Here is a 115,343-nt window from a genome sequence, read left to right as displayed (position 1 = left end):
TTTGTCTCCAAATCTAAAAGAGAAACTGTTGAAAGTTTATCAATCTTTTACTACTTATAAAATAGAAGATATTAATAAGCGCCAGGAAGAAGCCAAACATTATCCTTATACGCGTCAAAATAAGAAGTATGCAAAATTGGATGGAGCGGTTGTCCTAGATTGGGCGAGTAAAATGCGCAGTCAAACTCGAAAAGAAAACATCGAGGCCATTTTCCTAGAAGTGATACCTGCCGCATTTGCTGCTTTTCAGAAAAAAGTAGAAATAGGAAGTCCACTTGAACGTTATCAAAAACAAAATGATTGGAATGAGTTCTACGAAGATGCAGAATCCATCACTTATCCCGCAGGCAAGCCAGATGTCTTTCATTTTAATACGATGATAGAGGATTGGAACCTGTTTATTGAAAAGATAATAGCTCAGCCATCTATGATTTTTACAGCAAAAATAGTTGAATAGCTTATATTAGAAAGATTTTTCAAATTGAAACTGTGAGTACATGTAGTGTGTATTCACGGTTTTTATTTTATATAACAGAAAAAATAATGTGTATATGAACGATTTCTCTACTCATACAGATTGTAATTATGCAAAATTTTCAAATAGATGAGATGCTACTAAGCAGATATATATTACTTAAAAATGCAAATGACTTTAGGAAGACTGTCCAATTAGTATCAACTGCGATGTTCTAAATCTATTAGGGGACAATCTTCCTTTAGAGTCTTTATCGTACTGTCCATAATTTTAAACAAAATTGCAATAAAAAAATATCATCAGGATCATTTAAAGAACGATTTGTTAGAGATTCAATTTTACGCAAACGATATAATAATGATTGGCGATGCAGTGAAAGTGCCCTTGCTGTTTGGCTTACATTCCCTTGATGATAGATATAGGAAGAGAGTGTATGTAACAGGTCAAGTCCATTGTTACGGTCATACGTTATAATTGCACCAATTGTTGAATGCATGAGTTCTGTTGCAAACGTGTTATTAGAAAGGGAGATTAATAATTGGTAAATACCTGTACTTGCAAAAGTACTTCTTGATCCAACTCCTTTATGACTTCGACCAATTTCTAAAGCCGTTCTCGCATTTTTATAGCTTAAATGAAATGTTAATTTGCCTGCATGATTTTCACCAATTCCCCAGGAGATAGCAGGTATTTTCTTTTGTTCTACTTTTGCATCAATCATATCTAATAGATGGTTTGCATTACGACTGGATTCTATAGTATTACATTCTAAAAATATAACAATACTATCTCTTTGAAATGTATAAATAATCTGTCTATTCAGTTTTTTGGAAGAAGATTCAATTAATTCGGAAAATGATTGTCTGAAAATTTTAGGAAAATGATTATCAATATTTTCTCGATGAATACTGTAAAATTCTTCGGGTTTTTCAGGATGTCCAACAATGCAAACGTAAGAAAGGTTCATATTATATCCTAACTGCTCTCCTCTATGGATAAAATCTTCTTTATCACCCCAGTTCCCATTCAATAGACATTTAAGAAATTCCTTCAGCTCTTTTTGCTTATTATTTAACAAGGTAAGCTCTTTTTGAATCCATAAAGTTAGGATTGTAGAGGACTGATTTAATACGAGCCAAGGGATAGGGGGAGTATTTAGTTTTTTTGATTTAATCAAAACAAAACAATGATTTTTATTTGAAAGATGGATAGGAACTACTTGCATAAAATGACCATCATGAAAACGTATGATGGAGGGTTCCTCTTTATCTAAAGAAATACTTTTTCCATGATCATGTAAGTCTTGAAAAACTTCATCATAGGTCAATTCAACATCCATTTGGAATTCTTTCATTAAATAATGTACGGCCTTTTCAAAAGATTGATGTTCTAAGTATAGTCTGAGAAGTTCTCTTTGAATATTATCTGCTTGTATTATAGAAGTTTGTTCCCAGTGGTTAATTTGTTCTAATATCGTTTTGGTGATATCAGAGAAACGTATTTCCCAAGGGAGTTCAATGATTGGAAAGTTTTTTTTATTACAAAACTCAATAATATCTTTTGGAATAGATTGAACATGTCTACCAATTGCTACACCCATTGCAGCTGCGCCAGAAGTATATATATCTTTAACATAATTAAGAAACAAATCTGGACTACCATCACAACCAATAGCGGTTGTTAAAACAAACTCATTTTTTCTTACAAAATCTTCAACAGGAATTTCCATTACTGAAACAGATTCAACGAGTTGGGAAGAAACGATTTTGTTTGCTGATAATAATTTGGCAGAAGAAAATAGTTTATTTGATAAGACATCCTTTAGAGTATATTGCATGAAAAATCCCCCCATCTGAGAGCGTAGTAAATCACTATAAATAAGATTGAACAGCTTGGGCATGTGCAGAAAGATCTACATTGCAACCACTAATAATAATGACCATTTTTGAGTGCTTTTTTATGGGGATTAATCCATCTATCACTGCCCCTACTCCAATAGCAGCAGCCCCTTCAACGACGATATGGTGTTCTTTATAAAGATAGGCCATTCCTTTTTTAATCGTTTCTTCCGGTACTAAAATCGAATGATCGACAAATTGTTGAACCATTTTAAAAGTATAAATATTTTGCTCACCGATGCCGCCTAACAAACTATCCGCTAATGTAGCTGATTCTTTCACTGAAATGGGTGTTCCTGCTTTTAAACTTTCATACATAGCGGCTCCTTTTTCCATTGAAACACCTATCACTTCTATAGATGGATTTGTTGTTTTCATCACTAATCCAACACCAGAAAGTAATCCTCCGCCCGATAGACCGCCGATTACATTAGTAACAGTGGGTAATTCTTCTAATATTTCAAGGGCCATTGTACCTTGACCAGCGATGATATGTGGATGATCGAATGGAGGAATAATCATGAGTCCCTGTTCTTTTGCCAGTTGATAGCAGTGTTGTTCGGCATCGTCCTGACTGTCTCCAAAAATTTCTAACTGCCCGCCTAAACTTTGGATTTTATCTATTTTTGCCTGTGGTATATGTGTAGAAACACAGATGACGGAACGTATTCCTAATTTTTTTGCTGCTAACGCTACTGCAAAACCATGATTTCCAGTGGAGAATGTAGTGACACCGCGACTTTTTGCTTCGCTAGATAAGTGATGGATTGCATTCACCGCTCCTCGCATTTTAAAAGCTCCACTTTCATGCAAATGTTCATATTTAAGATAGATTTCTGCATCAAAAATGTTAGAAAGAGGCGCAGAAAAAATTAGAGGTGTTTTTTTAACAATCGGTGAAATAGTTGATCTTGCCTCCCAAACATCTTGCAGTGTAAGAGATTTTCTTTCAATTAGTGAATTTTTTGAAATGTCAATCATATATAGATATCTCCTCTCAACTTGAATTTATGTCACATATTCTAACATATAAATCAATTTAAATATTAAAAGAATGAGATTTTTTATTAAAAAAAATAAAAAATAACTAAAATTTTCATACATATTGACAGATTGTGTGAAACAAACATAAAAAATATAATTATATGTAATAAATCATCACATGAAAAGATGATTTAATATATCAAAGGAGGTTTGAGAATGACAATTTTTGAAGAAGTAGAGTACAAAAAAAGATTAAGCAAAACAAAAGAAAAAATGGCTGAGAAAGGAATCAATATCCTATTAGTAACAAATCCAGCTAATATGAATTATTTAACAGGCTATGATGGCTGGTCATTTTATGTTCATCAATGTCTCATTGTACTCTTGGATGAAGAAGAGCCTTTCTGGATTGGTAGAGGTCAAGACGCGAATGGCGCAAAAGTTACCACATGGTTAAGTGAAAATAACATTATTCCTTATCCAGATCATTATGTACAATCAATAGAACGTCATCCTATGGATTTTGTTTGTAACTTTTTAAAAGAAATAGGTCAAACGAATGGTACGGTCGGTTTAGAAATGGATACGTATTATTTTACTGCAAAATGCTATACCCAATTAAAATTGGGGCTCCCTCAAGTATCTTTCATAGATACGACCACCCTTGTCAATGATGTACGAATTATTAAATCAGATAAAGAAATCGAATATATGAGAAAAGCAGCAAGAATCGTTGAAAATGCAATGCAAACAGGAATTGATGCTATTGAAGAAGGCGTTCGAGAATGTGATGTCGTCGCAAAAATTATGCATGCACAAATTAGCGGTACTGTTGAATTCGGAGGAGACTATCCTGCCATTATGCCACTTTTACCAGCTGGTGAAAGAACATCTGCTCCACATATTACGTGGTCAGATGAACCATACAAATCAAATATTCCTGTTATTTTAGAGCTTGCGGGTAGCTATCATCATTACCATTCTCCATTATCAAGAACGGTATTTATCGGCGAACCAGATCCAAAAGTGAAATATTTAACAGAAGCGGTTATAGAGGGGCTAAATACGACTCTTGATTTTATAAAACCAGGCGTGACTTGTGAAGAGGTAGAGGAGGTATGGAGAAAAACGATTGCAAAGAGTGGATTTGAAAAACCGTCGCGTATTGGTTATTCAATGGGCTTAAATTATCCACCTGATTGGGGTGAACATACTGCAAGTTTGCGACCAGGAGATAAAACGGTGTTACAACCAAATATGGCATTCCACTGTATTCCAGGCATTTGGCTTGATCATTATGGAGCAGAATTAAGTGAGTCATTCCGTGTCACAGAAAAAGGTATTGAAGTATTTGCAAATTTCCCACGTAAACTCTTTGTTAAAAATTCAACAAAAATCTACTAATAGGAGCCATACCTATGAAAATATTTGAAGAACAAGAGATACGTCAGTTTATTCATGTGAATGAGCAAGCGATTAAAGTGGTTGAAGAAGGATTTTCCGCGTTAGCGAAAGGGATTGTCACATTGCCTCCTATTATGAGAATTGATATTCCTGAAAATAATGGGGAAATTGATGTGAAAACGGCATATATCAAGGGACTTGACTCTTTTGCGATTAAAATTTCCTCAGGTTTCTTTAATAACGCTTCACTAGGGTTGCCAAGTTTAAGTGGAATGATGTTGCTGTTGAGTTCCCAAACAGGCCTAGCCAAATCCATATTACTTGATAACGGTTATTTAACAGATGTTCGAACAGCTATCGCAGGTGCAATAGCTTCTAAATATCTTGCGAAAAAGCAAGTGGAACAAGTAGGGATCATTGGTACAGGTACACAGGCGAGATATCAACTAGAAGCACTGTCATTAGTAAGAGAGTTTTCAACGGTCATCATATTTGGTCGTAATGATTTATCCGCTCGAAGATATGCAAAAGAGATGGAAACACAACTAGGGAAGCCTGTGATAATTGCCGAGTCAATCGAAGAGGTTGTCAAAACGAGCGATATTGTTGTAACGACAACTCCTTCTACTCAGCCTTTGATTAAAGCAGAGTGGTTGCACCCAGGGCTCCATATTACAGCAATGGGTTCAGACGCGGAACATAAACAAGAACTGGATGCAAATATTTTTGAGCAAACGGATGTAATTGTTTGCGATGTAAAAACACAATGTTTTCGATTAGGTGAGCTTCATCATGCGAAATCTAAAGAAATCATTACTGATGATTCACCCATTATAGAACTAGGTGATCTCACAGCAGGTTTTAAAAAAGGAAGAGAAAATCAAAAGCAAATTACGGTATGTGATTTAACAGGTACAGGTGTTCAGGATACTGTGATTGCAAGATTCGCCTTTGAACAATTAACAAATAAGGATAAATAACAGTGTAATGGAGGTATTTAAAATGGAAGAAAAAAAAGCGAGTATTGGAACAAAAGCGGTTTGGGCAGGTGAAAAAGATGTTCTTGTCCATAGGGCAACGCAAGTTCCGGTAATTGTAAGTGTTGCTTATAACTATGATGATATGGATGAATGGTATGATGTTTCAGTTGGCAAGAAACAAGGACATATCTATGGAAGAAATACGAATCCTACCGTGCAAGCATTTGAAGATAAAGTGAAGATTTTAGAAGGTGCAGAAGCTGCGACAAGTTTTTCAACAGGAATGGCAGCGATTAGTAATACACTATATACGTTTTTAAAACCAGGTGATCGTATTGTTTCTATCAAGGACACATATGGCGGTACAAATAAAATCTTTACGGAGTTTTTACCAAAATTAAACATTGATGTTGCACTATGCGAAACGGGAAATCATGAGGCGATTGAAAAAGAGCTTGAAAAAGGCTGCAAAATTTTGTATTTGGAAACACCTACAAATCCAACAGTGAAAATTACAGATATCGAAAGGATGTCCCAAAAGGGGAAAGACGCTGGGGCAATTGTTGTAGTAGATAATACATTTGCTACACCAATTAATCAAAACCCATTGAAACTGGGAGCGGATCTTGTGTTACACAGCGCAACAAAATTTTTAGGTGGGCATGCGGATGCTTTAGGCGGTGTGGTTTGTGGGTCAAAAGAATTGATTGAGCAAATCTATCATTATCGTGAAATCAATGGTGCAACATTAGATCCATGGGCAGCATATCTCCTTTTACGAGGCATGAAAACATTAAAATTGCGTGTAGAACAACAAGCGAAAAACGCTATGGCAATTGCTAAATTCTTACTAGATGAGGATCTTGTAGAGGAAGTGTACTATCCAGGTCTTAAAACACATCTTCATTATGATATTGCCAAAAAACAAATGAAAGGTTTTGGCGGAATGCTTAGCTTCTCATTAAAGGGTGGAATGGATGCAGTAAAAATTTTATTACCTGCCTTAAAATATGCAAATCGTGCAGCAAACCTAGGAGCGGTTGAAACAACCTATGGACCTGCAAGAACAACCAGTCACGTTGAATGTACACCTGAAGAAAGGGCAGCAATGGGGATTCCAGATGGATTAGTCCGAATTTCAGCGGGGATCGAGGATACGGAAGATTTAATTCAAGACCTTACACAAGCATTTGAAGTATTAAAGGAACAAACCGTTCCAGTTGGAAAGTAAGAAGGTGAACTATATGGATATCGATATTCTTTCACGCGTTCAAAATATATCTGATCAGATTATTAGTTGGCGAAGACACATTCATGAAAATCCAGAACTAAGTTTTGAGGAATATAAAACATCCGAATTTGTTTACCAACGGCTAAATCATATAGAAGGAATGAAGGTTGAAAAAGGTGTGGGTGTAGAAACATCCGTTATCGGTATATTGTCGAATGGGGAAGGACCAACCGTTGCTATTCGTGCAGATATGGATGCACTTCCCATTATGGAAGAAACGACACATTCATTTCCTTCTAAAAATCAAGGTGTGATGCATGCTTGTGGGCATGATGCACATACGGCGATCGGTCTATCTGTTGCTACCATCATGGGTGAAATTTGGAAGGAAGGAAAGATTAAAGGAACCGTTAAATTTATTTTCCAACCCGCTGAGGAAGATACAGATGCATTTGGTAAAACCGGCTCTCCTTATTTAATCGAAGCAGGAGTATTAAGAGATGTTGACTGTATTATTGCACTACATATGAATCCAGGTCATGAGGTAGGAACAGTACTGATACACGATGGCTATAGCATGTCAAATGTGGATGTATTTCAGGCAACTATTCATGGTACAGGAGGACATGGTGCATATCCTCATTTAGCAACAGATCCTATCTGGATGCTGGGACCAGTGCTACAAGCGATTCATGGAATTGTAGCTCGAAATATATCCCCGCTCGATGCAGCAGTTATAAGTGTAGGCGAAGTAAAAGGGGGTTCTGCAAGCAATATTATTCCTACAGAAGTTTTTTTACAGGGCACACTTCGTAGCTATCAACCTAGTGTCCGAGAAGAATTAGGGCAACGGCTAGAAAAGGCATTTTCAATTGTTGAAGCGTTTGGCGGTAAATATGAGCTAGATATTACTCGGGGAGAACCGGCCCTATTCAATAATGCAGAGGTTAACAAGGTATTAAAGGAAGTTGTAGCAGAACTATATCCAACAATGACTATCAAAGAAATTCCTTTTGGATTAGCCGGAGAAGACTTTTCGCATATGGCGTATAAAGTACCAGGTTCCATGATTTTCTTAGGATGCGCTTATCCAGACGGTGTTAAACGAGATCTTCATACACCTATTTTTGATATTGATGAACGATGTTTACCAATTGGAGCATCCATATTAATACAAACGTTATTGAAATATTTACTTGGTGACGTACCATTGCCCAAGAAAGTTTTAAAGGGAGAAAACGTAGCAATTTAGGAGGTTTAAATAAATGGAGCATCGGATTGCATTATTAGGATTTGGTGTTGTTGGTCAAGGGTTTGCAGAAATTATTCAACAGAAAAGCCAACGATTAATGGAGCAATTTGGATTAAATGCAAAAATCGTAGCGGTCAGTGATGTCATAAAAGGATCCGTCTATCACCCAGATGGATTATCAATACCTGAATTATTAAAATCTGTTAGAGAAACAGGGAATATAAATGGTTATCCTGAGCAGGAAGGATTAATTCGTGGGCTCAATAGTTTTGAAACTATCCAACGATCCAATGCGGATACCATTGTAGAAGTAACGTTTACGGATGTAAAAACAGGTCAACCGGCAATCGATCATTGTCGATATTCGTTTGAGCATGGGAAAAACGTTATCATGAGCAATAAAGGACCTGTAGCCTTAGCTTTTGGAGAATTGCAATCATTAGCGGATAAACAACATGTTCGTTGGGGATTCGAAGGTTCTGTAATGAGTGGTACACCTGCATTAAGAATGCCCATTACATCTTTAGCTGGAAATGAAATAAATGAGATCCAAGGTATTTTAAACGGCACAACGAATTATATGCTGACACGTATGGAAGAAGGACTTTCATATAAAGAAGCATTGATGGAAGCACAGAAGAATGGCTATGCGGAGGCTGATCCAACAAGTGATGTAGAAGGGTTTGATGCCTTATATAAAACCGTTATTTTAGCGAATGTTATTTTACAGTATCCATTAAAGACTCATGATGTAGAACGGCAAGGGATTTCCCATCTAACAAAAGAAGACATCAAGCAAGCAAAACAAGAACAGAAAAAATGGAAGTTAATAGCGAAGCTAAAAAAAGAAAATGGACATCTAATAGCTTCTGTAAAACCAGAGAAAGTAGGTCTTGACCACCCATTGGCAAATATTACAGGTGCAACTAATGCAATCACATATCATTGTGATCTAGCAGGTCCCGTTACACTAATAGGTGCTGGTGCAGGGAAGGTTGAAACTGGATTTTCAATTTTAATTGATTTGATCAATATTCATCGCAAACAACTCTAAAATGTATTGGAGGGAGATTTTTGGAACAAACATTGCTGACGAAAAAGATGTTATTGGCGGGGGAATGGGTGACCCGTGAAAAAAAGATTAGTGTTGAAAATCCTCAAAATGGTGAAATCATAGCACAAATTCCTGTTGCAAATAAAGAAGATGCCCTATTTGCGATTGAGGAAGGTGTAAAAGGCGCAAAAATTGCTAGCCGTTTATCCGTTTTTGAACGTATGTCCATATTAAATAGGGCTGCAAATTGGATCGAAGAAAGAAAACGGCTTTTTGCTCAAACAATCTCATTAGAGGGAAGTAAAACGATTCGAGAAGCAAGAAAAGAAGTAAAAAGATGTATCCAAACAATTCGAATCAGTGCAGAGGAAACAAGAAGATTACATGGTAAAACACTTTCTTTTGATCAAATGGAGGGCAATGAAAATCGAATCGGTTATTATCAACGATTACCCATTGGATTAATAGTCGCCATAACGCCCTTTAATGATCCTCTAAATCTAGTTGCGCATAAGCTTGGCCCAGCTATTGCCGCTGGGAATGCAATTATTATTAAGCCTTCTACCGTTACTCCATTGAGTGCCCTGTTATTAGCAGAAGCATTTGAACAGGCAGGTTTACCGAAAAAAGTTTTATCTGTACTTCCAGGTCATTCAAGTGAGATTGGTGATGTATTAGTATCCCATCCTGCTGTACGAATGATTTCATTTACTGGTGGCTATGAAGTGGGAAAAGAGATCGCTTCTAAAGCAGGCGTCAAAAAATTAAGTATGGAATTGGGTTCTAATTCCCCTTGTATTGTGCTGAAGGATGCTGAAATAAAAGAAGCAGTTGAATCCATTGTATCTGGAGCATTTTGGGCGGCCGGTCAAAATTGTATAGGCGTTCAAAGAGTTTATATAGAGGAAGAGTTATATGCTGATTTCGAAGAAGCAATTGTCTATCGTACAAGTCAGCTTCAAATCGGTGATAAATTCAGTGAAAAAACGGATATGGGTCCACTGATCACTAAAAAAGAAGCCATTCGTATTGAAAACCTCGTTGATGAAGCTATTTCAAATGGTGCACATTGTTTATGTGGTGGAAAAAGAGAGGGAACATATTATTTACCAACTATTCTAACCAATGTTGATGCAGAAAGTAAAATTGCCAAAGAGGAACTGTTTGGGCCTGTTGTGATATTAGATTCAGTGAAAAATCTTAGCGAGGCAATCAAAAAATCAAACGATGTATCATATGGACTTCAAGCTGGCATTTTTACAAAAAATCTTGATTTGGCATTTCGAGCAATAAAGGAATTGGAATATGGAGGCATCATGGTCAATGATAGCAGTGATTTTCGCATTGATGCTATGCCTTTTGGTGGCATGAAACAATCTGGTATTGGTAGAGAAGGTGTCGAATTTTCCATTCAAGAAATGACAGAACTTAAGGTAATCTGCTTTCGACTTGGTTATGCTCACTGATCTATAAGGCTACTATTTTAAAGTTTATTTTTCAATAGAATAAAACCAATCAGGAGGGTACTTTTATGAAAAAAATTACATTAACATTACTAGCAGCATTGATCATGTTAGTCTTAACAGCATGTGGATCTAACGAAGCAGAGAAAGATAATACATCCGCAAATAAATTAGAAAAATTACAAAAAACGGGTAAAGTAAAAATTGGTTTTGCTAATGAGGCACCTTATGCGTATGAGGAGAAAGGAAAATTAAAAGGCGCAAATGTTGATATTGCAAAAGCTGTTTTCAAGGAACTTGGAGTTGATAAGGTTGAAGCACAATTATCCGACTTTGATCAACTGATCCCCGGTGTTCAAGCTGGTCAATTTGATGTTATTACAGCTGGAATGGCCATCAACCCTGATCGTTGTGAGAGTGTATTGTTTAGTGAACCAGAAATGAAATATGGCGAGGGTTTAATTGTTGCAGCAGGAAATCCTCATAATTTACAAAGCTATAGGGATATAGCTGAAAATCCAAAATTAAAAGTGGTTGTAATGCAAGGTACGACTGAAATTGAGTTTTTAAAAAAGGAAGGCGTACGTGATAATCAGATTGTTACAGCACCAGATATTCCAGCGACTTTCTCAGCAATTCAATCAGGACGTGCAGATGCTACAACTGGAACTGAAATGACTGTAAAAATGGCATTACAATCAGCAAATACTGATAAATTAGAGTTTGTAGAAACGTTTAAACAACCAGATGTTGAAGGTGTCCCTAGTTATGGTGCTGCAGCATTTAACTTAAAAGATAAAGAATTACGCGATGCTTATAATGAAAAATTAAAAGAATTAAAAGACAATGGTACGATTGCAAAAATTTTAGAAGAGAATGGATTCAGTGAAATTAGTAATATGGTAAAAGTGGGAACTATTACAACAAAACAAGTTTGTGACGGTAATAAATGATTTTATAAGAATAGAGTGTAATAGAATATGATTTACTAAAAGTCTGTTAAATTTTAAATGTAAAATCAAAAACTGATTCGTAAAGTATTTAGTATATTTTAGTATATTTGCGCTAACCAAATATATCGATGATTTTTGAAATATAAATTTAGAAAATTTAAAAAATAAGAAATTAATGGGCTATGTTTTAAAAAAGAGTATCGATATATTCAACGTGAAATTGTCAAAAAGGGAAAACTCACATAGTGGCTTATATGGTCAGCGCAAATATAAATTATTGAAGTCCTTGTTACAATCTATATCTAGATATAATCAGGTCACTATTGTATATTCTTCGACTTCAAGGAAAGGAATGGTCAATATTAGTACTGCTATTGAAATGATTCCACAACTGACGCGTGGTCTTGCTGTCACAATTTCTGTTTTAATAGCTTCAGCATTTATTGCTTACATAGTAGCTTTTATTGCAGGATTGTCAAAAATTTCGAAAAGTATTTTACTAAGAAAATTTACAGGTGTTTATGTAGAAGTTTTTCGTGGGACATCCCTTATTGTACAGCTTTTTTGGTTGTACTATGCTATCCCTATGCTCTTTAATATCCAATTAGGATCTAACTGGTGGATAGGGGTTATTGCAATTGGGTTAAACTATGGGTCCTATATGTCAGAAGTTGTACGAGGTTCCATTTTAGCTGTAGATAAAGGACAAATTGAAGCTAGTATTGCATTAAATATGACACGTTACCAAAGAATGCGTCTTGTTATATTACCACAAGCGATTCGCATGATGATCCCTGATTTTGGTAACTACACAATCCAGATTATGAAAGCAACATCACTTGTTTCGTTAATCGGTATGCGAGACATTTTATATTATGGCGATATAATGCGAAGTTCCAATCTTTCTCAAGCTCCATTAATTTATGTAGTTGTGTTGCTTATGTATTTCATTCTTGCATTACCTTTCGTTTGGCTGACTAGAAAAGGAGAATCCATTGCGAAGAAAGGGGTTGCTAGTCAATGAATAATGGCTGGAAATGGGAGAACTTTTTCGAAGCATTCCCGCTTATATTAAAAGGTTTAGGAGCAACAGTTGGATTGACTTTTGCTTGTTTTGCCTTTGCTTTAATTTTTGGATTTGTATGGATATTTTTAAAACACATTCCAAATAAACCGTTTGTTTGGACTGTTGATTGGATTATGATATTTATTTATTCAACACCGCCTCTTGTACAACTATTCTTCATATACTATGCTTTGCCAATGATTCCAGTAATCGGTGTGACACTAAATCCTTTTATATGTGCAGTTTTAGGAATCGGTATTCACTATAGTACGTATATTAGTGAAATTTACCGTTCAGGAATTGAAAGTGTAGATAAGGGGCAGTGGGAAGCTTCCAAGGCATTAAATTTTTCTGCTTTCGATAAATGGAGAAAAATAATTTTACCTCAAGCAATCCCCCCAACAATTCCAATGCTAGGAAATTATCTAATTATTATGTTTAAAGAAGTACCATTAGCATCTACCGTAGGAGTCGCTGGAATATTGACAATAGCCAATTCGTATGGCGCTTTACATTTTGCATATTTAGAGCCATTAACAATTGTGGGAATTATTTTCTTAACATTAAGTTATCCAGCGTCTATTTTGATTAAAAAGCTTGAAGTAAAAATGAATACACGATTTGATAAAAATACTATAATTGCAAAGCCAAATAAGAAAGTCCATAAAAAGATGAATTTCGAGAGGAGTGATCATATTGTCTGAGCAATCAGTAAAAGATATTGAAAAAATAAATACATTAAATACAGAACAAATTGTAAAATATCGTAATGTTACTAAATCATTTGGTGATTTTCACGTATTAAAAGGAATTAATTTAGACATTTATTCAGGTGAAAAAGTAGCTATTATTGGTCCTAGTGGTTCAGGTAAAACAACGATTATTCGAATGCTAATGACACTGGAGGAACCAACTTCTGGAGATATCATTGTCGATGGAAAAAACTTATGGAAGATGAAACGAAATGGTACGAGTATCCCCGCGAATGAAAAACATATAAGTGAATTACGTGGAAATATTGGAATGGTTTTTCAACATTTTAATTTATTCCCCCATATGACCATTTTAGAAAATTGCATGGTTGCACCTATCCATGTGAAAAAAGAAGATAAAAAGGAAGTTCAAGAGCGCTCTATTCAAATGCTGGAGAGAGTGGGTTTGGGCAACAAATTAAATTTCTATCCATCACAGTTGTCAGGAGGACAAAAGCAGCGTGTCGCAATGGCAAGAGCTTTAGTTATGCGACCCAAAATTATGTTATTCGATGAAGTAACTTCAGCATTGGACCCAGAGCTAGTAGGAGAAGTTTTAGAGGTTATTCGAGATATTGCTCACAATGATGATATGGCGATGATTTTAGTCACCCATGAAATGGATTTCGCATTAGATGTGGCAGATAAAGTACTGTTTCTCGATCAAGGAGTCATTATTGAACAAGGGACAGCAAGTGAGGTACTAGAACATTCGAAAAATGAACGCGTTCAAGCATTTTTACGTAGATTTAGAAAAATATAGATTTTCCAAAATGAGTAATATCTTGAGTATACTTGTCCATTATGGTGAAAATAAAATGAAGCGAAACGAATAGATTTCAAGGTAATCAAAATCTATTCGTTTCTTTATTTAGAAGCAGTTTTACTTCATAATAATTTTTTAGTTAGTATAAAAATATTTAGTGGATAAACCTAAACCTTTACTAATCGTTATTTTTCTATATTATAAAATAATGAAAGCTATAAAGGGAGCGATTATTTTGGATATTTTAGCATATACAATGGAAGAAATTTTAGATCCGACACATCTAATTGAAGGTGAACGATATGAATTTGTGTTAGAGATAGCTGTAGATGAAGAGGATGAACTTTATACAGAGGGAGGACTTGAAATTCGTTTAATTATCGCCAAAAGGGGAGACGAATTTTCAATTGCCAATTACTTTATTACTGCGAAAGCAGAGGAGGGGTTATTGGATTTTGCATTAGAAGAGGATGAAGAGAAAATGATTTTACATTTCTGTCAGGAACATATTATCACTGGTGAATAATTTATCGATTGAAACAGGTAGGCTTGCTAAAGGATCAGGAAATAAAATGATACAGATGGAATGCAATTTGTATTGAAGATGGGAAGGTGTTACGATTAAAACAGATCTCTTAAAAGGAGGAATCTATATGTCTGCATTATATTCTAATGCATGCTCTAAAGCACGAAACTTCATGGTCGAAGAAATTTCCATCGAAGTTTTATAAAATACAAAAACGGTTATTTTTACAAAAACAAGTTGGATCATTTCTTTAGGCCAATACCATATAAAAGCCTAAATAATTGGAGTGATTTCAATGGAAAAACAAACGATTCAACCTTTCTTATCCGTAGCTAACTATCATTTAATTGAACAACAATTGAATAAAATTTTGAATGCTTATAATACCACGAAAGATCAAAATGTGATTTTAGCTGTCAAAGGAATTGTGGAAACGGAAATTGAGCAAAATATCCATCCTTTAGATCATCAAGTGGAAATCATTGGACAAATATATCATATAACAGATCATAAACAAGGTGATCTCTATTTAGAAAGTTTAAATCCCTATGTTATTCCTTTTAAAGAGGTAACAAGTAGCAAGCTGAAAAGTCTCTTTAAGAAAGAAAAGAAATTAAAGCTCCCTCATTTAGAAAATATCGATTTTCAACATACCTGCTATTTAGCTTGGGATGATGTAAGCACACACCGAAAGTATGTTGTGTTTGAGCACCAAGGTAAGTTAAAAGCTGTAAAAGGGCAGATGGACACGAATTTTCTAAAAGGCGTGTGTGCAATTTGTAATCGCCATTCAGAGGTAAGCCTGTTTACGACAACGAAAAAAGGTCAAACGGCAGATAACTATAAAAGACATAGTAACTATATTTGTATAGATAGCCAAAAATGTAATCAACATATTACGAATGCTCAAAGAGTAAGTGAATTTTTTGCACGTGTAACTGAATGATTCATGTTCCATATTTGATGAGCAAGACTTTTTTCACTACTATCTAACGCATAGCAAAAAGCTCATGAAAACCATTTTGATTTTCATGAGCTTTTTCTTTTTTATCCCGCTTTAACGGGCAGTAAGCCTCCTATCTCAAGATTTAGAGAGAAAAGAGAAAGATATTAACTGCCGTATGCGTCCGATTGGTTCGGGCCAACAAGATGTTGGTCACTCAGGTGTTGCCACAGGACGTGGCGCCTTTAACCTGGGTTTCCCTAGTTCAATAGGGGATGAAGAAAACCCCCCACTGATGGAGCTTCACTTGATTGAAATGATTACAAATTTCGAATGATTTGCTTTCAGTCTATGCACACACTACCTAAGATGTTTTCAACTCTAATTTTCTAGCTATAATCGATAAAGTATAGTTAACAGCCCAGTACATAAATGCGGCAAGGATGAAAATTGGAATGATAAAGTTGACATTTTGAGCATTGATCACTTGTGCATTATGCATTAATTCTGGAAGAGCAATCACGACTGCAAGTGATGTGTCCTTTAAAAGAGATATAAATTGGCTGACAATAGGTGGTACCATTCTTCGCAAAGCTTGAGGTAATACGATATGCCATAGTGTTTGTGTATAAGTTAAACCTGAAGAACGCCCCGCTTCAATTTGCCCTTTTTCAATGGAATTTAAGCCACTCCGAATGATTTCCGAAATCATAGATGATTCAAATATCGTCAATGCTACAATAGCTGCCATTTCGATACTCATTTCAATGCCGATTTCTGGCAATGCAAAGAAGGTAAAGAAAATGATCAATAGTAATGGCAGGTTTCGGACAATCTCAACGATGACAGCAAATATTTGAGAAAGAATAGGTATTTTAGTATAACGAATAATCCCAACAAATGCTGCGATAACAAAACTGGCAATAATCGAAATGATAGCAACTTTTAAAGTGACAAAAAAACCATCCAGCAGGAATTTTAGATGATCCGGAGAATATGCACCAGCAAAATCCATAGACTTTTCCTCCCTTAATTACTCCGCGCAAGGCGTTTTTCTAAATAATTAACCCCAGTGCTAAGAGGTATAGTTATAACTAAATAAAATATAGCTACAAAGATATACACATCAAATGTTACGAAAGTACGTGTGGAGATTAAATCGGCCTGATACATTAGATCCCCCGCGGCTAATATAGTTAAAATAGACGAGTTTTTAACAAGATTAATAAACTGGTTTCCGAGTGGGGGAATAACAATTTTAATAGCTTGAGGTAAAATAATGTAACGCATTGTTTGAGTATAGGTTAAACCAGACGACCTAGCTGCCTCTGTTTGTCCTTTTGGAATGGATAAAATACCTGCTCGAATAGCTTCTGCGATGAAAGCAGATGTATAGATAATAAGTGCTAGAGTCCCAGCTTGAAAGCCATCTAATTGCATATTGATTGTGGGTAAAGCTGTGAATAAGAAAAAGGCGATAATGAGTAACGGAATATTACGGAAAAATTCGATATAGATTGTTCCAATCCAATTGAAAGGTTTGAATGGCGCAATGCGAAAAATAGCTAAAATTGTTCCCAGTATAAAACTACCGATAAGCCCGATTAAGCTTGTATAAATAGTAATGAAAAAGCCTTTTATGTACATATCCCAGTTTTCGGTTAAAATCGAAAAGTCAGGCATCCTATCTCACTCCTTGCCGCTATATTGTGAATTGCCTATTGAAAAAAGAAAAAAACAGAAGATGAATGGGATTTATTCTGCTATAAAGCCCCGGGATCGTTGTAACTAACAAAACCTAGTGGGGGAAGGAAAAATCCCTCCACTAGGTGAAGTCTCCGGCGGATATCACAAATTTTGAATAAGAGTTTTTCGAGCTTGCTCAAAAAACTCCGGACGCAATTACGCTGGAGGCATAATTGATAGATAAAAATGATTAGTTGCTAGTCTTGATCCATTTTTTATAAAGTTCATCATATTTCCCATTATCTTTCAATTCTTTTAAGGCATCGTTAATCGCTTGAACTAATTCGGGACTGTCCTTTTTAACAGCGATACCATAAGGCTCATCCGTGAAGATATCACCAACAACTTGGTAATTCGGATCTTCGTCGACCATCCCATAAAGAATGGCATTGTCCGTTGTTAGAGTATCTCCCTGACCAGCTTTCAATGCCGTGAAAGCCTCAGCATAATTTTCAAATTCTAATACGGTTGCGTCTGGTGCTTTTTCACGAATATTAACGGCAGAGGTAGAACCTTTTACTGCAAGAACTTTTGTCCCTTTTTTAATATCATCAATACTTTTAATAGGGCTTCCCTTTTTTACAAGCAGTGCTTGACCAGCTTCAAAATAGACATCAGAGAAGTCTACTTCTTTTTTTCGTTCTTCAGTGATCGTCATCGTTGCAACAATTGCATCAATGTCACCTTTTTGGAGAAGTGGAATTCGAGTTTTGGAAGTGACTTCTTTAAATTCCGCTTTTGATTCATCCCCTAAAATAATTTTTGCAATTTCTTTGGCAATATCAATATCAAAGCCTTCGATGTTGCCTGTTTTAGGATCCTTTAGACCAAATAGGCGTGTGTCATTTTTTACGCCAAATACAATCTTATCTTTTTCCTTAATAGCCTCTAGTGCATTTTTGCCGCTTTCTTTTGACTGGTCACCTGAAGAATCTTTAGATCCACAAGCGCTTAATACTAGTACAGAAAGCATTGCTAAAAGTAAAACTGTCAATAACCCCTTTTTCTTTTTGAACATTAAATTTCCCCCTTAATTTCTAATTAATGATTTAAAATCCGACTCAGGAATAACTTAGCGCGTTCTTCCTTTGGTTCTTTATAAAACTCAGCCGGATCAGCATCCTCGAGTATTTCCCCTTTATCGACAAAAATAATTCGATCGGCTACTTCTTTTGCAAAGCCCATTTCATGTGTGACAACGACCATTGTCATGCCTTCTTTTGCTAAATGTTTCATAACCTCTAATACTTCACCGATCATTTCAGGATCAAGTGCAGATGTTGGCTCATCAAAAAGCATGATTTCAGGATGCATCGCTAATCCCCTTGCAATAGCAACGCGCTGTTGTTGTCCACCAGAAAGTTGTGATGGATAAGCATTTGCTTTATCTGGAATTCCTACTTTCTCCAAATAGGCTAATGCAGTCTTTTTGGCCTCTTCTTTCGACTGACCAAGCGCCTTTACAGGTGCTAACATAATATTTTCTAACACGGTTTTATGAGGATAAAGGTAAAAGTGTTGGAATACCATACCGATCTTACGACGAAGTTTGTTTATATCTGTTTTTTTATCATTTAATTCGACACCATTGATTGTTAATGATCCATTGGAAATGGTCTCTAGGCGATTCATACAACGAAGAAGTGTACTTTTACCAGAACCAGATGGCCCAATGATCACAACAACTTCCCCTTTTTTAATGGTGAGATTAATATTTTTTAAAACTTGAAAATCTCCAAAATACTTATCCACATTTTTAAATTCGATCATGCAAAGCCCCCTAAGTAAAGACGGAATATTTCGATATTTAAAGGTAATTTATAAATATATTTCAAAATGCAATCCACCTTTGTCAATTTATGTTTTCTATTATCATATCTTATTGCATATTTGATATGCAAGAAAATCATATAAAAATATTTGAAAGTCTTTTAAATTTCTTTTTTTAAAAAGACATGGACATGTAAACTAAAGAGATAAATTAAGATATTTATAGAAATTTTTAAACTTTATAAGATAGAGTGGAAATTTCATGTGAATATTATATGGATAATTGTTATATAACAATATTAAAAAATAATATATTTTAATTATTGTTGTATATCATGCCTTTATATTTAAATGAATAAATATTCCATATGATGAATACAAAATTTAAAATAAAAAACAGGCAGGCCGATTATCCAATTTTCTCATAAAATAGGGTGTATTCGCTAATTGTGTATAACTAGTGCATCCTTTTGTGGATAATATAAAATAAAAAATTTTTTATCACGATTATCCGAAAACTTATGCACAAACTGTTCATAACCGGTGCGTAACAATGAATGAATCACGATTTATCCACAAACTTATCCCATATTGACAAACAGTAAATCACCCATTTCAAGACTTGAAGAAAAAACATAGGGATAAAGAGGAATCAACTTCCTAATAAAAGCTCGCTCAGTTTGACTTATACACAATAGGAAATGAATAAAATCCCTACTATATAAGGTTTTACTTTATCATCAATGTGGGTACGAGGAAATTTTTAATGGTGAATAGGTGTAAAGAAATTGAAAAAAGGATAGAAGGTTGAAACTTTTTTTGGTGGACTCCGTAAATATAATAAAGCGACAAAAAGGGAGGAAAACGATAGTATGTTAAAAAAATTAGCATCCGATGCATTAGGCTTATCTGATATTGGCATTGTTGTACCGAAAGAAGATTTCGATAAAACAGAATCAGATGATTTTGTGATGCATGAATCAGGGGAAGTTGTCTATTTCTTAATTAAAACAAAATCAGATGAATATTGTTTTACAAACCAAGCGTTAATCCATGTGGATGGGAATTCGGCCATTAGCAAAAAACGTCTATTAAAACGTTATGATTATGAGCATAGTACGATCTCTGATGTAGTGCTGGAAACAGCAGGCACAATCGACCTCGATATCGAAATAAAATTTTCGATTGATAACATACCTATGTCCATTGATATTCATAAAAAATTTGATACTGAAATCAAAGATCTTTATAAAGTATTGCATGCGATTTCAGTAGATATGATTCATAACAAGAAAAATTTTGAAATCGCACAAAATAGTTTAAGTTATGCAGCTCAATCTATTGGAAAGATAGAAGCAAAAGAAGTAACACCTGCCCAATCATTCGAGCAAATTACGAAGTTTGCAAACGATTGGGTATTAAAAAATAAAGAGCAATATATGAAAAAGGACTATGGGGATATATTCGAATTATATATTAATGGGTAAAAACTATTCCAAAAAGTCTTTTTGCAGAAAAAATTCGCTTAGTTCAACGAACACCCTAACACCCTGTGGGGGATGAAGAAAATCCTCACTGGGTGAAGTTTTACTTATATTGTATATTTCGAATAAGTATGTTTTTTAAATCATCATATGATTGTGAAAGAACCTTTATAATTGAATCAATTTCATAAATCATTTTCTTCTTAAAAAATATATATGAACATTTAATAATAAAGAACTTTGATAGTTGTGGAGCGGAAGACGGTGACTCCTCGAAAATGCATGCATTTTCTTCGTGCGGTGTTAGTTCAGGAAGTTTATTCAAAGTCCTACGGGAAAAGCTTGAGCTGAAAGCCCCGCAGGAACAATTTAAGGGACAAAGCCTAAGTTCGCCACATCCTGTGGCAACGGCTTCGGGGTCAACATCGTGTCGACCCGAGGAGATTGAAGCTAAGCCCGTGGAAAGCGCCGTCTGGAGCGGAACAAAAATTTCTAAATATTAATGTTCATGTTAATTTGAAATATTCGTATTTTTATCTGAATTTTGTACTATGAAATTGATTCGATTACATAAAAAAAGAGTCTTCAGCGATTCACTAAAGACTCAAAATTAGGTTTATACTCACACGAAGTTCGAATTTTATTAAAATAAAAAACTCGAACCTTTAGGATTCTAACACACTATTAAAATGTGTTCAAGTTTTGTAATAATATTGACAAAATTATGTCTAAAATTTACACAAAATAAATATGTCTCGCAGACAAGTCACTGAAAAAGTTGATTCATCTCCCAAAAACATGATAAAAATCAGTTTTTTAGTTTATAAAACGAAAGAAAAGATCGATTTTTATTAATAAAAATAGCGATTCTATAGTTTTTCAGTGGTCTCCGCGCAAATCATATCTCTTTTTTTGCCCCTTTTGGTTTGTCATAACTGAAAACCGCCACAATAATATAAAGCAATAAAAAAAGGATAGCCGAGCCAGTCCATGTAACATCGATACGATTAAACCCTGACACAATGAATTTTTTGAAAATCACGATGCTCGCTACATATTGAATAAGGGAGCTCATTATATCGATTCCTCTTGTTAACTTCAAATTAAAGCCTGCGATGATAAAAAGACAAATGAAATCTAGCAAGACAATCATAGAAAAAATTAATAATATAAACCAACTAAAGTAGAAAAAGTTTTGGTATCCTTTTTCAAAAATCTCAATATGCGTCAAGTCAAACTTAGCCATTATATTATACAGACCATAAAATCCGAAGAAAGGTACTGTAAGTATTAAAGTAAGGAAAATACCAATCATTGCAGTGATAATTAGCAAAGCTGACCATCCAGAAACACGAATTTTAATTTTTTTATTTCTAAACATAGAAATCCTTTCTTTCCCTATTCAACCGTATAGGTTTCTATTTGTTTTTAATCAGTAGTTAAGTCCTTCGACAAAAGCTCAATATATCACATTATAGAACAGTAGAGATCACATTGCACATGAACTGTATAACTTCCTATATTGTTATTCATTTTTTCTTATTTGAATCAATTTCATAAATCTTTTTTCTCTCGAAAAATACGAACATTTAGTGGTAACTGTTTTTAATAGTTGTGGAGCAGAACAAAAAATCTGGATGTTCATATTAATAGAAAATATTAATATTTTTACAGGCGGGTTGATTATCCAATTTAATCCATGAAAATAGAGGGATTTGTTGATTTCCGCTTCGGCTTGCTCGCTTTCCTGCGGGCGAATGCTGAGCCTCCTCGCTACGCTGCGGAGTCTCATCTATTCGCTTTTCCCGCGGGAGTCGAGCAAGCCGCAGCGAAGATCTATATAAATAGTCTTAAAAATACAGAGTTTTTCAAAAACTATGCTAAACAGACACCCCTAATTTTGTCAAATCAACACGCGTGATATTTTTATTTAGATTTTGCATTATGAAATTGATTCATTTATGAAAGAAAAAGGATAGGCGTTATGGTTATATATAATTGTTACAGAAACTTAATAGGCTTGTAAGAATTATATCTCTACTACATGTTACTATAAAAACGTCTGAAAAAGGCCTAAAAGATAATGGAAATATATATAACTGGGTGTGTTGATTAGAAAAATTAGGACGTAATCATAAAAAAATTTCCTATTTTTCACGCTATTTTATAGGCAAAATTGAATAATTGGCACACCTGATATAACAATAATTAAATAAAATCAGGTGAAGTTATGCTAAAGAATAGAAAATGGTGGCTAACACTTATTGCAGCTTTTAGTTTTCTAGTTTTTCAACCTTATAATGCTTCTGCTTCAGAACCGGAATACAAAGATGTGATGGTCGTATATAGCAATGCATCAGGAAAAGAACAAATCATGAAACTAGCATCTTCTATTGAAAATAGTTTTGATTTGTTAAAGATTGTACAAGGAAATTTCACTGCGGATCATCTATTGCGTTTAAAGCAATCTCAAGATATCCAAGTGATCGAGAAAAATCCAACTACTTTAGAAACGAGTAGTACGACTTTAGGCAGTATTACACCATTGGTCGACATGCGAATGATGGGTGTTCAAAATGCGTGGCAGCAAAATAATACAGGAAAAGGAGTAAAAGTGGCAATCTTTGACACAGGTGTTGCAGATATTCCAGCATTAGCGAACGTTAAAAAATATTCTTTTGTCGAGGATGATCAAACAACTCCTGCTGATGAGAGCTTACCATTAGATATGGATGGTCATGGGACTGCCGTAGCGGGGATTATTGCAGGACAACTAAGCAGCCGCTTAACGGATGGTTATTTAATAGGTGTGGCACCAGATGTGGACATGTATAGTGCAAAAGTTTTTGACAATGACGGTGCTCGAATGGAAACAATTTTAAAGGCTGTTGAATGGGCGATTGAAAATAATATAGATATTATTAATATGTCATTTGGTACAGAAGAGGATGATGCAATTCTTTACCAAGCTATCAAAAAAGCTTATGATGCGGGCATTATGATGGTAGCGGCAGCTGGCAATGACGGCAATACATATCCAGTAGATTATCCAGCTAAATATAAAGAAGTGATTGCTGTATCTTCTATTGATCATAGTAAAAGAATCGTTAAAAAATCAAACACAGGAAGCCAAATAGAATATGCAGCACCGGGCGAAGATATTTTTACCTTGAGCCCAACAGAAGACTATACGAGCATGTCAGGTACATCCCTAGCTGTACCCCATGTTGTAGGAATGATCGCCTTGTTCAAGCAACGTTACCCTACATATACACCAAGTGAACTACGAAACACACTTAGAAATTATGCAATCGATTTAGGAGACACAGGAAGAGATTCCTTCTATGGCTATGGCTTACTCAATACGGCGATAAAGAGTCCAAGCAATGTCAGCAAGTTGTCAGCGTTAGCTATTAAGAAAACTTCAGCCACTTTACATTACGAAATGGCTCAAAATGCGATTGTTCCAGTCCGAAAATATCGTTTGAGTGTAACAGGTAAGAAGTCCATCATCACAACAGATACAAATTATGTTATAAAGGGTTTAAAACAGGGGACGACCTATAAGGCAAAAGTAACAACAATCAGTTCCCTCGGCAAAGAATCCACGGGAAAAACCATTCAATTTACAACACCCAAGGATTCAGCATCTAAAATATATGTAAATAAAAATAAAGGGAAGATCAATCGTATTGTAAAAAAGATCAACTCAGGCAAGAAACTAAATCTGAAAACAGAATTTTTGCCATTGTATACAGTTTACAATGATTTAACGACTTCCCAAAAAAAAGCTGTGAAAAAATATCGTTATAAATTAAACTTAACTGCTATTTCGACTACGGTAAAGTCAAAGCAGGTTAAAGCAACCAATCTTTCAAATATGAAAAAGAAAAAATATACAACGATTACTTTGAAAACAGCCATCAAGCCATCCGCATTAAAAACAGGTTATGTATATGTCAATGATTCGGGTAAGAATATAACAACCTTCCAATTATCTAAAGGCAAAAGTGGCAAAATCATTAGACTATCAACTAAGAAAGCCCTTAGTGCAGGAAAATATGTCATTTTGATGGATCGAAAAGGATTGAAAACCTCAAAAGGAAAGATGTTCAAAAATTCAATTGCCGTGAGATTCACTGTGAAATGATAGGTGGAGTAGGGCACAGTAGCAGAGTTTTATAGGGGCTGACATTCTGTATTTAGTTGGAAGCTATTTTGAAGTGAATAATTGTGCAAAGTTTTGATTTTTATCATGAGTTATTGGAAACAAAGTAGAGAAAATTTCATTTTATTTGTAGTAGGCTGGGGTTGCCTCAGAAGGAATACCTTTTTCGCAAGGTCTAGTTCGCTTTTTCGTAAAAGCCTTTTTATGTAGAGGATGAAGCCATTGCTTATGAAAGTTTAAAAAGCATGTTAGGGTGGGACTAACATGCTTTTTACTTTTTAGGGAAGTCCATCATTTTTGTGGGGGAAAATGATGGTATATGAGTTCATATTTTGTCAAATCTTTTTACTGAACAGCTAAAGTTTTTTGACTTGCTTTTAATATTGTATCCAGCTCATCTAAAATGTCATCAATTGCTTCCGTACCAACTGATAAACGGATTAACTCAGGAGTTACTCCAGAAGCTTTTTGTTCTTCGTCTGATAATTGTTGATGTGTCGTACTTGCTGGATGAATGATCAAAGTTTTTGAATCGCCAATATTCGCTAAATGTGAAAATAACTCTACAGAATCGATTAATTTCCGCGCAGCCTCTTTTCCACCCTTAACTCCGAATGTTAGAATAGCGCCTTGCCCATTTGGTAAGTATTTTTTAGCTAAATTATAATGTGGATGGCTTTCTAAACCTGGATAGCTTACCCAGTCTACTAGTTCGTGTTTTTCCAAATACTTAGCAACGGCTAAAGCATTTTCGCTATGTCTTTCTAGACGTAAGTGTAATGTTTCTAATCCTTGTAATAGTAAGAAAGCGCTGATTGGTGATAGGGCAGCACCAATATCTCTTAATAATTGAACGCGGGCCTTTGTAATGTATGCCGCTTCGCCAGCAAATTCAGTATAGACAAGACCGTGATAACTTGGATCTGGCTTTGTTAAATCTGGGAACTTCCCGCTTTTTGCCCAATCGAATTTCCCGCTATCGACGATAACCCCCGCGATTGTTGTGCCATGCCCTCCAATAAATTTTGTAGCGGAATGTACAACTACATCTGCACCGAATTCAAATGGACGCAATAAATAAGGACTAGGTACAGTGTTATCAACAATCAATGGTATGCCATTTTCGTGTGCGATAGCTGCTACTGCTTCAATATCTAGGATATCCCCTTTTGGATTTCCCAATGTTTCGGCAAAAATCGCTTTCGTTTTTGGTGTAATGGCTTTTCTGAAGTTTTCTGGATCTTCAGAATCGACGAAGTGTACTTTTATGCCTAATTTAGCTAAAGTATGTTCGAATAAATTGTAAGTTCCTCCATATAAACTACTTGAAGAGACAATTTCGTCACCAGAAGAAGCAATATTAAGTATAGCAATTGTACTTGCAGACTGACCTGAAGAAACGGCAAGCGCACCAACTCCGCCTTCTAAAGAGGCAATTCTTTTTTCAAAGGCTTCAATTGTTGGATTATTAATCCGTGAATACGTATAACCGACTTGACTCAAGTCAAATAACCCAGCAGCATGGTCACTATCGTTAAAAACATAAGATGATGTTTGATAGATGGGAACAGCACGAGATAAAGTAGTTGGGTCCAATTGCTGACCTGCATGAATGGCTTTTGTTGCTAGACGATATTCCTTTTCAGTTGACATTAAAATTCCTCCTCGTTTGTGTTTTAAAACCTATTAAATTAATAGGTTTTGTCTGGTTTTATTAAATATATAAAATGTCTAGGCGATTGTCAATAGGAATTTTTAGATAATTTAGAATCCTATTCGGTGAATTTTTACTTGTTTAATTTCGTAATAATAGGCAGCGTGGGATAGGGGGGAGATAGGAATCAATCGCTTGCTAAAGTCCAATTGGTTCAGCTAACACATAAACGAAGAATTATTAAAATATGCGGGATTGGATCTATACATTCATAAGTCGTTATTCATCAAATTAAAATTTACAATTTTTTTACTTGAAAAACTAATGGCATTAGTTATAATGAAACTAACGATATTAGTTTCAGGGGAAAGGAGGGACATTTAATGTTTGCAGGACATTTTGGGATAGCGGCGGCTGCTAAAGGAAAGGCAAATCGTTTGCCCTTATGGTCGCTCATAGTCAGTTCACAATTATTAGATATCGTATTTTTATTATTGTTTTTGATGGGAATAGAAGGGGTTGGGGCAACGATCGAAGGTGGAAAGGGGACAGTCATTCGTGCAGAATACTCTCACTCTCTTCTAAGCGCTATACTGCTATCAGTTGTAGCTGGATATTTAGCTAGCCGACGGTGGGGAAAAAATAGTGGGATTGTGATTGGCTCCGTTACTTTTAGTCATTGGATTCTTGATTTAATCGTTCATGTACCAGATTTACCGATATTGCCGGGAAACATAGGGAATTTTCAATATCTAGGATTTGGATTATGGCAGTATCCATTCATTAGCATGCTGTTAGAAGGATTGATCGTTTTGGTAGGGGCCATTATTTATATTCGTTATGTTTACAAAAATTCTGAAAGAAAATGGAGTAGGAAAGGTCTTTTAAATATAAGTCTAGTTGCTGCTTTCTTAACTTTATCATTTGTTTTTAGCGTTTAAAAACGAATAAAAGGAGACAAATTTATGAAGATTAGTCATTTTAAAAACATTTATCAAATTACAATTATGCCACGAGTATTTCCTGTAAACTGTTATATTATAGAGGAACAAAATGAACTTACAGTCATTGACGCTGGGATACCTGCCAGCTTTAAAGGAATTGTGAAGGTCATCGAACAATTAAATAAGCCGCTAACCAACATTGTTTTGACACATGCTCATGAAGACCATATTGGTTCTTTAGAACATTTAAAAGAACAGTATCCTGCAGCATGTGTATCTATTTCCATTCGTGACAGCAGGTTACTAAAGGGGGATAGGTCGTTGGATGCGCATGAACCGCAAATGCCAATAAAGGGTGGGGTTCCGAAAAATTTGCAAATCGTACCTGACCGTTTGCTGAAGGAGGGGGATACGATCGGTTCATTGGAAGTAGTTGAAACACCTGGTCATACACCAGGATCTATTTCTTTATTTGTAAAAAATACAAAGGCGATGATTGTTGGTGATGCGTTGCAAACCAAAGGGAAAGTAGCTGTAAGTGGGCAATTTGTTTTGTTGTTCCCTTTTCCAACCCTTGCTACTTGGAACAAAGAACTAGCTTTAAAAAGTGCTAAAAAAATCTTAAATTTCAATCCCTCTCTTCTCGCTGTAGGTCATGGTGAAATGATTGAAGATCCTGAAGCGGTCATACAAATAGCGATTAAGGAAGCAGAAAAGAACTTAGTATATGTATAAAGAAAGGATGTATTTATGTGTCACCGCGTGTTGGTTTAAACTTAGAAATGATTATTAAAACTGCTGCAGAAATGGCAGATAAAGAGGGGATAGAGACTGTAACATTAGCCTCACTTGCGAGAAAATTAAATGTTCGTTCTCCTTCATTATTTAATCATATAAGTGGTTTGCCAAATTTAAAAAGAGAGTTATCTCTATATGGTTTAAAGTTGTTATATGAAAGTTTAGCAGTAGCTACAGAAGAGAAAGAAAAGGATGAAGCTATTATTGCGATGGCAAATGCTTATCTTCTCTTTTCTCGAGAACATCCTGGAATCTATGAACTTACTTTACGGGCACATGATCCAAATGATCAAGAAATGGATCAAGCAAGTAGTCGTATTCTTCACTTAATATCGAGTATTTTAGCTGATTATCATTTGAACGATGAGGAAACAATCCATGCTATTAGAGGCTTCAGAAGTATTCTTCATGGCTATTCTTCATTGGAACAAAAAGGTGCTTTCGGAATGCCCGTTAAATTAGAAGATAGTTTTCATTTGTTATTAGAAGGGTATATTTCATTTTTAAGAAAAAAATAAGATAACAACGATTGGCACAACTTCACCCAGTGGGAGATAAAGAAAATTCTCACTGGGTGAAATTTTATTTTAGGAAAACACTATTTTTATAAAAATTTTTTATCGATTAGGGTATTGCCTTCTATGAATTTTACGTGTTAGTATGAGTGAAACAATATAATTCCTATAAGATAAATAAGGTTTATGAAAATTATAGTTGCTGTTTGTCCAAAAGGGGTTAGAAAATGAGAAACAGTGGTTAGGGTTTAGTGATTTATCCATCCATTGACATTCCGCAAGTGAAAAAGTGGGGATCAATAGCCTGTAAAAATCTGATTGGTCCAGCCAACATACAGTCGGAGGGGGAAACTCCACTCCACTGCGTAAAAGCTTCACTTTATCGATGAAGATAGTCATTTAAAATGAGAAAGGAAATTTGAATGGAGAATATTATTACAATAAGCAATTTGTCAGAAGAAGAGAAAGATGCCACACGTGAAGTATTATTATCAAGCTATCAACAATATAAAAATAGTTATAAAACCATCGAGGAATTCAATGAATATATTAGCCATATAGAAGTTTCATTGGATAATCCTTATATTGATCGGGTGTTAGTCGCAAAAGATAATGACAATCAGATTTTAGGGACATTGCAAATTTATTTGAACTCAGAGGACGCATATGGTCGATCTGAACTAAATATCCATGCTCCGATCGTTCGCTTATTGGGCGTACATCCTGCTGCAAGAGGAAAAGGAATAGCACGAAAGTTATTACAAGAAAGTATCGACTATGCGAAACAAAAAGGATCATCAAGCCTTTACCTGCATACTGGAGAAATCATGAAGGATGCCATTCGTTTATATGAGCGATTTGGTTTCAAAAGAGATCATTCGAAAGAGTTTCAAAAAAATGAAGATGTCTTTGTCAGATGTTATAGATTCGATATAGACTAACAATATAAACCTAAAATTTTACCAAACCTAAAAAGTCCTGCAAACAAATATTCACTTATCCAAATAATAAAAATCCCACGGGCAAGGCATGAGTCACATCATTCATTAGATGTTTCGTGTCCTTGCCCTTCTTTTTAAATAGCGAACAAGTCGTTTTATTTTCAAAAAAATAAAGTTAGAATTCAGCTATTTTTCAGTACTCCTCATGTTTCTCCCGTAGAATTCCGCCCTATTTTTTCTCTGTATCTAAAAATAAAAATGGATTAGGCTAATACATGATGATTTTAAGGATGAATAAAAACAGGTGTACCAATTGGAATCGTACGTGCTAATTCCTCTACATCGTGATTATACATCCGAATACAGCCTCTTGAAACGGCCTGACCAATTGAGCTAGGATCATTCGTTCCGTGGATGCCATAATGCTCTTTCGATAAACTCATCCACATCGTACCAAATGGGCCTCCTGGGAACGGGGCCTTATTAATAACAATAAAATTTCCAAATGGCGTTTCATGGAGGATTCTCCCTGTTGCAATGGGGTACTGTTTTAACAAGGCGCCATTATGATATAAACTTAAAACCCGATTATTTACAGAAACATCAATTTGATAGGGGATGGTGTTAGGGTCAAGAAATCCTGGTATTTCAATGAGTTGCCCCGCTATGATTAAATCGGGACTTGTAATCTGAGGATTGGCACCTAGAATAACTTCTATTGGTGTTCGGTAATCCCTTGAAATTTGGAGAAGCGTTTCTCCCCTTTTAACAGTATGAAGCAGTAAAATCCACTCCCTTAACATTTACTGATACAGTATTCTATGTAGAGCATAGAGGGAGTGTCCTTTAAGTTTCTTGTTGTTTGATAATAACGATGGCTATATTGCCACAGATGGATATTTTTCATGATTCATCATGGACAAACTAAACAGTTCCTGCCGTTATTTTTTGCTTTGTATAGGTTTTTGTCAGCTTGACTTATGGCATGAACCAATGAAGATGGGTCATCTAATTCTAATTCTGCTAATCCAATTGATACGGTAATATGAATAGATGCCTGTTCCACAGTAAAGGCGGTCTCTTGAATCTCTTGATGAATCTTTTCAACAATCTTTGTAGCCTTCTCGTCAGATGAATTTCCAATATAAATAATAAATTCCTCGCCGCCGTATCTTCCAACCTTGACGGAATCGTTTTCATACTTTTTTAAAATATTGGCAATATCGATTAAAACCTTATCCCCAAATAGATGACCATATGTATCATTGAATTTTTTAAAATGGTCAATATCCAACATCGCTATATAATGTTTTGAATCTAACTCACCTAGTTTAGTATCAACAACTTCAAAAAATTTCCTTTTATTGAACAGCTTTGTCAACGGGTCTTCTCCAGCCAATTTTTCAAGCTCTGTATATAGAGAATGGAGTTTGCGATTTTGTGCAATAAATATATAAAGAATGATCGAAGTGATCACAAAAGAAGTACTTCTTACAAGCGCAATGTCTTTAAAAAATTCCCAGCCATTTGGTATAAGGAAGATAATCGGAAGATCACATATTAACCAGCATGCAATGACGATTCCGATTTTTTCTAAATATCTTCCTTTTAAATTAAAGCGGGAATGGAATGCCAAAGAGAATAAGGTTGGACCCACCATACCAAACAGGATGCCAGGAATCATTCCATCGCCTCCCATTAGAAATCTCCAGAGGCTAGTCATCAGCAGGGATGGAATCGTTGGTTTCCAACCTTGTATATAAGCAACAAAAATAAGCGGGATAAATCTCATATCGACCCAGTAGCCATTAAATCGAATGGGCAAATAAAACATAGAAATAACGGATGCAGAAATTAATAGAATCACAAGTACATTTATCAATGAAGGGGAGAACTTTTTCTTAAAACTCATAATTACGGTCATGGTCAAATGAAGCAATAAAATGATCGCCACATTGGATAGGATTGATTGTAACATCTATGACACCCTCTCTAGGAATCCAGTCTTGCAGCTATCTGGTCATAATTGACAATCTGAACTCCTAAAAAACACTATATTTTTAATCTTAGCATATTGTAGCAAGGAAATTATTTAATAATTCCGAATGCCATTTTTTGTTCAAAATTACATAAAACTTTCATAAAAGAATGTTTTCCAAGGCAGATTTGAGTGTAGGGTATGAAAATTCAAATCCATTTTTCACTAATATTTCTGGTTCAACATGTTGACCTTCCAGCACAAGAGAACTTTTTTGACCAAGAGCTACTTTCAATACAATAGAAGGTACAGGGAACCAATGAGGGCGATGTAAAACAGCTCCAATTGTCTTTCCAAAATCATTCATTATCATTGGGGAAGGGGCTGTTACATTAACAGGACCATGTATTTTATCATTTTTCATCACAAAGGAAATCGCTTGTACCGCATCTTTCACATGGACCCATGATACCCATTGCTTTCCTGATCCCATTCTTCCACCGACAAAAAGTTTGTATGGTAAAGCCATCAGTGGCAGTGCACCACCTTCTTTGCCAAGCACTACACCGAACCGCATAAAGGCAACACGAATTCCTATTTCCATAAGACTAGCTGCTTTCTTTTCCCAATCCTGCACGGTTTTGGCGAGGAAATCATTGGCCACTTCTTTGGATTCTTCTGAGTAGATCGCTGTTTCAGAAGAAGGATATATACCGATAGCACTTGCATTGATAAGAACAGAGGGTTTTTTGGGTAAAGCTGTGATGATTCGAATGATTTCCTCTGTTGCTTTCATTCTACTTTCATATATTTGCTTTTGATGAGCTTTCGTCCATCTTCCGTTATTAATCGAAACACCGGCAAGATTAATAAAAGCATCGGCTTCACCTATTTCTTTTTCGGGAAAAGATCCTTCTTGAAGCCATTTAACATATCGAACATTTCCAGTATTCTGTATATTACCTCTCGTTAAAACGATGCATTCATGATGTTCGTCCAACAGAATTTCCATTAATTTTTGACCGATAAATCCTGAACCACCAGCTATTACGATTCGCATTTTATCTCTCCTCATATATTAATAGTAAGAGTTTATAGTAAATAAGGTACTGTAAAAATTCTGTTGATCACACCTCAATGCTATCATATCCAATTGGGTGTGTTAATCATCTAATTTTATCCATTAAAAGGTAGATTAAGTAATAATATTTTGAATGTCAACGCCGAAGAAATGAACGGAAAGTAGAGTTTATTTTTATTGCTTTATAAAAACGAAAAGCATAAAATTGATTAAAATAGTTGGTTTACTATTATTTAATGCCAAAGAAAGGGAGAAGATCAAATGTCCGTAAGTAAAGAGCAGTTATCTAACCCGATTGACTTAAAAAAAGAAAGTAAAATCGCAACATCAGAAGCTATACATGAGATTCAAGGGGATGGATCGTTTCGACGTCAAAAAAATCGTTTTACAACACCCTTTGGAGATGAAAAAGGTGAACTTCCTGTAGAAGCTGGAAGATATCGATTATTATGGGCACCCATCTGTCCTTGGGCACATCGATCCGTTATCGTTCGAAAATTACTAGGCCTAGAAGATGTTATTAGTTTAGGAACTGCTAATCCGATTCGAACAGAATATGGATGGGAGTTCTCCTTAGATGAAGGAGGAGTTGACCCCGTTTTAGGAATACGTTATTTGAGTGAGGTCTATGTAAATGCGGATCCTGAATATGCTGGAAGAGCGACAGTACCAGCAGTTGTGGATATACAAACCAAGAAAGTCGTCAATAATGATTATTTTAAACTCACCAATTATTTAGAAACTGTATGGTCTCCGTTCCATAAACAAGATGCACCCGATTTGTATCCTGAAAACCTGCAAAAAGAAATTGATGAACTAAATGAAGTTATTTTCCATGACATTAACAACGGTGTTTACAAATGCGGGTTTGCTCGTTCACAAGAAGCATATGAAAAAGCTTATGATGCATTATTTAATAGGCTAGATGAATTGGAAGAACGATTATCAAACCAACGCTATTTATTTGGAGATTATATAACAGATTCAGATGTTCGATTATACGTGACTCTCGCACGCTTTGATGTAGCCTATCATACTGCATTTAAAACAAATCGGAATCGGTTGATTGATTTTGAAAATTTATGGGGCTATGCACGCGATTTATATCAGACACCTGGTTTTGGGGACACGACGGATTTTGAAGCCATCAAAAAAGGGTATTTTGCCTCAGCAAATGTCATTGAAAATCCTTTGAAAATCATCCCAAAAGGACCGGACGTTTCAGGTTGGAATACACCACATCATCGTGAACAATTGAGCTCTAACTGAAAGAAGGAATGAATGATGGCAAATATACAAAAAGAGCAGCCAGTAGAAGTTGATCAAAAAGGAAAATTTAATCGACAAAAAAATCGTTTTACAACACCTTTTGGAAACAATCCAGGTGAATGTCCAGTGGAAGCAGGGCGATACCGTTTATTATGGTCGCCAGTATGTCCATGGGCGCATCGTTCAGTCATTGTTAGAAGAGTACTAGGATTAGAGGATGCTATTAGTCTAGGAACAGCTAGTCCAATGCGCCCGAACATTCCACGTGTAGATTGGGCATTTTCGCTAGATCAAAATGGAGTCGATTCAGTACTGGGGATTCAGTATATTAGTGAGGTTTATTTAAACGCCGACCCCAATTATTCAGGTCGACCAACAGTACCAGCAGTTGTAGACATACAAACGAAAAAAGTTGTCAACAATGATTATTTTCGATTAACCAATTATTTTGAAACAGTGTGGTCACCGTTTCATAAAGAAAATGCGCCGGATTTATATCCTGAAGACTTGCGTAAAGAGATTGATTCGTTAAGTGATGTGATTTTTTACGATGTCAATAATGGTGTATATAAATGTGGCTTTGCACGTTCACAAGAAGCATATGAAGAAGCCTTTGACACTTTGTTTTATCGATTGGACCTGTTAGAGCGAAGATTATCAAAGAGTCGTTTTTTATTTGGAGATTACATTACAGATTCAGATGTTCGTCTTTATGCAACGCTCGTTCGCTTTGATGTTGCTTATTATTCCGCATTTAAAGCCAATCGTAATCGAATTGCAGACTTTCCGAATTTATGGGGCTATTTACGTGATCTATATCAGACGCCTGGCTTTGGAGATACGACAGACTTCCAAGCTATAAAAGTCCACTATCATTTATCAAATCATATTGCTAGTGATGATCAAAAAGGAAGAAATATTTTACCAAAAGGACCGGATACATCTATCTTTCAATTGCCACATCATCGCGAATCTTTGAGCGGAAAGGAAGAAAAATTTTTAATATCTAAAAAGTAAACATATGAAAGGGGAAGCCGAAGTGATTGTTCGTGATGCTTTAAAGGAAGAATACCCTTTTGTCCGAGAACTTAGATTAAATGCATATCAAGAGTATGCATCCAAAATCCCCGAAAGGCATTGGGAAGTTTTGCAACAATCCATCCTATCTGATGAAGATTTAGACGGTGGTATAGAGCGAATTGTAGTAGAAATAGAGGGAGAAATTGTTGGGAGTGTTACATTGTTCCCACCTAAAATAGAGGCATATAAGGGTTTATTGGAAGATGAACTTGAATATCCGGAATTACGCATGCTTGCCGTTTCGCCAAACGCAAGAGGAAAAGGTGCTGCGATCGCATTAGTGACAGAATGTTTAAGACGTTCAAAAAAGAAAGGTTTCAATGCCTTAGGCTTACATACTGCTGACTTTATGGAGAATGCTGTGAAATTATATGAACATCTTCACTTTGAACGATTACCTGACAACGATTTTCAGCCTCTGGATGATGGGATCATCGTCAAAGCATTTGTGAAACGTTTTAACGAAAGGCTCCGTTAAAATCTGCTCCATCTCATTTTTGAGATGAGCAGTATTTTTTTGCGATAAAAGAGCTGATTGATCCTAGACTCTTCCCTTAAATAAATGACTAAAGGAACGAAACCCCTTAGAACACTAGGCGAAGTTCCACTTTATAAAAAATGAATTAATTCTTTATATTTTTCAATTATACAAATATCAATACATAGATTATGATATTAAACAAGAGTTATACTATAAAGTTTATAGATTTAGTATAATTTAAAACCCTAGTATTTAAATTAGTTTAGTTAATTTATTTGCTGAAAGGAGCATTGAATGTGACTGTACAAACATTATCACCTAAATCTATTTTAGAAATTGCGGAGGAAGTTGCTCAAAAGTTTAGTGAAAATGCAGTTGAACGGGATATCAAGGGAGGGAACCCGAAGGCTGAGCGTGATTTAATTCGCAAAAGTGGTTTACTCAAGGTACTTATTCCATCTGAGTTTGGAGGATGGGGAGGTACTTGGACTGATGTAGTTCAGATAGTTAGGATTTTTGCTAAATATGATAGTTCGTTAGCTCATGTATATGGCTATCATTTTGTAAACCTGATTACTGCACATTTATGGGGTAACTCAGAACAACAAGAATATTATTACCGTGAAACAGCAAAGAACAATTGGTTTTGGGGAAATGCTTTTAATCCAGTAGATATTAAATTAAGTGCACGAAAAACAAAAGATGGATACGTGTTGAACGGGGTTAAAACATTTTGCACAGGTAGTGTTGACTCAGATAATCTTATTGTTTCTGCTATTAATAAGGAAGATGGCAATTTATTTGTTGCTATTGTTCCAACAAATCGTAGAGGTGTAACAGTAAATCAAGATTGGGATAATTTTGGACAAAGATTAACTGATAGCGGGAGTGTTACATTTACGAATGTAGAAGTAAAAGAAGAAATATTGCGTGATGGTTTTAAAACAAGTGAATTTGCTAAACTTCGATTGCATATTTCTCATTTTATCTTGAATCACTTGTTTCTTGGAATAATGGAGGGGGCTTTCGAAGAGGCAAAAAAATACACTTCAACTAAAACAAGGCCTCGTTTACCTCATGCAAAAACGGCTATTGACGATCCCAGTATACAAGTTCATTATGGAGAATTTTACGTGCAAATTGAAGCAGCACGGCTACTTGTAGAAAAAACAGATGTTATTTTTCAACAGTTGTGGGATAAGGGAGAAAACGTTTTGGAAGGTGAAAGAAAAGAACTAGATTATGCGGTTTATGCAGCGAAAGCATTTACAACGAAAGCTGGATTAGAGATTACTTCAAGAATATTTGAAGTGATGGGTAGCCGTTCTACCACTACTAAAAATAGTTTTGATCGCTATTGGAGAAATATGCGTACGATGACACTTCATGTTCCAGTAGACACCGTTATTTGTAATTTAGGAAATTGGATATTGCATGAATAGATATTGATGATAAGGAGGAAAATAGATGGTTCAATTAGTAAGAGGAGAACGGCCATTAATAAATCAATCTGAAAATGCAAAAAAGAAAATTGAAGCGAAATCAATCTCATTTGGTTATGAGAAGGCAGAAATCTTAAAGGAAATTAATCTTGATGTGAAAGCAGGAGAGTTTTTAGTTTTAATGGGGCCAAGTGGTTGTGGAAAAAGTACTTTTCTCAGATTATTGGCGGGATTAGAAACTCCTACTAAAGGCGAAATACTTATCGATGGAGTTTCTTCAACAGTAAGTATTCCAGACTGTGGAGTGGTTTTTCAAGATTATTCATTATTTCCTTGGTTATCAGCAGAAGATAATATTGCGCTTGCAATCAAGCAAAAATTAAAAGAGAAAAAGAAGAAAAAGGAAATTCGTCAAATCGCAGATGAATATTTACAGTTAGTTCAATTAGGACATGCCATTGGAAAATATCCTGGACAAATGTCAGGTGGTATGAAGCAACGAGCAGCCATAGCAAGAGCATTAGCGTTTGGTTCAGAACTATTGTTAATGGATGAACCTTTTGGAGCCTTAGATCCAGTAACTCGCAGTAATTTACAAGACCTATTATTACAAATAAGTCGTGATCAAAATAGAACAATTGTATTTGTGACGCATGATGTAGATGAAGCTATTTATCTTGCAGATCGCATTGTAATATTCACGCTAGGAACTGAAGGTGCTATTACTACAAGTATTGATGTTCCTTTCCAAAAGCCGCGAAATCGGAAAAAATTATTTGAAAAAAATGAATTTTCGAATTTCAGAGAAAATGTTTTTAATATTATGAATCAGGGGTTGCTAAAGAATATGGAGAAGAAAGAAACTATGGATTCTTTTGGCGATGGGATATAACCATTTTATTTTACGGAGGAAAAATATGGAAAATACTATTAAAAGTAAAACAAGCAAATTATTATTTGGATTATTGATCATTGGCTTATTAGCTGGATGTGGAGCGGGTAAAGAAGACAAAACAAGTTCAACTTTAAACGGGGGAACAAAAGACAAAGCTTATGAATTAACAGTAGGATATGGACAAGGTTCTGGTGCAACTTTGTTTAATATTGCAGAACATGAGGGATTTTTTGCGGATGAAAATTTACGTGTAAAAGGAGTAGGTTTTGCTTCATCTGCTGATGGTCTGAATGCATTGGAAGCTAAAAAAGTAGATTTGGGGATGACTTTTGGTACTGCAGCTCCCTTAACATTTATTTCTAAGGGCTCTGATTTTTCAATTATCGGAGGCCATTTAGAAGGTGGACATCCAATTTTAGTTAAAGAAGAAAATAAGGATAAATATAAGACTTTAGAAGATTACAAAGGAAAAAAAGTAGGGACGATTCGCATGTTTACTTCAGATATCGTGTTTCGTTCAGCACTATCTGAAGCAGGAATAGATTGGAAAAAAGATTTGAAAATTATCGAATTTAAAACAGGTGGAGATTTACTACAAGCTCTATCAAGTGGAAAAGTAGATGTGGCTGTTTCTGCCGGTTCAACATTTAAAATGGCGCAAGAATCTGGTCTGGTACCCATTGCATGGAGTAATGATTTAAATCCTACACATGTATGCTGCCGTATAGTAACACAGTCTGAATATTTAAAAGTTGATGGTGGAGAGGCCTATAAACGATTTTTGAAAGCATTAATCAGAGCAGAGCGTGTAAAAAATGAACAACCACAAATAGCAGTCGCGGCTGCTAAAAAATATTATAAATTTGATGACAAAACAGTAGATTCTATTGTCAACGAAGAACATTCACATTATTCACCAGATCCGAACAGTCATGAAGTAGTAAAAATGTGGGAACAAATGAAAGATATTGGTTACATTAAGAATGCAGAAAAAATCAATATTAAAGATCATATTCGAACTAGCCTCTATAAAAAAGCACTAAATGAGTTAATTAAAGAGTATCCGGATGATAAAACTTATTACGAAGACCTTTTAACAAGATTCAATAAACAAAATTCTTAAGTATATTATACCCAACTTGGTAGCATTCAATTTTATTAAGTTGAGGCAGGCGTGTTGATTATCCAATTTAATCCATAAAAATAGGGGGATTTGTTGATTTCCGCTCGGCTTGCTCGCTTTCCTGCGGGCGAATGCTGGGGGCAACAGGATGTTGGTCACGGAATCGTTGCCACAGGATGTGGCGTTCTTAGATTCCGTTCCTTCAATCGCTACGCTGCAGGGTCTCATCTATTCGCTTTTCCCGCGGGACATTGAATTGATTTCCTGAATTCACACCGCACGAAGGAAATGCGCATGCATTTTCGAGGAGTCGAGCAAGCCTCCGCTTCAATCTATATAAATGGTCCTAAAAAAACAGGGTTTTTCAAAAATTACGCCAAATAGGTATTCCTAATTTTTGTAAAATCAACACATGTGAAGTTGAGGTTTATTTTAAGAAGTACTTGTATAGAGAGGAGAAAATGTATTTGAGAAAATTCCCCAAAGAATATTCTATCACGATTTTAATTGCAGTATTAATTATTACCGTATGGGAGTCATTAACTAGAATGGGTAGTTTAAATCCAATTATTTTTCCACCGTCTGAAAAAATATTCAGTGTTTTTATAGGGGATGGAGGGAAACAGTTATTGCAGGGGTTAGTGAGCTCGTTCAAATTGTTATTCCCCGCCTATTTAGGATCAATTATTTTTGGAATAAGTGGAGGAGTTTATTTGGGATTAAATAGAAAAGTAAGAACTATTTTAATGCCATATGTTCATTTATTAAGTCCACTTCCTCCAACATTATTTGTTCCTTATGCTATTGCAGTATTACCTAGTTTTCAAAGTGCCTCCATTTTTTTGATTTTCATTGGAACGTTCTGGCCCATTTTTTTAGGAGCTCTACAGGGTGTATTAATTATAGAAAAGCATTATTTAGACAACTCGAAAATGTTAGGTCTAAAAGGAAAAGATTTTTTATTAAAGGTAGTCTTGCCGGCTGCATCGCCCCATATTCTAAGTGGAGCAGGTACTGCACTTATTATGTCATTTTTAATTTTAACTATGGCAGAAATGTTTGGGGCTGAATCAGGTATGGGATATTTTATTCAATATTACACTGACTTCGCCCAATATAACTATGTCATTGCAGGAATGATATTTAACTGTGTGATCATTTTGACTGCATTAGTACTATTTGAAAGGTTAAAAAAAAGGATACTATTTTGGACTAATTTAAAAGCAGATTCAGATAGAAAAACTGCTAAATAAATATAGATGGATTTCTTAAGGACTGGAAAAAGAAAATACAGAGTTTTAGAAGTGTTAAATTATACTTCATATTTTATCAATAAGGGAGAGTTGTTACTATGACAAATAAAAAAACATTAAAGTTAGGTGCAATGATTCACGGCGTAGGTGGAGGATGGGGTGATTGGAGACATCCAGATTCACTACCAAATGCTAGTACAAATTTCAAGTTTTATAAACAACAAGCCTTAAAAGCAGAGGAAGGAAAATTTGATTTTGTCTTTATTGCGGACAGTGTATCAATAAATGAAAATTCAAGTCCCCATTATTTGAATCGGTTTGAACCCGTTACGATTTTGTCTGCACTCGCTGGTGTAACTGATCATGTTGGGCTAGTTGCGACAATCTCTACTAGTTATAGCGAGCCTTATACAGTTGCAAGACAGTTGGCTTCACTAGATCATATTAGTGGAGGTAGAGCTGGATGGAATGTGGTAACTTCTTGGCTTTCTGGATCTAGAGACAATTATAATAATAAAAATCTCCCTGAGCATTCGGAACGCTATAAAATAGCAGCTGAATTTCTTGATGTTGTAAAAGGTCTGTGGGATTCATGGGAAGATGATGCATTTGTCTATGATAAAGAATCGGGCATCTTTTTTGATAAAGAGAAGTTACATGCCTTAAATCATAAGGGAGATTACTTCTCAGTTAAAGGACCTTTAAACATCGCGCGTTCTAAGCAAGGTCAACCCGCTATTTTTCAAGCAGGAAAATCTGAATCAGGAAGAAACTTTAGTGCACAAAACGCCGATGCAATATTTGCTGGTGGTGGAAGTAAAGAAGAATTGAAAGAATATGCTCTTGATATAAAGCATAGAGCTCGCAATTTTGGAAGAAATCCAGACGAAATTTCTGTTTTACCTGGAATTTTACCGATAATTGGAGATACACAGGAAGACGCAGATCGGAAACAACAAGAACTAGCCAGTCTCATAACAATTGAAAAAGCTCTACACGCATTGGGGAGGCCATTTGATGATCACGACTTTTCTCAGTATCCACTTGATGAACCATTCCCCGATTTAGGTGAATTAGGAAATAATAGTCACCGAGGAATCTCAGGGGATATTAAAAGAATTGCAAAAGAAAACCATTTAACATTGCGTGAAGTAGCATTAAGATTTGCAACACCAAAAGGGGAGTTTGTAGGAACTCCAGAGAAAGTAGCAGATCTTATTCAACAATGGTTTGAAGAGGGAGTGGTTGATGGATTTATTATTCAGGCAGCAACGCCCAATGGGTTACCTGAATTTGTTGAGAGAGTGGTTCCAATATTACAAGAGCGTGGTTTATTTAGAAAAGAATACGATCATGACACATTGCGAGGTAATTTTGGCTTAAAGGTACCGATAAATCGATATTCAGAAAAGATATACCGATAATAAATTGATAAGTCAGGCGTGTTGATTGAGGAAATTAGGATAAATATTTGGTGTAATTCTAAAAAATCCTCTATCTTTAGCTCCATCTATATAGATCTTTGCTGTGGCTTGCTCGACTCCTCGAAAACGTGTGCGCATTTTCTTCGTGCGGTGTTGATTCAGGAAGTAAATTCGATGTCCTGCATGAGTCGTGCAAAGCGGTGGCGGAAATCAGCAAATACACTATATCGCGTGGAAAAAATTGGATAATCGTTGTATATAAATAGTAAGATCCTTGCTAAACAATTTATTGAGTAAGCTCAATAATAGGATTTGAACTGATTTAGTAATATGTAAAACATTTAACTATCAACACATAACGATCGAGTTAAAAATAATAATTATTTATTTGAATCAATTTCATAAATCATTTTCTTCTTAAAAAATCCGAACATTTAATAATAACTAATTTTGATAGTTGTGGAGCGGAAGACGGCGACTCCTACGGGAAAAGCTTGAGCTGAAAGCCCCGCAGGAACGTAGTGACGAGGAGATTGAAGCCAAGCCCGTGGAAAGCGCCGTCTGGAGCAGAACAAAAATTTATGAATATTAACGTCCATGTCGATTTAAAATGTTCGTGTTTTCTATCTAAATTTTGCATTGTGAAATTGATTCATTTAATATTTTTTAAAATTAGTTAGTTATTACATATTATATATAAATTTAATGAAAATAGATTGAGGAGGAATTGGAAATGAGTACTACAGTAAAGGAACAATCATTCGAAGAAATCGCTACAGAACTAGCAGAAAAATTTTCTGAAACAGCTATTGAAAGAGATCATGCAGGTGGAACTGCAAAAGCAGAAAGAGATTTAATCCGCAAAAGTGGATTATTAAAACTTTTGATTCCAACAGAATACGGTGGATTAGGTGGCAGCTGGCTTGATGTACTAAAAGTTGTACGAATTTTTGCTCGTGTAGATAGTTCGCTAGCACATGTATTTGGCTATCACTTTGTCAATTTGACAACACCACATTTATGCGGGAATGAAGAACAAAAAATCAGATACTACAGAGAAACGGCTCAAAAAAATCTATTCTGGGGTAATGCGTTCAATCCAGTAGACATTAAGTTAAAAGCGACAAAGCATGGTGATTACTATATTTTTGATGGAAAAAAGATTTTTTGCTCTGGAAGTGTAGATTCTGATTATTTATTAGTTTCTGCAACTTTGGATGGACTTGAGGAGCCTTTACTTGCTGTAATACCTACTAATCAAATTGGAATAGATATAAAAAACGACTGGGATAATTTTGGTCAAAGACAAACTGATAGTGGAACAGTTATCTTCAATCAAGTTCGAGTAGAGGAGAAGGATGTACTAAAAGGAGGATTTAATCAAAATGAGTTTTCCAAAATACGATTTAATATCGCAAGTTTTGCTTTAAATCATCTATATTTAGGAATTGTTGAAGGAGCATTTGAAGCGGCGAAAGAATACACCAAAACAACGACTCGTCCTCGCTCACCGCAACAAAGTTCAGCTATTGAAGATGCCATTATTCAACATCATTATGGTGAATTTTATGCTGAAATCGAAGCAGCAAAATTATTGGTAGAGCATTCAGATGAACTGTTCCAACAATTATGGGATAAAGGGAACGAGATTACTCCAGAAGAGAGAAAGAAATTGGACCGTGCAACAAACATAGCAAAAGTTGTAACAACAAAAGTAGGTCTAGATGTCACATCTCGTATTTTTGAAGTATTAAGTAGTCGTGCTACTGCAAATCGCTATGGCTTTGATCGTTATTGGAGAAACCTGCGCACAATGACATTGCATGTCCCAGTAGATGTCGCAATTCAAGAATTAGGTAAAAACATTCTTCTAGATTAAAGGATAGTAAAGAACGAAAGAAAATAGCTACTAAAAATTTAGATACAATTACATCGAAATATAACTGAAAATCGGAGGAAAATAGCGAATGAGATCAAGTCTATGGAAGAAAGGTATTCAAGCCTTAATAATCATGAGCCTATTATTGCTAACAGCTTGTGGCACTAAAGAAAAATCAGGAAATGGCTCGAAAAATCCTGAAGATTTAAAAGATAAAGTGTATAACATTAAAGTTGGTTACAGTGAAACAGGCGGTGCGCCATTATTAGATATTGCTACTCAAGAAGGGTATTTCAAGGAAGAGGGCGTAAACGTAGAACGTGTTGGATTTAAAAATTCAACGGATGGATTGAATGCATTACAAGCCGGAAAAATCGATGTAGGCCTTTCATTTGGAACAGCTGGACCTTTAACCTTTATTGCAAACGGTTCGGATTTTAGGATTATTGGGGGTCATTTAGAAGGTGGACATCCAATACTAGTCAAAAAAGAAGATAAAGATCAATATAAAACATTAGAAGATTTTAAAGGTAAAAAAGTCGGAACAATCCGTATTTTTACGTCTGATATTGTTTTTCGTAGTGCTTTAGCAGAAGCTGGAATCGACTGGGAAAAAGATTTGAATATTGTAGAATTTAAAACCGGTGGAGATTTGATCCAAGCTCTTTCCAGCGGAAAAGTGGATGCCGCTGTATCAGCTAATAGCTATTATGCCCAAGCCGTAGAAAGTGGTTTAGTACCGGTTACTTGGAGTAATGATTTACAACCGGGACATGTCTGCTGTCGAGTAGTAACAAGGGAAAAACTATTGAAGAAAGATAATGGAGAAGGCTATAAGCGCTTTTTAAAAGCATTAATCAGAGCTGAACGCGCGAAAAAAGAAGAACCTGAAGTAGCGATCAAAGCTGCTCGTCAATATTTTAAAGGCGTAGATGATAAAGTGATCGATTCTATTGTAAACGAAAAACATTCTAACTATTCCGCAGATCCAAATAAAAAAAGTGTTATAAAAATGTGGAATCAAATGCAGAAAATCGGCTATATCAAAAATACAAAAGATTTAGATGTCAACGAATATATCAATATTGAATTATATGAAAAAGCTTTAAAAGAGCTTATAAAAGAAAATCCAACAGATACTTATTATAAAAAGTTATTAAAAGAATTCGTATTACAAGATGAATAACAGTCAGAAGTAAAACATGTCATCAATAAACACTGTATTCGATAACAGATTGGCTCATCATCAAAAGTCGGGATGATATTTATAAAGTAGTGTAAATGAGCCGAAGCGTAGCCAGTGAGCCTACTAGGGGTCAAGCGTCCGATGTGGTCTTGGAGCGATTGAAGGAACGGAGTCTAAGAATGCCGCGTTCTGTGGCAATGACTCCGTGACCACCATCCTGTTGACCAGAAGCAGCTCATCGGATACCACTGGCTCCTAAAAAGTACATTGGCAGGGCGCAAGTCAACTCCAAGTTTTGGTTCCTGTGATGAACCAACAAATTCTATAGTAGGGGATTTTTCAGGCATAGTGATCAGAAAAATAAGATGACTATGGGTGATATATTTTCAACTTCTATACAGTAAAATTGTTGAAAATTAAGGATACTATTGTTTCGAAAAAACATTATATCGTGGGTCATATTATTGGTAAAAAAGATCCTCCATAAAGTGATTACTATTTTTGCTATTTGTCTATGTAGTTTTGAGATTACACAAAAAATGAATATTTTCTAGGTTTGCTATTCGGGAAGAATAGTAAGCAAAAATGTATGTTTTTCTTTGTTGGCTCGTAAATTTTTGTTTAAAAGGAGGTTCAATGAGATGGGGAATGGTGTTCAACTTGAAATAAAACAGCTAACAAAACGGTTTGGTTCAAAAAGTGTGTTAAAGGGATTGAACTTGAAAATCCAAAAGGGGCAATTTGTTGCGATCGTTGGTAAAAGCGGTTGTGGAAAAAGCACTTTGCTGAGACATATTGCTGCACTTGAAACGCCAACTGGAGGAAAAATTATTCAAAATGGCGTTACGCTGGGTAAAACGAATGATCTAGTTCGCTTTATGTTCCAAGAAGATCGATTATTGCCTTGGCTCTCAATTATTGAGAATGTTGGAGTTGGGCTTGGTTTAAAGGATCAATGGCAGCATGCCTCTCAAGAAGCTTTAAAACAAGTTGGGTTAGAAGACTATGAAAATGAATGGCCATCTGTATTATCGGGAGGACAAAGGCAGCGTGTTGCATTAGCCAGAGCATTAGTGGCCAATCCTCGTCTATTACTGTTTGATGAACCTCTAGGAGCATTAGATGCCTTGACAAGAATGGAAATGCAAGAGTTGATAGAAAAGTTATGGCTGGATCAAAGATATACATCGATTTTGGTAACACATGATATAAGTGAGGCCATCGTCTTAGCAGATCGTGTTATTTTGTTAGAAGAAGGTTCTGTAAAATTGGATATTGCCATTGATCTACCAAGACCTAGACAACGTTCGAGTGTTGAGTTTGTAAACTATGAAAAATTAGTTTTGTCACATGTTTTAAATAAAAAAGAAGGAATAAATGAAGTTTCAGAGATAGTCAATCAAAAAGAAACGGAATCGGCATTATCAAAATATAGCGTTTAAAGGGGTGAAATAAAGTAAATGAAAAATTTTATCAAAAATTTAATGAACTGCATGCTAATAGCTTCTTTATTGTTATTAATAGTAGGATGTGGAAAAAACGCAGAAAGTAAAGGAACTATTCGTATTGGTTATCAAAAAAATGGTACCACTCTGCTATTAAAGGATAAAGGTGAACTAGAAAAAGCATTAAAAGAAAAAGGATACAAAGTAGAATGGTCGGAGTTTAATACAGCAACATCTATTTTAGAGGCTTTGAATGCGAAAAGCATTGATTTTGCCAATGCAGGTGATGCACCATCAGTTATGGCATTATCAAAAGGAATGGATTTTAAATATATAGCAAGTGAGCCTTCAGCTCCTGATACAGAGGGTATTCTTGTACGTGGAAACAGTAACATTAAAACAGTGGCAGATTTAAAAGGAAAAAAAGTCGCTTATAATAAAGCTTCGATTGCGGAATATTTACTCGTACAAGCCTTAAAGAAAGAAGGATTAAAAATTGATGATGTAGAATCCGTCATCCTAAATCCTCCAGATGCGAGTGTAGCGTTCAAAAATGGAGAAGTAGATGCATGGGTTGTTTGGGATCCATACATGACTGCGTCTGCCGCAAATGGAAACCAAGTGATAGCGACTTCTAAGGGAATTGTGCCATATCGTTCTTTCTATTTTGCTACAGCAGATATTCTTAAAAAAGACGAAGATGTCGTAAAAACTGTGGTGAAACATATTCAAAGTGTTGGTAAAAATATTGATGAAGATCCTTCGGAAGCGGCTCAAGTGTTAGAAACAAATACTGGTATTAAGTCTGATACATGGATAACAGCACTTAAAAAGAAATCTTCCAATCCTCAATATATGGATCAAGAAGCAATTACTGATTTAACGCAACAAGCAAAAGAACTTAAAGAAATTGGATTAATTGATCAAGAAGTAAAAATTGCAGATTATGTGTGGGCGCCTTAAATCTGGAGGGGATCAATATGAAATCATTTGCAAAACATTTTTTTGATAAACTATCGCCCTGGTTTCTTCCAATAGGGTTGATACTTATTTGGCAAATTTCATCAAGTTTAGGAACCTTATCAAATCAAATATTACCTTCACCGATAGATGTGTTAAAAGCTGCTATTACACAAACACAGTCAGGCGTGTTATTGGAAAACTTGAAGATTAGTTTTTTGCGTGCTATTACAGGGTTTGTGATTGGCGGGACGCTAGGCCTATTATTTGGAATAATAAATGGAAGTTCAAAATCTGCTCAGAAATATTTAGATACTACTATTCAAATGTTACGTAATATCCCAAATCTAGCGATGATCCCATTAGTCATTATATGGTTCGGAGTAGGGGAAGAGGGTAAAATTTTTTTAGTAGCAATTAGTGTATTTTTCCCTATCTATATCAATACGTATCATGGTATTAAATCAGTAGATCCGAAATTTATCGAAATGGGTAAGATTTATGGTCTATCGAAAATAAAACTTTTCTATAAAGTTATTTTTTTAGGTGCTCTTCCATCTATTCTAATAGGTATTCGTTATGCTTTAGGTGTCATGTGGCTTACATTGATCGTAGCAGAAACGGTTGCGGCAAGTTCAGGAATTGGCTACATGTCGATGAATGCGAGAGAGTTTATGCAATTAGACGTCGTAGTTTTATCGATTTTGTTGTATTCGCTTTTAGGGAAAATAGCCGATTCATTAGCAAAATTACTAGAATATCGATTGCTAAGCTGGAATCCCATATATCGGCGACATGGAAAAGAAGGCTAAGTCTGATAGTTTCAACTAACAGATAGCGGGGAAATGAAGAAAACTGCTACATTATGTATAGTTTAACCTTATTTAAGAATAATATATTTAAAATCATACTAATTGAATAGATATACTATATAATATAGAGTATATCTCAAATATTCTGAATGTTATTTAGAAAGGAAAATGCAGGATGACAATTGAAAACAGAAATACTTTTAACTTCGACACCATTGCTCTACATGAAGGTCAATGGGTCGATCCAATCACTCGCTCAAGAGCAGTTCCACTTTATCAAACCACCTCTTATGTATTTGATGATACGGAGCATGCAGCCAATTTATTTAAATTGAACGGGGAGGGCTATATTTATTCAAGAAATGGTAATCCAACAAATGATGTCTTTGAAAAAAGGCTCGCGGGTTTGGAGGGTGGAGTTGGTGCATTTGCAGTTTCCTCAGGACAAGCAGCAATTACAGTCGCTCTACTAACTATTGCGAAAGCAGGAGATGAAATCGTTTCGACAAATGCTTTATATGGTGGAACATATTCATTATTTGCTAAAACATTTCAACGGTTTGGTGTGACTGTTCATTTTGTAGACGGAGCTGATTTAAGTCAGGTAGAACAAGCTATTAATGAAAAAACAAAAGCTGTTTATACTGAAACGATTGGTAATCCAAGCCTACAAATTGCGGATATCGAAGCACTTAGCGAGTTAGCGCACAAACATGACATTCCATTAGTAGTTGATAATACTTTTACAACGCCATATTTGCTAAAGCCTATTGATTTTGGGGCAGATATTGTTATTCATTCGACAACGAAATTTATCGGTGGGCATGGTACTTCAATTGGAGGCGCTATTGTAGATGCTGGCAAATTTAATTGGGCTAATGGGAAATTCCCAGAATTCACAGAGAAGGTTCCTAATTTAGATGATCGTTCTTTCATTGAGTTAGCACATGAACAAGCCTTTATTGTGAAAGCACGTTTTGAATTAGGTCACGATCTGGGAACAACATTATCTCCTTTTAATGCATGGTTATTTATTCAAGGATTAGAATCATTACCTGTTCGAGTAAAACAGCATGTAGCAAATGCACAAAAAGTAGCCGAGTATCTGGCTCAGCATGAGGATGTCGCTTGGGTCAATTATCCAACCTTAGAAGGGGACCCTCAGCAAAAACTTGCAGCTAAATATTTGCCAAAAGGTGCGGGATCCATCTTCAGTTTTGGTATTAAAGGCGGTTTAGAAGCAGCTAAAACATTTATCAATTCTGTTCAATTACTATCTCATGTTGCCAATGTAGGAGACTCAAAGACATTGGTTATTCATCCAGCAAGTACATCACATTCAAGATTATCCACAGAAGAACAAATAAGCAGTGGTGTATTCCCAGAGCTTGTACGAATCTCTGTTGGATTAGAAGACATCGATGATATTTTAGCCGATTTGAACCAAGCTCTACAAAAAGCTAGCCAAACGGTTCAACATATAAAATAACAGATGCTGTTGGTCAGGAAAAGATAGGGTGAAAATAACACAAGAGAAGCATCTTTGCTGCTATATGGATTGCTCGACTTCCACGTATAAAGTAAAGAAACTTTAGATCCGGAGCGATTTAAGGAAATATAAAGATGATACAATATTTGTATTTTCAAAATAAAAAGTATTGATAAGATTGATCCCACATGTAATGGGTAGCAAAATTCCATTGTGTGAAGTTTCACTGAAGAAGGATTCTGGTGTACATTTGTTTGTCACTAGAATCTTTTTTTAAAGGGGGACTATCCCAAATGAAAATAGTACGCTAGAGGTAGCATTCTATTATGCTAATTTTTTGATGTAAGCACAGAAATTCATATAGATTTTTAAATGCGGCAATTACAGGAATAGAAAATATAATATGTATTTTATTTGAATCAATTTCATAATGCAAAATTTAGATGAAAAACACGAACATTTCGAATCAACATGAACATTAATATTCAGAAGTTTTTGTTCCGCTCCAGACGGCGCTTTCCACGGGCTTGGCTTCAATCTCCTCGTCACTACGTTCCTGCGGGGCTTTCAGCTCAAGCTTTTCCCGTAGGAGTCGCCGTCTTCCGCTCCACAACTATCAAAATTAGTTATTCTTAAATGTTCGTATTTTTTAAAAAGAAAATGATTTATGGAATTGATTCATTTATAAAAATAAATAAAGGATTGTTTATAGGGCTTTTTAAGCATCCTTCTTTTAAAAAGGAGTATGACATATAAATGGATCTAAAGACGATAAAAACGTTTAAGACGGTAGTGAAATTTAGTAGCTTTCAACGTGCCGCTGAAGAATTAAATTATGCACAATCTACCATAACGATGCATATTAAAAGTCTTGAGGAAGAGTTGAATGTCACTTTGTTAGAAAGAGGAAAGAACTTTCAACTAACGGAAGCAGGAAGATTATTAAATGACAAAGGAGACTTACTTCTTAAAGGATTTGATAGTTTAAAAAATGCGATGGAAGAGTTATTGAATGGAGAATCCGGTGTCATTCGTTTAGGGGTCATGGAACCTACTGCTAGCTACCGTATTCCTTCAATATTAAAACAATTTATAGAGAGATATCCGAAAATCCAACTTAGTATTCAAATTCATAGCAATAACGCGTTGATCGATATGGTAAAAAAAGAAGAAATCGATCTAGCTCTTTGTACGGCACCAGAAATGTCCCAAGATACAGTTTTTCTACCTCTTTTTCAAGAAAAGGTAGTGTTATTAGTTCCAGAATCCCATCCATTGTCTGGAAATGAAAATGTATATTTAAGAAATCTTCAAGATGAAAATTTGCTAACGACTTCTACAGTATGTCCATTTCGCCGTAACTTTGAAAAACAAGCGATTAATGCAGGGATCAATCCGCACTATGGAATCGAAATAAGTAATATGCTTGGCTTAAAGTATTACGTGCAAGAACAATACGGGATTGCTGTTGTGCCTCTCATTGCCGTTACCCCTCCCCCTGAAGGAACCGTCATTAAACAGATTATGGATTTTGAAAAAGGTTTAACAGTAGGATTGCTACGTAAAGCAGATTCGTTTCATGACGGAGTTGCGATGAAATTTTTAATAGAAGTCATTCAAAAACACTTAGGAAGTCTACATGAATGATCAAAGAATGTTCATCATTTGACTTCACTTTTTTTGAATTTTTTCTTCGTATTTTTCAATTATACAAAACGATTCAATTAAGTTAGAGTAATAGTATAAGTTTATTCTTACTATTTGAATATGTTTTGTTTTATTTAAAAGGCTTTGTTTGATCATTGTGTTGGTCTACATCCGTTTTGATGCAGGAGGGCGCTTTCTACGAGCAGACCAAGAATTCTTCTGCTGAAGATGAATGGATAAAAAAAACAATATCATGCAGCAAGGTCATTTAAAAAGGAGAGAAAAGAAGATGTTAATTGCAGCAGTTATTGATGAAAAAGAAACAATTTTACCGATTGTGGAGGGAACGATTTTACGTATTTTTGATACTGAAACAAGCAGGGCAGAAGATTTTCCTAATCCTGCAGTACAGCTAAAAACAGGTAGAAGAGGCGCCGCTTTGCGGTTTGCGGAAGAAAAAGGGGCGACCACTTTTGTGGCACCACCGAACACTTTTTGTGAATTATCCTATAAAGCGGCACAGGAAGATAAAGTTGAGTTTATCCATATTCCATCGGACACAGCTTTCCCAAATTTTAAGCAATCTTTCTTAAACGGTGAAATCAAAGTGCAGGCATTTTTACCTGACAAGGAAATCTTACCAAGCTAAATAATGTTTTTTAAAATTATAAACGATAGAGGAGGAATAAAAATGGTTGAATTCATTACAATGGCACCTACTTCTGGAGATGGTGAATATGTTGGTACGGTCAATGCTGGAGAAAAATTTGATGGCTGGACAGGGACAAGTGAAAGTGCTTCTAGACTTGCAACACCCGAATATATCCAAGCCATTGCAAAAGCTACTGAAGAAGGCGGTTTTTCTACATTACTATTACCTGTTGGAGCAAATTGCTTAGACTCATTAGTTTTAGCGGCCAACTTAATTGCACATACGGACAAATTAAACATTTTGTTCGCCGTCCGCCCCGGCTTTGTATCACCTACAGTATTTGCTAAACAATTTGCAACACTTGATCAATGGTCAAATGGCAGAGTGCATTTTAATATTGTGACAGGTGGTTCCCCTGCAGAATTAGGAGCAGACGGAGACTTTTTAGATCATGATGCACGCTATCGACGAACGAAAGAATTTATTCAAATATTGAATCGCCTATTCTCAGGTGAGACATTTGATTATAATGGCGAATTTTATCAGTTGAAAAATGCGAAATTATTAGTAAAACCTACGAAGCGACCTCAAGTATTTTTTGGAGGATCGTCACCCATTGCCAAAAAAGTAGCTGCTGAATTAGCAGATGTTTATATGCTTTGGGGGGAAACATTAGAAAATACAAAGATAGAGCTTGATGAAATTAAAAAATTAGTTGCAGAGCAGCAAAGAGAAGTTAGCTATAGTATCTCTTTCCAAATCGTATTAGGAGATACTGAGGAAGAAGCATGGAACAATGCGAATAAATTAATCAGTCGAATAGATCATGCTGCATTAGAATTTAAAAACGGTTTAAATACTAATGGGGAAGCAGTTGGTGTGAAACGTCTGCATCATTTAATGGAGGATTCAAAAGAAAATAACTTTAAAATCGGACCTAATTTATGGGCTGGATTGACACAAGTACTTTCTGGTAATTCCATTGCGCTGGTAGGAACGCCAGACCAAATCGCAGATCGAATTGTTGAATTTGTGGAGTTAGGCTTCGATAAAGTGCTATTACGTGGTTTTCCACATCTAGAAACAGCTGAAAATGTTGCCACATATATCATTCCTAGAGTAAAAGAACGTCTTGCTAAAAAGCAATTAGCCTAATGAATCTTACCAAGATGGAAGAAGTTTAGTACAAAAAATGAGAGTTTGAAATTATGTAGTTAATCATCATTGAAAGCGAGGTGCAATAAGCTACAAACATATTCAAAAGATGTAACTTTCCATTCTATGTTTAGTAGCTGAATAAGATATGGAAAAAAAACAAATGAAATTGGGATTATTTTTGATGGGAACAGGACATCATATTGCTTCGTGGAGACACCCTGATGTTCAAGCGGATGGAAATGAAGATTTAAAATATTTTCAGAATATAGCAAAAATTGCTGAAAATGCAAAACTTGATATGCTGTTTTTAAGTGATGGTTTGTCCTTTACTAAATTGTCGCATCCAGCAGAGCTTGTTCGATTTGAGCCGATTACATTAATTGCTTCATTATCAGCTATTACAAAAAACATTGGATTTGTCGCTACGGCGTCTACTACCTATAATGAGCCTTTTCATATCGCTCGGAAATTTTCTTCTTTAGATCATCTGAATGGTGGACGTTCTGCATGGAATGTGGTGACTTCCTATTATCAAACAGAAGCGAATAATTTCAATCAACAAAGTCACTTAGATCACTCGTTGCGCTATGAAAAAGCAACCGAGTTTGTGGAAGTCGTAAAAGGTTTATGGGATAGCTGGGAAGAAGATGCATTAGTACGAGATAAGGAATCTGGCGTTTTCTTTCATCCAGATAAACTGCATGCATTAGATTTTAAAGGAAAATACTATTCTGTCAAAGGGCCACTCAATTCATCACGTTCACCACAGGGAAGACCTGTTATTGTTCAAGCTGGTTCTTCTGAAGCAGGGACGGATTTAGCAGCCGAAACAGCAGATGTTATTTTTACTGCTCAACAAACATTAGAAGAAGCCCAAGCTTTTTATAAAAAAGTAAAGCAAAAAGTTGTAGACTTTGGACGTTCTCCAGATGATGTCAAAATTATGCCGGGCGTTTCACCTTACGTTGGAAAAACGGTGGAGGAGGCATATGAAAAATATGAGAAGCTACAGCAGCTTATTACACCCGAAATAGGATTAGACTTCTTGTCAGAATATCTTGGTGGTTTTGATGTATCAGGCTATGACTTGGATGGACCTTTGCCAGATGTGATACCAGAAACAAATGGCAATAAAAGCCGTCGCCAACTCATCATTGATTTGGCAAAACGTGAAAATTTGACTATTCGAGAACTGTATTTGAGAGTTGCTGGTTCAAGAGGGCATCGTATTATATTTGGGACACCAGAACAAATTGCTGATCAATTAGAAGAATGGATATCTAATGATGCAGCTGATGGATTCAATCTTATGTTCTCGCATCTTCCCAATAGTCTAGAAGACTTTGTTACAACGGTTGTACCAATTCTTCAACAACGTGGAATATTCCGTACCGAATATGAGGGGGATACTTTACGTAAGAACCTCGGTCTTCCGAAAGTGGAAAATCGATATACGGAAGAGCAAGTAAAAATATAATAGGACAAGTTGATCAGCATGACAGGTTTTTAGAGAAAAAAGATGAAAGGCTACCTCCCTTCAATGTACCAAAGTTTGCACATTTCTTAGTAGGTAGGTAGCCTTTTTTATGAAAATTATTTTTTTAATACATCATGATCGACATAGCGTTCGCCATTTAATTCGCTGAGTAAGTTCACAGCTACTGCTGCTCCATCACCTGCTGTAATGATTGTATGGACGCTTACACCTGCACATGTACCAGCTGCCCAGATGCCTTCTATATTTGTTTTTCCTTGAGCATCCACGTCAAAAATGGTTTTTACTCGAGGCTCGGTACCAGCTTTCGTTGCAAGACCAGTAGCCTCTGCTAATTCAGTAAGGAAACCGGTTGCTAAGATGATTTGTTTTGCTTCTACCGTATTGTTTTCTGTAACGATTTGGAAGCCTTCAGTCGTTTTTTTAATGTCTGTTACTTTTGCTTCCACAAGTTCGGCGCCAAATTTTTTTGCTTGTTTTAAACCTGTTTCTACTAAATCAGGGCCAGAAATACCATCAGCACCATAATGATTATCTAGCCATGCTCTTTTGGTAATCCCTTGATTGCTATCAAAAATAACTGTTTTCTTTCCAGCCTTTGCAGTGAAGATTGCAGCGCTACCTCCAGCGGGGCCAGCACCAATAATTGCGATATCATACATATTAGAATTCCTCCTTTTCCTATCTATTTTACCAAATAAAAATTGAGCATTCTAAAAATATGATTTTAATTTTAGGGTCTCTGGCAAAATATGTGCTTGAAGAAATGAACATGCATATTTATTGGTGAAAAATAGTAGTTAATTTTAACTCCATTTATCATGGGGATCTTTTTTTAAATTAGTATCATAAAAAGAAATTTTTAAATTGATAGAATTTTTTTATTAATGAGTTATTGATTTAAAAAGTTTGGGATGATAATATAGATAACAATAAAAAACTATAATTCAAATCTATAAAGTAGGAATAAAAAATGTGAATATTGGCAAACATTCTTTAATTCGAAAAATAGATTTTATGTATGGGCTCTGTTGATCAATATTGTTGGTTTTGTCCACATATCGCTTTTCATTAAAGTGTGACTCATCATCTAAAGTAAAACTTTAACACAGTAGGAGGCCTTACTACTGTTCTTGCGGGATAAAGCTTTTCCGCAAAGAAATGGGCGAACATCGACAATACTACTAAACAAAACCTATGAATAATAAACTACTAGATTAGAGGTTAATAAGATGAACAATAGCAATCAAACGATTCGTAACGAGCGTGATGCAAGATTAGTGGAATATGCAGAACGTATTGCCAAGCAACTTAGTGAAACAGCTTCTGACTACGATGAAAAGGGAGAATTCCCTTTCGAACACTTTAAGATTTTAGAAAAAGAAGGCTATTTTAAATTAACGATCCCAAAGGAATATGGTGGAGAAGATCTTTCATTGTATGAAGTTCTACTTGTACAAGAAAGAATCGCGAAAGCTTCTGGTTCTACGGCACTCGCTGTTGGCTGGCATCTGATGACGTTCTTTAGCCTAAATGACTTTAGACCATGGAAAGAAGAAACATTTGCGCGAATTTGTAAAGAAGCTGTAGAAGAAGGCTCCCTTTTAAACGTTTATATTACAGAACGTGCGACAGGAAATATTATACGAGGCGGAAATCCAGGGACGATTGCAAAGAAAACAGAAGGCGGCTATATCATCACAGGGAGAAAAGCTTTTACTACATTAGCCCCTTATGTGAAACATTTTACTGTTCTAGCTTATATCGAAGAAGAAGATATCACTGCTGAGTTTTTGATCGAGAAAAATGAATCGGTTGAATTGATTGATACATGGAATGTGCTAGGAATGAGAGGTACTGGTAGTATCGATATCGCATTGCATGATGTGTTTGTACCAGATGAAGCGTTACTGGCTTATTCGGAAAAAGGGAAACCAACACGTTTTAATGGTAATAGTAGTGCCTATACTTTACAATTGCCAGCAATTTACTTAGGAATCGCTACAGCTGCAAGAGACTTTATTATTAAATATGCCGATGAAAAATATTCGCCAAGTTTAGGCAACGTTATATTAGAGGCACCACATGTTCAGCAAAAAATTGGTGAAATTGAAATTCTTATCGCAGTTTCCCGCACATTGTTATATAGCATAGCAGAAAAATGGGACAACAATGAGCACTTAAGAGATAAGTTGAGAAATGAAGTAGCTATTACCAAATATACAGTATGTAACAATGCGGTAAAAATCGTTGAATTAGCCAATCAGATTGCAGGTGGTCACTCGTTATCGAAAGATCTACCTCTAGAAAGATATTTCAGGGATGTACAATGTGGTTTATATAATCCACCATTAAATGATATGGTTGTGAGTCTTGTTTCTAATTCTGCTATTGAAAGTTATCGGAATAATAAGAAAACACACCAATTAAACTAGGAGGATCTTTAGATGACGAATAAAAAACAAATGCACCTAGGCGCATTTTTCCAAACTTTTCTAGGGCATCATTTAGCTGCTTGGCGGTATCCAGAAACAAAAACAGAAGAAGTGACTTCTTTAAGCCTTTATAAGGAAATTGCTCAACTCGCTGAACAGGGAAAATTTGATTTACTGTTTTTAGCTGACGTACTTGCACACAATGAGGAAGACATTGCCTATACACCACAAATTCGTTTAGAGGCAACTTCAGTGATGGCTGCATTGGCTGGGGTAACGGACAAGATTGGTTTAGTTGCCACATTATCTACTACATTTAATCATCCATTCAATGTTGCGAGAAAGTTTGCGACAATTGACCATATGAGTGCTGGGCGATCTGCATGGAATATTGTAACAACTGCTCATGACCATGAAGCAGCAAATTTTGGTTTAGAACATATCATCGACCATTCGCTTCGTTATGAGAAAGCAGATGAGTTTGTAGAAGTAACGAAAGAATTGTGGGATAGCTGGGAAGACGATACATTACTATTTAATCGAGAAACAGGTATTTTTCTAGATGCGAGCAAAATCCATCCTATCAATCATGAAGGAAAATACTATAAAGTGAGAGGTCCGATCAATATTCCAAGACCCCCTCAAGGTCATCCTGTTCTTGTCACAGCAAGTGCATCTGAGGATGGAAAAGAATTTGCAGCAAAGCATGCAGATATTTTATTTACAATTGCTCCTTCAACTGTGGCGGAAGGAAAAGTGATCTATGACGATATGAAGCAAAGAGTTGCCAAGTATGGAAGAAACCCAGATCACTTAAACATCATGCCAGGTATTGTTCCATTTGTGGCTAAAACGCAAAAAGAAGCAGAGGAAAAATATGAGGCATTTCAGGAGTTGATATTACCGGAACTAGGGATTGGTTGGTTATCACGCTATGTGGATCATGATTTATCCCAATATTCTCCCGATGATCCTATGCCAGAACTAAAAAATAGTAAAGATGTTAACGGAGAAAAAGGTCGTTTTGAATTGCTATCCGATCTAGCTAAAAAAGAGAATTGGACGATCAGACAATTAGCGAACTACTTTGTAAGAGGTCAAGGCCACTTATTTGTTGTTGGTTCTGGGGAATTGGTTGCAGATACATTGAGTGATTGGTTCTTAAATGGCGCAGCAGATGGCTTTAATGTTAAGTTTCCGTATTTCCCTGGTGGCGTCAAAGATTTTGTTGATTATACGATCCCTGTATTACAAGAAAGAGGATTATTCCGCACAGAGTATGAAGGAAGCACATTACGCGAAAATCTTGGCTTAGATTTTCCACAAGTAAAAAGAAGTATCAATGTGTAATCGTTTATCATTCATTTAATAGTTGCTTTTTGTGGCAAAAGCAAGGCGACCAGCACAGAAAGCATCCATCTCAATAGGTGGTGGCATGAATGAGCATATCATATACGGATGGATCAGTGGATATTTAAGCACTCACTGCATGAGAAGAGGAACTCAGGTTAAAAGACTATATTACATGGTCTGACCTGAGGGACCCGTCTCTATATTTATCACACTATACCTACTATTCTTATATGAAAAATAATAATTTTTGAGGGAGGAGTTGCACTTTGGTAGAAACGATTGAGTTATCACAGAAAAGTGAAAAAGAAGCTTTGCAAAATAAGATTGAAGTAAAATCAGTCCATTTTAGTTATGGTGAGACAGAAATATTGCAAGATATTAACCTTGAAGTCAAAGAAGGAGAATTCCTTGTTTTGATGGGACCAAGTGGATCTGGTAAAAGTACATTATTGAGGATGCTAGCTAATTTATCTCAACCAAAATCAGGTCAAATACTTTTTGATTCTCCATTAGATTTAGCGGTCGTATTTCAGGACTATTCTTTGTTCCCATGGTTAACTGCAGAGGAGAATATTGTTCTTGCCCTTAAACAAAAATTGAAAAAAACCAAAACCAAAAAAGAGCTACAGCAATTAGCAGAACAATATCTTACCTTAGTTCAATTAGGACATGCCATAAAAAAATATCCAGGTGAAATGTCTGGTGGGATGAGACAACGTGCAGCGATTGCTAGGGCACTATCTGTTGGTTCGGATTTAGTGTTGATGGATGAACCATTTGGAGCCTTGGACCCACTCACAAGAATTCAACTACAAGATTTAATTTTACAGATTAATCATGATCAAAAAAGAACGATCGTTTTTGTTACCCATGATGTAGAAGAGGCCATTATTTTAGCCGATCGAATTGTGATGTTCTCTCCTGGTCCCCCAGGAAAAGTGGTTGATGTGATTGAGGTACCTTTTGAAAAACCAAGAAATCGAAAACAATTATTTAATAGTCAAGAGTTTGTTGAATTCCGCGATTACTTATTAGGCGTTATGAATAAGGGCGTATTTGAAAAATTAAATCAATCAGAAGAAGTCTCATCAGGAGAAGGAATATAGGAGGAGTATACAGATGAAATTATTAAAGAAAAGAAAATGGTTAATGGGAAGTTTCATAGCAGCGTCGTTACTAGCGCTTTCGGCTTGTGGAGCTGCAGACAATTCAACAGGGGACACAAAAGAAGCAAATCATGCGGGACAAAAAAGTGGGGATAGTAAATATCATATCAGAGTAGGTTATTTAAAAGCGAATGGTGCACCGTTAGCAGATATTGCTGATTACGAAGGATTTTTCAAGAAGGAAAATTTAGATGTAGAATTTGTCCCATTTAACTCTTCAACAGATGGCGTAAATGCATTACAGTCGAACAAAATCGATGTTGGTTTAACCTTTGGTACAACGACTCCTTTAGCATTTATCGCTCAAGGTGCTGATTTAGATATTGTTGGTGGCCATATGGAAGGCGGTCACCCTGTATATATTCCAAAAGAAGACATTGGTAAATATAAATCCTTTGCTGATTTTAAGGGAAAAACGATTGGGGTCGTTCCATTAGGCGTACCGGATGTTGTGTTTAAATCGGCTTTGAAAAAAGCAGGAGTAGATCTTGAAAAAGACGTAAAATTTGTTGAATTCAAAACGGTTGCGAATTTAATCGATGCTGCTGGTGCACGTAAAGTAGATATTGCCTTTGGAAACTCAGGATTTTTATCAAAAGCAAAAAGTCTTGGTTTAGAACCATTTGCATGGAGTAACGATGTGCAACCAGGACATGTTTGCTGCCGTGCTGTAACACGAGGAGATATTTCAAAGACCGATTCAGTTGCCTATAAGAAGTTCTTAAAAGGCCTTATTCAAGCAGAACGAGTAAAACAGGATAGCCCTGAAACAGCATTAAAGGCTTCAAAAGAGCGTATTAAACTGGATGATAAGACAGTAAACGAAATTGTCAATGAAAAACACTTAGTCAATTCAGCAGATCCAAGTAAAAAGCAAGTTGTGAAATTATGGGATGAAATGAAACAACTTGGTTATTTAAAAGATGGTGCAAACGTAGATTTGAATAAACATTTTAATCTTAAATTTTATGAAGAAGCTTTAAATGAATTGATCAAAGAAAATCCAGATGATGATTATTATAAGAAGATATTAGAACGCTATAAACAACAAAATCTATAAATGAGGGATTTTATGTTAAAACTAAAACAATATTCAATTACTTTCTTCATAGCAGTTGGGTTAGTAGGCATTTGGGTTTATATTACATCCTTTACCAGTTGGGTAAATCCAGTAATATTTCCCCCAGTATCTAAAATTATTGATGCGTTTGTAAAAGGGTTTCCAGATTTACTAAAAGGGTTTGTTAGTTCAATGGGTTTATTGGTTCCAGCAATTTTCCTTTCATTAGTATTAGGGATCGGTGGAGGGCTGTTCTTTGGCCTCCACCAAAAATCCAGGGAAATTTTATCACCCTTTTTTCATACATTTAGTCCATTACCACCAACTTTATTTATCCCATATGCAATTGCGTTATTACCAACGTTTAAGCTTGCATCTATTTTTATCTTGTTTATTGGTGCATTTTGGCCTATTTTTCTTGGTACTATCCAAGGTATTGCACTCATCGATAATCATTATTGGGATAATACGAAAACATTGGGGATTAAGGGAAAAGACTTTATCTTCAAAGTCGTTTTACCTGCAAGCGCACCTTATATTTTAAGTGGAACGGGAACAGCTTTAATACTGTCATTTATTGTTCTTATGATGGCAGAAATGTTTGGTGCTCAATCAGGCATGGGGCATTTTGTTCAATACTATACAGACTTTTCGCAATATGACTATGTATTGGCGGGGATTATTTTTAACAGTATCATTATTTTAGCGATTATTGTTGCTTTCGAAAAAATAAAAAAACGCATTCTATTTTGGATGAACCTTAAAAGTGAGTGATGGAAACTAGATGCAATTGAAGCGGAGAAAAATCACAAAATGGCTGATTTTGCTGAGTTTGTTCATTTTACTAGTAGGGTGTCAGAAGCAGCAATCGTCAGCGGATTCTATTGTTATTTTAGATACGAAGATGTACAGCAATAAAAAGAATATAAAAGTCAATGAACCTTTTATCGCAACAGCAGAAATAAAGGCTAAAAAGGATATCCATAAAGATACAACTGTAGAATTTGAGATTATCGAAAATGGCGTATCAGTAGGGACGGCTGAGCCAACGTATAAAGGAAACGGCAAGTATTCATTGGAACTGATGTTTTCATCGAAGGGCGAACAGATTATCACTGCTCACATTAACTATAAAGATCACTATGAGATGCCTTTTCTAACATTGAACGTAGGCGAATGAGGTGAAGCTGATGGCTAAAACAAAAGAGCATAAAGCAAAGAACCGTAAAATTTTAAGAGGTGTTATTGCTTTCATCTTATTAGTGGCAGTTGGTTATGTCCTGTATAATGAAATATTTATAAAGCAACAAGCTACTCAAACAGCGGCTGATGGACCAAAAGCCCCTCCATTTTCATTGAGCGATTTAGATGGTGTTGAGCATAAGCTTGCGGATTATAAAGGAAAAGGTGTACTCATCAACTTTTGGGCGACTTATTGTCCACCTTGTAAAAAGGAAATGCCCTATTTAGAAAGTGCATACAAGGATTATAAAGACCAAGGAGTTGAAGTCCTTGCGATCGACGCGGGAGAACCGATGCTGATTGTCAATCAGTTTCTGGCTGATAAAAATGTAAGTTTCCCTATTTTATTGGATGATGGAGATGTACTTGATTCATATCAAATCATCAATTTGCCAAAAACTTTTTTAGTAAATAAAGATGGTGTAATCATAGACAAAATAGACGGCGAAATGACAGAAAAAGATATTCGAAAGTATATGGAACGAATAAAAGCAAAATAAAGTGAAACTCCATCAGTGGGGGTTTTCTTCATCCCCCACTGAAGTAGAGGAACTCAGGTTAAAGGCGCCACGTCCTGTGGCAACACCTGAGTGACCAACATCTTGTTGGCCCGTTAAAGCGGGATAAAAATTCGAGTGACTTGATTTTATCCCGCAGAATTTAGACTATTTTCCATATATACTTGAATATTTAGATTTGGTTGTTCTGCTTCAGAAGGCGCTTTCCGCGGGTTTGACCTCAATCTCCTCCAACCCTGCATGGAGCATGTGGTGTTGAGAGTACCCGGCGTTCGCTCGTGGGAAAAACGAGCCATCTGTAGGGGCAATCAGTTGAGGACAACAATTATGATCGACAGCCTTCAATAATCGACGCCTAAAGAATGATGTATATTTCACCTTTTTTACGCCTGTGGCATATTCTAAAACTAGTTCTCTATTGCATTATGCTTCAAAACCTACTAAAATAATAGAAGTAATATGGTTATGTAGGTAGTAAATCTAATTTTGTTAAATTGGATACATTTAAGAGGGGAAAAATATGAAGGTTGCTAAAAATATACATGAATTAATAGGTTCAACGCCGCTGCTAGAAATCACTCATTTTTCTATTCCAGAAGGCGTTCGAATTTTTGCTAAATTAGAGTATTTTAATCCTGGTGGCAGTGTTAAAGACCGCTTGGGTGTCGAACTGCTAGAATCGGCTATTGCGAGCGGAGAGTTAAAGCCAGGCGGAACAGTTATTGAACCCACAGCTGGAAATACAGGCATTGGTCTAGCATTAGCTGCGATCAATCGGGGCATCAATGTCATCTTTTGTGTCCCTGAAAAGTTTAGTTTTGAAAAACAAGAAATTATGAAAGCATTAGGCGCTACGATCGTTCATACGCCTTCAGAAGATGGAATGCGCGGTGCGATCGATAAAGCAAAAGAATTACTGAAAGAAATACCCAATTCCTATTGTCCTCAGCAATTTGCGAATCCTTCTAATCCAAATGCATATTATAAAACACTTGGACCTGAAATTTGGCAACAGCTAGATGGCAACGTAAATGTTTTTGTTGCTGGTGCTGGTACGGGTGGCACATTTATGGGTACAGCAAGATATTTAAAGGAAAAGAACCCAAATATAAAAACAGTCATTGTTGAACCAGAGGGATCTATCCTTAATGGTGGTAAACCTGGCTCTCATAAAACAGAAGGAACTGGAATGGAGTTTCTTCCAGTCTTTATGGATAAAGCGTATTTTAATAGCATTCATACGATTCCAGACGAAGAAGCATTTCATCTTGTCAAAGAATTAGCAAGAAAAGAAGGCTTGTTAGTCGGAAGTTCTTCTGGCTCAGCTTTTGCAGCTGCTTTAAGGGAAGCGGCCATTTCACCAAAAGGTACTAATATCGTTGTGATTTTCCCTGATTCTAGTGATCGTTACTTAAGTAAAAAAATATATCAAGGTGGTATTTAAAGATGAGAAAAAAAACACAGTTAATCCACGGAGGTATTTTTGGAGATGACCATACTGGAGCTGTTTCAGTACCTATTTTCCAAGTAAGTACCTATAAACAAGATGGTCCAGGCAATCATCGAGGATACGAATATTCACGAACAGGGAATCCAACTCGACATGCCTTAGAAGTGCTCATCGCTGAATTAGAGAGCGGAAAGCGCGGATTTGCTTTTGCATCAGGTATGGCAGCAACAACTGCTGTATTTACGTTGTTTAATCAAGGAGATCATGTGTTAGTAACAGATGATGTATACGGAGGCTCATTCCGCGTCATCACAAAGGTTTTGAGTCGTTTCGGAATTACAGCAACATTTATTGATACAAGCAATTTAGCTGAGATTGAAAAGAATATTCAATCCAATACAAAAGCAATCTTCCTTGAATCTCCAACGAATCCATTGTTGAAAATTACAGATATTGCTGAAATAACGAAAATAGCGAAGAAGAATAATTTATTAACCATTGTCGATAATACATTTGCGACTCCATACTGGCAAAATCCACTAACACTTGGTGCAGACATTGTTGTTCATAGTGCGACAAAATATCTTGGAGGACATAGTGATGTTGTAGCAGGCTTGGCTGTTGTGAATAGTGAAGAACTTGGAGAAAAACTTCATTTTATTCAAAATGCAACTGGAGGCGTGCTAGGACCTCAAGATTCTTGGTTGTTATTACGTGGGATCAAGACACTAGGTATTCGTATGGAAGAACATGAGTACAATGCCCATAAAATTGCAGAATTCCTTGTTCAGCATGATCAGGTTTCAAAAGTTTATTATCCGGGATTAGTCAATCATCCAAATCATGAAATTGCGAAAAAACAGGCTCGTGGTTTTGGTGGAATGATTTCCTTTGATGTAGGAAGTGGCGAAAAGGCAGCAAAAGTACTAACAAGTGTCAAATACTTTACACTTGCTGAAAGTCTTGGTGCTGTTGAGAGTTTAATCTCTATTCCTGCACTTATGACACATGCTTCTATCCCAGCAGAACGCCGTGCAGAACTTGGTATCACGGATGGTCTAATCCGCATATCCGTTGGTCTTGAAGATGTTGAAGATTTGATTGAGGATTTGACGCAAGCGTTGAATGCATAAAATAGAAAAGAACCAGCTCCAATATTCAAGAGCTAGTTCTTTTTTTATTTCTTAAAACTAATATGGTCATTTGTTATTTAAGCACAAGCGTTTCAAATGTAATGGAACATTTTATTTTATCCCGCATGAACGATCTTCGACATCAAGCCACAAGTAAAAAGCAAAAGGGATAAATAGATAAAATCAGTTATTTGAAAAAGCTTGACTGATCCCACTAATGCCCAGCGAGATGCAGAAAATCCCTATTGATGATTTTTTTCTTTATACAACATTTTAGGATATATTAGGTATGATAGTATTGTGATTACATTATTGGTAATTTTGTTTAAGCTAGTCATACTTAGAATGGTAGGGCTTTTTATTATGGTTATCAAATATGTAATATGATTACACTATTTCTTGTCTTATAGTAATTAAAGAAGGAATCACGGAAGAAATTAATAGTGATTATTTTAATAGAAAAGATTATTACTGATTACATTAACAAAATGGATTTCTTTAAAAGCAAAATTCACTTGCAAAATTAAAACTCAATAATTAAAAAGTATTTTTATATTGCTTATTTTTATAAAAAATGGTTTTTATAAATAAAAATTACCATAAAAATAAAATCACTATAATTATACTTTTATATCCATTTGTATTCAATACTTTAATTTATGTATTTTTTTGTATAAAATTTTAATGGAGGGAGGCATTGTAAAAGGAAAAAATTATAAAGAAAAGGGAGAGAAATAGTTAATGAAGAAAATTATATGTACAGCACTAGCTTTTTCTGTCGCATTATCAGGAATTACACCGATATTTAGTACTCAGGCAAAAGCAAAAAGTAAAAGTGTAACAGTGCAGGAATTGACAAATGAATTGAATGCTAAAGAGAGAAATGATTATACTCTTAAAGAGGCTGAGTCATTATTTGTAAACTTTTTAAAAAGTAAAAATATAAACTTTGAAGTTGGTTCAAAAGAATTTACAGATTATGCAATAACGCAATTTTATTCCGATGATATCGATGAGGATTTATTAAATACTCCTCATTACGATGTGATTACGGCTTACATATCTGAATATGTATATGCTTATGAAACAACAATTGGTACTATTGATAATGAGATTTTAGATAATCTCATTAAACCCTCTCTAAGAAATACATTAAATTCTGATGTTTTTGCAGATATAGCAATTGATGATGAAAAAAAAGACTTTAATGAAAGACTGAATATTCAAAAGCAAAAAACAATTGGAGAAATAGAACATGAAATTGCTAATGATGAGACTGGGGAAAATGAGAACAAAACAAATAGATTGATCACATTAGCTAGTACTTATAGTGTTAGTAAAGCAAAGGCTTACGCAAAAAAGTGGTATGATGGTAGGAATTCATCTTATGAAAAATATTCTAATGATTGTACTAACTTTACCTCTCAAATTCTAAGAGCTGGTGGTAAAAGCATGAAAAAGCCAAGCACTATAAATAATGTTCTAAATCATGATACTGATTATTGGTATTATACGCAAATTTCGCGTGTTGGTACGTTACTTAATGCAAGATCAACATCCTGGTCTGTTGTTTCTGATTTTTACGCATATTGGAGTCAAAAACAATCAACTAAATCTAGTACAAGTAAATCGACTCTTATTAGCTATGCTGATGAAGGAGATATGATTCAATTCAAAAAAGAGGGTTATACTCGTTATTCTCATACAATGTTTGTATATGATAAAGCCGATGGCACTCTTTATTTGTCAGGTCATACTGATAATTACTTGAAAAGAAACTTTAAGAATATAAGTAAGGCTTGGGTAAAGTATAGAGTTATTAAATTTTAATGTAGTTAATTTAAAAAGTAGGTGTAGAAGAATTCTACACTTACTTAATAATTCTCTAAAAATACATAAGCATTTTTAATAGTGTACTTTATTCATAAATTTCGCTATTATTATATAATGTATTAACATGTTTTTCACGAATTACCGTATATAATGAAAGAAGGTATAATATGAAAAAAATGAAAAATTCATATATTATTTTAATAGTATTAGCAGTTTTTGCAGTATTTATTTATTTAAGTTACTCAACCCCTAGTCTCGAAGGCACTTCGAAAAATGACATTTGGAGAGTGACTTATAAAAAATATAAAGAATCTGATGGCGCTATGGGATGGAAAGTGGCTGTAGAACAAAAAAATAAGAAAAAAGTAAATGTAAAAAAAATTGTATTTTTAGAGGATCATAAAAAATTGTCAGAACAAACGGAATTTTATAGTGGGAAAGATATTGATGGGACTGTATATTCTTTGCATCCATTTTCATATCCTGATTTATATTTAGGAAGTGCTCCGAAAAAGAATCATATTTATTATGTGACAATTACATGGGAAGATAATAAGGGAAAAACATATATGGATAAAGTGAAATTAGAGTGAAATAAAAACCTTTATGTGATTTAAAACATACTAACATTAGTAGTACAAACCGAGGCCATGGTTTGTGCTACTATTTTTTTATAGTAGAAGTGAAGAAAAGCCGACCTGGGATCATGAATCCGTATCAAAAACCGGCTGACTTCACACCCTTATGTAAATCAATTTAGTATGTTGGGTCCAAGAGATCATGTAATAAGAAAATGGAATCCATAAGGAACTGTGAAGACTTCTATAATTGGCTAAAAAGGAGAAAATGATGAATCACATTATTGCACTCGATGTCAGTAAAGGAAAAAGTACAATTGCCATTTATAATGGCTATAAACAATGTGAATTTGAAGGTGAGTTGTTTCATACTCGTATTGATTTTCAGCAGCTATACCAAAAAATTGAAGAAATAACGGCTCTTGATGGACAAGCCCCTGAAATCGTATTTGAGGCAACTGGTGTCTATTCAGAACCAATTGAAAAATTTCTATGTGATTACGGTTATACATACTGCCGTATGAATCCACTTGAAGCGAACATACAAATGGCTTCAATGCGTCGCCACAAAACAGACATCAGTGATGCACATGAACTTGCGAAAACGCATTTTAAAAATGATCGTAAAACGACGTATGTACAAGAGGAATATTATGAACAGATGCGTGCCATTACACGTTATTATGATGAAATTGATGAGTAAATCATTCTTTTACGTAGTCGAATGCACGCAATTTTACAACTATCGTTTCCAGAATTAGAACGCCATATTACACCAAGTTCAGCCCTATTTTTAAATTTGGTACAGTTATATCCGCATCCTGCACTTCTAAAAGAACATTCCAAGACGGTCATTAAAAATCGTTTAAAAAGTAATATACGTAAAAATCTATCACTAGAGCGTGCAAAGAAAAAAGCATTCGAGTTATTAGAAGTTGCGGAGAATTCTTATCCAGCGATTGCACCATCAGCTATTCGTTGTCATCAAGTGCGTGATTATGCACGACGTATTGCAGATTTAATGGAGAAAAAGGACCAGCTGGTGAAACAAATGGCGGTAATGTCTGAAGAAAGAAAAGAATATACAGTATTACGCTCTATTCCAGGCATTGGTGATACAACGGCATGCCGATTAATCGGAGAATTAGGTGATATTCGTCGCTTTAAAAACGCGAAACAGATCAACGCCTACGCAGGGATTGATATTATGCATTATCAATCTGGTCATACACAGTACCAAGACCGTATTAATAGACGAGGAAATAAAAAGTTACGAAAGATATTATACTTTATGATTTGTACAATGCTTATGGCGAAAGGAAAACCAAACCATTTCGTAGATTATTATTACAAATTAAAAACGCAACCTCAGAGAAAGCCTCATAAGGTCGCGATTGTGGCATGTATCAATAAGTTTTTGAAAGTGACATTTCATCTATTGACACATGGCATACTTTACGATTATGAGTCCGCACTACCAGCTCAGAAATCATAAAACATAAAAGAATTTACTGAAATATACTTGACTAATCGTAAGAAAGAGTTTGGATGTTATTTGATTAAATATTAGGCAACTTTCTCGGTGGTGAGTTCTAAACATCAGAGGAATATTGTCATCGAATTTTTATAGTAAGTGAACTCTCATGAGCAATTACTCTGTACTTGAAAAGTTTTGTACATAGAATCACAAAATCATACACATGGAAGTCTTAAGACTTTTTATATGAATAGAGAGTATGATTGACAGCCATATTGATTCAAAAAATTAGGGCAAATATTTAGTGACAATTTTAAAAATGCTGTATTTTTAACCCTATTTATATAGATTGCAGCGAAGACTTGTTTAAGTTTTCGAAAATGCATGAGCATTTCCTTCGTGCGGTACCACTCAGTGAAGCCCATTCAATGTCCAGCGGGAAAAGCGAGCAGATGAGAGATCCTGCACGAACGATTTAATGAGAACGCCATGTTCTGTGGCAACGACTTCGTGACCAGTGTCCTGTTGCCTCAAGCGGCTCAGTGTTCGCCCGCAGGAAATGAGCAAGTCGTAGCGAAAATCAATGATACTCTATATTTTTGCAGATAAAATGAGATAATCAACAAGCCTATATGATTAATTTAAAATACAATGTAAAAACGATTAAAGTTACTAAACAGCAGCTTTAGTCGTTTTTTTAGCTTTTTTAATCCATAAAAAATCTAGATTCTATTTATTTAAAAAATTTTGTTCCATTTTCCCAAAAATATGTTAACCTATAATTAAAACAAGTTAACAAAGGAGAATGGGATATATAATGACATCAAATGTTTCTAGAACAAAAAGTAAATTTTCAACACTAGATATTGTTTATTGTGGTTTGTTTGCAACTTTAATGATGATTGGGGCGAATATTACATCTTTCGCGCCGTTTTTAGTAGTTGGTGGGGTGCCGATTACACTTCAACCGTTATTTGCCATTTTAGCAGGACTAGTTTTGGGTAGCCGCTTAGGGGCTGTTTCAATAACTGTTTATACACTTCTTGGTCTAGTAGGCGCGCCTGTATTTGCAAAATTCAGTGGTGGTTTCTCGTCTATTCTGAGCCCAACATTTGGATTTATCGTAACATTTATTCTTTCCGCTTATGTTGCAGGAAAAATGGTTGAATATCGCCGTACAAAAACAATGTATATCACTGCAGCACTTGTTGGAATAGCTATTAATTATTTGATTGGTACAAACTGGATGTATTATGCGTATAAGCTTTGGGCAGCAGCACCAGAAGGTTTTACTTACAAAATGGCATGGCTTTGGATGATCCCACCACTTCCAAAGGATATTATTTTAGCTGTATTTGCCGGCATATTTGGGTACCGCTTACAAAAAATTATAAAGGTGGGGCATTAAGATGAATTACGAAAAGGTCGCAAATCAAGTAATCAATGGTTATCAAATTTCAGATGAAGAAGCGTTCAACATTTTAAATTGTCCAGATGTAGATTTATTGAAGCTATTAGATGCTTCCTATCAAATTCGTCATCATTATTTTGGCAACAAAGTAAAGCTTAACATGATTATTAATACGAAATCAGGGTTGTGTCCAGAGAACTGTGGCTATTGCTCTCAGTCCATTGTTTCAAAAGCGCCGATTGAAAAATATCCAATGATGAAACAAGCTGAAATTGTAGCTGGGGCAGATCGGGCAGCCTCCTTAAATGTAGGCACATATTGTATTGTTGCAAGTGGAAGAGGTCCGGTCGATCGAGAAATCGATATTGTTGTGAATTCAGTAAAAACGATTAAAGACAAGCATAAGGATATGACGATCTGTGCGTGTTTAGGAATTTTGAAGCCTGAACAAGCGGAACGTTTAAAATCGGCTGGTGTAGATCGCTACAATCATAATATCAACACATCTGCTAGAAACTATAAGAACATTACAACAACGCATACATATGATGATCGTGTGCAAACTGTTAAACAAGCAAAAGCAGCTGGTATTTCACCATGTTCTGGTGTAATCGTTGGTATGAAGGAAACACAACAGGATGTTATTGATATGGCAAGAAGTTTACGAGCACTAGATGCGGATTCGATTCCTGTTAATTTTTTAAATGCTATTGAAGGGACACCGCTGGAAGGAACACATGAGCTAACGCCTCGTTATTGTCTAAAAGTATTAGCGTTATTCCGTTTTATCAATCCGACAAAGGAAATACGGGTTTCTGGTGGCCGCGAAGTGAACCTAGGCTCACTACAACCATTAGGCTTGTACCCGGCAAATTCTATTTTCTTAGGCGACTATCTTACAACAGATGGACAACCAGGTGTTGAAGATAAGAAAATGCTCGAAGAAATGGGATTTGAAATTGATCTAGCCCCATTGCATAAGAGTGCTTGTATGTAAAATAATTAAGATTTTTCTATTAAAAAATGGGGTGTCCAGAAAGTATTCGGACAACCCCATCTTTGTATAGGAATGACTAGCTTAGTTTTTTTATGAAGACTACTTTTAAATAATTAAATTCCGGAAAGTCTCGATTTGCCCGAAAGTCCTTTGGTAGTCCATATTGGTCGATCATTTTATATTTTGTATTTGTTTCTTTAAATGCCTGTTCGATAAAAGACTTGAATTTCTTCATCCCAAAGCTTGCATTATTGGTGGAAGCAACAATAATACCATTCTTTTCAGTAATAGCAATGGCATCTGCCAACAATTTTGGATAGTCCTTCGCAGTAGAGAAGGTCATCTTTTTAGTGCGTGCAAAACTTGGAGGATCTAAAACGACTAAATCAAATTTCAATTCATGTCGAATAGCATATTTAAAGTAGTGGAATACATCCATAACCTTAATATCTTGAGCTTCAAAATCAATGCCATTGACACTGAATTGTTCGATTGTTTTGGCTAAACTTCGCTTTGCAAGATCAACACTAGTTGTTTTGCGAGCACCACCTAATGCAGCAGCTACTGAAAAAGCACCTGTATAAGAAAATGTATTGAGCATATTCGTTCCTTTAGCGTAACGATCACGAATCGCGCGTCGGACATCGCGTTGATCAAGGAAAATACCTGTCATTGCACCATCATTTAAGTTAATGGCGAAGTTCATGCCATTTTCTTTCACTATGATAGGAAAGTCGCCTGCAGTTCCCATTACAAAATCGTCTTGATCCACATATTGACCTTTCGTATCGAAACGTTTTTTCTCATAGATTGCTTTGTAATCAACGAATTCATTTAAAGCGTTATAAATGTATTCCTTAAAAGAATATATTCCTTCACTATACCAACTCGCCATATAATATCCATCAAAATAGTCGATGGTTAAGCCACCAATACCATCACCTTCACTATTGAAGATACGGAAAGCGGTAGTTTCACCATTATGGAAAAACTCTTCACGATGGGATAAGGCTATTTTAATCTTTTTATTAAAGAAAGATTGATCGATTTGTTCATGCTCTTTTGTAGTTAAAATCCAGCCGATTCCTTTATTTTGAAGACCGTAATAACCAGTTCCAATATAGCGGTTATGCTGATCTACTAAACGAATAATTTCGCCTTCTTCTAAAGGTTCTTTGTGTTGAGTGGCATCTTTTAATATGAGTGAATAGCCTCTTTTTAGTTCAGGAACATACTTGGGGTCTATTCGTAAAGTACGTATATTTGTCATCTTGATCTTGTCATCCTTAAGGTTTATTTTCCTCATTATCGCATTTTTTCGGAAGAAATGCGAAAGTAAGTATCTTATATGAACGCCGAAAAAGAATACGCTCTTCTCAATCCCATTAGTTTAAATAGGAAGAGTGAGCGATACTAAAAAGCATTTTGACTTAAAAGAGCTCAAAATGTTTTTTTAGCTCTTTATATGTAAAAAATGTCCAATAAAATGGCTGAAGTATTAAAAACCACGTGGATATTAGCCGTTTTGTATTATTTGTAATAAAAAGTAACGACATTGTAAATGAAATTGCGTTGTTTCTTTACCGTGATTTCACTAAGATTAGTACATAAGTTAATAAATATTTAACGAATTGCATTGAATAAATCAAAAAAAGACTAAAATATTGGAGGTACAATATCTACATGAATAAGAAAAGCGTATTAGCAAGTACATTAACCTTAGCATTAGGCCTTGGTACATTATTAGGGGCAGCTCCTCAAGAACAAGTCCAAGCTCAAACTCAAACTCCAACTAAAACTAATATTCATCAAAATTTACATATAACAACTGTTTCAAGTTCCAAAGCGGTTAAATTTTCAGGAAAATACAAAACAACAGCAGCTCTTAATATGAGAAAAGGAGCTTCAACAAAATATAAAAGAATTACAACTCTCAAAAAAGGAGCAGTTGTAACAGCTAAATATAAGAAAACGACAAGTGGTAAAAAATGGTATAAAGTAAAATATAAAAGCAAATATGGCTGGGTTTCAGCTTCATATGTGAAAAAGTACAAAAAAGCAAAAAAAGTTTCTAGTGCAGTAGCTGCAAGTAAAGTTATTAGTGCTGGTAAGAAGTATTTAGGAGTACCTTATGTATGGGGAGGTATGTCACCATCAGGATTCGATTGTTCAGGTTTTACAGCATATGTTTACAAAAAAGCGGGTTATGGTACATTGCCTCATAGCAGCCGTACACAATATTCTGTTACAAAACGAGTAAGTAAACCGGCTGTTGGTGATTTAATCTTCTTTGGTGCAACACCAAGTAGTCGTTCTATTACTCATGTAGGAATTTATGCAGGAAATAACTTAGTGCTACATGCAGCAGGCAACAAAGTTCAAATCCAAAGTGTAGCAAAAGGAAGCTATTGGGCTCCACGTATTATTGGTTATGGTTCACTATAAGTAAAATAATTAGTAACTATTTGAAAAGTCATGCTTGATAAAAAAATAATTCTTCAACTAGTCAATAAGGATCTGCTCATTCTAATTTTTAGAGAGGAGCAGATTTTTTTTGCGACGAGAGCGAAGTGGCAGAAGCAGATCTTTTTTGCGACGAAAGCGAAGCGACAGGAGCAGGTCTTTTTTTGCGACAGGAGCAGATTCTTGTTTATCGAACAAATACTTGTTTGCATTGTTTAAGATGATTGACATTGATTTCGGGAGCGGATAGAGCCTCTGGCGAATATTACGGATTTTGAAGAGGAGTTTTTTCGAACAGTCTTGAAAAGGACAATCGCGCCCCAGTGTAATTGTAATGGATCTTTTGCATCCTGATGATTTTTTCTCCATGTTTTAATTATTCAGTATCTACATAAAAAGCTCTAAGTAAGAGAAAATGCGATCTCTCACTAGAGCTCTCGTTTAAGCTTTTGTGGCAGCACCAATGCTAGAAACGATTTCTGCAATGACAATTTGGCTGCCAAGTAATGGTGATTCCTTTGGTGCTTCTCCTGATTTAGGTTCTGGACGTTTATGGGCTTGTTTAAAAGCGTCGCTTTCACGCCATTTTTTAAAGCCTTCAAGGTTTTTCCAATACATATTAACGCTCATCTCATCATATTCTTCAAAATCTTTGCAAACAGCAACTTCTACTTTTACAAATCCCTCAAATGACTGCAATGCACCTGGACGTGTGAAGTTGGGCGCCATTTTTTCAGCGAAGCCTTTTTTCACTTTGATGCGGTTAGTGACTACGTACATATCGAATCGCTCCTTTAGAATCAAAAGTATGTTTTCAAAGAAAGCGTATATCAAATGGAGTCTTTAAAGCAAATGAGAGCCATTGCAAAAGGAAGATTTTCGTTGATTTTGGGGTTGTGAGGAGTGGAAATCAAAGCGTTTGTCTGCAGTCAAACAGAGGAATATTAAGCATTGTGTCAAACAAAAACTAAAAAAACATCAGTAGCATTGAGGGTGGGCTACTGATGTTTATAAGGAGAGTCTTTCATTTGTCATGCAATATCCAACTTTATACAATATAAAGCGATGTACCACAATTGCATAACGTCACTAACATGTTGATGTCAGTCATTAGAATAAAGGAGGGTCTAATTCCAACTATTCTAATTGGATATATTATAAAATGTAAAAGTGATATTTGCAATACTAATAATATAAAAATAGTGAAAAATCAAAAGTTTTTGAATTAAATTGGATACTAGTACAACACTAAGCATGCTGTTGAATCTTTAATTGTGCATTTGCACAAATTTTCTGGAGAAGAAGAAGATTGCTAGAATAATGCCGTGAATTCCTGTAAAATATGAGAAAGAATATTCAGAATAATCATTGATCTTTTTAGCGATGTATATACAAATTAAGGGGTGATTGTATGTTAAAAAGATTGCTCAGGTTTTTAGGGTTTATAACAGATGAGTTGGATGATGATTATGACGACACAATACACCATTACAATTCATGAAAGTAAAAAATAGCCGACTCGGAATATTTTTTGATTCCAAGCCGGCTATTTTATTTTTGAATCGATAAACTTAATTTGATGGATAGAATTGGATCATTAACACACCTGATAATAAATGGCATTATACATTTTGAAACCCTATTGATTTTAAATAAATTTTTCTTTTTTGAGCATATTTTTAATTTCATCTTTCGTCAATAAAGAATTTTCAATTTTTTCTATTTGTGGATCGATCGTAGAAGCGCCCTTTTGGTTGGCAGAGATTAATAGCAAATCTTCATCAAGTGAGGATGCAAGGTCTTTCTCATTTTCTGCTATAAGCACTTCTTTTAATTTTTCACCTGGTCTAATACCAATTTCAATGATTTTCACATCGCTTTTCCCTGAATGCTCAATAAGAACTTCAGCCAAATCAATGATCCGGAAAGCGTCCATATTCATCACAAATGTTTCTCCGCCTTGAGAAATACGGGCTGCTTTTAACAATATTACAATAGCTTCTCTAGGAGAAACAAAGTAGCGAATCATTCTTTTATCCGTTATATGGACTTCTCCTAATTCCGCAATCTGCTTTTGGAAGAGCGGTAGTACACTACCACTACTCCCTAATACATTGCCCCCTCGAACACATGAAAATTTAGTATCAGACAATTTACTATTAGCATGGATGATTAGTTTTTCACCGAGCGCCTTTGTCATTCCATAAGTATTAGCGGGATCAGCTGCTTTATCAGTAGATACATAAATCACTTTTTTTATATGGTTTTCTACTGCCGCATCAATGACATTTTGTGTACCTAATATGTTGGTTTTGATGGATTCTACAGGATTTTCCTCACATATTGGAACATGTTTAAGTGCTGCTAGGTGAAATAAATAATCAACGCCCTCTGTGGCTGCTAATAGTGCTGCTTTATCTCTTATATCCCCTATGAAAAAGAACAGATTATCATTAGCCATCTTTCTTCTTAGTTCAACTTGGCTATTTTCATTTCTTGAATAGACGATTATTTTTTTGGGGTGAAATGTAAGAAGCTGACGAATCAATTCTTCCCCCCAAGAACCAGTCCCCCCTGTTACGAGTATGGTTGAGTCCTTATACACAGTAGCTCCTCCTATAATACCGCTAACAGTATTTAGATTATTGTTCAAGTTTGATACCACTAAGGATTTGATCCCAAAGATGATGGTTTCCTTCCCATTTATCATAGTTTGGAAAATCAACTGCGTACACATTTGGAAGCGGCCAGTTTTTTTCTACAATGCCACTCACATGTGTGTGGTTGACAAGCAAAATACTGAAATCATTTTTGACTAAATTTCTTAAAACAGCTTGCAATCCTACTACATCCTCAAAGCTTCCTTCAGTTCTTACAAAAAGAATACGTTTAGCTGTTTCCATTTTTTCGAGGAAACGTTTTGTCCGCCGATTATATTTTTCCATCACTTCATCGTAAGAACCAAGATAAGTTAAAGAGTTCTTGTCTGTTCCGAAGTCGTGATTGGATACAAAGTGATAATGATCATCAGAAACACAGATCATGTGTGGTACACCAGGACCAACAATTCTTAAATTTCCAAATTTCATGAGTCCTTGGAATCTATTTTGTAGCAATAAGTTAACTTTTGATAATTCGGGAGTGGCTGCCCAGTCGAATACTCCAGAATAAGGTCGGAGTTGATGTTTTTTTAATTGAATGGAAGTCAAACACAAATCACCTAAGCTAAATATTGCATCATAATTTCCCATTAATTCTTGTCTATTCATTTTGCACCTCTCCTGTAAGAGTTTTAATTTTGTCAAAGAGATGGAGGCGAGTATAAATAATGATTAATGAATCAAAAGAACATAAACTCCTTTTAAGTATTTAGCTAGGTTTAAGGAGTATTGCTTACACTACCCAAAACTCAAAAGATGAAGACTGGGGCTGCCTAAGAAGGTTCCACAAAATAAAAATCCTCTATGCTCTCCGCAAGCCAAGTACGAATCATACCATTCCTAATTCTTTACCTAGCTCTCATATCCGTGTTTTTTCTTGTGAGTCTACGTGTATTTTTCTTTTGAGACAGCCCCAGAGTGATCGATTGTAAAGTGTGAGATCAACAATTGACATCTTCAAGCCTGCATGTACAGTGTATTTCCTAATATAGATGAGGAAAATACATGATCAACTCGTTAAATATAAAGCTTTACCATCTATCCGATTGTTTTTGGATAAAAATTCACGATTTCAAGAACAATTGGGCTACCAGCAGGGATTTCAGATTCTTCTGGGACAGAAATGATTAATGATCCAATCCCTTGTTCACCTGCTGTATATGCAAAGGTATCATCCATTTGTAATACACCGTTTACAAAAACATGGAAATAGTTATTATTTAAATTAAGAACGGGTAAAGTTTCTACCACTTCTCCTGAGTCGTTTAAAAAATCATTTGTATTAATTTTATAGGTTGTTAAACTTTGAACAGTTTCAGGTACTTCATAAAATAAACGTGTTACTAATGGTGAAGTTGAAAAATTTTGATGACTATTGATGGCAAGCTTAAGAATCTTTAATGCCAAGAAATCACTCCTTTTTGTTTTTTCATAGCATCATATGTAGTAAAAAAGTTTTGAATCGGGACATTGGTAAGGTAAAAAGCAAAAATAAGAATTTTTTCCTAATTCGAACCATTTTTTTTGAAAGTACATATTAATAAGAAAAAAGCCTTTTTACTGAAAAACAGGAGGAATGTTATGCAGAGAAAAAAGGATACATTAGATAATTCATCAGCTCGTCCACTACTCCTTCCTTTCCCAAAGCTAATAACAAAGCCATTTTATTTGAAGCCACCGAGTAAAATCAAAACCACAGAGTTTTATACGATATCAGATGGGTGGAAGAAAACATACACGATAGAGGACTGTATGGAGAATGCGGGAGAGCAAAACATAAAAGATGTTTCTGAAGTATCTTTGATCAATCTTTTTATTAATGGTGTTTTGCAGCCTAAAGTTAACTATGAAGTAAGAATGGGGAAAATTATTTTAAAAACGGTAGACGCACCAGCTAAAGGTTCTCCTATCATACTTCAAATGATCACCGTCTAGCGATTTCTCCATATAAATAAGCAGTAAGCTCCTTACATCAAGAAGCGAGGAGCAGGCAGAGATAGGAAGGGGAACAACGATTAGTAAAAGCACGATTGGTTCGAGCGGGCAGGATGTTGATCACTCAGGTGTTGCCACAGGACGTGGCGCTTTTCACTTCCTTTCCTCTATTTTAGTGGGGGATGAAGAAAATCCCTACTGAGGAAGTTTCACTTTATTCATTTGAAATAGTCATTCGTTTAGAAAAGAAGGATAGGGCTGCATATTCTAAAAATATGTAAATCAAATAAAGGAGACCTGATATGAAAATTTTGCTTGCCACTTATTGGAATGTTCCTCATCTTGGTGGTGTATGGAACTATATGCAACAGCTTAAGAAAAGCCTGGAGGAACGGGGTCACGAGGTAGATTTAATGGGATACGGAGAAGAAAATACAATCATCCATAAAGTAAATACAGGAGAGAAAGTCGAAAAGAGCAAACTTCTTCCTTTCCTTCAAGCTAAATTTCCTCTTTATATGTACCCGAATGTTTACACGAATAAGCTTGTCGAATTTTCTGAGTTTCACAGATACCTCTTTGAATTAGGCGCTACGTATTTGGGATTAGAAAAATATGATCTTATTCATACACAAGATGTTATATCTACTGCCTCCATTAAACGTGTCAAACCTCAAAATACACCACTTATCGCAACTCTTCATGGTTCAGTAGCTCATGAAATTAGGCATCAACTAACGACTATCCACCAATCCCCTACATCTCACATGGCTAGAGAATATTATGATGAACTAGAACGTCTTGGAGCAACTTCTTCAGATTTAACGATTGTAGCAAACCATTGGCTAGAAAATATTTTACGCGATGAATTTGGGGTTCCTCAACACCAACTTCGCGTCCTTCATTATGGATTTGATAGCGAAGAATTTATTAAACAAAAAAGTAAACAGTCTTACATTGATCGTCCAATCAATAAGAAAGTGATCATTTACTCAGGGAGACTTACGGAACTGAAAGGGGTAAATTACCTTATTCAGGCACTAGCCAATTTAAAAGCGATACGTCAGGATTGGATTTGTTGGATCGTAGGGACCGGAGATAAGCAGGAAGAGCTTCAATTATTAACGAAATCATTAAATTTAGATAATGACATTTCCTTTTTAGGTAGTCGTGATGACGTACCGGCACTACTTTCTAAAGCAGATATATATGTACTTCCTTCCATTATAGAAAACCAGCCCTTATCTTTAATTGAAGCACAGCTAGCAGGAAAACCTTCTATTGTAAGTAATGTTGGTGGATTACCTGAAATGATTGAGAACAATGTCACGGGGCTATTAGTTGAACCCAAAGATGTATATGGCCTTTTCATAAGCTTAAACCGTTTATTGACGGATTCGTTATTTGCCAAAAATCTAGGCGAAAATGCAAAAAAATGGGGAATGACACATTGGTCATTTGAAAACGGTATAAGAAATCTACTAAAAGCTTATGATGAAGTATTATTAAAGAAGAAAACAGGTGATATAAATGGGTAAATATACAGGAAGTTTGAAAAAATGGTATAGTTCATTATTTAAAAAAAATGGGGAAAAAGACATCAGCGAATCTATAGATGAATTTAGTATAAATGAGGTGAATGTGGAAGAACTTAGTGTGAACGAAGAACCTCAGCCAAACATAGCCCAAGTCGAACATACTTATCAAAATAATGTTCAAACTAATATTTCCACAGAATCTCCAATTCTTTTATACGATGGAAAATATGATGATCTTTTTTTAACGCCAACCGCTACAATCCCTAAATCAATCGTACGTGAAGAATTATGGGATGTTATAAAAGAGAGATTACCAGAAGATTACACAATCCCTTGCCAGTCATCCAAGTATCTTTATAATATTTATTTTTAAATCAATTTCATCATGCAAAATTTGAAGAAAAAGCACGAACAGTCCATTCAAAAATTTTTATCAATTTTAGAGTTGTGAAGCGGATGGTGACGCCGGCGGGAAAAGCTTGAACTGAAAGGTCTACAGGAAAAAGCTTGAGGAACAGAACCCAAAAGTGTCACGTCCTATGACAACGGCCTCACATCTGTCACTTACGCTTTGCGGAGAAACTCTGATGCCAACATCATGTTGGGACGATGAAGCTAAAGCCAAACCCACGGAAAGCATCCGTTTGTAACGGAACATAAATCGCTCGAATGTTTAAAAATTAAAAAGTGAATCAATTTCATAAATCATTTTCTTCTTAAAAAATACGAACATTTAATAATAGCTAATTTTATAGTTGTGGAGCGGAAGACGGCGATTCCTCGAAAATGCATGCATTTTCTTCGTGCGGTGTTAGTTCAGGAAGCTTATTCAAAGTCCTACGGGAAAAGCTTGAGCTGAAAGCCCCGCAGGAACGTAGTGACGAGGAGATTGAAGCCAAGCCCGTGGAAAGCGCCGTCTGGAGCGGAACAAAAATTTCTGAATATTAATGTTCATGTTGATTTAAAATGTTCGTGTTTTTTATCTGAATTTTACATTATGAAATTGATTCAAGTATCTATGAAATTGATTCTCTTAAGAGGAAAAGAAAAATTATCATTTATATAATTAAAAGGAGAATGATGAATGAAGGCAATTGTGACTGGTGGAGCTGGATTTATAGGTTCCCACCTAGTTGACGAACTAATTGCAAAAGGTGCTAAAGTTTATGTGATCGATAATCTTAGCGCTGGCAAATTGTCCAATCTTAACGAAAAAGCCGAATTGTATGACATTGATATTTGTCATCCAAAAATAAAAAGCCTCATAAAGGATTTAAAACCAGATGCTCTATTTCATTTGGCTGCACAAGCGGATGTTGGTAAATCAGTTGAAAATCCTATAGAAGATGCAAGAGTTAATATTGATGGGACCATTAATCTACTTCAAAGCTGTGTTGGCTCGTCTGTACGCAAGTTTATTTTTTCTTCTACATCTGCCGTATATGGGAATATTCAACGCGATATGATTACGGAAAATGAGCGAACTGTTCCTTCTTCATTTTATGGTCTTTCCAAATTGTCGGCAGAGTCATATATTAGGATATTCCATGACCTTTTCGGTTTACAGTATACGATTTTACGATATGCAAATGTTTATGGACCTCGACAGTTACCAAAAGGGGATGGAGGGGTTGTTTCAGTTTTCCTAGATCGATTAAAAAAAGGAGAAACAATAACCATTCATGGCGATGGAGAGCAAACAAGAGATTTTATCTTCGTAAAAGATGTAGTAGCGGCCAATATAGCCGCTGTCGATAAAGCAGACCATCAAACACTCCATATTAGCACTGGTAAAAGTATCTCTATAAATGATTTATTAGAACTTATATCCGAAATACACAAACTACCTATTACTAAAGAAATCGCTCCCTCACGTGTAGGCGATATCAGGCATAGTTGTCTTTCAAACCAGCTTGCAAAAGATTACTTAAAATGGCAACCTAGCATATCAATTTCTGAGGGGCTATATCATGCATACAACCAGACCACATAAAACGGAACAGCGCAGTATATTAATAACCGGTGCTAATGGTTTTACGGGTTTGCATGCATGCCACTATTTTGCAAATGCTGGATATACGGTCTATGCTCTTGTAAGAACGCCTTCCAAAATTCCTCCCCATAAAAATATAAATGAACGACTTTGTGATCTTAATGATAAACAATCCATCAAAAAAATATTGCATACGATAAAACCACACTTTATCTTGCATCTTGCTGGGCAAAACTCTGTACCTACGTCATGGTCTGATCCCATAAATACTTTCGAGTCAAATGTGATGTGTACAGCATATTTGCTTGATGCCATTCGAACAGAATCAAACGATTCTAAAACCATTATAGTGGGTTCCGTTTTGCAATCGAATTTATCATTCCCTTCCTCATTTCAACATCCATATGCTCTAAGCAAGACGATTCAAACAGGTCTATCTGGAGCATATGGTTCTTTATTTGAATTAGACGTCATCATAGCCAATCCTTCCAATTTAATAGGACCAGGTCATTCAACAGGGGTATGCTCTCTGCTGGCTCAAAAAGTAGCAAGGATGGAAAAAGGGCAGGAAGAAAAAAAGCTAGTAGTCCATAATTTATTAGCAAAAAGAAATTTTCTTGATGTAAGAGATGCGGTAAAAGCCTATGGATTATTATTTTCTAAAGGAAAAACTGGTGAAGTATATGAAATTGCATCAGAAAAAATGAGAAGCATTGGAGAAATTACGGATATTTTGAAACAAATTTCTACGATAGATTTTGAGGTACATTCTCTGACCGAACAACAGGAGATAACACCGATGATTTATGCAACTGCTATAAAAGAGCTTGGATGGGCACCCGCAGTTCCTTTTGACCAGTCCATACTAGAAATATTAAATTTCCAAAGAAAAAACATAGTTTAAAAATAATGAACAATCTTTTTGGCTAAATTTAATTCAAGTGCCCCTTAATAGTTTTATTCATTTCATATTGTAGTAGTGGAAAGATGTTATTTTTCTTTCTAAATAATGAAAGAGAGGAGGCAAAAATATGGCTGAAAAAACATTTGTCAACAACAGTCCTGCAACATTACAGATTACTATTTATATTAGAGAAGATAATATCCCATACAGTAATATTGGCACAGAATCATTTGAGCTTCTTCCTGGTGAAACAAAGACAATTACTTATGGGGATCCAGTAAATGTTTATCTAAATGGTATAAACTTCTTCACTATATATTCCGATGATTTGTATAGTAAAGTCCAATTTATAACTGCATTAGATACTGAATTGGATAATTTACTGAATACCAATGATATATTGACAGTCACTAAAGTTGAAACGGATTATGTATTAACGGGTTCGAGCGAAAATCCGTTTTTAGATGCTGTAAATAACGCTCAAACAGCACAAGAAATGCAGGCAGCAATTGAAGACCCAGGTTTGGGGTTAGATTTAACCGCTTACAACACCCTTACGGAAGTAGAAAAAGAAGAAGTGGCCACTACTGTATTAAATAATAGACCTGTTGATGGTTACCCAAGTGTAGCTGCAGTTCAATTAGCACTAGATACAGCAATTGGTCAAATCGTCGATCCATTAAATATTTATGTTCAGCAAGGGTCAAGTGGGAATGGTAGTTTAGCAAATCCATTTGGCACAATTGCAGAAGGACTTGCTGCTGTAGCGGCTGGTGGTACCCTGAATATCCTTGCAGGGACATATCCGATTACAACGCAGATTAACATCAATAAACAAGGACTTACAGTAAAAGGTGTAGCTGGCACAATTCTAATGCTGCAAGCAGATATTATTCCATTGTTAATCACAGCTGATAATACAAGAATCGAAGGATTGACACTTACTAGTGAAACTGCTTATGCAAAAGAATTTATTCAAGTAGGCGGGGACAATACGAGTCTTGTCGGCAACACAATATATGGACCTGATCAACCTCTTCCAATGGACAATTGGGTTGTGAACAGAGCGGTTGTACCACAAGTTAGTATACAAAATTTACTAGTCGAAAATAATGTTTTCTATTCTTTAAGAACGGGCATCTATATTAATCCAAATGTAACTGGGTTGATCAGTGGCAATACTATTTACAACACAAAAGGCGGTCTGTTAGTTGACAGGGCTTTAATTGTAATCGACGGAAATTCTTGGGGTATACCAGCCAATGAATTCGATATAGTACTCTTAGCTGGAACAACTACAGGACCACCTTACGATGATTTAACCGTTTTAAGCGAGAATAATGATAATGCAACCATATCTGATCAAAGAGCAGGCTAATCAAGATCATAAACTCTACAAATATCCTTAAACCTTTTATACTTTTATAACAGCACAGACTCTCACTCCGAAACCTTTTATAACGATTTCAATTGATTTAGCATCCACATCCTATTGAAAAAGACTGTAAGCAAACAGCGTGCAACCGTTTGTTTTACAGTCTTTTTTTGGATATGATGTCGAATGTTTAGTTAAGTTTGATAAATTTTAGTGATATTGAATTTCTTTTAGTACATCAATTGTATGAATATCGATTCCTAATGCTTTCGCAACGCCTTCTCCGTATTTAGGATCGGCTTTATAACAGTGGATGATATGGCGCTCTTTGATAAAGTCTTCAACGCCTTCCATATTACGAGCGGTGTTGTCGAATAGACGTTGTTGTTCATCTGGGCTCATGATGTTGAATAATTTACCTGGTTGTTCAAAGTAGTTGTCATCATCTTCGCGGAAGTCGTAAATGTCTGCTGGGCCATCTAATGGTTCGGCAGGGTTTTTGAACTTAGGTTGTTCTTGCCATTCACCATAACTATTTGGTTCGTAGTGTAAAGTGCCACCCAAGTTGCCATCTACACGCATAGCGCCATCACGATGCCAAGTGTGTACAGGGCATTTTGGCGCATTGACTGGAATTTGATAATGATTGACACCTAAACGATAGCGTTGTGCGTCTGCATATGAGAATAGGCGGGCTTGTAGCATGCGGTCTGGTGAGAAGCTAATACCAGGTACTGTGTTAGCAGGTGAGAATGCTGCTTGTTCCACATCTGCAAAGTAGTTTTCTGGGTTACGGTTTAGCTCGAATTCCCCAACTTCAATTAGTGGATAATCCTTTTTATACCAAACTTTTGTTAAGTCAAATGGATTATCAGGGTGATTTTTTGCCTGTTCATCTGTCATTACTTGGATGTACACGGCCCATTTAGGGAATTCGCCACGTTCAATTGCTTCATATAGGTCACGTTGTGAAGATTCACGATCTTTAGCAATTACTTCAGCTGCTTCTTCATCTGTTAGATTTTGAATACCTTGCTGAGTTCTAAAATGGAATTTCACATAAACACGTTCATTTTGAGCATTGATCATAGAGTAAGTGTGAGAACCAAAGCCATGCATATGGCGATAGTCACTTGGAATACCACGGTCACCCATTACATAAGTGATTTGGTGTAATGCTTCAGGAAGATTTGTCCAGAAATCCCAGTTGTTATTTGCTGAACGCATATTTGTACGTGGATCACGTTTTACAGCATGGTTTAAATCAGGAAAGTGCATTGCATCACGGAAGAAGAATACAGGTGTATTGTTCCCAACTAGATCCCAGTTACCTTGTTCTGTGTAGAATTTTAAGGCAAAACCGCGAATATCGCGCTCAGCATCAGCAGCGCCGCGTTCACCTGCTACAGTAGAGAAACGAGCAAACATAGGCGTTTTCTTGCCAACTTCTGAAAAAATAGCTGCCTTTGTATATTTTGTAATGTCATGAGTGACTGTAAAGGTACCGAAAGCACCTGAACCTTTGGCGTGCATACGGCGTTCTGGAATGACTTCACGATTGAAGTTAGCTAGTTTTTCGATCAACCAAACATCTTGTAAAAGAATGGGACCTCGTTTACCAGCAGTCATCGAATTTGTATTACTTACGACAGGAGCACCAGCGGCAGTAGTTAACTTTTTGTTTCGATCATTTGTCATGAAATGATTCCTCCTATTAAAATCTTAGAATTGCCTTTTCGAACATAACTATAACAGATTAATAATTAAAAGTAAATTATAATGATTCTATTTTAATAATTAATTTTTAAAAATAGTAAGTATAATTTAAATTATTCCCTAAATAGGTAATTATTATGTTATATTTCATAATTATTTCTTTAAAGAAGAGTAAAAATATTCTTTTATAGATTTTTAGTCCATCACCATTGGGTTTGACTTGTATTCTGCCAGTACATTTTCAGGACTCGTTTCTATTTAAATCTTGAGATGAGGGTCATACTGTCCGTTAAAGCGGGATAAATTGATGAACAATAAGAAAGTTACGCTCTATAAAGATGCTTTTATCCACTCAGATCAGGAAGCCACTACGCAAGCCCTCGATACCAGAAGCTTATTAAAAAATATGGTTTGGATCAGTCTATGTCACGGAGAGAGAACTGTTGAGATAATGCCACACAGGAGTCATTCTTTGGCCATCTGAAGGATGATGTCGATGATCAATCGGCAAAAAGCTTGAAGGAATTAGTGTCAAAAATAAATCATTACATGGTTTACTATACTAATTACCGCTATCAGTGGAATTTAAAAAAGATGATTCCTATTCAATATAGAAACCATCTTCTAGCTACTTAATCTCTTTTTTATTGTGTCCTTGACATAGGTGCCAGTTTAAATTAGCTACCCTTTTCTATTTTTTAAAAAATGAATGATTAAATATACAACCAATGCCATAAGCGTTAAGATGACTAAAAAACTAAATAATCCCATTTTTACTTACCAAAAGAATCCTTCAGCTTCTGTAGTTACTTTTTTTCCTGCAACTTTTAAATGTAATGTAGGACTACTTGAACCCCATCCGTTAATCCAAGTTGTAACAATTTTATAGTAAGCATAAGCAGCTTGTGAAGAAGTTTCCGTTGATCTCACAAGTTTTAAAGTCTCTGATGATACAGATCCACCTATAATTCTTATCGGTCTTTCTCCATAAACTGATTTGATCTTAGAATAACCTGATTTAGGTACATATATTGTGGCATAAAATTCAGATGCTAATGTTCCTGCATCGTAATAAACTCTCCATGTTTGTGTACCAGGATCAACAGGATAGGTAGCGAAAAGTGAGATAGTTGTTGCTGGTTCAATACCTACAGTGGCTTTTTCCCCATTAGGTAAGTCCATTTGAGTTTCTTGTTTTTGATTTTTTTCTAAATCAAATGTAGCTGATAAATCTGAAGTATTAACACTGTTAGATTCAGCAGCGAATGCTTTATCAGTTTTAATAAAAGTGAATAAACACAATAAAACTAATACACTCCCAACCAAAAATGCGTACTTGTTTTTCAAACTAACATTTTGCATATACTCTCTCCCCTTTTTAATGTAATATATTATAAATATTACACTATAAATATTATTTGTCAATATTTTCTTTTTTATATTAATTGTTGGATGATCAGATATTATCTATTGCTTATAGATTAAATGAAAATAGTTATTCCTGTATATATTTTCATTTAACTTCCACATTACGTATATTAAAGGGGAATTTAGGGTGTAATTCCCCCTTTAACTAAAAAACAGCTTAAACATCAGCTTAGGGAGTGTATGTACACTCCCTAAGCCTTCCCTACCATAAGATTGACAGTTCGATTCCTAAATGTTCTTCAAACGCAATGCGTATTTTTGAAAATATCTTTTTATAGAAAATATTAAAAATAACGAATTTAATGAAAAAATTCACCTATCAGGGTGGAATGGCTATCAAAAACAATCACTCTTCTTTATGATTAATTACAGAAATTTTCACTAAATTTTCTGTTTTATTAATTTCTCGTTCTAGAAGAAAAACGAAGATACTCAAACAGAAGTAGTAAACATCCATTTTTTACTATAACCTTTGACGAGAGCGACAGAAATAATGAATCCTTGTGGGACAGCACTTCCTTTGATTTTTTGAATCCAAGTGCATGCTGGTTTCCAAGGGGCTTCCTTTAACCACCGACTAATTTGTAAATGGGTTCGTGAACTGTTCGTGTTGAGTTGAGCCAGTACGTTTAAACAGTAGACGATCATTGCAATGTATACTTGATGATGCACTCCTTGTTCGCTGTGACTGTAAAACTTTTTGATATTCAAATGTTGTTTCACCCATTTCAAAAACAATTCGATAGACCAACGTGATTTGTACAATTCAGCCATTTCGTCTGCCCTTAAGTCAAACTGATTGATGATCAAATGTAACTTGTTGTCTTTTGAATCCAGTACTTTTGATGAGACGAAAGGCATTTTCCGCACGATTTTGTGTAATTCCAATTAGAATCATTTCATCGGACAATACCATCGAATCCTCAGAGAGCTCAAGTGGTTCTAGCACTCGTGTGACGGTGTTTTTTCGAAAGCGTGAGACAAAGAAATAGTCATCGTCTGTCATGTGGCCGAATTGTTCGTAGTCGAAGTAACCACGGTCAAACACGTACATGCATTCTTTATTGTCTACTAGCATTTCTAATTGGCCACGATTATGTTCTTTTGCATTCGTGAGGACTAAGGCTGGGACAGAACAAAATTAACCCTACCCAAAACCGAATAATTGAACTTAATAAAATCAATTTCATAAAGCGTCTTTCTTTGAGAAAATACGATTATTCGATGATGAACATCTTTTAGAATGGTGTGAAGTGGAGGAAGATGACTCCTCGAAAATGCATGCGCATTTCCTTCGTGCGGTGTTAGTTCAAGGAGGCTTATTCAAAGTCCTGCGGGAAAAGCTTGAGCTGAAAGCCCCACAGGAACGTTTTAAGGAACAAAGCCTAAGTTCGCCACGTCCTGTGGCAACGGCTTCGGGATCAACGTCGTGTCGACCTGAGGAGATTGAAGCCAAGCCCGCGGAAATCGCCGTCTGGAACGGAACACAAAACTGAATGTTACGAAAAAATATATATTAAATGTTCATGCTTTTTGTACAAATTCCTCATTATAAAATAGATTCAATAGAATAATAATAAAAAGAAAATCCGAACAAATGTGAAATTTTAAATAGAATTCCACGTTATTGTTCGGATTTTTTATTAGCTAGAATACTTTTGTCCCAACCTCTATTCTCTATGCCTATTTTCAGGCAGGTGAATCGTAATTTTTGTGCCTTGTCCCTCTTCGCTTTCTAGTTGGAAGGTCGCGCCTTTCATCAAAGATAATTTGTTTAAAGGATTTGTAAATCCCACTCGTTTATTTTTTCCGCTTAGGAGTTCCTGCTGCTTCTTTAGTGGGATTCCCACGCCATCATCTTGAATAACAATTTTTACGCCCGTTTGTTCACGATCTATCGTGATCCACAGAGTTCCACCTTGGTTTCGTGGCATAATTCCGTGCTGTACGGCATTTTCTGCTAGAGGTTGAAGCGTCATAGAAGGAATCAAAATATCAATGGTCTCATCAATTTGGTAAACGATTTTTAGTCGATCACCAAAGCGAATCTGCTCGATAGCCAAATAAGCTTTTAATAATTCCAATTCATCATCAAGCGGAACAAGGGTATGATGACTTTGAAAGTTCAATTTGGCCCGAAAATAAATCGCTAAATAATGTAAGGCATCACGCGTTTTTTCCTCGTCAATATAACTAAGACCTATTATGGTATTGATCGTATTATATAAGAAATGTGGTTTGATTTGAGCATAATAAAAGCTCAGCTCATGCTTGATCGCTTCATTAGAAGATTGTTTCATCAGTAACAAAGATTCTACACGTACTTTTAATTCTTCTAAATCGATAGGCTTTTGCAAGAAATCATTGGCACCCATTTGAAAGGACATGGTTAAATCAGAAATTCGTCCAGCAGCTGTTAACATAATGATTGGTAATTCAACCAAATCATATGTCTGACGAATAACTTGACAAACATCATAACCAGACATTCCCGGCATCATTAAGTCTAAAATAATGAGATCTATTTTTTCTGCTTTTAATGTATCTAATGCCTCCTGACCATTATCAACTGCAATAACGCTATAGTCCAAAGAGTGCATCATGTTCATCAACACTTTTAAGTTAGCTGGTTCGTCATCTACTAACAGAATAGTATATGGTTTTGTCCCGTTCACCTTTGTTGATAATAAATGGTTGATGGATGTTAGATTGTTTTCAATCTCTGGTGTTGTGTTGGGTACATTTTTATCTACAACCATTTTCCATTGCTGCAATTGTTCCTCAGAGGCGAGCGGCATTGTAAAAGTAAAACAAGAACCTCTCCCGACTTCAGAAGTCACCGAAATTTGTCCACCTGAATCTTCAACAATTTTTTTTGTAATACTTAATCCTAAACCAAGACCATCTGTTGTATAGGTTGGATCATTTTTAACTTGATAAAACGAAGAAAAAATCCTTTTTATATGTTCTTTAGCTATCCCTTCACCTGTATCTGTGACGGATATGCTCATATGATCCTTAAAGGGTTTTGCAGTAATCGTAATAGAGCCATGCTTTGTAAATTTGATTGCATTATAAATTAGATTGAAAAGGACTTGTTTCAGTTTTTGTTCATCTGCAAAGATAAGCGGCAAATCATTAGGAATTTTATTGATTAACGTTAAATCATTGGAAGAAGGTATTAGATAAACCATCTCAGTTAGCACTTCTTCTACCACTCGAATATTCATAGGTTTGGAAGTGAGCCTTGTTCTTCCTTGTTTAATATTCGATACGAATAAGAGGTCTTCTACAATTTTTGACAACCTTTTACCGACTGTATGGATCAATAGTAGGCTCTCTTGCTGTTTTTTACGAAGGGGTCCTTCTGCTCCTTCCATTAATGTTTGAGAAAGATTAATGATCCCATGTAATGGAGTGCTAAGCTCATGTGATGTTTTTGCTAAGAAATCATCTTTTAATTTGTCTTGTAAAAGCAGCTCGTTGGATAATTTTTCTGCTTTATAAAGAGCTGCTTGATAACGATGTCTCATTAACAGGGACAGGGCAGATACCATTACTAAAAACATAAGTAACGTACCATTACCAATTTCTACTTCGAAGAAAAACTCAATAGCCAACAATATTCCATAAGAAATAAAAGAAAGGCCGACTATTAGTACATAGGAATATTCATCTGTTTTTCGCATAAATGCTCGGAACAATAAAACATAAACGTAAGAGAAACAAATACCCGAAATAGTAGTAACCAGTGTTTGCATAGTAGTCAATGGAACATAGTCCATAATGTCAGTTGTTGGACAAATGATACCAAATAGAATTACTTGAAAAAGTAATGTACTACATAAAAATGCAAGTACCTTTGTGATTTTCATATGAAAGAAGGTACATAAAAATAATATGAAAAATATTAACATAAGACCCATAGCGGTCATCTGAATGTCAAATTGTTCTGTAGGGTGAACCTTGGGAAATAGTATAAAAAGCCATCTTTCATTGACAGTCGAAATGTATACAGCTTGTGCTAAGCAAAAAAGGCTAAAGAATAATTCATATAGATGATGCTTGATTTGAATATGTACGGTGACATAAGTGAGTGAATAAAGTAAATAACCTGCGATGAGAAAAGCCTCGATCAGCCTAGCAAGCCCTTGCTTTGCTAAAATTTGATCAGGTTTGCCAAAATCAATGGGCTGAACAATGCCGCCTCGAGCATATTCTTTATTGGCTACTTGTACAACGATTTCAACTATTTTATCTTTACTATTTCCAAAGGCAACATATTTTCGAAAATCGTATTGATACTTTTGACTGCTTTTAGAGGGAACACCCGCAGCTCCTGCTTCTATGCCATTGATAAATACTTTACTTGCATTCCGAACTGTATTTACTTTTATGCCATATCGTCCATCTTTGGGTACCTTTATTCGTAAACGATATGTACCAGATCCAAATGGGGTAGGCTTTTTTGCTAGATACTGATCCCAGGCTTTTGGCACTGGAATTGATTTACGTATCGAGCTGAATGGACGAAACTGATCCTTAGAAGGATCTGGTGTAATCAACTCATTAGGGTAAAAATCCCATTCTCCATTAAGCTTAACCGTTTTTTCCTCTCCGCTATTCCAATTTTGCAAAGAAAGGACGCCATTTTTGGCAGCATGGCTATTCGAATCAAATACGCCGAAAGCGTTTAAAATACTGCCAGTCATTATGAACAAAATCCCAATCAATATGGATATGAAGCTTTTTTTATTCCTCATATACTCAAGCCTTTCATCATCGTTTCCTTTTTAAATGTACAACGAGTATAGGTATATTGACAATCATTGTTTAAAATAAATTCTATATAAATGAATCAATTTCATAATGTAAAATTCAGATAAAAAACACGAACATTTTAAATCAACATGAACATTAATATTCAGAAATTTTTGTTCCGCTCCAGACGGCGCTTTCCACGGGCTAGGCTTCAATCTCCTCGGGTCAACACGATGTTGACCCCGAAGCCGTTGCCACAGGACGTGGCGAACTTAGGCTTCGGCCCTTAAATTGTTCCTGCGGGGCTTTCAGCTCAAGCTTTTCCCGTAGGACTTTGAATAAGCCTCCTTGAACTCACACCGCACGAAGGAAATGCGCATGCATTTTCGAGGAGTCGCCGTCTTCCGCTCCACAACTATCAAAATTAGTTATTCTTAAATGTTCGTATTTTTTAAGAAGAAAATGATTTATGAAATTGATTCAAATAGAGCTAAAGATACAGCATTTTTTAAATTTGCACCCAATACTTATCTTTTTTTTAATCAATATGCCTGACAAATTTTCTTTAAATACGAGTGAAATGATGAATAAGATTATACATTATTAAACATTTCTTTAGAAACCATACAAAAATATAACAATCATTATCGTAATTCCTTTACAATAATGATAGATATTTAGTTCACTGGATATAAAGAGATGTCATAAGAAAAGGATGATTCATCATTGGCGGTATTGCCGTTTTTCTTAACAGCAGCAGGATAATTGAATGATTTAGTCGTATCCTATAAAGAGGTAGAAGATAACAGGTATGTTGATTATCCAATATAATCCATAAAAATAGGGAGATTCGTTGATTTCCGCTCCGGCTTACTCGCTTTCCTGCGGGCGAATGCTGAGCCTCCTCGCTACGCTGCGGGGTCTCATCTATTCGCTTTTCCCGCGGGAGTCGAGCAAACCTCCGCTCCAATCTATATAAATGGTCTTAAAAATACAGAGTTTTTCAAAAACTATGCCAAACAAACACCCCTAATTTTTGTAAAATCAACACGCGTGAGAAGATAAAGTAATATAGTTAAGGATAATGGACTGGCATTCCCGTTAAAACAGGAAGCAGAACGAAAATCACAATAATATTACCAGAGGTAGATAATGATGAAAGTGCTATTAATTGATGATGAAGAGCTTTCTTTAGAAGTTATGGAGATTATGCTTTGTAAATTAAATGATATAGAAATTGTAGGAAAATATACGAATCCGATTAGGGCGTTAGAAGATTTAGAAAAAGTACAGGTTGATGTTGTTTTTCTTGATATGGAGATGCCAGGTATGCATGGTCTCGAATTTGCAGAAGAAATAGTGGAGAAATATAGTCATATCGAAGTTCTTTTTGTAACAGCCTATCCACAATTTGCTTTAGAAGCGTTTGAAGTTAATGCGATTGATTATTTATTGAAACCCGTAAGTATGAAAAGGCTGCAAAAGGCTATTAAAAAGATAGAGGAAAAGTTAACTTTATATCAAAGTAGAGAGGAGCTAGTTGATGCAGATACCTCCAGACAGGATTTATATGCATCTTTTATGAGTAGCTTTAGATTATTTGACTATCAAAATGATGAAGTAAAATGGCGTACAAAAAAAGTAAAGGAATTATTTGCATATCTTTGGCATAATCGTAATCACCCGATACACAAATCTCTAGTTACCGAGGAACTTTGGCCGGATAAACAAGCCGAGAAAGCAACCGCTTTATTGCATACAACGATTTATCAGCTAAGAAAAGCTTTGAAGGAAATTGGGATAGAGAAACCTATAATACTAGTCAATGATCATTACAAATTAGCAGTACCCATAAAAAGTGACGTATTAGAAATTCAAGAGATTATTCAATCAGAGCGTCTGAATGTGCTAGAGGTCCAGAAAGTTATAGAGCTATATAGCGGAGAATATATGGAAAATGAAGATTTTATGTGGTCTATACAGTATCAGCAAGAACTCAAGCAAGAAGTTTTTCACTATCTCCAAAAATTTGTCGTAAGTTCAAGACGTAAAAATGAACATACAGAGTTAGTGGGAAAAAGTTTGGAGAAGATGTTAGAGCTTAATCCATATGATGAAGCAACCATGTATCAATTATTAAAGCATTATTGTGAGCAAAATAATACTGGAAAAGTAAAAGAAGTTTTCCAAACGATTGCACACAATTTAAAGGAAGAGTTAGGGGTAAGCATACCAAGGAATATTGTGGCGTTGAATAATAATTATTTTAATAGAACGTAGTAAATTTAATCGGATCAATAAGAAGGCTATTCAGCAGAATTCAACCGTATCTGCTGGATAGCTTTTTCTTTTGTTAAAACAGGTGCGTTGATTATCCAATTTCCACCACAAAATATAATGTATTTGCTGATTTCCGCTACGGCTTGCTTGCGGGCGTGTGTTAAGTGCATTTAAGGGCAACAGGAAGAGTGGGGAGCAATTGCTCGTAAAAACTCGATGGTTCCATCAATATGCAGTTGGATGAAGAGCCCTAAGTTTTACTTAATTTAAATCATGGATAGGTATTAATATCTATATACATGTTTTTTTGAATGCATAAAATTAGTGTATAGGTCATTATACTAACTATTTTCAAAAAATAAAATTAGTATTTAGAACTAATAGTTTATGATTTTTCTATATCATTTCTATTATAATTTAAAAAAAGAAGTGAGAGGAATGATATAGATGAAGAAATTAATAGAAATTATGGTATCCATCTTATTAATAGTCAGTATCTCTCCAATACAAGGATTTGCAAAGGAAGCGAATTCTGTACATACATTAAGTAAAGAACAGCAAAATGTATATAATATTGTACTGAAAAGTATGTTAGATATAGATACTAGCGCTCAATTTAATGCTCAAAAGGTTAATTATGAAAATGTTGGAAATATAGTCAATCAGGTTGTTGAAGAAACACCAGAGATTTTCTATTATCATTCAGTTACTGTAGGCTCTGATGGTACTATTCAATTTAAATATAATAATAGTAAAAAGGATATTCTCAAAAAGAAAAGTAAGATTGATGCAGCTGTAAAAACAATTGTTGCAAAAAGTATTAAAAAAAATATGAGTGATCTTGAAAAAGTAAAGGCTATTCATGATTACCTTGTCTTAAATGTAGAATACGATTATAAGAACTATTTAAACAATAAAGTTCCAGCTGATTCTTATCAAACCTATGGTGCGTTGATCAATAAGAAAGCGGTTTGTGATGGTTATTCGAAATCAATGCAAGTGTTGTTAAAAAAAGCAGGTATAGCATCTATTTATGTAACTGGAACAGCGGATGGTGAAGATCATTCATGGAATTTAGTAAAAGTAAACGGAAAATATTATCACGTGGATACAACATGGGATGATCCAGTCCCCAATAAAAAAGGGGTAGTTAATTATAATTACTTTCTATTAACAAACAATCAATTGAAAAAAGATCATAAATGGACAGAAAGTGACTATCCGAACGCTACTAGTGGTCAATATAACTATTTTCACAATATGGAAAATATGATTGAAAAAAGTGGATACTATTACTACTCCAATGCACAAAATAATATTCTTTATAAAATGAATAAAAGCAGCAAAAAGACATCAAAGGTAGTTTCTGATCGGGTTCCGTATTTTACTATATATGGTCAATGGATTTACTATAGCAATTATTCAAATGGTGGTTATTTATATAAAGTAAAGCTTAACGGAAAAAGTAAAAAGCAAATAAAGCGTATGCATGTTGTCAATATATATATGAACGGTAAAGTTTTATATTATAAAGAATTTGCTTCTGGTAAGTATCGTCAAATAAAACTTTAATACCAAAGTGATAGGTCCAAATCTCATCCAGTGATAGTTATTCTTTTGTTGGATGAGATAAATAAAAGATAATGCCCTAAAAGAGAGTTATTTTGAAATCTTTTAGGGCATTTTATTTTGGTAAAAAATATAAATTTCCCCTTTTGATCAACACGCGTGAAAGAATATTGAATTGTTCAGAATTTGTTTAGTGATAATAGGTTAATATAATTAAATATCGATAATAAAATTTATGTGTATAATTATACAAATTATTGAAGAAAAGTAACAATATTATATATGCGGATTACAGGCAATAGAGCTCATTGCAGGCAGTAATCTCCCCATTTCAAGATTCAAGTAAATATTCGTGAGCCATTGCTCTTGGATTTGTACATGAAAAATTTTTTTACACAGAAAGAGAGGGGGAACAACTACCAGCAAAAGCTCGGTTAGTTCAACTAATACATAGCGGGGGATAAAGAAAATTTCCACCGCATGAAGTTTTCACTCTATAGGAATTTTGGGTAGATAAGAGGAAGGTTGAAGGAAGTGATTGCAAATGCATAGCGATAACCAACTGGAGAAGAGAATGGATTTTCGACAAAATAGATTGCTAGAGAATATGTCGAGAATACTTTTAATATCAAAAGTGTTTATGGGTGTAGTTGCTTGGATTGGTCTTTTTGATATTTTTGCTCCATTATTTTCAAATTTCCAACCACCTTCTTCTAATGATTTTTTACCTATATATATAACATTTGGCTTGTTTAATGGCATTTATTTTTATATTGTTAATAGTCATGTAGGAAAGTCAAACTGGAACGATAAGGAAATTGCTAAATGGGAAAAGATTGTTAATACCTATATAATGCTATCAACCATTTGGGGGATCACAGCTTCCTTCGTCGACCCATTAGAATACAAATATATTTTTATGTACTTCCTATGTGTATTTGTATGTTCTTCGATATTTTATATCGCGTTGAAACAGGTGATTGTATGGAATTTACTGAATACAATCATTTTTATTGCCAGTATTTTAATTATTCACCCTCATAATACGAGTGTTGGCTCGTTGTTCTATTTATTTTTACTTATGGTCTTTGTATCATTTTTACTATCGAGAATCGTATATAGGGCATTTATAAATTCTTATTTTACGAAATTGCAGTGGCAGCATGAATTAGAGAAAAATATGGAGCTAACGAGGGAGTTACAATTAACCAATAAACAGTTAGCTAAACAAGCACACCATGATGAATTAACAGGTGTTTTGAATCGCCATGGTTTTCAAGAGCATGTTCAAAGTCTTTTTGAGAATTTTGATGTGAAAGGCGCTATGGTATCAATTATATTAATCGATATTGATTATTTTAAGTACTTTAATGATTTATACGGACATTCCAGTGGCGATGAAGTTTTGAAGGCTGTTGCTCAAAGTATTGCGCGAATTGCAGATAAAAATGGACATGCAACTGTTAGATGGGGTGGTGAAGAATTCATCGTGGTAGGAACAGATCTGTCTAAAAAGCAAATGAATAGTATTTGTCAGGAGATAGAAAATGCCATCTCAAAACTTAGTATTCAACATAATGATTCTAGTGTTTCTCAGTTTGTAACAGTGAGTATTGGAGCCTCAATGGGATTTTGTGCAACTCCTGTAGAATTGGAAGGCGTGATCGAACATGCCGATCACGCTTTATATCATGTGAAAAATCAAGGAAGAAATTCGTATTTGATCGTAAACTAATCTATGAATGTTCCATCCGATAGTTTTAAATCGTAGCGCTTGGAGTCTATACTTCAAGCGTTTTTTGTATGGGTTTTCATAGTTGTTTTTGGGTGATATGTTAGGATTAGGTACTTCAAGCGGCGATGCTGTTGAATAGGATCTACTGAAATATAAATCAGTATTTAATCTACATATTTTTTCATTAGAATATTTCATTTATGATAAAGAGGTACTTGGAGTTTATCCCGCTTTAACGGGCAGTAAGACCCCCATCTCAAGATTGAGAGAGAAATGACAAAGATAGATGGGGGATCAACTGCCCGTAAAAGTCCGATTGGTTCGGACGGGCAGGATGTTGGTCCCTCAGGTGTTGCTACAGGACGTGGCGCTTTTAACCTGAGTTCCTCTATTTCAGTGGGGGAATGAAGAAAACCCCCACTGATGGACATTCAATTTATAGGAGGTTTTTAGCCGATGTTAGATGAGGCTGTTGATTTTATAAAGATGTATTATATGGAAAATAACTTGCCGGTAGATCAGTTAGAAGAAAGATTAAAGGAAGTTGAGAAGGATATTAGAAAGAACGGACAATATACCCATACTTCAGATGAACTTGCCTTTGGAGCAAGAGTAGCATGGAGAAACAGCAACAGGTGTATAGGGCGATTATTTTGGCAAACCCTTCAGGTGAAGGATCAACGTTCTATTTTAGATGAAGAAACGATTTATGAGAAGCTTTTAGAACATATTGAATTTGCGACTAATGAAGGTAAAATAAGACCTACTATATCCATTTTCGAGCCACAAAAAGTTCGTATTTGGAATCACCAGCTGATTCGTTATGCAGGCTATGAACAAGAGGATGGCACTGTAATTGGTGATTCAGATTCTCTTGCCTTTACAAAAGAATGTATAAAGTTAGGGTGGCACGGAAATGGTGGACAGTTTGATGTTTTGCCATTGGTTATTCAAGTTGAAAATCGTAAGCCTTGTTTCTTTGATATTCCAAAAGAATATATTAAAGAAGTGTCTTTACGTCATCCAGAATTCGATTGGTTTACGGATCTACATTTAAAATGGTACGCCGTGCCAATCATTTCAAGTATGAAGCTCGAAGTAGGTGGTATTACATATGGAGCGGCACCGTTCAATGGATGGTATATGGGAACAGAAATCGGCGCACGTAATTTAGCGGATGACTATCGTTATAATATGTTGCCGATCATTGGGGAGAGTATGGGATTGGATACTTCATCTAATGCCAACTTATGGCGTGATCGTGCGTTAGTAGAATTAAATATAGCAGTGCTTTATTCCTTTAAAGAAGATGGTGTTAGTATTGTCGATCATCATACTGCGGCACAACAATTTAAACGCTTTGAAGCAAATGAAGCCTCTGCAAACCGTGATGTAACAGGAAACTGGACATGGCTGATCCCACCGCTATCACCAGCTACAACACATATTTTCCATAGGCCATATGATAATACAAAGAACTTGCCAGGTTATTCTCATCAGAAAAGACCTTATTGATAGAAAAAGAAAAAGTCATTCAGTCTATAAGGTGAATGGCTTTTTCTTTCTATTATATGGTTAGAACAGGCGTTGACTGATCCAATTTGAGATTAGAAGTGATTCCTATTAACGCTATAGTTTTCTGAGTAACAAGTAGACAAAGTAAGGGACACCTAGAATCGATATCACGATCCCTACTGGTAGCTCAGCGGGTGCTATGATGACTCTTCCTAATGTATCTGCAAGCAACAGTAACAATGAACCGATTAATGCACTAAGTGGTAGGATTTTGCGATAACTTGATCCAACTAACATTTTAGCCATATGTGGTGCGATTAGACCTAAAAATGTGATGCCGCCACCAACGGCTACACAGCCACCAGCGATAGCAACAGCTATAATGAGCAATAGGCGACGTTCTCTTTCCACGTTTGTCCCAAGACCAATGGCTATTGGATCTCCTAAGTTTAATACCTCTAACACATAGGCTTTTGAAAAAGCAAATAATAGTAGTATCAGCAACCATATACATAATGTCCAAACCGATTGCCAGCTTGTACTCCAAATTGTTCCAGACAGCCATACAAGCGCTTTTGTGAAATCGGTCGGTTCCATTTTCATCTGTAAAATGGTAATGCCACTATTAAATGCTGCATTAACGCCTATACCTACTAGTAACAAACGACTTGGCGTTACCCTTCCTTTTTTCCAAGCCAAAGCATAAATGAGACAAGCTGCACACAACGCACCAAAAAATGCTGCAAAAGGCATGATGAAAACAGAAGTTTTTGTTGCTAAAAATGAAGTACCTCGCCCTAAAAACATATAGAGCACTACTACAAAGCCTGCGCCAGCATTGATCCCTAAAATACCAGGGTCGGCTAATGGATTTCGTGAAGCTCCTTGTAAAATAGCTCCTGCAACAGCCATTCCGGCACCGATTAAGATAGCCAATATAATTCGTGGTAGTCGAAATTGGAAAATAGTCATATGATCTTCTTCCGTTCCATGCCCGAATAATGTTAATAAAACATTTTGCAAAGGGATATGGATAAAACCGGCATTCATACTCACAAAAAAGAAAATGATAATAGCTAGAAATGTTATTCCGCAGACTAAAGCAAATTTCGTGTTTCGCATTAAAAGTCCCTCCCATCTTTACGAGCAAGATATAAGAAAAAAGGAACACCTATTAATGCTGTGATTGCTCCGACCGGTGTTTCGAAAGGTGCATTTATCATACGGCCAGCCATATCTGCCCATATCAATAACACACTTCCGAATACGGCTGAAAAGGGTATGACAATACGATAATCTTGTCCAACAATAAAGCGAACAATATGTGGAACAACAAGACCGACGAATCCTACCATTCCAGCAATTGAGACCGAAGCTCCTGTTAACAATAAAACAGCAATGGTGCCACCTAACCTCACTAAATGGGTCCGTTGTCCAAGCCCTGTGGCTATTTCGTCCCCTAAACTTAATACGGTCATTGATCTTGCAAGGAAAAGTGCCAGTACTAATCCGATGACGATAAATGGCACAACAAAGTGGATATGTTGTGGCTGTACGCTTGATATGCTTCCTGCATACCAATAACTCAAGTCTTTTGAGATATCGTATTTTAAACTAATAAAAGTTGATAGCGAACTAAGTAGAGCCGAAATAGCAGAACCAGCTAATGCTAATTTAACAGGTGAGTTTCCACCCTTTGCAAAAGCGATCAATCCAAATACAAGACCAGCGCCTAAACCAGCCCCAGCAAATGAACAAAACATTAATTTTGAAAAACTGATGGCAGGTACGATGGCTAAAGCGATGGCAATGAAAAATGTGCTTCCTGCGGTAACACCGAGAATGGATGGTGAAGCAAGAGGGTTTCTTGTCATACTTTGCATAATTGAACCAGATACGGCCAAAGCAGAACCTACTAGGATTGCTGCAATTGCTCGAGGTAGACGTAATTCACGTACCACTACATGTGCTGCATTAGATTCATCATAATGGAACAAAGAAGTCCAAATATCTTTGTAACTTAAATTTGATGCTCCTAGATGAATAGATACTATTACACTTATTAACAATAAACCAATGGCTACGATCATCCATGTGATGCTTGAGGCTTTGTTTATTGCTTTTTTTTCTTTCTTCATGTGACATCTTCTTTCTCAGTACAGTTTATCCTGCATTAACAAGCAGTAAGTTCCTCTTACGAAAATCAATCAAAATAACAAGGGAGACAACTTCGCTTGTATAAGCTCTACTGGTTTAATGAATGCCCAGTAGGGATGAAGGAAATCTCCACTAGGTAAAGTTATACTTTATAAATCTTATATAGATCATTGGAATTTGACAATGTCTAATAATTATATTTTAATTGATATCGATAATCGTTTTCAATTTAAAATAAAAAATTTTCAGGGGGCTTTTAATGATGTACAACGTTTTAAGTAAGAAAAAGGCAATACAACTTTTAGGGGTAGGTGTCTTAGCATTTTCACTTGCGGCTTGTAACGAAGAAAATAGCAGTGAAAAAACAAGTGATCAAAAAACTGAACAATCTTCTCAAGCTAAATCTACGACACGAGTTGTCACAGATGCAATGGGACATAAAGTGGAAATCCCAGCAAATCCTAAACGAGTGATTGCATCATATTTAGAAGATAACTTGGTTGCCTTAGGAATAACACCAGTTGCTCAATGGAGTGTAGGTGATGGGGCAAGCATTCAAGATTACTTACAAGACAAACTAGGGAAGGTACCAACGATTTCTTATGATTTACCATTTGAATCTGTTCAAAAACTTAAACCTGATTTAATCATTATGGATTCAGCGCAAATGGTAGAGGGCAACAAATACGAACAATATAGCAAAATCGCTCCTACATATGTCATTGGTAAAGAACAAAACAATGATTGGCGTGATGAATTATTGCGTGTCGGAGATGTATTCGATAAAAAAGATCAAGCACAAGAGATTTTAGATAAATACGATGAAAAAGTAACAAAAGCTAAAACAGAAATCAATGATGCAGTAGGCACGCCATCTGTAGCGGCAGTATGGTTATTTGGCGGTAAATTTTATATGGTCAATGAAAAATTATCAACAGGTGCAGTTCTATATCAAGACCTTGGATTAAAAGTTCCTGCTGTAGTCAAAGAAATTTCAGCAAAATCAACAAGTAACTGGAATGAGATTTCATTAGAAAAACTTGTAGAATTAGATGCTGATCACATTTTCTTAGTCAATGGTGATGCGCAAAAAGCCAAAAGCACATTAAGCAATAAATTATGGCAAAGCATTCCTGCTGTAAAGGCTGGCAATGTCCACGAATTCTCTTCTAAAGAAAGCTGGCTTTACACAGGCCCTATTGCCAATGAACAAATCGTAGATAATGTAGTAAAAAGTTTGGCTAAATAATAAGCATAGCTAAACAAAGTTAAAGGTAAAAACATAATATCCAAAAGGCACGAATGTTGATGGATCAGCATCCGTGCCTTTTTCAATTATAGGACAAAAATTTTTCTTTTGAACCAGTCTAGTTTTCTATTTTTCAGATGTTACATAACGATCTTTTGCAGATATCCATGCGAAAAAGAACAAACCAATTACTACAACAATGTAGAGTACATTGGCTGATTGCCAACTTTCAAATAAATCATGAATATAGCCATAAAGTACAGGTCCTGTTGCTGCTAATAGATAGCCGATAGATTGGGCTGTACCAGAAATCTCTGCGGCTTCGAATGCATTGCGAGCGCGTAAAGAGAAAAACATCATCGCTAGTCCAAATGATGCGCCACCTGCGAGACCGATGAAAATCATCCAAAGAATAGTAAGTGAAGTTAGGTTCAGCAAAATCCCTGAAAAACCAATAACATACAAAATACTAAACATCACTACTAATGAGCGTTGATCGGATTTTCTCGCCGCTAGTATAGGGATAAGAAATGTCATAGGCAATTGTGAAAATTGCATAATAGAGAACATCCATCCCGTTTGATGGGCGCTCATCCCTTGAGATTCTAGCATGGCTGGAATCCAAGCTGCAGTTGTATAGAAGAGTAAGGATTGTAAGCCCATTGATAGCGTAATAGCCCATGTCAAAGGATATTTCCAAATCGGTTTGCTAGGTCTCATATGCTTATGATCTTCTTTTACATTTATTTGTTGGCGTAATTGTGGTAACCACGCGAAAAAAGCAATAATCGTAAGTATAAACCAAAAGCCAAGCGCACCTTTCCAACCGACAATTGTACTGGCGATTGGATAGCTAACACCTGCTGCAATACTCGCTGAAATATTCATCGCTACTGTGAAGATGGAAGTTAGCAATCCGACTTGTAAAGGGAATTTTAGCTTAATAAGTGCTGGTAGCAAAACATTACCAAATGCAATGGCAATACCGATGAGTGCTGTCCCTGATAATAAGAAAATGATGTTCCCAATTGAGCGTACAACTATACCGATGGCCAAAATAATCATGGCAAATAGCAAGGTTTTCTCAAACCCAAAGCGTCTTGCAAATTTTGGCGCAAATGGTGAAACCAGTGCAAATGCTAGTAGTGGAATAGTTGTGATAAAACCTGCTAGTACATTGGAAATATCCAAGCCTTGTCTTATATAGGTAATAATTGGGCCTACTGATGTTAGAGGGGAACGTAAAGTAGATGATATGAAAATAATACCAAGTACAAGTATCCAAGTATTTCGATTCCAATGTAATTTTTTACTTTGTCTAGATGTCAGTTGTGTCAATATTGTACAGCCTCCCTGAAAAGAAACTTCTTTGTAACCGTATCATTAATAAATAGTAGATTTCAATATTCCAACATCAATAATTGTTAAGTCTAAATTGTATTAAAATAACAGTTATTTTACGTCTTGTTATTAAAAATTCTCTGTATTATAATAAAAGCCGTATTGAAATTATATATTACATGCCTCATCCAGTAGGTGAGGTAGAGGTTGCTATATCCATGAGTATAATCGACGAGATGAAAAAGCATTATAGACTCGATTAAAAAGGGGATATTGCCGAAGTGTCGACAAGCTTTTTATTGTCCATGCTGGGGCTGTTACCGAAAGGTGCAGAACTGTCACATCTGAAATGATGTGTTGAGCTATCTTGATCAAGATTGGTGGGAGTTTTAGTGACCATCTCAAGTTACTTGGATGGTATTTTTTTTAGGATCTATACTAAATGTTGGGTATCGAAACAAGGATATCTCAAATATTTGAGATAGAACCATTTTTAATTAACTTTACTCTACCTTTTCTTGTGATAAATCGGAAAGAGGAGAATTATGAGTACAAAAAAGACAAGCTCTAGTGAACAACAGAGCTTAAATAGAGGGTTAAAAAGTCGTCATATTACCATGATTTCTCTTGGTGGAACAATTGGAACCGGTTTGCTATTGGCAAGTGGGAATTCAATTGCTGTTGCTGGACCAGGCGGTGCAATACTTGCATATGGTCTAATCGGTATTATGGTATTTTTCTTGATGACTAGTCTTGGGGAAATGGCTGCGTATATGCCCGTTTCAGGATCGTTTAGTACGTATGCTTCAAAATTTATCGACCCGTCATTAGGATTTGCGCTAGGCTGGAACTATTGGTATAACTGGGCGATTACGATTGCAGCCGAAGTGTCTGCTATATCAATCGTTATGAAATATTGGTTTCCTAATATGCCTTCATTTATTTGGAGTGCGGCATTTCTGTTTGTTATCTTTGTGTTGAATTATTTGTCGGTTAATAGCTATGGGGAAAGTGAATATTGGTTTGCGGTTATTAAAGTTGCAACGGTTATTATTTTCTTGATAGTGAGTTTTTTAATGATCTTCGGTATTCTTGGGGGAAAAGCGCCGATCGGATTCACGAACTTCTTTAAAGGGGATGCACCATTTCACGGTGGATTTTTTGCGACATTCGGCATTTTTTTAGCTGCTGGATTCTCATTCCAAGGTACTGAATTATTAGGTATTACAGCAGGAGAAACCAAAAATCCAGGTGAAACTATTCCAAAAGCTGTGAAGCAGATTTTTTGGCGTATCTTGTTATTTTATATTCTAGCTATTTTGGCAATTGGATTATTGATTCCGTATACGGATCAACGACTAGCTAATAGTGATGACGTGACTGTCAGTCCATTTACATTAGTATTCGAAAACGCAGGGATCGCTTTTGCGGCTTCTATTATGAATGCAGTTATTTTAACGGCTATTCTTTCTGCTGGCAACTCTGGCTTATATGCATCATCTCGTACACTATGGGAGTTGGCGATGGAAGGGAAGGCCCCTAAAATCTTTAAACGATTAAATGGACGCGGTGTACCAATCGCAGCACTTATTGTAACTATACTAGTTGCTTGCTTATCATTTTTAGCATCTTTGTTCGGTACAGGTACTGTATATACTTGGCTGTTAAATGCATCTGGCATGTGCGGATTTATCGCATGGTTAGGAATTGCAGCAAGTCATTATCGATTCCGTAAAGTATTTGTAGCACAGGGTCATGATTTATCTGAATTACCGTATCGCTCAAAATTCTTCCCATTTGGTCCGATTTTTGCATTTGTAGTTTGTGCGTTTGTTATACTTGGTCAAAATTACACAGCATTTACAGGGGATCACATTGATTGGAACGGTATTTTCGTATCCTATATTGGTTTACCGATCTTCCTGATTATTTGGTTTGGTTATAAATGGAAACATAAAACAAAGATAATCCGTCTAGAGGATGCGGATTTGACGGCTAAACGCCATATGAAAGAATAATAAAAAAATAGTCTATAGAATCGGTTTCACAATGCTTTTGAGCTAAAAAAAACGAATGATTTTCTTTTCATAAACTATTTAACAATTCGGATGCTATTTCCTCTATTATATTTACTTTGTATGTCATTTCAGATTGGGCGAGCATGGAGGCCTCCTCATGAAATCCAGGTCGTGTTTTCATATAGGGGTCTCACTTGTCATGCCCGGTCGCTAAATGATTTCACTAAATGGGCGCACTTATAGGAAAACGACTAAGACGTACCGAAACTTAGCTAATCATATTGGGTAATCATCCTTTGTGGAAAATATTGTATGATAATGATGCGAAGTAAGCGAGAAGGATGAATATATAAGAGAATTGGTGTGATTATCCTCTAAAATGTTCGGAGATTAGCTGAAATTTCGTTTCAATATCTGTAAATATTCGGGTTTTACAATTATCAGAATTATTCTATATTTTAATGTTTTATTGAATTTTATAAATAGCATGCTATAATTGGGACATTCTCAATTTAAAACTGAATATCATTTACTCATATAATAGCAAGAATATGGCTTGCAAGTTTCTACCAGATCACCGTAAATGATCTGACTATGAGAAGCAACGCAATGTTTATAAATTGTTCTTTTCGACTTATAGCTCGAAGGACTTGCTCCACTCATAGATGATTGGATGTACGAGTTCTTCGGGCTTTTTATCTATTTAAAAACTGAAGTGGCTCGTGTCAAGAAAGATAGGAGAAGGACGCAGCATTGCGGGGTATTGCCTATCAGGTTCGCAGCATGTGAATTCTTGAAAATCCGGTCATTGAAAGCAAGGTAGATTTAAAAACGTGAAAATAAGAAGGGAGATCCCAAGGTTGAAAGCACTTCAGGAAAAAATCGTAAGGGAAGGTAAAGTCTTATCAGGAGATGTATTAAAAGTAGATTCATTTTTGAATCATCAAATTGATCCACAACTCATGCAAGCAATAGGTCAAGAGTTTGCCGATCGATATAAAGATGCAGGTTTGACAAAAATCCTTACGATCGAATCATCAGGCATTGCACCAGCAGTAATGGCTGGACTTATTTTAGGAATCCCCGTTGTCTTTGCTCGTAAACGTAAATCTATAACATTAACAGATAATTTCTATTCTGCAAATGTTTATTCGTTCACTAAAAAGGTTACCAATACAATTTCTGTATCAAAAGATTATATAACGCAAGGTGATATTGTATTAGTAATCGATGATTTTTTAGCAAATGGGGAAGCAGCAAAGGGATTAATCGACATTGTTAAACAAGCAGGTGCTACTACAAGTGGAATCGGTATTGTGATAGAAAAAGGCTTCCAACCAGGAGGTCAATTACTACGTGAACAGGGTTATCGCGTTGATTCGTTAGCGATTATTTCATCATTAGAAAATGGAAAAGTACAATTTGCTTAGGAGGCAACTAATCAGATGAACAAGGCAAAACTTGCAACACTTGGAATCCAACATTTATTAGCAATGTATGCGGGAGCCATTTTAGTACCATTAATCATTGGTGGTGCATTAAAATTTGATTCAACTCAGTTAACGTATTTAGTATCTATTGATATTATGATGTGTGGTATCGCGACATTATTACAAGTTATGCGTGGTAAAGTAATTGGTATTGGATTACCGTTAGTTCTTGGATGTACATTTACAGCTGTAACACCAATCATTGGCATTGGCTCAAAATACGGTATTGGCTCTATTTATGGTGCAATTATTGCGTCCGGTTTAATCGTTGTCCTTATTTCAGGTATCTTTGGAAAACTCGTAAAATTCTTCCCGCCCATTGTTACTGGTTCTGTCGTCACGATTATTGGGATCACATTAATCCCAGTCGCTATTAATAATGCAGGTGGTGGTCAAGGAGCTCCTGATTTCGGGTCAGTTTCTAATATTTCACTTGCGTTTGGTACATTAATCGCTATTGTTTTACTGTATCGTTTCACAAAAGGATTTGTTCGTTCAATTGCCATTTTAATAGGTTTAGTACTTGGCACTGTAGTAGCTGCTTTTATGGGAAAGGTAGATTTTTCACCAGTAGCTGATGCTGCATGGGGACAAATTGTAACACCGTTTTACTTTGCAACACCAGAATTCCATGCACAACCAATCATCATTATGACGCTTGTAGCGATTGTATCGCTTGTTGAATCTACAGGCTCTTATTTTGCATTGAGCAGTATGACAAATACACCTATTAACGATAAGGCACTAGCACGTGGTTATCGTTCAGAAGGTTTAGCTTCAATTATTGGTGGGATCTTTAACTCATTCCCTTATACAGCGTTTTCTCAAAATGTGGGTCTAATACAAATGACAGGTGTAAAAAATCGTGCTGTCATCTTTATCACAGGAATTATGCTTGTCGCATTGGGTTTCTTGCCTAAAATTGCTGCACTAACAACAATCATTCCTACAGCTGTACTTGGTGGTGCGATGATCGCTATGTTTGGTATGGTTATTTCACAAGGTGTCAAAATGTTAGGCAGTGCAATAAATGAATCAGAAGGAAATGCAATGATCATTGCTTGCTCGATTGGTATGGGGCTTGGTGTAACAGTCGTTCCTGATATTTTCAAAGTGCTTCCAGAAACAGTGCGTATTCTAACAAGTAATGGCATTGTTGCTGGTAGTGTAACAGCAATCGTATTAAATATTATCTTCAACATGATTCCGTGGAGACGGGATGAAAAAATAGAAGTGAAAAAGGAAACAAACGAAGTCAAAACGAACCTCACTGAAAAGCATGTTTAACATCTAGATTATTTTTGCCTCATCCAATAGGATGGGGCTTTTTTGTGTAAAAATATCCAATTTGTCACCTTTTCGAATTATTCAGGATAGATTATATAAAAGCATATAACCCATTTTACTTTGAATTTGAGATTTAGTGTTATAATGATTTTGTATACAATAATTTTCCAATAATTATTTGACTTTGGATCCGATTTCTAGATTGCGGTCATTCGCAGACAGAAAAAGGTGTCCATTACTTATTATTCGAGGTGTGGAAGATGATCGATCAATATTTTTACAAGACGTTATTTAAAAGTACATTTTCCGATCCTGTAGAAATTACATTATGGGATGGGGAAAAGGTCCATTATGGAGAAGGAAAACCTGTTTTTAGAATAAAGATGAATGAAGTGATTCCCAAAGCTGAAATTGTGCAAGATCCATCTATGGCAATGGGCGAAGCATATATGACAGGGAAACTTGAAGTTGAAGGGGACTTAAAAAGAGTTGTTCAATCGATTTATGAAAAACAAGGTAGTTTTCTTGGCAATGGCAAGTTATATAAAACCCTTTTAAAGACCATTACGAACAATAAAAAACATAGCAAAGAAAATATTCAATTCCACTATGATATCGGCAATGATTTTTATAAATTATGGTTAGATGAAACGATGACCTATTCATGTGCATACTTTAAACATGAAAATGAGTCATTAGCCGATGCACAACGCAATAAAGTTGCATATATCCTCAAAAAACTTAATCTCCAAAAGGATCAAACCCTCTTAGATATTGGTTGTGGGTGGGGCGAACTCATCGTCACTGCTGCCAAAAAATATGGCGTAAAAGCTACAGGTATTACATTATCAAACGAACAATATGCACGTGTGAAAGAAAGAATTATTGAAGAAAATCTCATCGATTTAGTCGATGTCAAGCTTATGGATTACCGAGATATACAAGGATCATTCGATCGTGTAGTATCAGTCGGTATGTTAGAACATGTAGGTCAGGACCATTTAGAGGAATACTTTGAAAAAGTCTATGATTTACTTGCGGATGGAGGAATATCTATGCTCCATTGTATTACGTGCCAAAAGGAAGGTGCATCGAATTCATGGATTGATCAATATATTTTCCCTGGAGGCTATGTACCAGGTGTAGCAGAGCTTGTTCAGCATATTACATCCAAACAATTTCATTTAGTCGATCTTGAAAGTCTTCGTCGTCATTATGAGAAAACATTAGATATATGGGCATCCAACTTTGAAGGGGCAATAGAAGAAGTGAAAAAGATGAAGGATGAGACATTTATCCGTATGTGGAGACTTTACTTAAATGCATGTGCCGCATCATTTGCTGCAGGTAATATTGACTTATCACAATTGATCTTTACAAAAGGTGTTAACAATGAAATGCCAATGACCCGTGAATATATGTATCAATAGTGCAAATATAAAGGGCTGGATGCAAACTCCATTTTGGATTATATAAAAATAAAGCACAGAATGCTATTCAATCCGCATTCTGTGCTTTTGTATATGGCATATTTTCTTAGATTATTGTTCCAGCATAAGCTACTTTTTATTTTTACTATTAAACAAGCGCTTGCTCTTTTTCTAATGCTTTGCCTAAGAAAGTAGCAAGTTCTAGCATACCGTATTTTCCAGCTCTGGCTTCAGCATCACTATTATAGTTCGTATTTGTGTTGATATCATAAGTGTAAACTGTACCATCTTCAGCTTTAATGAATTCAATGCCTGCAACCGTGATATTTTGATCTTTTAAGAATTTTTCATAAGATTTGATTTGTTCTAAATCTAATACGGAATTATCTACGATTTGGAATTTAGGCTTTTCTTCTACTTGTTCGCCAACAGGGCAGAATAAGTCATTGATCTGACAAGCGTCCGCTGGGCACAACTCGAAACCTTTTGATGTATCAACCTGTACAGCGTAAACAAATTTAGCATTAACAAATTCAGCACGAGTAATAAATGATTCTGGCGATTTGATGTATTGTTGGATTAATGTAATACCATCAACGGGTTCTTCGTAAAGTGGACCATTTACATATGCTTCTAATGCTTCAATAGTGTTGAATAATTGAACACCAAGTCCCTTACCAGCACGATTATGTTTCGTGATAAATGAAGGGGTATTGATTTTCTTTGCTGCTTCAATAATTTGTTGTTTACCAACAGCAGCAATCGTTCTTGGTGTACGGATACCGGCTTTTTCAAGTGCTAAGTATTGATTTACTTTACTTAGTTCCAATTTAAGTGCATCTGTTCCATTAAAGACAGTACGGCCGTGGAATTCTAACCAAGCAAGTACTGCGTTTGCAAGTTCTGGTGCAAAACGGTGATCACGTGTATGTGATGATGCGCTCATACGACTGTAAAATATTCCTTCTGGTGGTACAGAACTTAAATCAACTGTCCCTTGATCTAAGAACCATTCTTCATATGGAATATTTAGTTCATCTAAACGTTTTGTTAAATGATCTGTCCATTCGCTGTTTTCATGAATAATATAAACTTTTGACATCATTTAACCTCCACTTTTTTATTTCTAAGTTGTTCTACTAATGGTTTTACTTTTTCAGCAAAGATCTTCATTTCTTCTAGCTGTGGTGAGAATTGTAGGATCAATAAATTCAACCCAACTTCTTCATAGGCAAGAATACGTTTTGCGATTTGTTCAGGAGTACCTACTAAATTTGGACGTAAGCCACGATTTGATACACAATAATCTTCTTTGCTGACTTTTACATTTAGTTGTGATTTGCTTGTGAAATCTTGATAACCGGCATATGCTTTGCTATCTGGATTCATCGAAGTGATTCTTTCTAATTCAGCTTGTGCTTCCTCTTCTGTATCACGGCAAATAACATAGGCAGCCATACCAAATGTTTCGAAATCTGGTTTACCAAGTTCCACGCGTCGACCATTCATTTCTTTAATCTTCGCTTCGATCTCTTCTATCGTACCACCATGCATGACATAAGAGTCACAAATTCTAGAGATTGTTTGTTTACCAGTTTCAGATTCACCACCAGCAAAAATAGGGATATGGTTGTTTCTTAATGGTTTTGGTAAAAGATAAGTGTTTTCGAATTCATAATAATCACCTTTAAATGATGCAGGTGTTTTTGTGAATAATTCTTCTAATGCATTGACAAATTCTTCCGCACGGGCATAGCGTGAATCATGAGCAGTGAAAGCACCGCCATATTGTCGTGCTTCTTCTTCCCACCATGCAGATACGATATTCAAAGCAAGACGACCCTTGCTAATATGATCGATATTTGAAGCCATTTTTCCAAAAGTTTGTGGTTTATAATAACCTGGGCGAATAGCTACAAGGATGTTTAGCTTTTCTGTAACTGCGGCAACAGCTGCGGCAGTAGACCAAGCATCTAATGCAGGTTCCTCGATTCCTTTAATATCATTTAAAAACAACTCAGCGATCAGGGTCATATCATAGCCAAGTTGTTCAGCTTGCTGAGCCACTTTTTTTACATAATCAAATGTAGCTGGCATTTGTTTATATTCATCCTCAATATTGCGTAACCAACCACCATAAAGAGGTGACCAATATCCGTATTTCATATCCTTAAAGCCGCCTTTCCAGTCTGATTTTTAAATAGTCTGACTATTACGTGTGTTTATCTTAGCATAAAACCATGTGATAAACAATATAATATCGATAAAACAAAGGCGATAAGTAGGGATTTGTCATAGAATGATCAAAAATAACTGGTTTAGAAAATTGGGATGATGAAAATAGGGTAAATAAAAACGAGAGACCCAACAAGGCCTCTTTTGTTAGATGATGAAATGGAACAGACAATTAATGTAAGAATAGCAATGAAATCTTGATACAACAATCTATCTGCGAAAATAAAAACTCTAGCTTACATAATGGTAGTTTTTTCGTACCGAGAACTTGACCACTGACTGTTGAAATCAGTTCTAACCTTAATATAATAGTAGATTATTATTCTTCCCACTTTTTCATCTGTTCTTCTTCTGCAGCGATTTGTAAATCATACGCATTAATTAGGAAAATTTCATAGTCATGATTGTTGGCATACTGCTCAGCCAGTTTTTTTATATATTTTGGCGAACCTTCTTTTTCCTCATCATAAACGATCAGGATCCCATCAGAATTTTTTAGAAAGAATTTATTTTTTTCGATAAATTGCCAAGGAGCTTCATATGGTCGTTTTGTTAGACTTGTCACAAAATCAGCTTGTGATAAAATCATTTCATATTTTTCTTGTTTGGATTCGTTCCAATTTTTTTCTTGGTCTAAAAAGGGTGTCATGATTGCATATTTCAACTCAGGATATTCCATTTGCAAATCCATAATCACTTCTGCGGTCCAAGTTTCTACACCTAGTTGACCACTTAAAATCACCCACTCAAGCCCATCTTCAAGGAGTGGAATAATTCGATCCTGTAAGGCTTTTTTGATAATAGGAATGCCAGGATGATGATCGTCGAAAATACCAAGTTCATGTGCCTTATAGCCAGTTATAACAAGACGAGTTAGCATATATACCTCCCACTTTGATACATAAGTTAGATTCTATCTGACATATTCATTGGATATAGATTTTGTTTTAACATTACGACTATTGTTGTTTGTTACAGGCGAGGCAGATATTTTTTTAAAAGTTGCCGCTTTATATAACACACATAAAATATAAAAAACCGATTTCTATAGAAACCGGTTGACTGAAATAAGTATAGAAATAGTTATGTCGTTGCCCAGTCTACTTGTTAAGTCAGTGTTTAATGTGAAAACAAGTGTATGTACATCAACAATTTTCGCTTTTCATTTTACAATAGCTATGTTTTATTTACAATGGGATTATTTGTAACTTAAGAAGAATATTGCATTGTTGCAGATAAAAGCTTATGAAGCTGCATCTTATAGAAAGATTCTATTAATATTTAGCTCTAAAACTAGTTATTTTAGGCTGCGTTTTAACCTCAATATTATAAGTCTAATAAAGTGCATTTTATAAAAAGATAATTTATAATATAGTCGTACTAAAAATAGTAGATATAGTACATTTGTGAAAACGTTTCCGGAAACTGTGCACATAGAAGAAGTTAGCCTATATATGATGAAATTTATACGAATTTAAACTATATAAATATAATTTTCTGGGAGGGTCTAAACAATGAAAGCAGCAGTATGGCATGGTAAGAAAGACATTCGTATTGAAGAAAAAGAATTAAAACCATTAAAAGATAATGAAGTAACCGTTCGTGTCGCATGGGCAGGGATCTGTGGTAGTGACTTACATGAATATCAAGAGGGACCTGTGTTTGTACCCGTTGAAAAAGCAGATGAACTCACTGGGGAAATCGCTCCCATTATTATGGGTCATGAATTTGCAGGGATTATTGAAAAAGTCGGCAAGGACGTTCAAAATTATAAAGTGGGAGATCGCGTAGTGGTGAATCCAACATTAACACATGGCGATAAACCAGAAGATGTTGACTGTTATGATGGCTTCAGCTTTATCGGTTTACATGGAGACGGCGGTTTCACCAAATACGCAAATGCTCCAGAATCCAATTTATATCGCTTACCTGAAACGCTAACACTTCAAGATGGTGCTTTAGTGGAACCAACAGCCGTAGCTGTACAAGCTGTTAAGGAAGCCGATTTACGCTTTGGAGATACCGTAGCCATCTATGGTGCAGGCCCAATCGGGTTATTGACAACACTTGCCGCAAAAGCAGCGGGTGCCACTAAAATTATTGTTCTGGATCTTTCTGAAACGCGTTTAGAAAAAGCGAAAGAACTGGGTGCTACGCATATCATCAACTCAGGGAAAGTCAATGGACCAGCAGCTGTTCGAGAAATCGTCCCTAATGGAGTAGATGTAACATTTGAAGTGGCTGGAGTGGCTCCAACCTTTAAACAAGCCATCGATTCAACTCGTGCACGTGGGACAATGGTGATCGTTTCTATCTTTGCGCGTCCTATCGAATGGAACCCATTACATTTAACGAATACAGGTGTCAAAATCACTTCAACCATTGCTTATACACCAACTACATTCCAACAAACTGTAGATTTAATGGGCACTGGTCAATTGAAACCACAAGGTATCGTCACCTCTCAAATTGTATTAGACGATATTGTAGAAAAAGGCTTTGAAGCATTAACGAACGACAAATCTCAAGCTAAAATTCTAGTTGAATTAAGCGGAGAAAAATAGGTCTTAACTATATCAAATTAAAAGATAAATAGAAAAACGAAACTGCAGGCAAATCCTTATAAATTGGATGACCTGCAGTTTTTTTGCACTTTTTAAAATGTATCTTTGGTTACTCTGAAAAAATTCTAAATTATTTAAATGAAGATGATGTTCTCTCAACACAGACATCATCTTTTTAAGTTCCAATCAATGGTTCTGTTTATCTGTTTTGGTCATTTAAATTATACCAAATTGGGGAGGTCCCATATTTTATTGTTTTGAAACCCTTGTGAGACAAGTGTTAGAATTATGGAATTAACTTAATTTATATTATTTTCGATTTTTATGTAAAATTTATATATTCGAATCAATTTCATAATGTAAAATTCAGGTAAAAAACACGAACATTTTAAATCAACATGAACATTAATATTCAGAAATTTTTGTTCCGTTGCAGACGGCGCTTTCCACGGGCTTGGCTTCAATCTCCTCGAGTCAACACGATGTTGACTCCAGATCTCCTTCCGCATCGAAAGCGTAAGCGACAGATGT

The 115,343-nt window shown here is 35.6% G+C and carries 96 protein-coding genes, 3 pseudogenes and 2 riboswitches (1 of these 101 running past the window's edge); of the genes and pseudogenes, 72 read left to right on the top strand and 27 right to left on the bottom strand.

Annotation, left to right across the window (positions count from 1 at the left end):
- Positions 1-457, top strand: the 3' portion of a protein-coding gene (locus FEU33_RS17060) for a hypothetical protein (protein ID WP_146550686.1). Its footprint begins 860 nt before the window's first position; 457 of the gene's 1,317 nt are visible here — the last part of the coding sequence; its start codon lies off the left edge, out of view; the stop codon is at positions 455-457.
- A 268-nt stretch (positions 458-725) separates the two neighbouring features.
- On the opposite strand, the gene FEU33_RS17055 is transcribed toward FEU33_RS17060, so the two are convergent.
- Both FEU33_RS17055 and eutB read right to left on the bottom strand, forming a co-directional pair.
- Positions 726-2,312 (bottom strand): PucR family transcriptional regulator, encoded by a 1,587-nt coding sequence (locus FEU33_RS17055; protein WP_186731470.1) that lies wholly within the window; start codon positions 2,310-2,312, stop codon positions 726-728.
- A 34-nt stretch (positions 2,313-2,346) separates the two neighbouring features.
- Positions 2,347-3,354, bottom strand: a complete 1,008-nt coding sequence (gene eutB / locus FEU33_RS17050) for a hydroxyectoine utilization dehydratase EutB (RefSeq protein WP_146550684.1) — start codon at positions 3,352-3,354, stop codon at positions 2,347-2,349.
- 219 nt (positions 3,355-3,573) lie between these two features.
- Between eutB and FEU33_RS17045 the strand changes: the two genes are divergently transcribed.
- From FEU33_RS17045 to FEU33_RS18925, 13 genes are all read left to right on the top strand, one after another.
- Positions 3,574-4,761 (top strand): M24 family metallopeptidase, encoded by a 1,188-nt coding sequence (locus FEU33_RS17045; protein ID WP_146550683.1) that lies wholly within the window; start codon positions 3,574-3,576, stop codon positions 4,759-4,761.
- A 14-nt stretch (positions 4,762-4,775) separates the two neighbouring features.
- On the top strand, positions 4,776-5,741 hold the full coding sequence (locus FEU33_RS17040) for a cyclodeaminase (RefSeq protein ID WP_146550682.1): 966 nt from the start codon (positions 4,776-4,778) through the stop codon (positions 5,739-5,741).
- Between the two features lie 22 nt (positions 5,742-5,763).
- Positions 5,764-6,972, top strand: a complete 1,209-nt coding sequence (locus FEU33_RS17035; RefSeq protein WP_146550681.1) for a cystathionine gamma-synthase family protein — start codon at positions 5,764-5,766, stop codon at positions 6,970-6,972.
- A gap of 13 nt (positions 6,973-6,985) precedes the next feature.
- Positions 6,986-8,224, top strand: coding sequence for a M20 metallopeptidase family protein (locus FEU33_RS17030; RefSeq protein WP_146550680.1), 1,239 nt, complete (start codon positions 6,986-6,988; stop codon positions 8,222-8,224).
- Positions 8,225-8,237: 13 nt separating this feature from the next.
- Entirely contained in the window at positions 8,238-9,278 is a 1,041-nt protein-coding gene (locus FEU33_RS17025) for a homoserine dehydrogenase (RefSeq protein WP_146550679.1), read from the top strand.
- Between the two features lie 20 nt (positions 9,279-9,298).
- Positions 9,299-10,744 carry an aldehyde dehydrogenase family protein gene (locus FEU33_RS17020; RefSeq protein WP_425127989.1) on the top strand — a complete coding sequence of 482 codons (1,446 nt, stop codon included), beginning with the start codon at positions 9,299-9,301 and terminating at the stop codon, positions 10,742-10,744.
- 65 nt (positions 10,745-10,809) lie between these two features.
- Positions 10,810-11,694 carry an ectoine/hydroxyectoine ABC transporter substrate-binding protein EhuB gene (gene ehuB, locus FEU33_RS17015; RefSeq protein ID WP_146550678.1) on the top strand — a complete coding sequence of 295 codons (885 nt, stop codon included), beginning with the start codon at positions 10,810-10,812 and terminating at the stop codon, positions 11,692-11,694.
- A 352-nt stretch (positions 11,695-12,046) separates the two neighbouring features.
- Complete coding sequence (locus FEU33_RS17010) at positions 12,047-12,718, top strand: amino acid ABC transporter permease (protein ID WP_186731469.1); 672 nt, start codon at positions 12,047-12,049, stop codon at positions 12,716-12,718.
- Positions 12,715-13,464: an ectoine/hydroxyectoine ABC transporter permease subunit EhuD gene (ehuD, locus tag FEU33_RS17005; RefSeq protein ID WP_146550677.1), complete on the top strand. Its 750-nt coding sequence runs from the start codon at positions 12,715-12,717 to the stop codon at positions 13,462-13,464. The genes FEU33_RS17010 and ehuD overlap by 4 nt, the downstream gene beginning before the upstream one ends.
- Entirely contained in the window at positions 13,457-14,275 is an 819-nt protein-coding gene (gene ehuA, locus FEU33_RS17000) for an ectoine/hydroxyectoine ABC transporter ATP-binding protein EhuA (RefSeq protein ID WP_243881331.1), read from the top strand. The genes ehuD and ehuA overlap by 8 nt, the downstream gene beginning before the upstream one ends.
- A 238-nt stretch (positions 14,276-14,513) precedes the next feature.
- A complete protein-coding gene (locus tag FEU33_RS16995) occupies positions 14,514-14,804 on the top strand; it encodes a DUF6509 family protein (protein WP_146550676.1) in 291 nt (96 codons plus the stop codon).
- A gap of 295 nt (positions 14,805-15,099) precedes the next feature.
- On the top strand, positions 15,100-15,750 hold the full coding sequence (locus tag FEU33_RS16990; RefSeq protein ID WP_146550675.1) for a FusB/FusC family EF-G-binding protein: 651 nt from the start codon (positions 15,100-15,102) through the stop codon (positions 15,748-15,750).
- Positions 15,751-15,925: 175 nt separating this feature from the next.
- Positions 15,926-16,084 carry a hypothetical protein gene (locus FEU33_RS18925; protein WP_186731468.1) on the top strand — a complete coding sequence of 53 codons (159 nt, stop codon included), beginning with the start codon at positions 15,926-15,928 and terminating at the stop codon, positions 16,082-16,084.
- Positions 16,085-16,111: 27 nt separating this feature from the next.
- On the opposite strand, the gene FEU33_RS16985 is transcribed toward FEU33_RS18925, so the two are convergent.
- The 4 genes from FEU33_RS16985 to FEU33_RS16970 all read right to left on the bottom strand — a co-directional run bounded on the left by FEU33_RS16985 (position 16,112) and on the right by FEU33_RS16970 (position 19,263).
- A complete protein-coding gene (locus tag FEU33_RS16985; protein WP_146550674.1) occupies positions 16,112-16,762 on the bottom strand; it encodes an amino acid ABC transporter permease in 651 nt (216 codons plus the stop codon).
- A 14-nt stretch (positions 16,763-16,776) separates the two neighbouring features.
- Entirely contained in the window at positions 16,777-17,430 is a 654-nt protein-coding gene (locus FEU33_RS16980; protein ID WP_146550673.1) for an amino acid ABC transporter permease, read from the bottom strand.
- 253 nt (positions 17,431-17,683) lie between these two features.
- Positions 17,684-18,466, bottom strand: coding sequence for a transporter substrate-binding domain-containing protein (locus FEU33_RS16975; protein WP_370467735.1), 783 nt, complete (start codon positions 18,464-18,466; stop codon positions 17,684-17,686).
- Positions 18,467-18,534: 68 nt separating this feature from the next.
- Positions 18,535-19,263 (bottom strand): amino acid ABC transporter ATP-binding protein, encoded by a 729-nt coding sequence (locus FEU33_RS16970; RefSeq protein ID WP_146550671.1) that lies wholly within the window; start codon positions 19,261-19,263, stop codon positions 18,535-18,537.
- Positions 19,264-20,135: 872 nt separating this feature from the next.
- Here FEU33_RS16970 and FEU33_RS16965 point away from each other — a divergent pair.
- Entirely contained in the window at positions 20,136-20,750 is a 615-nt protein-coding gene (locus FEU33_RS16965) for a PH domain-containing protein (protein WP_146550670.1), read from the top strand.
- 895 nt (positions 20,751-21,645) lie between these two features.
- Here FEU33_RS16965 and FEU33_RS16960 read toward each other — a convergent pair.
- Positions 21,646-22,128, bottom strand: a complete 483-nt coding sequence (locus FEU33_RS16960; RefSeq protein ID WP_146550669.1) for a hypothetical protein — start codon at positions 22,126-22,128, stop codon at positions 21,646-21,648.
- Between the two features lie 849 nt (positions 22,129-22,977).
- On the opposite strand from FEU33_RS16960, the gene FEU33_RS16950 reads away from it, so the two are divergent.
- Positions 22,978-24,897, top strand: a complete 1,920-nt coding sequence (locus FEU33_RS16950; RefSeq protein ID WP_146550668.1) for a S8 family serine peptidase — start codon at positions 22,978-22,980, stop codon at positions 24,895-24,897.
- Between the two features lie 363 nt (positions 24,898-25,260).
- Here the strand turns inward: FEU33_RS16950 and FEU33_RS16945 are convergent, their stop codons facing one another.
- Positions 25,261-26,568, bottom strand: a complete 1,308-nt coding sequence (locus FEU33_RS16945; RefSeq protein WP_146550667.1) for a homocysteine synthase — start codon at positions 26,566-26,568, stop codon at positions 25,261-25,263.
- Positions 26,569-26,952: 384 nt separating this feature from the next.
- Between FEU33_RS16945 and FEU33_RS16940 the strand changes: the two genes are divergently transcribed.
- The 4 genes from FEU33_RS16940 to FEU33_RS16925 all read left to right on the top strand — a co-directional run bounded on the left by FEU33_RS16940 (position 26,953) and on the right by FEU33_RS16925 (position 29,767).
- Positions 26,953-27,510, top strand: a complete 558-nt coding sequence (locus tag FEU33_RS16940) for a permease (RefSeq protein ID WP_146550666.1) — start codon at positions 26,953-26,955, stop codon at positions 27,508-27,510.
- Positions 27,511-27,534: 24 nt separating this feature from the next.
- A complete protein-coding gene (locus FEU33_RS16935; RefSeq protein WP_146550665.1) occupies positions 27,535-28,248 on the top strand; it encodes an MBL fold metallo-hydrolase in 714 nt (237 codons plus the stop codon).
- A gap of 17 nt (positions 28,249-28,265) precedes the next feature.
- Positions 28,266-28,829, top strand: coding sequence for a TetR-like C-terminal domain-containing protein (locus FEU33_RS16930; RefSeq protein ID WP_146550664.1), 564 nt, complete (start codon positions 28,266-28,268; stop codon positions 28,827-28,829).
- A 419-nt stretch (positions 28,830-29,248) separates the two neighbouring features.
- Positions 29,249-29,767: a GNAT family N-acetyltransferase gene (locus FEU33_RS16925; protein ID WP_146550663.1), complete on the top strand. Its 519-nt coding sequence runs from the start codon at positions 29,249-29,251 to the stop codon at positions 29,765-29,767.
- A 284-nt stretch (positions 29,768-30,051) separates the two neighbouring features.
- On the opposite strand, the gene FEU33_RS16920 is transcribed toward FEU33_RS16925, so the two are convergent.
- The 3 genes from FEU33_RS16920 to FEU33_RS16910 form a co-directional block, all read right to left on the bottom strand.
- Positions 30,052-30,549, bottom strand: coding sequence for a L,D-transpeptidase family protein (locus FEU33_RS16920; RefSeq protein WP_146550702.1), 498 nt, complete (start codon positions 30,547-30,549; stop codon positions 30,052-30,054).
- Between the two features lie 131 nt (positions 30,550-30,680).
- Positions 30,681-31,745, bottom strand: a complete 1,065-nt coding sequence (locus FEU33_RS16915; RefSeq protein ID WP_146550662.1) for a diguanylate cyclase — start codon at positions 31,743-31,745, stop codon at positions 30,681-30,683.
- A gap of 160 nt (positions 31,746-31,905) precedes the next feature.
- Positions 31,906-32,805, bottom strand: a complete 900-nt coding sequence (locus tag FEU33_RS16910) for a TIGR01777 family oxidoreductase (RefSeq protein WP_146550661.1) — start codon at positions 32,803-32,805, stop codon at positions 31,906-31,908.
- Between the two features lie 282 nt (positions 32,806-33,087).
- Here FEU33_RS16910 and FEU33_RS16905 point away from each other — a divergent pair, with 282 nt between their 5' ends.
- The 19 genes from FEU33_RS16905 to FEU33_RS16820 all read left to right on the top strand — a co-directional run bounded on the left by FEU33_RS16905 (position 33,088) and on the right by FEU33_RS16820 (position 54,498).
- Positions 33,088-34,095 carry a glutathione S-transferase family protein gene (locus FEU33_RS16905; RefSeq protein WP_146550660.1) on the top strand — a complete coding sequence of 336 codons (1,008 nt, stop codon included), beginning with the start codon at positions 33,088-33,090 and terminating at the stop codon, positions 34,093-34,095.
- Positions 34,096-34,110: 15 nt separating this feature from the next.
- Positions 34,111-35,112: a glutathione S-transferase family protein gene (locus tag FEU33_RS16900; protein ID WP_146550659.1), complete on the top strand. Its 1,002-nt coding sequence runs from the start codon at positions 34,111-34,113 to the stop codon at positions 35,110-35,112.
- A gap of 22 nt (positions 35,113-35,134) precedes the next feature.
- Entirely contained in the window at positions 35,135-35,653 is a 519-nt protein-coding gene (locus FEU33_RS16895; protein WP_244951069.1) for a GNAT family N-acetyltransferase, read from the top strand.
- Positions 35,654-35,952: 299 nt separating this feature from the next.
- Complete coding sequence (locus FEU33_RS16890) at positions 35,953-37,098, top strand: acyl-CoA dehydrogenase family protein (protein WP_146550657.1); 1,146 nt, start codon at positions 35,953-35,955, stop codon at positions 37,096-37,098.
- Between the two features lie 25 nt (positions 37,099-37,123).
- Positions 37,124-37,990: an ABC transporter ATP-binding protein gene (locus FEU33_RS16885; RefSeq protein ID WP_146550656.1), complete on the top strand. Its 867-nt coding sequence runs from the start codon at positions 37,124-37,126 to the stop codon at positions 37,988-37,990.
- Positions 37,991-38,015: 25 nt separating this feature from the next.
- Positions 38,016-39,116 carry an ABC transporter substrate-binding protein gene (locus tag FEU33_RS16880; protein WP_146550655.1) on the top strand — a complete coding sequence of 367 codons (1,101 nt, stop codon included), beginning with the start codon at positions 38,016-38,018 and terminating at the stop codon, positions 39,114-39,116.
- A 93-nt stretch (positions 39,117-39,209) separates the two neighbouring features.
- The gene (locus FEU33_RS18920) at positions 39,210-39,371 is read left to right on the top strand and encodes a hypothetical protein (protein WP_186731467.1); all 162 of its coding nucleotides are present in this window, start codon (positions 39,210-39,212) and stop codon (positions 39,369-39,371) included.
- A 212-nt stretch (positions 39,372-39,583) separates the two neighbouring features.
- Positions 39,584-40,369, top strand: coding sequence for an ABC transporter permease (locus tag FEU33_RS16875; protein ID WP_146550654.1), 786 nt, complete (start codon positions 39,584-39,586; stop codon positions 40,367-40,369).
- Positions 40,370-40,467: 98 nt separating this feature from the next.
- A complete protein-coding gene (locus tag FEU33_RS16870) occupies positions 40,468-41,793 on the top strand; it encodes an LLM class flavin-dependent oxidoreductase (RefSeq protein WP_146550653.1) in 1,326 nt (441 codons plus the stop codon).
- A gap of 733 nt (positions 41,794-42,526) precedes the next feature.
- On the top strand, positions 42,527-43,672 hold the full coding sequence (locus FEU33_RS16865; RefSeq protein WP_146550652.1) for an acyl-CoA dehydrogenase family protein: 1,146 nt from the start codon (positions 42,527-42,529) through the stop codon (positions 43,670-43,672).
- A gap of 88 nt (positions 43,673-43,760) precedes the next feature.
- The gene (locus tag FEU33_RS16860) at positions 43,761-44,858 is read left to right on the top strand and encodes an ABC transporter substrate-binding protein (RefSeq protein WP_146550651.1); all 1,098 of its coding nucleotides are present in this window, start codon (positions 43,761-43,763) and stop codon (positions 44,856-44,858) included.
- A gap of 641 nt (positions 44,859-45,499) precedes the next feature.
- Positions 45,500-46,300 (top strand): ATP-binding cassette domain-containing protein, encoded by an 801-nt coding sequence (locus FEU33_RS16855; RefSeq protein ID WP_146550650.1) that lies wholly within the window; start codon positions 45,500-45,502, stop codon positions 46,298-46,300.
- 18 nt (positions 46,301-46,318) lie between these two features.
- Positions 46,319-47,266: an aliphatic sulfonate ABC transporter substrate-binding protein gene (locus FEU33_RS16850; protein WP_186731466.1), complete on the top strand. Its 948-nt coding sequence runs from the start codon at positions 46,319-46,321 to the stop codon at positions 47,264-47,266.
- Positions 47,267-47,283: 17 nt separating this feature from the next.
- Positions 47,284-48,075: an ABC transporter permease subunit gene (locus FEU33_RS16845; RefSeq protein ID WP_146550649.1), complete on the top strand. Its 792-nt coding sequence runs from the start codon at positions 47,284-47,286 to the stop codon at positions 48,073-48,075.
- A 175-nt stretch (positions 48,076-48,250) separates the two neighbouring features.
- Complete coding sequence (locus FEU33_RS16840; protein ID WP_146550648.1) at positions 48,251-49,564, top strand: O-acetylhomoserine aminocarboxypropyltransferase/cysteine synthase family protein; 1,314 nt, start codon at positions 48,251-48,253, stop codon at positions 49,562-49,564.
- 756 nt (positions 49,565-50,320) lie between these two features.
- Positions 50,321-51,211, top strand: coding sequence for a LysR family transcriptional regulator (locus FEU33_RS16835; protein WP_146550647.1), 891 nt, complete (start codon positions 50,321-50,323; stop codon positions 51,209-51,211).
- A 289-nt stretch (positions 51,212-51,500) separates the two neighbouring features.
- Positions 51,501-51,860: a hypothetical protein gene (locus tag FEU33_RS16830; RefSeq protein WP_243881397.1), complete on the top strand. Its 360-nt coding sequence runs from the start codon at positions 51,501-51,503 to the stop codon at positions 51,858-51,860.
- A gap of 42 nt (positions 51,861-51,902) precedes the next feature.
- On the top strand, positions 51,903-53,018 hold the full coding sequence (locus FEU33_RS16825; protein WP_146550646.1) for an LLM class flavin-dependent oxidoreductase: 1,116 nt from the start codon (positions 51,903-51,905) through the stop codon (positions 53,016-53,018).
- A gap of 148 nt (positions 53,019-53,166) precedes the next feature.
- Positions 53,167-54,498: an LLM class flavin-dependent oxidoreductase gene (locus FEU33_RS16820; RefSeq protein ID WP_146550645.1), complete on the top strand. Its 1,332-nt coding sequence runs from the start codon at positions 53,167-53,169 to the stop codon at positions 54,496-54,498.
- Between the two features lie 116 nt (positions 54,499-54,614).
- Here FEU33_RS16820 and FEU33_RS16815 read toward each other — a convergent pair whose 3' ends face one another.
- The gene (locus tag FEU33_RS16815; protein WP_146550644.1) at positions 54,615-55,178 is read right to left on the bottom strand and encodes an FAD-dependent oxidoreductase; all 564 of its coding nucleotides are present in this window, start codon (positions 55,176-55,178) and stop codon (positions 54,615-54,617) included.
- Positions 55,179-55,748: 570 nt separating this feature from the next.
- Here FEU33_RS16815 and FEU33_RS16810 point away from each other — a divergent pair.
- The 14 genes and pseudogenes from FEU33_RS16810 to bioB all read left to right on the top strand — a co-directional run bounded on the left by FEU33_RS16810 (position 55,749) and on the right by bioB (position 71,169).
- Entirely contained in the window at positions 55,749-56,951 is a 1,203-nt protein-coding gene (locus FEU33_RS16810; RefSeq protein WP_146550643.1) for an acyl-CoA dehydrogenase family protein, read from the top strand.
- A gap of 12 nt (positions 56,952-56,963) precedes the next feature.
- Positions 56,964-58,301, top strand: a complete 1,338-nt coding sequence (locus tag FEU33_RS16805; RefSeq protein WP_146550642.1) for an LLM class flavin-dependent oxidoreductase — start codon at positions 56,964-56,966, stop codon at positions 58,299-58,301.
- A gap of 269 nt (positions 58,302-58,570) precedes the next feature.
- Complete coding sequence (locus tag FEU33_RS16800) at positions 58,571-59,410, top strand: ABC transporter ATP-binding protein (protein WP_146550641.1); 840 nt, start codon at positions 58,571-58,573, stop codon at positions 59,408-59,410.
- 13 nt (positions 59,411-59,423) lie between these two features.
- Positions 59,424-60,530 carry an ABC transporter substrate-binding protein gene (locus FEU33_RS16795; protein WP_146550640.1) on the top strand — a complete coding sequence of 369 codons (1,107 nt, stop codon included), beginning with the start codon at positions 59,424-59,426 and terminating at the stop codon, positions 60,528-60,530.
- A gap of 12 nt (positions 60,531-60,542) precedes the next feature.
- Positions 60,543-61,304: an ABC transporter permease gene (locus FEU33_RS16790; RefSeq protein WP_244951068.1), complete on the top strand. Its 762-nt coding sequence runs from the start codon at positions 60,543-60,545 to the stop codon at positions 61,302-61,304.
- A gap of 10 nt (positions 61,305-61,314) precedes the next feature.
- A complete protein-coding gene (locus FEU33_RS16785; RefSeq protein WP_146550638.1) occupies positions 61,315-61,710 on the top strand; it encodes a hypothetical protein in 396 nt (131 codons plus the stop codon).
- Between the two features lie 10 nt (positions 61,711-61,720).
- On the top strand, positions 61,721-62,272 hold the full coding sequence (gene resA / locus FEU33_RS16780) for a thiol-disulfide oxidoreductase ResA (protein WP_146550637.1): 552 nt from the start codon (positions 61,721-61,723) through the stop codon (positions 62,270-62,272).
- 538 nt (positions 62,273-62,810) lie between these two features.
- Positions 62,811-63,734, top strand: coding sequence for a PLP-dependent cysteine synthase family protein (locus FEU33_RS16775; RefSeq protein WP_146550636.1), 924 nt, complete (start codon positions 62,811-62,813; stop codon positions 63,732-63,734).
- A 2-nt stretch (positions 63,735-63,736) separates the two neighbouring features.
- The gene (locus tag FEU33_RS16770; protein WP_146550635.1) at positions 63,737-64,873 is read left to right on the top strand and encodes a bifunctional cystathionine gamma-lyase/homocysteine desulfhydrase; all 1,137 of its coding nucleotides are present in this window, start codon (positions 63,737-63,739) and stop codon (positions 64,871-64,873) included.
- A 741-nt stretch (positions 64,874-65,614) separates the two neighbouring features.
- Entirely contained in the window at positions 65,615-66,703 is a 1,089-nt protein-coding gene (locus tag FEU33_RS16765) for an amidase domain-containing protein (protein WP_146550634.1), read from the top strand.
- Between the two features lie 170 nt (positions 66,704-66,873).
- On the top strand, positions 66,874-67,299 hold the full coding sequence (locus tag FEU33_RS16760; protein ID WP_146550633.1) for a hypothetical protein: 426 nt from the start codon (positions 66,874-66,876) through the stop codon (positions 67,297-67,299).
- A 256-nt stretch (positions 67,300-67,555) separates the two neighbouring features.
- Positions 67,556-68,779: pseudogene (locus FEU33_RS16755) on the top strand (IS110 family RNA-guided transposase).
- A 799-nt stretch (positions 68,780-69,578) separates the two neighbouring features.
- Positions 69,579-70,169, top strand: coding sequence for a biotin transporter BioY (locus FEU33_RS16750; protein ID WP_146550632.1), 591 nt, complete (start codon positions 69,579-69,581; stop codon positions 70,167-70,169).
- Between the two features lies 1 nt (position 70,170).
- Positions 70,171-71,169, top strand: coding sequence for a biotin synthase BioB (gene bioB, locus FEU33_RS16745; protein ID WP_146550631.1), 999 nt, complete (start codon positions 70,171-70,173; stop codon positions 71,167-71,169).
- A 76-nt stretch (positions 71,170-71,245) separates the two neighbouring features.
- Here the strand turns inward: bioB and FEU33_RS16740 are convergent, their stop codons facing one another.
- The gene (locus FEU33_RS16740) at positions 71,246-72,439 is read right to left on the bottom strand and encodes a class I SAM-dependent rRNA methyltransferase (protein ID WP_146550630.1); all 1,194 of its coding nucleotides are present in this window, start codon (positions 72,437-72,439) and stop codon (positions 71,246-71,248) included.
- Positions 72,440-72,852: 413 nt separating this feature from the next.
- Here FEU33_RS16740 and FEU33_RS16735 point away from each other — a divergent pair, with 413 nt between their 5' ends.
- The gene (locus FEU33_RS16735) at positions 72,853-73,614 is read left to right on the top strand and encodes a C40 family peptidase (protein ID WP_146550629.1); all 762 of its coding nucleotides are present in this window, start codon (positions 72,853-72,855) and stop codon (positions 73,612-73,614) included.
- A gap of 459 nt (positions 73,615-74,073) precedes the next feature.
- On the opposite strand, the gene FEU33_RS16730 is transcribed toward FEU33_RS16735, so the two are convergent.
- The 4 genes from FEU33_RS16730 to FEU33_RS16715 form a co-directional block, all read right to left on the bottom strand.
- Positions 74,074-74,412, bottom strand: a complete 339-nt coding sequence (locus FEU33_RS16730) for a heme oxygenase (RefSeq protein ID WP_146550628.1) — start codon at positions 74,410-74,412, stop codon at positions 74,074-74,076.
- An 868-nt stretch (positions 74,413-75,280) separates the two neighbouring features.
- Entirely contained in the window at positions 75,281-76,237 is a 957-nt protein-coding gene (locus FEU33_RS16725; protein ID WP_146550627.1) for a polysaccharide biosynthesis protein, read from the bottom strand.
- A gap of 37 nt (positions 76,238-76,274) precedes the next feature.
- A complete protein-coding gene (locus tag FEU33_RS16720; protein ID WP_146550626.1) occupies positions 76,275-76,901 on the bottom strand; it encodes a DUF1796 family putative cysteine peptidase in 627 nt (208 codons plus the stop codon).
- A 429-nt stretch (positions 76,902-77,330) separates the two neighbouring features.
- Entirely contained in the window at positions 77,331-77,699 is a 369-nt protein-coding gene (locus FEU33_RS16715) for a DUF4183 domain-containing protein (RefSeq protein ID WP_146550625.1), read from the bottom strand.
- A gap of 174 nt (positions 77,700-77,873) precedes the next feature.
- Here FEU33_RS16715 and FEU33_RS16710 point away from each other — a divergent pair, with 174 nt between their 5' ends.
- From FEU33_RS16710 to FEU33_RS19185, 6 genes are all read left to right on the top strand, one after another.
- On the top strand, positions 77,874-78,227 hold the full coding sequence (locus tag FEU33_RS16710) for a DUF4183 domain-containing protein (RefSeq protein ID WP_146550624.1): 354 nt from the start codon (positions 77,874-77,876) through the stop codon (positions 78,225-78,227).
- Between the two features lie 302 nt (positions 78,228-78,529).
- On the top strand, positions 78,530-79,765 hold the full coding sequence (locus tag FEU33_RS16705; RefSeq protein ID WP_146550623.1) for a glycosyltransferase family 4 protein: 1,236 nt from the start codon (positions 78,530-78,532) through the stop codon (positions 79,763-79,765).
- Positions 79,758-80,138, top strand: a complete 381-nt coding sequence (locus tag FEU33_RS16700) for a hypothetical protein (protein ID WP_146550622.1) — start codon at positions 79,758-79,760, stop codon at positions 80,136-80,138. The genes FEU33_RS16705 and FEU33_RS16700 overlap by 8 nt, the downstream gene beginning before the upstream one ends.
- A gap of 711 nt (positions 80,139-80,849) precedes the next feature.
- Entirely contained in the window at positions 80,850-81,758 is a 909-nt protein-coding gene (locus tag FEU33_RS16695; RefSeq protein ID WP_146550621.1) for an NAD-dependent epimerase/dehydratase family protein, read from the top strand.
- Positions 81,736-82,662 (top strand): NAD-dependent epimerase/dehydratase family protein, encoded by a 927-nt coding sequence (locus FEU33_RS16690; RefSeq protein WP_146550620.1) that lies wholly within the window; start codon positions 81,736-81,738, stop codon positions 82,660-82,662. The genes FEU33_RS16695 and FEU33_RS16690 overlap by 23 nt, the downstream gene beginning before the upstream one ends.
- A 127-nt stretch (positions 82,663-82,789) precedes the next feature.
- Complete coding sequence (locus tag FEU33_RS19185) at positions 82,790-84,040, top strand: right-handed parallel beta-helix repeat-containing protein (protein ID WP_244951067.1); 1,251 nt, start codon at positions 82,790-82,792, stop codon at positions 84,038-84,040.
- A gap of 207 nt (positions 84,041-84,247) precedes the next feature.
- Here FEU33_RS19185 and FEU33_RS16680 read toward each other — a convergent pair whose 3' ends face one another.
- Positions 84,248-85,735 carry a catalase gene (locus FEU33_RS16680; protein WP_146550619.1) on the bottom strand — a complete coding sequence of 496 codons (1,488 nt, stop codon included), beginning with the start codon at positions 85,733-85,735 and terminating at the stop codon, positions 84,248-84,250.
- Between the two features lie 319 nt (positions 85,736-86,054).
- Here FEU33_RS16680 and FEU33_RS16675 point away from each other — a divergent pair.
- Positions 86,055-86,389 (top strand): annotated as a pseudogene (locus FEU33_RS16675) (IS3 family transposase); the annotation flags it as partial.
- Positions 86,390-86,530: 141 nt separating this feature from the next.
- Here FEU33_RS16675 and FEU33_RS16670 read toward each other — a convergent pair.
- The 3 genes and pseudogenes from FEU33_RS16670 to FEU33_RS16660 form a co-directional block, all read right to left on the bottom strand.
- Positions 86,531-87,115 carry a DUF5626 family protein gene (locus tag FEU33_RS16670; RefSeq protein ID WP_146550618.1) on the bottom strand — a complete coding sequence of 195 codons (585 nt, stop codon included), beginning with the start codon at positions 87,113-87,115 and terminating at the stop codon, positions 86,531-86,533.
- A 570-nt stretch (positions 87,116-87,685) separates the two neighbouring features.
- Positions 87,686-88,319: pseudogene (locus FEU33_RS16665) on the bottom strand (IS4 family transposase); the annotation flags it as partial.
- Between the two features lie 532 nt (positions 88,320-88,851).
- The gene (locus FEU33_RS16660) at positions 88,852-91,893 is read right to left on the bottom strand and encodes a hybrid sensor histidine kinase/response regulator (protein ID WP_186731465.1); all 3,042 of its coding nucleotides are present in this window, start codon (positions 91,891-91,893) and stop codon (positions 88,852-88,854) included.
- A gap of 1,201 nt (positions 91,894-93,094) precedes the next feature.
- Between FEU33_RS16660 and FEU33_RS16655 the strand changes: the two genes are divergently transcribed.
- From FEU33_RS16655 to FEU33_RS16640, 5 genes are all read left to right on the top strand, one after another.
- Positions 93,095-94,222 (top strand): response regulator, encoded by a 1,128-nt coding sequence (locus FEU33_RS16655; RefSeq protein ID WP_146550616.1) that lies wholly within the window; start codon positions 93,095-93,097, stop codon positions 94,220-94,222.
- Between the two features lie 447 nt (positions 94,223-94,669).
- Positions 94,670-95,794, top strand: a complete 1,125-nt coding sequence (locus tag FEU33_RS16650; protein WP_146550615.1) for a DUF5050 domain-containing protein — start codon at positions 94,670-94,672, stop codon at positions 95,792-95,794.
- A gap of 541 nt (positions 95,795-96,335) precedes the next feature.
- Positions 96,336-97,526 (top strand): GGDEF domain-containing protein, encoded by a 1,191-nt coding sequence (locus tag FEU33_RS16645; protein ID WP_146550614.1) that lies wholly within the window; start codon positions 96,336-96,338, stop codon positions 97,524-97,526.
- A 273-nt stretch (positions 97,527-97,799) separates the two neighbouring features.
- A complete protein-coding gene (locus tag FEU33_RS19340; RefSeq protein ID WP_280524871.1) occupies positions 97,800-97,934 on the top strand; it encodes a hypothetical protein in 135 nt (44 codons plus the stop codon).
- A 48-nt stretch (positions 97,935-97,982) separates the two neighbouring features.
- The gene (locus tag FEU33_RS16640) at positions 97,983-99,041 is read left to right on the top strand and encodes a nitric oxide synthase oxygenase (protein ID WP_146550613.1); all 1,059 of its coding nucleotides are present in this window, start codon (positions 97,983-97,985) and stop codon (positions 99,039-99,041) included.
- A 114-nt stretch (positions 99,042-99,155) separates the two neighbouring features.
- Here the strand turns inward: FEU33_RS16640 and FEU33_RS16635 are convergent, their stop codons facing one another.
- Both FEU33_RS16635 and FEU33_RS16630 read right to left on the bottom strand, forming a co-directional pair.
- Positions 99,156-100,163, bottom strand: coding sequence for a FecCD family ABC transporter permease (locus FEU33_RS16635; protein WP_146550612.1), 1,008 nt, complete (start codon positions 100,161-100,163; stop codon positions 99,156-99,158).
- Positions 100,163-101,179 carry a FecCD family ABC transporter permease gene (locus tag FEU33_RS16630; RefSeq protein WP_146550611.1) on the bottom strand — a complete coding sequence of 339 codons (1,017 nt, stop codon included), beginning with the start codon at positions 101,177-101,179 and terminating at the stop codon, positions 100,163-100,165. The genes FEU33_RS16635 and FEU33_RS16630 overlap by 1 nt, the downstream gene beginning before the upstream one ends.
- A 278-nt stretch (positions 101,180-101,457) precedes the next feature.
- On the opposite strand from FEU33_RS16630, the gene FEU33_RS16625 reads away from it, so the two are divergent.
- Positions 101,458-102,447 (top strand): iron-hydroxamate ABC transporter substrate-binding protein, encoded by a 990-nt coding sequence (locus tag FEU33_RS16625; RefSeq protein WP_146550610.1) that lies wholly within the window; start codon positions 101,458-101,460, stop codon positions 102,445-102,447.
- A gap of 126 nt (positions 102,448-102,573) precedes the next feature.
- On the opposite strand, the gene FEU33_RS16620 is transcribed toward FEU33_RS16625, so the two are convergent.
- Positions 102,574-103,788: a CynX/NimT family MFS transporter gene (locus FEU33_RS16620; protein ID WP_146550609.1), complete on the bottom strand. Its 1,215-nt coding sequence runs from the start codon at positions 103,786-103,788 to the stop codon at positions 102,574-102,576.
- 193 nt (positions 103,789-103,981) lie between these two features.
- A riboswitch (Lysine riboswitch) is annotated at positions 103,982-104,161 on the top strand.
- 172 nt (positions 104,162-104,333) lie between these two features.
- Here FEU33_RS16620 and FEU33_RS16615 point away from each other — a divergent pair.
- The 4 genes from FEU33_RS16615 (at position 104,334) to FEU33_RS16600 (ending at position 110,013) form a co-directional block, all read left to right on the top strand.
- The gene (locus tag FEU33_RS16615; protein ID WP_146550608.1) at positions 104,334-105,806 is read left to right on the top strand and encodes an amino acid permease; all 1,473 of its coding nucleotides are present in this window, start codon (positions 104,334-104,336) and stop codon (positions 105,804-105,806) included.
- A 513-nt stretch (positions 105,807-106,319) separates the two neighbouring features.
- A riboswitch (purine riboswitch) is annotated at positions 106,320-106,421 on the top strand.
- 245 nt (positions 106,422-106,666) lie between these two features.
- Positions 106,667-107,236 (top strand): xanthine phosphoribosyltransferase, encoded by a 570-nt coding sequence (locus FEU33_RS16610; RefSeq protein ID WP_146550607.1) that lies wholly within the window; start codon positions 106,667-106,669, stop codon positions 107,234-107,236.
- Positions 107,237-107,251: 15 nt separating this feature from the next.
- A complete protein-coding gene (locus FEU33_RS16605; protein WP_146550606.1) occupies positions 107,252-108,583 on the top strand; it encodes a nucleobase:cation symporter-2 family protein in 1,332 nt (443 codons plus the stop codon).
- Between the two features lie 260 nt (positions 108,584-108,843).
- On the top strand, positions 108,844-110,013 hold the full coding sequence (locus FEU33_RS16600; protein WP_146550605.1) for an SAM-dependent methyltransferase: 1,170 nt from the start codon (positions 108,844-108,846) through the stop codon (positions 110,011-110,013).
- A gap of 148 nt (positions 110,014-110,161) precedes the next feature.
- Here the strand turns inward: FEU33_RS16600 and FEU33_RS16595 are convergent, their stop codons facing one another.
- The 3 genes from FEU33_RS16595 to FEU33_RS16585 all read right to left on the bottom strand — a co-directional run bounded on the left by FEU33_RS16595 (position 110,162) and on the right by FEU33_RS16585 (position 113,128).
- On the bottom strand, positions 110,162-111,115 hold the full coding sequence (locus tag FEU33_RS16595) for an ATP-grasp domain-containing protein (protein WP_146550604.1): 954 nt from the start codon (positions 111,113-111,115) through the stop codon (positions 110,162-110,164).
- Complete coding sequence (locus FEU33_RS16590; protein ID WP_146550603.1) at positions 111,115-112,179, bottom strand: LLM class flavin-dependent oxidoreductase; 1,065 nt, start codon at positions 112,177-112,179, stop codon at positions 111,115-111,117. The genes FEU33_RS16595 and FEU33_RS16590 overlap by 1 nt, the downstream gene beginning before the upstream one ends.
- Positions 112,180-112,567: 388 nt before the next feature.
- On the bottom strand, positions 112,568-113,128 hold the full coding sequence (locus FEU33_RS16585) for an SLOG family protein (protein WP_146550602.1): 561 nt from the start codon (positions 113,126-113,128) through the stop codon (positions 112,568-112,570).
- A gap of 634 nt (positions 113,129-113,762) precedes the next feature.
- Between FEU33_RS16585 and FEU33_RS16580 the strand changes: the two genes are divergently transcribed.
- A complete protein-coding gene (locus FEU33_RS16580; RefSeq protein ID WP_146550601.1) occupies positions 113,763-114,812 on the top strand; it encodes a 2,3-butanediol dehydrogenase in 1,050 nt (349 codons plus the stop codon).
- Positions 114,813-115,343 lie beyond the last annotated feature (531 nt).

Source organism: Rummeliibacillus suwonensis, assembly GCF_007896435.1.
GTDB classification, from domain to species: domain Bacteria; phylum Bacillota; class Bacilli; order Bacillales_A; family Planococcaceae; genus Rummeliibacillus; species Rummeliibacillus suwonensis.
The sequence above is the reverse complement of the archived record's forward strand: the minus strand, read 5'-3'. Positions and strand labels throughout refer to the sequence as shown.

What these genes read in the sequence shown, in the direction of transcription:
- FEU33_RS16730 (WP_146550628.1), bottom strand. Translation starts at nt 74,412, where the DNA reads ATGTACGTAGTCACTAACCGCATCAAAGTGAAAAAAGGCTTCGCTGAA.
- FEU33_RS16660 (WP_186731465.1), bottom strand. Translation starts at nt 91,893, where the DNA reads ATGACTGGCAGTATTTTAAACGCTTTCGGCGTATTTGATTCGAATAGC.
- ehuB (WP_146550678.1), top strand. Translation starts at nt 10,810, where the DNA reads ATGAAAAAAATTACATTAACATTACTAGCAGCATTGATCATGTTAGTC.
- FEU33_RS16965 (WP_146550670.1), top strand. Translation starts at nt 20,136, where the DNA reads ATGTTAAAAAAATTAGCATCCGATGCATTAGGCTTATCTGATATTGGC.
- FEU33_RS17030 (WP_146550680.1), top strand. Translation starts at nt 6,986, where the DNA reads ATGGATATCGATATTCTTTCACGCGTTCAAAATATATCTGATCAGATT.
- FEU33_RS16645 (WP_146550614.1), top strand. Translation starts at nt 96,336, where the DNA reads ATGCATAGCGATAACCAACTGGAGAAGAGAATGGATTTTCGACAAAAT.
- FEU33_RS16810 (WP_146550643.1), top strand. Translation starts at nt 55,749, where the DNA reads ATGAACAATAGCAATCAAACGATTCGTAACGAGCGTGATGCAAGATTA.
- FEU33_RS16650 (WP_146550615.1), top strand. Translation starts at nt 94,670, where the DNA reads ATGAAGAAATTAATAGAAATTATGGTATCCATCTTATTAATAGTCAGT.
- FEU33_RS16670 (WP_146550618.1), bottom strand. Translation starts at nt 87,115, where the DNA reads ATGCAAAATGTTAGTTTGAAAAACAAGTACGCATTTTTGGTTGGGAGT.
- FEU33_RS16595 (WP_146550604.1), bottom strand. Translation starts at nt 111,115, where the DNA reads ATGTCAAAAGTTTATATTATTCATGAAAACAGCGAATGGACAGATCAT.
- FEU33_RS16820 (WP_146550645.1), top strand. Translation starts at nt 53,167, where the DNA reads ATGGAAAAAAAACAAATGAAATTGGGATTATTTTTGATGGGAACAGGA.
- FEU33_RS17025 (WP_146550679.1), top strand. Translation starts at nt 8,238, where the DNA reads ATGGAGCATCGGATTGCATTATTAGGATTTGGTGTTGTTGGTCAAGGG.
- FEU33_RS16790 (WP_244951068.1), top strand. Translation starts at nt 60,543, where the DNA reads ATGTTAAAACTAAAACAATATTCAATTACTTTCTTCATAGCAGTTGGG.
- FEU33_RS16770 (WP_146550635.1), top strand. Translation starts at nt 63,737, where the DNA reads ATGAGAAAAAAAACACAGTTAATCCACGGAGGTATTTTTGGAGATGAC.
- FEU33_RS16865 (WP_146550652.1), top strand. Translation starts at nt 42,527, where the DNA reads ATGAGTACTACAGTAAAGGAACAATCATTCGAAGAAATCGCTACAGAA.
- FEU33_RS16830 (WP_243881397.1), top strand. Translation starts at nt 51,501, where the DNA reads ATGTTAATTGCAGCAGTTATTGATGAAAAAGAAACAATTTTACCGATT.
- FEU33_RS16925 (WP_146550663.1), top strand. Translation starts at nt 29,249, where the DNA reads ATGGAGAATATTATTACAATAAGCAATTTGTCAGAAGAAGAGAAAGAT.
- FEU33_RS16640 (WP_146550613.1), top strand. Translation starts at nt 97,983, where the DNA reads ATGTTAGATGAGGCTGTTGATTTTATAAAGATGTATTATATGGAAAAT.
- FEU33_RS16860 (WP_146550651.1), top strand. Translation starts at nt 43,761, where the DNA reads ATGAGATCAAGTCTATGGAAGAAAGGTATTCAAGCCTTAATAATCATG.
- FEU33_RS16585 (WP_146550602.1), bottom strand. Translation starts at nt 113,128, where the DNA reads ATGCTAACTCGTCTTGTTATAACTGGCTATAAGGCACATGAACTTGGT.
- FEU33_RS17035 (WP_146550681.1), top strand. Translation starts at nt 5,764, where the DNA reads ATGGAAGAAAAAAAAGCGAGTATTGGAACAAAAGCGGTTTGGGCAGGT.
- FEU33_RS16870 (WP_146550653.1), top strand. Translation starts at nt 40,468, where the DNA reads ATGACAAATAAAAAAACATTAAAGTTAGGTGCAATGATTCACGGCGTA.
- FEU33_RS16880 (WP_146550655.1), top strand. Translation starts at nt 38,016, where the DNA reads ATGGAAAATACTATTAAAAGTAAAACAAGCAAATTATTATTTGGATTA.
- FEU33_RS16615 (WP_146550608.1), top strand. Translation starts at nt 104,334, where the DNA reads ATGAGTACAAAAAAGACAAGCTCTAGTGAACAACAGAGCTTAAATAGA.
- FEU33_RS16835 (WP_146550647.1), top strand. Translation starts at nt 50,321, where the DNA reads ATGGATCTAAAGACGATAAAAACGTTTAAGACGGTAGTGAAATTTAGT.
- eutB (WP_146550684.1), bottom strand. Translation starts at nt 3,354, where the DNA reads ATGATTGACATTTCAAAAAATTCACTAATTGAAAGAAAATCTCTTACA.
- FEU33_RS17055 (WP_186731470.1), bottom strand. Translation starts at nt 2,312, where the DNA reads ATGCAATATACTCTAAAGGATGTCTTATCAAATAAACTATTTTCTTCT.
- FEU33_RS16975 (WP_370467735.1), bottom strand. Translation starts at nt 18,466, where the DNA reads ATGCTTTCTGTACTAGTATTAAGCGCTTGTGGATCTAAAGATTCTTCA.
- FEU33_RS16735 (WP_146550629.1), top strand. Translation starts at nt 72,853, where the DNA reads ATGAATAAGAAAAGCGTATTAGCAAGTACATTAACCTTAGCATTAGGC.
- FEU33_RS16655 (WP_146550616.1), top strand. Translation starts at nt 93,095, where the DNA reads ATGATGAAAGTGCTATTAATTGATGATGAAGAGCTTTCTTTAGAAGTT.
- FEU33_RS17045 (WP_146550683.1), top strand. Translation starts at nt 3,574, where the DNA reads ATGACAATTTTTGAAGAAGTAGAGTACAAAAAAAGATTAAGCAAAACA.
- FEU33_RS16740 (WP_146550630.1), bottom strand. Translation starts at nt 72,439, where the DNA reads ATGACAAATATACGTACTTTACGAATAGACCCCAAGTATGTTCCTGAA.
- FEU33_RS16710 (WP_146550624.1), top strand. Translation starts at nt 77,874, where the DNA reads ATGCAGAGAAAAAAGGATACATTAGATAATTCATCAGCTCGTCCACTA.
- FEU33_RS16695 (WP_146550621.1), top strand. Translation starts at nt 80,850, where the DNA reads ATGAAGGCAATTGTGACTGGTGGAGCTGGATTTATAGGTTCCCACCTA.
- FEU33_RS16635 (WP_146550612.1), bottom strand. Translation starts at nt 100,163, where the DNA reads ATGCGAAACACGAAATTTGCTTTAGTCTGCGGAATAACATTTCTAGCT.
- FEU33_RS17040 (WP_146550682.1), top strand. Translation starts at nt 4,776, where the DNA reads ATGAAAATATTTGAAGAACAAGAGATACGTCAGTTTATTCATGTGAAT.
- FEU33_RS19185 (WP_244951067.1), top strand. Translation starts at nt 82,790, where the DNA reads ATGGCTGAAAAAACATTTGTCAACAACAGTCCTGCAACATTACAGATT.
- FEU33_RS16700 (WP_146550622.1), top strand. Translation starts at nt 79,758, where the DNA reads ATGGGTAAATATACAGGAAGTTTGAAAAAATGGTATAGTTCATTATTT.
- FEU33_RS16915 (WP_146550662.1), bottom strand. Translation starts at nt 31,745, where the DNA reads ATGTTACAATCAATCCTATCCAATGTGGCGATCATTTTATTGCTTCAT.
- FEU33_RS16720 (WP_146550626.1), bottom strand. Translation starts at nt 76,901, where the DNA reads ATGAATAGACAAGAATTAATGGGAAATTATGATGCAATATTTAGCTTA.
- FEU33_RS16630 (WP_146550611.1), bottom strand. Translation starts at nt 101,179, where the DNA reads ATGAAGAAAGAAAAAAAAGCAATAAACAAAGCCTCAAGCATCACATGG.
- FEU33_RS16765 (WP_146550634.1), top strand. Translation starts at nt 65,615, where the DNA reads ATGAAGAAAATTATATGTACAGCACTAGCTTTTTCTGTCGCATTATCA.
- FEU33_RS16625 (WP_146550610.1), top strand. Translation starts at nt 101,458, where the DNA reads ATGATGTACAACGTTTTAAGTAAGAAAAAGGCAATACAACTTTTAGGG.
- FEU33_RS16590 (WP_146550603.1), bottom strand. Translation starts at nt 112,179, where the DNA reads ATGAAATACGGATATTGGTCACCTCTTTATGGTGGTTGGTTACGCAAT.
- FEU33_RS16605 (WP_146550606.1), top strand. Translation starts at nt 107,252, where the DNA reads ATGAACAAGGCAAAACTTGCAACACTTGGAATCCAACATTTATTAGCA.
- FEU33_RS16680 (WP_146550619.1), bottom strand. Translation starts at nt 85,735, where the DNA reads ATGACAAATGATCGAAACAAAAAGTTAACTACTGCCGCTGGTGCTCCT.
- resA (WP_146550637.1), top strand. Translation starts at nt 61,721, where the DNA reads ATGGCTAAAACAAAAGAGCATAAAGCAAAGAACCGTAAAATTTTAAGA.
- FEU33_RS17010 (WP_186731469.1), top strand. Translation starts at nt 12,047, where the DNA reads ATGGTCAATATTAGTACTGCTATTGAAATGATTCCACAACTGACGCGT.
- FEU33_RS16690 (WP_146550620.1), top strand. Translation starts at nt 81,736, where the DNA reads ATGCATACAACCAGACCACATAAAACGGAACAGCGCAGTATATTAATA.
- FEU33_RS16940 (WP_146550666.1), top strand. Translation starts at nt 26,953, where the DNA reads ATGTTTGCAGGACATTTTGGGATAGCGGCGGCTGCTAAAGGAAAGGCA.
- bioB (WP_146550631.1), top strand. Translation starts at nt 70,171, where the DNA reads ATGAATTACGAAAAGGTCGCAAATCAAGTAATCAATGGTTATCAAATT.
- FEU33_RS16985 (WP_146550674.1), bottom strand. Translation starts at nt 16,762, where the DNA reads ATGGATTTTGCTGGTGCATATTCTCCGGATCATCTAAAATTCCTGCTG.
- FEU33_RS16785 (WP_146550638.1), top strand. Translation starts at nt 61,315, where the DNA reads ATGCAATTGAAGCGGAGAAAAATCACAAAATGGCTGATTTTGCTGAGT.
- FEU33_RS16970 (WP_146550671.1), bottom strand. Translation starts at nt 19,263, where the DNA reads ATGATCGAATTTAAAAATGTGGATAAGTATTTTGGAGATTTTCAAGTT.
- FEU33_RS16990 (WP_146550675.1), top strand. Translation starts at nt 15,100, where the DNA reads ATGGAAAAACAAACGATTCAACCTTTCTTATCCGTAGCTAACTATCAT.
- FEU33_RS16580 (WP_146550601.1), top strand. Translation starts at nt 113,763, where the DNA reads ATGAAAGCAGCAGTATGGCATGGTAAGAAAGACATTCGTATTGAAGAA.
- FEU33_RS16905 (WP_146550660.1), top strand. Translation starts at nt 33,088, where the DNA reads ATGTCCGTAAGTAAAGAGCAGTTATCTAACCCGATTGACTTAAAAAAA.
- FEU33_RS16750 (WP_146550632.1), top strand. Translation starts at nt 69,579, where the DNA reads ATGACATCAAATGTTTCTAGAACAAAAAGTAAATTTTCAACACTAGAT.
- FEU33_RS16910 (WP_146550661.1), bottom strand. Translation starts at nt 32,805, where the DNA reads ATGCGAATCGTAATAGCTGGTGGTTCAGGATTTATCGGTCAAAAATTA.
- FEU33_RS16760 (WP_146550633.1), top strand. Translation starts at nt 66,874, where the DNA reads ATGAAAAAAATGAAAAATTCATATATTATTTTAATAGTATTAGCAGTT.
- FEU33_RS16900 (WP_146550659.1), top strand. Translation starts at nt 34,111, where the DNA reads ATGGCAAATATACAAAAAGAGCAGCCAGTAGAAGTTGATCAAAAAGGA.
- FEU33_RS16795 (WP_146550640.1), top strand. Translation starts at nt 59,424, where the DNA reads ATGAAATTATTAAAGAAAAGAAAATGGTTAATGGGAAGTTTCATAGCA.
- FEU33_RS18925 (WP_186731468.1), top strand. Translation starts at nt 15,926, where the DNA reads ATGCGTCCGATTGGTTCGGGCCAACAAGATGTTGGTCACTCAGGTGTT.
- FEU33_RS16775 (WP_146550636.1), top strand. Translation starts at nt 62,811, where the DNA reads ATGAAGGTTGCTAAAAATATACATGAATTAATAGGTTCAACGCCGCTG.
- FEU33_RS16950 (WP_146550668.1), top strand. Translation starts at nt 22,978, where the DNA reads ATGCTAAAGAATAGAAAATGGTGGCTAACACTTATTGCAGCTTTTAGT.
- FEU33_RS16825 (WP_146550646.1), top strand. Translation starts at nt 51,903, where the DNA reads ATGGTTGAATTCATTACAATGGCACCTACTTCTGGAGATGGTGAATAT.
- FEU33_RS16845 (WP_146550649.1), top strand. Translation starts at nt 47,284, where the DNA reads ATGAAATCATTTGCAAAACATTTTTTTGATAAACTATCGCCCTGGTTT.
- FEU33_RS16600 (WP_146550605.1), top strand. Translation starts at nt 108,844, where the DNA reads ATGATCGATCAATATTTTTACAAGACGTTATTTAAAAGTACATTTTCC.
- FEU33_RS16885 (WP_146550656.1), top strand. Translation starts at nt 37,124, where the DNA reads ATGGTTCAATTAGTAAGAGGAGAACGGCCATTAATAAATCAATCTGAA.
- FEU33_RS19340 (WP_280524871.1), top strand. Translation starts at nt 97,800, where the DNA reads ATGACAAAGATAGATGGGGGATCAACTGCCCGTAAAAGTCCGATTGGT.
- FEU33_RS16935 (WP_146550665.1), top strand. Translation starts at nt 27,535, where the DNA reads ATGAAGATTAGTCATTTTAAAAACATTTATCAAATTACAATTATGCCA.
- FEU33_RS16855 (WP_146550650.1), top strand. Translation starts at nt 45,500, where the DNA reads ATGGGGAATGGTGTTCAACTTGAAATAAAACAGCTAACAAAACGGTTT.
- FEU33_RS16815 (WP_146550644.1), bottom strand. Translation starts at nt 55,178, where the DNA reads ATGTATGATATCGCAATTATTGGTGCTGGCCCCGCTGGAGGTAGCGCT.
- FEU33_RS16945 (WP_146550667.1), bottom strand. Translation starts at nt 26,568, where the DNA reads ATGTCAACTGAAAAGGAATATCGTCTAGCAACAAAAGCCATTCATGCA.
- FEU33_RS16805 (WP_146550642.1), top strand. Translation starts at nt 56,964, where the DNA reads ATGACGAATAAAAAACAAATGCACCTAGGCGCATTTTTCCAAACTTTT.
- FEU33_RS16850 (WP_186731466.1), top strand. Translation starts at nt 46,319, where the DNA reads ATGAAAAATTTTATCAAAAATTTAATGAACTGCATGCTAATAGCTTCT.
- FEU33_RS16960 (WP_146550669.1), bottom strand. Translation starts at nt 22,128, where the DNA reads ATGTTTAGAAATAAAAAAATTAAAATTCGTGTTTCTGGATGGTCAGCT.
- FEU33_RS16705 (WP_146550623.1), top strand. Translation starts at nt 78,530, where the DNA reads ATGAAAATTTTGCTTGCCACTTATTGGAATGTTCCTCATCTTGGTGGT.
- FEU33_RS16840 (WP_146550648.1), top strand. Translation starts at nt 48,251, where the DNA reads ATGACAATTGAAAACAGAAATACTTTTAACTTCGACACCATTGCTCTA.
- ehuD (WP_146550677.1), top strand. Translation starts at nt 12,715, where the DNA reads ATGAATAATGGCTGGAAATGGGAGAACTTTTTCGAAGCATTCCCGCTT.
- FEU33_RS16980 (WP_146550673.1), bottom strand. Translation starts at nt 17,430, where the DNA reads ATGCCTGACTTTTCGATTTTAACCGAAAACTGGGATATGTACATAAAA.